Consider the following 114,466-nt stretch of genomic DNA (forward strand, 5'->3'; position numbering starts at 1 on the left):
GGTGGCCACCAGCAACCGCAGGGTGAATGCGTTGACACGCCCTTCGCTGATCACCTCCGCCTGTTCTGCCACCGCAATCAGCGCTGGCTCGGCAATTACTGCGGCAAACCCCAGGGAGAACCCGAACAGCATCAGCAACACCAGCGAACCGCGCTTGGCAAGCTGGTTGGAGAGGTTCTTGCCAATGGGAAAGATGCCCAGTTCCAGCCCCTGGAGGAACAGCGCCACGCCCAGCACCACGATACCCAGGCCAATCACCATGGACAGCAGGCCGTCAGGCACCTCCTGCATCACCGCGAACTGGAAGAAGCTCACCACCGCGATAATCGGCAGGAGGTTGCGGAACGCATGCTTGAGGATGCCGTAGAATTCCCGGAGCTGATTCACTGGCGGTGGGAGTCCTCTGCTGCTGTTTTCAGTCCGACGGAGCCTGTCCGCTGTCCAGGTAACCCCGTATGGCGGCCGGATCGATCCCGCCCGAGGCATCCACCGGCGCCACGAACGCAAGCCCCTGAAATGGCCGCAGCAATTCCAGCTCGCGGTTCAGACGCTCGGCGATGCGTGTGGCCGTCTCACCATCCAGCACCCAGAGCAGCACCACGCCGATCCCCCGGTAAGTCAGGCCACAGAAGGTGATGTGCTCGGGAAAGCCGATGCCCCGCGATGGCAGCATGGTGACGCCCCGTGCTCCCTCCTCCCGGGCGATGGTCAGCGCCGCCTCCTCGAGTTCGTCGCTGACCGCGGCGATCAGCAGTGATGCACTCGTGTTCGTTTCCGCCACCATGGCTCTATCCTGTCTGTACCCACGACAACCGACGCAAGACCATCTTCTCTAGCTCCACGATCACGAACACCGCGCCCCCGAACGTGATGATGCGCGCCCAGTCGGCCGCACCAATGGCGGTGGTGCCGAACAGGGTATGCATGATCGGGGCGTAAGTGAATGCCAGTTGCAGCAGCACCAACACGCCAATGGCGAGCCACATGGCCCGACTGCGGAAGATGGCACCGTCCACCAGCACCGGCTGGTGGATCAACCGCAGGTTGAGCAGGTAGAAGGCCTGGCCGGCCACCAGCGTGTTGATGGCCACGGTGCGGGCGACTTCGGCCGGCGCCCCGACGATCTCTTCCATCCAGACAAAGTGGCCGAACGTCCCGAGCCACAGCAGAATCGCCACGAACGGGATGCGCCAGAGCAGAAAACCCGACAGCAGCGGCGCCGCCGGGTCCCGGGGCGGTCGGCGCATCACCCCCGGCTCGCTGGGCTCGAAGGCGAGAGCCATGGCCAGGGTCACCGAGGTCACCATGTTCACCCACAGCACCTGCACCGGCGTGAGCGGCAGGGCCAGGCCCATGAGAATGGCCATCATGATGGTCAACGACTGCCCGGCATTGGTGGGCAGCATGTGCAGGATGGCCTTGCGGATGTTGTCGTAGACCGTGCGGCCTTCTTCCACCGCGTGGGCAATGGAGGCAAAATTGTCGTCGGCCAGCACCATCTCCGAGGCCTCCTTGGCCGCCTCGGTGCCCTTGTTGCCCATGGCCACGCCCACGTCGGCCCGCTTGAGCGCCGGGGCGTCGTTGACGCCGTCGCCGGTCATCGCGACGATTCCGCCCCGGGCCTGCAAGGCCTGCACCAGCCGCAGTTTGTGTTCCGGGGTGGTGCGGGCGAACACGTCGGTATCCCGCGCCGCATCACGCAACCTTTCGTCATCCATTTCGTCCAGTTCATGCCCGGCCATGGCCCGGCCATCACCGCCGATACCCAGCAGACGGCCCACAGCGCTGGCCGTCACCAGGTGGTCGCCGGTAATCATCTTCACCCGAACGCCGGCTGCGCGGCACTCGGCCACGGCGGTGATCGCCTCGTCCCGGGGCGGGTCCATGATTCCCAGCACCGCCAGCATGGCGAAGCCACCGCTTTCCACATCCTCGTAGTTCAGACTGACCTGCTCGGCACCGGTACGCCGCCGCGCCACCGCCAGCAGGCGCTGTCCCCGCTGGGCGATGTCATCCATGACCTGCCGCCAGGCGTCTGCGTCCAGAGACTGTTCACCGACGGCAGTGACCTGCGCATCGCAGAGCGAGAGCACCCGCTCCGGCGCCCCCTTGAGATAGATCACGCCATGGCCTTCATGGTCGTGATGCAGGGTGGCCATGTACTTGTGATCGGACTCGAACGGAATGGCATCGGTGCGAGGCTGTTGCCGACGGCTGTGGTCCGGATCGAGGCCGGCCTTGAGCGCCAGGGTCATCAGGGCACCCTCGGTGGGATCACCCTCCATGATCCATTGATCGTCCCTGCGATACACCTGCGCATCGTTGCACAGCAGTGAGGCCAGCACGGTTTCCGCCAGAACCGGGTCACCGTCCGCCTCGATGGTCTCATCAGCGCGCCGGAACCCGCCCTCGGGGGCATAGCCCACACCATCCACATCCACCATGGCACCGGCCAGCGCAACGCTCTGGACGGTCATTTCATTACGGGTCAGGGTGCCGGTCTTGTCGGAGCAGATCATGGACACCGAGCCCAGGGTCTCCACCCCCGGGAGACGCCGGATGATGGCATTGCGCCGCGCCATTTTCTGCACACCGATGGCCAGGGCGATGGTCATGATCGCCGGCAGCCCTTCGGGTATGGACGACACCGCCAGGCTGGCCGCGGCCAGGAACATCTCGTCCAGGGGATAGGACCGCACCCAGTAGCCGAAGGCGAAGGTGACGGCCGAAATGGCCACGATCACCGCCGCCAGCCAGCGGCCGAACTGCTCCATCTGCCGCACCAGCGGCGTCTCCAGCCCCTCCACCTCGCTGAGCATCCCGGAAATGCGGCCGATCTCGGTCTGCTCGCCGGTGGCCACCACCAGGCCCGTGCCGCGACCGAAGGTCACCAGGGTCCCGGAGTAGGCCATGCAGGCACGGTCACCGAGGTCCGCCTCTGCGTCCACGGGATCCACGCCCTTCTCCACCGGCACGGATTCGCCGGTGAGCACCGCCTCCTCGATGCGCAGGTTCTTGGCGTGGAGCAGGCGGAGGTCCGCCGGCACCTTGTCACCGGCCTGCAGGACCACCGCATCCCCCGGCACGATCTGCTCGGCGGGGATCTCGCGCCGCTGGCCGTCGCGGATCACCAGCGCCGTGGGCGAGAGCATCTGACGAATGGCGTCCAACGCCTTCTCCGCGCGCCCTTCCTGGATGAAGCCGATGAGGGTGTTGATCAGCACCACGGCGAGGATGACGCCCGTGTCCACCCAGTGCCCGAGGAACGCCGTGCCCACCGCCGCGGCGATCAGGATGTAGATGAGGATGTTATGGAAATGCCGCAGAAAGCGGACCAGCGGGCCGGCCTTCTCCGGGGGCTTCAGGCGATTGTCACCGTACTCCTCCCGTCGGCGCTCCGCTTCGCTGGTGGAGAGGCCGTCGCGGTCCGATTCCAGCGTCGCTACCGCATCCGAGGCGGTGCGCGCATACCACGGTGGAGCCGGCCGTTCGCTGCCTGTTTTCTGTTGCGACATCAAACCCCCTGAACGCAGTCATGCCCTGAAACCGCAATGCCCTGCCAACCGATCGCATCACGTCGCAACCAAAGGCTACCACCGAAGAGGCAGTCAGCATTGATACAGATCAGGTGCCTTGGCGATTGGCACGCAACGACCCCGCTCCCACGGGTCAGGACACTCGTTCGGCGTCATACGCCCTGGTCATCAACAATCAGATCCGCGACCAGATCGGGGTCTTCCATGGGTATGAAGTGGCTGTGACCGGGCAGATGCAGATCACGGCCATTGGGAAACGACGCAGCCAGGTCCGGCCAGGTCGGTGAGCTTGAGAAGTCCATGGACTCCCGCTGCGCCGGTGGCGCCTTGGCACGCACCACCGTCACGGGCACCGGCAAGCCCGCAACCTGTGCGTGGATGTCGGCACCCAGGCTGTTGACGTACACCGATGCTTCCACCCAGGGCGGACACGCCAGCACGTAACCATCGCCGTCCTCTGCCGGCACCAACCCCCAGCGACAGTAGTCCTCCAGCACCGCATTTTCCCAGTGACAGAACGGGGCACGATTCGTGAAACGCTCATACATGGCCTCCCAGGACGACCACTGGTTCCTCCGGCGTGCAGTGGGATGATCGCGATAATCCCCGGGAAGCTGGTCGGGCACGTACCGATCCGGCGGAAAAATCACAGGATCCAGTAACAGCAGCCGGCGGAAGGCTCCGCGATTCGCGGCCGCAGCCTGGACCAGGGAGTGCGCGCCCATGGAATGGCCAACCCCCACGGCACCGTCCAGCCCCAGCAGGCGGACCAGCTGCGCCAGGTCCTCGCCGAACACATCCCAGGTCAAGGGTGCCTGTTTGGCACTGCGACCGTGCCCGCGCATATCGACGGCAAGCACGCGGCGCCCGTCCAGGCGCGACACTACCTGATCCCAGCAGCGCGCATGAAACCCGGTGGCATGGACCAGCAGCACCGGCGGCTCGGACGCATGGTCCCGGTCCGCAGGCCATTCGAAACACGACAACGTCACACCATTGACTGAATAACGGTGTTCCTCGGGAGAGGATGTTTGTTCACGCGACATGCTGGTGTCCTGGGTCGATTTTCACGGCACCAGACTTTACCGCACGGCGAATGCCGGCTGCGAGCTCAACAATCATCCACCCCCACCCATGGAACGCGCGCCAACCGGCCACACCAGGACGCTTCGCGCACGCGCACAACGCAAGGGGGTGTTGGCGTATTCAGCGGCTCCTTAACCGCTCGATGGACACGACGCGCTCATCGCGGTAGGTGACTACATGATTCCCGGTGCCATGGGCACTGTCATACATCTCCCGCTTACCCACCCTGGCGCCGAACTCGTTCTCGAGTCGGGTGGTCCGGACCGGTTCACCACACTTGGAATGCACCTGGGACACATGATCGCCCTTCAGAACGAGGTCGTTGCCACAGCGCATGTGGTCAGCGGCGACGGTACCGGAGGCGGCGAGCAGTAACACGGCCAGCACAATCGATTTCATGGCAAGTCACCAACAACCAGGGGGGCCAGTAGTAAAGAATATGACGCGGGAGCAATGCGGACGCAAGGGACGCCTAGAAGGCCTGCTGGTGTTGGATGCTGTAGCCCGCTATTACCCCTCGCCGTCCGGAGCCTGCCAGACTTTCAAGCTCGACCGGAGGAGAACAAGAGGGACTGTCATGCCTGCCAAGAAGATTCTGATGCTCTGTGGCAACTTCGCCGAGGACTACGAGACCATGGTGCCCTTCCAGGCGCTACTGGCCGTCGGCCACCAGGTGGATGCCGTATGCCCGGACAAGAGCGCCGGCGACACCATCGCCACCGCGATTCACGACTTCGAGGGTGACCAGACCTATACCGAGAAGCGGGGACACAATTTCACCCTCAACGCCACCTTTGCCGAGATCAATGCGGCCAACTACGATGCCCTGCTGATCCCGGGCGGACGGGCACCGGAATACCTGCGGCTGGACGAGCGCGTTCTGGCCATCGTGCGCACATTTGCCGCTGATCGCAAACCGGTGGCGGCCATTTGCCACGCGGCGCAACTCCTGGCCGCCGCCGGCGTCCTGGAAGGCATGAAGTGTTCCGCCTACCCGGCCTGCCGGCCGGATGTGGAACTCGCACATGGCCAGTACGCAGAGATCGCCATCGACGAGGCCCATACCGACCAGTGGCTGGTAACCGGGCCGGCCTGGCCCGCGCATCCGGCGTGGATCAGCCAGTTCCTGAAGGTGCTGGGCACACGCATCGAGCTGTAACGGGGAACGGCCCGGGGAGAACCTGATTCCGCCACTGGCCGGGGCGGAATCCCCGGGCTATTCTCGGGAGAGCCACCGGGAGGACGCCCCATGTGTCAGATCTTTGTCTCCGCGGATCCACAACTCTACAGCCGCCGTTCCCGCTCGCTGCGCCTGCACGGCGCCGTCACCTGTATCCGCCTGGAAAACCTGTTCTGGCAGGTGCTTGAGGAGATCGCCGGGCGGGACAACCTGTCTTTGAGCCAGCTGATCACCCGGCTCTACGACGAGATCATCGAGGCACGGGGCGATGTCGAGAATTTCTCGTCCTTCCTGCGGGTGAGTTGCCTTCGCTACCTGGCCCTCCAGGCGGATGGTGCCATTCCGGGTGACACGAGCATTCCCATCCGCTCCCTGGACACCCACACGGTGCTGTCGCGGGATCGGTTCAGGCAATCGGGGCAGAACGTGCCGAACCGAGTGACGGCATAGCATCGGAGTGTCCACGGTGCCGGGGGAAGTCCATCCCGTGGCCGCTGACCGGAGAGGCAGTCCGAATGGATCAATCGCACAACAGTATCCTGGTATTCGCCGGAAGCGCGAGAGCCGACTCCTTCAACAAACGGCTGGCGCGGCTTGCCGCAGACCGGGCCAGGGAGGCCGGTGGTATGGCCACGTTCGCTGATCTCCGTGACTACCCGATGCCCCTCTACGATGGCGATCTGGAGCGCGAGCAGGGAGTCCCCGAACATGCCCGGCGCCTCAAGGCGCTGCTCGCGGACCACACCGGGCTGGTGGTCGTGTCCCCGGAGTACAACGGCTTCATCACCCCGCTGTTGAAGAACACGCTGGACTGGCTGTCCCGCCCGGACGACGACAGGGAGGGCCTTGCGCTGTTCCGGAACAGGGTGGCCTGTGTCCTGTCTGCCTCACCCGGTGGATTCGGAGGCATGCGCAGCCTGGCACTCGCCCGGCAGCTGCTGACCAACCTGGGGGTGACGGTCCTGCCCGACCAGCTCGCTGTGCCCCGTGCCGCCCAGGCGTTTACGGACGCCGGTGATCTGGCCGATCAGGGCACCCGGGAGCGTCTGGATCAGATCTGTCACCGGCTGGTGGAGACGCTGAACCGCCTCAATCCTCGTGCAGGGCGTTGAACGTGTCTGCAAGGTGATCGATCAAGGCCCGCCCGGCAGCCCAGGGGCGTGAGCGAGCACCCGCACAAGGGGTTCGAGACGGTCACCATCGTCTACCAGGGTGAGGTGGAGCATCGCGACTCCACGGGTCACGGTGGTGTCATCGGTCCCGGAGACGTGCAGTGGATGACAGCCTGCTGGTGCTCAGCGGCGAGCCAATCGGCGAACCGGTTGCCGGCTACGGCCCGTTTGTCATGAACCATCAGCACGAGATCGACCGTGCACTTGCGGACTATCGCCGCAACCGGCTCGCGGAGCCTGCGGGATCGTAGGCCAGGCCAACTCCGATCGAAGACCGTGGTCGGGGTTGGCTTCATTATGCGCACCACTGAGGGCGTCCACCCCACCCGGGCCGATTGTAGGCCCGCAGCAATCTAGACTTATCAGTGGGTCGCGCCTGCGATCAGGTCCATTAGCCGGAGGAGATACCCATGAGCTGGAATCCCGCACTGACACCGGGCTGCCCGGACGAGATCGGCGTTGACGCCATTGACACGCTCATCGTCCCCCGAGCGCGGGACATTGGCGGCTTTGAGGTGCGCCGCGCGCTGCCGGCACCGAAGCGACAGATGGTCGGCCCGTTCATCTTCTTCGATCAGATGGGTCCCGCGGAGTTTCTCACCGGACAGGGCATCGATGTCCGGCCCCACCCTCACATCGGCCTCGGGACCGTCACCTATCTGTACGACGGCGACCTGCACCACCGGGACAGCCTCGGCACGGACCAGGTCATTCATCCGGGGGCGCTGAACTGGATGGTGGCCGGCCGCGGTGTCACGCACTCGGAGCGCACCTCGAGCGCATCCCGCAGTGCAGGCAGCGAACTCTTCGGCATCCAGACCTGGGTCGCCCTGCCGGAGGATCACGAGGACACCACACCACTGTTTGAGCATCACGGCAGCACCGGGCTGCCGGTCATCGAGAGCGAAGGTGTGCGCGTGCAGCTGCTCCTCGGCAACGCGTACGGCGAACAGGCACCGGCGACACTCTACTCGGAAGCGTTCTATGCCGACGTCCAGCTTCAGCCGAAAACCCGCTTCCCCCTGCCGGACGAACACGAGGACCGGGGTATCTACGTGGTCGCCGGGTCCGTGACCATCGCCGGCCAGTGCTTTGAAGCCGGCCAGATGATGGTGTTCCGCCCCGGCGATGCCATCACCGTGGCGTCAGGGGAGACCGGCGCCCGTCTGATGATTCTGGGTGGGGCCACGCTGGGCGGGCCACGGTACATCTGGTGGAACTTCGTGGCGTCGTCAAAGGAGCGCATCGAAGAGGCCAAGCGGCAGTGGCGCGCTCAGGACTGGGGGGTCGGGCTGTTCGACCTCCCCCCGGGAGATCGTGAGGAGCACATTCCGTTGCCGGATTAGTTCGCGGTGTCATCTCGCGGAGGTACCACGCGCCTGGAGCCTCGTGGCGAATCGCGTTCAACGCCCGAAGTCAAAGCAGATCTTGCCCTGGTGGGCACCGGACTCCATGCGGCGCAGCCCGTCGGGCACGGACTCCAACGGCAGGGTGGTGTCGATCACCGGGCGGAGCTCGTGCTCTGCGATGGCCTGGCACATATCCTCGAAATGGCGGCGGCTGCCCACGGAAAGCCCGATGAGGTGGAGGTTCTTGCCGTAGATGGAGCGCATGGCGATTTCCTGGGAAAAGCCCGAGAGCACGCCGATAATCATGATCCTGCCGCCCACGCGGGCCGCTGCAAGGGAGCGGTTGATGCTCTCCCGGCCGCCGAGCTCCAGGATGTGGTCCACACCCACACCGTCGGTGAAGTCCATGACGGCGCGATCCCACTCCGGCGTGGAGCGGTAGTTTATCAGCCCTTCCGCGCCAAGGGCGCGGGCCTGCTCCAGCTTGTCGTCGCTACTGGAGATGACAATGGCGTGGGCACCCAGGAGTCGGGTGAACATCAGCGCGAAGGTGGCGACCCCACCGGTGCCCTGCAGCAGGACCGTGTCACCGGGCTGGACGTTGCCCTCCACCACCAGCGCCCGCCAGGCGGTGAGCGCCGCGCAGGGCAGCGTAGCGGCCTCGATCAGCGAGAGATGCTTAGGAAACCGGGACACGCCTTCCGCGTCCAGCAGCATCTGCTCCTGCAGCACGCCCGGCAGCGGGCCGCCCAGCGGCCGACTGCGCCGCTCCGCGGTGGGCCCGCCGTCGATCCAGGACTGGAAGAACATAGGGCAGACCCGATCGCCCACTGCGACGCGGGTCACTCCCTCGCCCACCTGAACTACCTCGCCGGCGCCGTCGGAAAACGGAATCAACGGCAGCTCGGCCCCGGGGCTCTTGCCCTGCACAGTCATGAGATCCCGATAGTTCAGGGACGCGGCCGTCATCCGTGCAACGACCTGCCCCGAACCCGCTACTGGCTCGGGCTTGTCCACCAGCCGCAGGTGCTCGATGCCCCAATCGCCCTGCAATTCCCAGGCGCGCATGACTCTCTCCCGTCTGTTGGCTCGAAGTGACCGTAGCCGAGATGTGCCCGCAACCCCAACGTGGCGGTGTCAGGTGAACCGTACCGGTTTGCCCGGACGCTCGGTGCGGATGAGATTGGGCGGCGACTCTGGCACCGGGGGCGCCACAGTCCGGGGCAGTCTGGCGAGTCAGCGCCAGTCGGGACCTTCACTACTTGCCCCTTCTCTGACCACCCCATTCCCCGGATCGACGTGTCTGATCCATGAGACCTGCAGCACGGGCAGTCATGCCGTCCTGGGCCTCGTGAAGAAGGGTCTGTTCCACGGTGGCGCCGAGGGCGAAATTCACCGTCGCACGGTTCATGCGAATGGCTAGTGTCCCGTCCCAGAAGTACGTGCACTTAATGCGCCCCGCCGGGCCGGGATTGCAAGGCGGCGACGCGAAGGCGTGGCGAGACCACGTCGAGCGGCGCCAACGCCGCAAGACCGGCCCGCCGGGGCGCCGCAGAGGCCCCAGCGTCGCCAGCGCTGCGTTGCGCCTCCTCGCCGTAGCGCCACTACGCCTTCGTCGCCGCGCCTTGCTCTGACGACGCTGGGGCCTCATCAATTGCACGTACTTCTGGGACGGGACACTAGCTGATGTTACTCCAGGATCGTTCTTGCCATGCCCTCAGCCGCCTCGTCCAGTTCCGCCCTGGGCACCACCCGATTCACCAGCGCCCAGTCCTCGGCCGTGGGTGCGTCGAGCATCCTGCCCGTGTAGAACAGTTCCCTGGCACGACCCAGCCCGATGGTGGCCGGAATCCTCGCCCGCCTCGCGCAACCTGCTCAGCAACTGGTCCACCAGTTCCTCACTGATGGCGTTCAGGGAGTCGGGACGATTGAGGGTCAGGGTTCCCAATCGGTCCTGCGAGTGGTAGAGCACCAAGTCACTCATGACGGCTTCAGCCCTTGGTTTCCGGGGAGTCCGTCGACCATATCACGGCCCGACGGAGGTCTGCCTCGCTTGCGCCGGCCATTCGATTCAGGCCCGAGGACCTGCCGGAGATCGTAACCGAGGTTCTGGAAACCGGACGCTTGTCCCTCGGTAGCCGGAAGACTGGTGGGGGTTGAGACTCGCCGACTGGCGTGCTCAGCCAGCTCCACCTAGTGTCCTGTAACCCAAATTCGTTGCATTTTGCATGTCCTCTGGGCCGCTGAGGCAAGGCCATCAGGCCGAAGGCGTAGCGTCACTACGGCGAGGACCGATAACGCCGCCTCAGCGGCCCAGAGGCAGGCCCTGCGGGAGCGCCTGTGCGGCGCAATTCGGGAAGCTTGCTGGATGCGATGCACCAGACGTTGGGATCGCCAACATCCGCGTAGGCGTGGACCAGGATGTTACGGAAGGCAATGATGCGCCGGTATTCGGGGATACGCGCCACGATCCGTCGCCACAAACACATCGTAAAGATACTTCCTCGGGTCACGCCGCATAGACCACCGCGTTATCTCGCTCGATTTCCTGCCGGAGGTACAAGTTACTGATGCTCCGCTCCGTCACGAGATCGACTTCGCGCTGCAACACGCACGTGGCCTTCGCGGACCTGGCGTTATTGCAGCGGGCACAGCAGGGCTTCATGGCGGGCGTCCAGTGCATGGCAGGCGGCGCCGGTAATGCGGCATCGCGAGCCAACCCTGCTCAGGGCCTGACAGCGGCGGTAGGACGATTCAATTGCAGACATGGCCTTCTCCTGTCGCTGTGGTGGACAGGGAAGGCCAGACTGTGACTTCTGCGTGACTCGTCGGCTTGATAGCCTTCGGGCTAGAACCGTAAGCCACCGATTTGATTGGTCGGGGTGGCAGGATTTGAACCTGCGACCACCTGCACCCCATGCAGGTGCGCTACCAGACTGCGCCACACCCCGAAGCACCGGAATGGTACACAAAACGCGGCGCCGGGCCAAGCCGCGCCGCAGGTGAATCAGCGCTTGAGCGCTTGGGCGATTTCCTCCAGCTCCAGCCGGACCTGGTGGATAACCTGCTGGCTCTGGTTCAGGTCTTCCTTCGCACCTTCACCGGAGAGCCTCTGCCGGGCACCGCCGATGGTGAAGCCCTCCTCATACAACAGGGAACGGATCTGGCGGATGAGAATCACGTCCTGACGCTGATAGTAGCGGCGGTTGCCGCGACGCTTCACGGGCTTTACCTGGGGAAACTCCTGCTCCCAGTAGCGCAGCACATGCGGCTTCACCGCGCACAGTTCGCTGACCTCGCCAATGGTGAAATACCGCTTGGCAGGGATCGGCGGAAGCTCGTCGTTATTCCCGGGTTCCAGCATATGCCTCTACTCGCGCCTTGAGTTTCTGCCCGGGCCGGAAGGTGACCACCCGCCGTGCGGAGATGGGGATCTCCTCACCGGTCTTGGGGTTGCGTCCCGGCCGCTCGCTCTTGTCCCTGAGATCGAAATTACCGAACCCGGAGAGTTTGACCGCCGTGCCATCTTCCAGAGACTGGCGGATTTCTTCGAAGAAGCACTCCACCAGTTCCTTGGCCTCGCGTTTGTTCAAGCCAACTTCTTCAAACAGGCGCTCGGCCATGTCTGCCTTGGTCAATGCCATGCGATCACCCCCTCAGCTCGGCGTCAAGCTCGCCACGCAATGCGACGACGACACCGGAAATCACTTCATCCACGTCACTATCCGTTAGAGTGCGTGAGAAATCCTGCAAAATCAATCCAATACCAACACTCTTAAACCCATCGGCGACGCCCTTGCCCTGGTAGACGTCGAACAGCGCCACGCCCTGAAGCCAGTCGCCGGTCGCCCGGCGCACACACTGTTCCAGCGCGGCGGCGGACACCGATTCCGCGACCACCACCGCGAGGTCCCGCCGAATGGACGGGAAGCGGGACAACGGCGCGAACGCAGGCAGGCGCGCCTGCTGTGCGGCCTCCAGCGTCATCTCGAAGACGTAGGCCGGCTCGTCCATATCCAGCTTCCGCTGAACATCGGGATGCAATGCCCCCAGCCAGCCAACCGCCTCGCCGTCCAGCTCGATACGTGCGCTTTGCCCGGGGTGCAGCGCCGGATGGCGATCGGCAACGAAGGAGAATGCCTCGGGCCGCCCGGTGAGCGCCAGCACGGCCTCAAGATCGCCCTTGAGGTCAAAGAAGTCCACCGCCCGGGCCGGTTCGCCCCACTGCTCGGGCTGCACCGGACCCATGACCATGGCGCCCAGCATGGGCTGTTGTTCCAGTTGATCCAGGGAGCCCCGGAAGCGCAGGCCGGTCTCGAACAGGCGCAGGCGCTGGTGCTGTCGGTGCCGGTTATGTACCGCGGCCCGGGCCAACCCGGGCCAGAGCGAGGTCCGCATTACCGCAAGTTCGGCGGAGATGGGATTGGCCAGAGGCACCGGCTCGTGATCCGGATCCATCAGGTGTTGCAGACCCGGCTCAACGAAACTGTAGGTGACCGTCTCCTGGAACCCGCGGTCCACCAGGGCGCTGCGCAGCCGCGCCAGGGCCACGCGCTCCTCCGGCTGCGGCTGGATGAGTGTCGGTGTTGCCGGACGCGTCTCCGGGATGCGGTCGTAGCCGTGCACCCGCGCCAGCTCCTCGATCAGGTCTGCCTCGATATCGATATCGAACCGGTAGGCAGGCACAGAGACCTGCCATCCGCCGCCGCTGTCCACCAGGCTCATGCCCAGGCGCTGGAGTATGTCAGCGACTTCAGCGGCAGGGATATCCACGCCCAGCAGTTCCCGCACGCGGCCGGAGCGGAGGGTGACCGTGCGCTCCGTCGGCACCTCGGACGACACCTGCTCGTCCACCACCGGCCCGGGGCGTCCGCCGGCGATATCTGTCAGCAGGGAGGTTGCCCGCTCGACCGCCCGCACCTGCCCTGCGGGATCGACGCCACGCTCGAAGCGGTGGGAGGAATCCGTGTGCAGCCCGTAGGCTCGCGCACGGCCGGCCATGGCCTCCGGGGCAAAAAATGCGCTCTCGAAGAGGATGTCGGTGGTGTGATCGGTTACCGATGACGGTGCGCCGCCCATGACCCCGGCCATGGCCAGGGGCCCACGGTGATCGGCGATCACCAGTGTACCCGCCTGCAGCTCCACTGTTTCGTCACCGAGCAGAGTCAGCGTCTCGCCGGCTTCCGCCTGGCGCACGACGATACCCTCATGGATCTTCGCCAGGTCGAAGGCGTGCATGGGCTGGCCGAGTTCCAGCATAACGTAGTTGGTGACGTCCACCACGGGCCCCAGGCTTCGGACTCCGGCGCGGCGCAGACGTTCCTGCATCCAGAAGGGCGTGGCCGCTGTGACGTCCACACCCCGGATCACACGGCCTACATAGCGCGGGCATGCCAGCGGGTCACGCAGATCCACGCCGACGGTGTCATCAACTTCCGCGGCAACCTGCGCCACTTCGGCGGCTCGCATGTCGACGCCGGTTAGAGCGGACACCTCACGGGCGACGCCGATCATGCCCAGACAGTCACCGCGGTTCGGGGTGAGGTCGACTTCGATGACCTGGTCATCCAGTTGCAGCCATTGACGCAGGTCCTGCCCCACCGGCGCGTCGGCCGGTAACTCCAGCAGTCCGGCGGCGTCCTCGCTGAGGCCGAGCTCCCGGGCGGAACACAGCATGCCGAAGGATTCCTGACCGCGCAGCTTGGCCCGCTTGATGCGCATGCCATCGGGAAGCTCCCCGCCGACCCGCGCAAAGGGCGCGCGCAATCCGGCGCGGGCGTTGGGCGCCCCACAGACCACCTGCAGCGGCTCGCCGGTGCCGTCATTCACCCGGCACAGGGAGAGCTTGTCGGCGTCGGGGTGAGGCGCGCAATCGATGATCTCGCCCACCACCACGTCACTAAAGGCCGGTGCGGCCGGCTCGATGCCGTCCACTTCCAGCCCCGCCATGGTCAAACGGTGGGCGAGTGTCTGCGTGTCCAGCCCTGCAGGCACCCACTCCGCCAGCCACTGTTCACTGATCTTCATGAGGACTCCTAGCGGAACTGGCGCAGAAAGCGCAGATCGTTCTCGAAGAACAGGCGCAGGTCGTTGACGCCGTATCGCAGCATGGCCAGGCGCTCGACGCCCATGCCGAAAGCCCATCCGGTATAGCGTTCGGGATCGATGCCGCAGTATTCGAACACCTTTGGGTGCACCATCCCCGAGCCCAGGACTTCCAGCCAGCCGCTGCCGCCGCACACCCGACAGCCGTCGCCGCCACAGTGCACGCACTGGACGTCCACCTCGGCGGAGGGTTCGGTGAAGGGGAAATAGGACGGCCGGAACCGGACTTCCAGGCGCTGCTCGAAGAACGCCTCCAGGAAGTCGTGCAGGGCCCCCTTGAGATCGGCAAAGGTGATGCCCTCGTCCACCAGCAGCCCTTCCACTTGGTGGAACATGGGCGAGTGCGTCAGGTCCGAGTCGCAGCGGTACACGCGCCCCGGCGCGATGATGCGCACGGGTGCCCCCTCGTTTTCCATGACCCGGATCTGCACCGGCGAGGTATGCGTGCGCAGCAGGCGCGTGGCGTCGAAATAGAAGGTGTCGTGCATGGCCCGGGCCGGATGGTGGGCCGGTATGTTGAGGGCCTCGAAGTTGTGGTAATCGTCTTCGATCTCAGGCCCTTCTGCCACGCGGAAACCCATGCTGGCGAACAGCGCCTCGATGCGGTCCAGCGTGCGCGTCACCGGGTGCAGACCACCGGTATCCCGACCGCGCCCGGGCAGTGTGACATCCACCGCCTCGCGCTCGAGCTGCGCCTGCAGGCCGACACTCTCCAGCTCTTCCCGGCGGGCCTCCAGCCGCGCCTGCACCTCTTCCTTGGCGGCATTGATGGCCTGGCCGGCGGCGGGCCGCTCGTCGGCCGGGAGCTTGCCGAGCTGTTTCAGCTGGGCGGTGATCTGCCCCTTCTTGCCCAGGTACGCCACCCGCACCGCGTCCAGATCGCGGGCATTGCCGGCCTCACGGACGGCCGCCAGGGCTTCCTGAACCAGGGCGTCGAGTTCCTCGGATCGTTGCGTGCTCATGCGCTTCCGCCGTCACGGCAGCGACCCGGAGTTCCCCGGGCCACGGCACCATCACAAAAAAAGGGAAAGGTCTGGCCCACCTTTCCCTTCATCCCGCATCCACCCACCACGGGCGGATAGCCGGTGGCAGGCCGGCTCAGCCCTGGAGCGACGCCTTGGCGCGCTCGGCGACGGCGGCGAAGCCGGCCTTGTCGAACACGGCCATGTCGGCCAGCACCTTGCGGTCCAGCTCGATGTTGCTTTTCTTCAGGCCGTTCATCAGCCGGCTGTAGGACAGACCGTTGATGCGGGCAGCGGCGTTGATGCGCGTCACCCACAGCGCACGGAACTGGCGCTTGCGCTGACGGCGGTCGCGGTAGGCATACTGCCCGGCCTTGTAGACGGCCTGGTTGGCGATACGCCAGCTGCGGCTGCGGGCGCCGTAGTACCCCTTGGCCCGGGCCAGCACCTTGTTGTGCCGCGCGCGGCCGGTGACACCCCGTTTGACTCGTGCCATGTCTCAGACTCCCAGATTTGATGCTTCAGCTGTACGGCAGAAGACGCCGCACGCTGTCATGATCCCGCTTGTGGACCAGCGTAAAGCCGCGCAGGTTGCGCTTCCGCTTCTGCGCCTTCTTGGTCAGGATGTGATTGGCAAACGCCTTCTTGCGCTTGAACCGACCCGACCCCGTTCTCGCAAAGCGCTTCGCGGCGCCGCGATTCGTCTTGATCTTGGGCATTGCCAGTCTCCAGTCAAAAAAACAGCAGGCCAGCACCAGGCTGGCCATGCAGCATTACGATACCGTTCGGTTACTTCTTGCGCGGTGCCAGCATCATCACCATGGTGCGCCCTTCCATCTTCGGGCGCTGCTCCACTACGGCGATATCTTCGAGATCCGCTTCCACGCGCTCAAGCAGCTTGAGGCCGAGATCCTGGTGGGCCATCTCGCGGCCCCGGAACCGCAGCGTCACCTTGCCGCGGTCCCCGTCTTCAAGAAACTTCCGCAGATTGCGCAGCTTGACATTGTAGTCCCCCTCGTCCGTGCCGGGGCGGAACTTCACTTCCTTGAGCTGCACCTGCTTCTGCTTCTTCTTGGCGGCCTGCTGCTTCTTGCTCGCCTCGAACTTGTGTTTGCCGTAATCCATGATCCGGCAAACAGCGGTCTCCGGGTCTGGAACCATTTCGACCAGGTCCAGACCGGCGTCTTCCGCCCGCTGCAGCGCATCTTCCAGGGATACGATCCCGGCCTGTTCACCGTCCTGATCAATCAGCCGGACCTGCTGCGTCTGAATTTCATCATTGACGTTCTTGTCGTCCCCCTGCGCGGGGCGTTTGCGCTTGTTTTTCAGAGCGATGCTTTAATCCTCCGCTGTACCACGATTTCGCCGTGCAACCTCCGCCTCCAGCCTGTCGACCAGGTCTGATACGGGCATGGCGCCCAAGTCTTCACCCGAGCGAGTGCGCACGGCCACGGATCCAGAATCCATTTCGCGGTCCCCGATGACCAGCATGTAGGGAACCTTCTGCAAAGTGTGCTCGCGGATTTTAAAGCCGATCTTCTCGTTTCTCAAGTCGCTGGAGGCGCGAAATCCGCGACTACGAAGGGTTTTTTCCACTTCGACGGCGAAATCGGCCTGGCGATCGGTGATATTCATCACCACCGCCTGCTCCGGAGCCAGCCACAGGGGCAGCGCTCCGGCGTGTTCCTCGATGAGAATACCGATGAACCGCTCGAAGGAACCGAGGATGGCACGATGGAGCATCACCGGCTCACGCCGGGAGCCGTCTTCGGCCACGTAACTCGCGCCAAGCCGACCCGGCAGGGCAAAATCCACCTGGATCGTCCCGCACTGCCACACCCGGCCCAGACAGTCCTTCAGCGAGAATTCCACCTTCGGGCCATAGAAGGCGCCCTCGCCGGGCTGCAGAGTGTAGTCCAGGTTCGCGTTGTTCAGCGCCGTCTCCAGCGCCGCCTCGGCCTTGTCCCACACGGCGTCGGATCCGACCCGCTTGGCCGGGCGCGTGGACAGTGCGATGAGCACGTCCTCGAACCCGAGTTCGCGGTAGGCACGGAACACCATGTCGATGAACGCCGCTACTTCGGACTGCACCTGATCCTCGGTACAGAAGATGTGGGCGTCGTCCTGGACGAAATTGCGTACCCGCATGAGCCCGTGCAGCGTGCCCGAGGGCTCGTTGCGGTGACAGGAGCCGAACTCGGCCATACGCAGGGGCAAATCCCGGTAGCTTTTCAGGCCCTGGTTGAAGATCTGCACGTGGCAGGGGCAGTTCATGGGCTTGACGGCATAGGTCCGGTTCTCGGACTCCGTGTAGAACATGTCGTCGCCGAACTTCTCCCAGTGCCCCGACTTCTCCCACAGGCTGCGATCCACCAGCTGCGGCGTACGCACTTCCTGGTAGTCGTGCTCGCGCAGCAGGTTACGGATGTAGTCCTCCAGCACGCGGTAGATGCGCCAGCCCTTGTCGTGCCAGAACACCATCCCCGGGGATTCTTCCTGGACGTGGAAGAGATCCTGCGAGCGGGCGATACGGCGATGATCACGCTTCTGCGCCTCTTCCAGCCGTTTCATGTAGGCCTTGAGCGCCTTGCGGTCGCCCCAGGCGGTGCCGTAGATGCGCTGGAGCATTTCATTGCTGGCGTCGGCGCGCCAGTAGGCGCCCGCCAGCTTGGTGAGCTTGAAGGCCTTGCAGAAGCGGGTATTGGGGACGTGGGGGCCCAGGCACATGTCCACGTATTCCTGATGGTAGTACAGGGCCATGTGGGACACGTCCGGCATGTCTTCCACCAACTGAACCTTGTAGTCCTCGCCCCGCTCGCGGAAGATCCGCAGCACTTCCTCCCGCGGCGTCACTTCCTTGATGACGTCGTATTCCTGGTCGATGAGCTCCGCCATGCGCTGCTCGATCTTCTCCAGATCGTCCGGCGTGAAACCGGCGTCGCGGCGGATGTCGTAGTAGAAGCCGTCTTCCACCACGGGGCCGATGGCCATCTGCGCCTCGGGATAGAGCTGCTTCACGGCCTGGCCGACCATGTGGGCACAGGAGTGGCGGATGATCTCCAGCCCCTCGTCGCTCTTCGGCGTGATGATCTCCAGCTGCGCGTCCTCAGTGATGAGATCGCAGGCATCGCGCAGCTCGCCGTTGACGCGTCCGGCCAGTGTCGCCTTGGCGAGGCCGCTGCCGATATCCGCGGCAACCCGGGAGATGGGCACGGGCTCGGCATATTCGCGCTGACTGCCGTCCGGAAGGGTAACTACGGGCATGGGGAGTGCTCCCGACAGTGGTGACCCATACGAGAGGCCACGTGTATTTGGCGCTAAAGCGCAGAAGGCGCGCAGTATACCGATCCGTGCAGGGAGATCAAAGTGAGACGCCGGGCTCGGCGACGCCCTCGACGCGGTTGCGCCCCCGACTCTTGGCCCGGTAGACGCCGGCATCGGCCCGTGCGATCAGCAGGGCCGGTTCCACGCCCACACCGGTGGCTGTGGCACAACCGACGCTGACCGTCACCACATCGCGCTGTGCCCCCTCCGTATGCGGGATCTGTGCGGTTTCCACCGCCTTGCGTATACGCTCGGCCACCACCACCGCCGCATCGGCGTCCGCCACCGGCAGGATGATGGCGAACTCCTCACCGCCGTAGCGGCAGATCAGATCGGCCGGGCGATTGACACTCTGCTCCAGGACCATCCCGATCCGGCGTAGCGCCTGGTCCCCCGCGGGATGACCGAACGTGTCGTTGTAGAGCTTGAATTCATCCACGTCGAGCATCAACAGCGACAGCGGATTCCCGGTGCGCTGCGCCCGGGCGCTCTCACGCTGGAGGCTGGTATCGAGCATGCGCCGGTTACCCAGCCCCGTTAGTGGGTCCCGGGCGGCCTGCTCCTTGAGGCTGGAAAGCTCGCGAGCGCGGTCGGCGATGTCATGGAACACCGCCACGACACCGTTTTTCACGCCCCGTAACGGAGCAACAGTCAACGACACCGGCAGACTGGTTCCGTCCCGGCGCCGCAGTTCATGACGCTCGCTGCGATAGGCGCCGCCCGTGCGCAGCACCTCCCACCCCGGGATGCGGGTGGGCCGCCCTTGAACACCCGCAGAATCATAGAACAGGGCATTCGCCTTGGCTCCGGTGATCTCGTCCGGGCGATAACCGAGCATCTGGCTGGCGGCCTGGTTCACGTAACCGACACGCCCCTGCCCGTCCAGCACGTACACACCCTCACCCATACTCTCGGTAATGGCGTCCATCTGTTCGCGTAGTGCCAGGACACCCCGCCGGGACCGCACCACCAGCATCACCAGCGTTGCCAAGGCTCCCACCAGCAACCACCCGAGCACGGCGTAAGCCAGCAACTGCCTCTGCCAGGCCACGATCGGTGCGGCACTGCTTTCCGAGGCGGCGTAGCCGATCGCCCGTCCGGCCATGTCCCGCACCGGCACCATGGCCACGGCCACATCCCGCCCATAGGCATCGCGAACCAGAGCACTGACGGGCAGACTGGCGTCGAACCCGTCCGCCAGCGCTCGCCGCAGGGACTCGGCGTGCTGCAGCCAGTGCGGCAGGCGGGACCCCGTACCACCCATCTGCACCGGTTCCACCAGCCCGTGGTGGAGTTCGGTGGCGCGGAAGATCTGTGAGCCACTGTCCACAGTGAGGCCATCAGGGAGAACGTCCCGGCGCAGCAGCACATGGTAGAGCAATGCGTCCCCGCCGATCCGCCGCAGCAGCGTCACCAGGTCGCCCGGCTGCAACACCGCTTCCACGGCGCCCACAGGCTCGCCCTCGTGCCACACGGGCAGCACCCGACGGTAAGCCAGGCCGCTGGCACTGATCTCGAAACCCTGCGCGCCCATGCGGGTATTCATGATCTCCACCACCTGACCCCGCCGCTGGGGATTGGCGCTATGCTCCTGCTGCAGTCGCGCGTCGAAATGGGCGATGGTTTCGCCGTTCGCGCCCAGCACATGGAGACTGGCGCCGCAGCAGGTCCGCAGACTGCGGTGAGCCGCCGCGCCCAGGTTCATCACGGTCGCTTGAAGGGTTTCAGGTGCATCGGCAGCACCGGGCGCCCCGGCCCTGACGAGGAAGCGGCGCAACTCGCCATTGCCGAGGATGTCGGCAAACGCCTGGTTGGTCATGGTCCGCAGGAGTGAGTCCGTACTACGCAGCGCAGCCTGCAACTCGACGCCCTCGCGGTTCAGAAACGCCTCCACCTCGCGTTCCTGAATCAACCAGAACGGCACGGCAACAACCGCGGCCGCCAGCCCCCACACTGCGGCGACCTGCACAACGAATCCGTAACGCATGGACGTGGCCCTGTCCGCTAGCACGGTCGGCGCCCCGCCCACCGGCCGTCCCTCGGTTCCGGGCGACAGGCTTATTGCGCCAGCCTCCACCCATTGCGCCGGCAGGCCCCCTGCCGCAACCCGGAATGAACATCTGCTTCCGCTACCAGGAAGAACCTTCAACCTTCACAGGGTTTTGCCGCAAAGGCAAGCCTCGCAATGGCACACGTGATCCCCTCCACGGAGGGGGTGCCGAGCCGTCAGGACAACACGGCCTGCGATGCCCCGCCCCGTGTGCCGTCCTCGGGGCCGGCCACCACACGGTTGCGGCCCTCGGCCTTGCCACGGTAAAGCGCCCGGTCGGCGCGCTGCAGGGCAGCATCCACCGAAGGGTCGTCTTCGTTGACCGTCGCCACACCTACCGTGACCGTGGGACGGATGGCGGTGGGTAGGGCCGATATCTCCATGGTTGCCACGTGCTCCCGCAGGCGCTCGGCAAGCGCGCAGGCACCCTCCAGATCCGTGCCAGGCAGCATCACCGTAAACTCTTCACCACCGAAGCGGCCAATGATATCCGACTCCCGCAGTGCCTCACGGCAACGCCGCGCGACACCGCGCAGCACGCGGTCGCCAACCGCATGGCCATGGGTGTCGTTGACCTCCTTGAAACCGTCCAGATCCAGCATGCACACCGCCAGCGGCATGTGCTCACGCCGGGTCCGGCGCATCTCCTGCGCCGCCAGTTCGAAGAACCGCCGGCGGGTATACACCCCGGTCAACTCATCGGTCCGCGCCATCTCCTTGAGCTGCGTTTCCAGACGTCGCCGTTCGGCAATCTCCTCTTGCAACCGCTGGTTGATCTGCCGCTCTTCCAGCAGGGACGCGTACTGCGACCGCCGCAACACACTCAGCCGCATGGCAGTCATCAAACCCACGGTGTTGACGAAGAGCAGCAGCAGCGACAGCGTCACCAGTACACCTGCCGGTACAGGTGCCAGCCAGGCGACGGCCAACAGGAAACCGATCCCCAGGTAACCGTTCATGGCAACCATCCAGGGAACCCGGTTGGGGAAATACAGGTAGACAGCGATGGTGGCCACCATCACCGCCGGGATCTGTGTGTTCACCGTCTCGGGGCGCAGCGGAACAATCAGGATGATTCCCGTCACACCGATGAACACCACCGCATTCACGGCGAGCGGACTGTTGACCAGGCTCGGCCAGCGTACCAGTGCTCCGGCCAGTGTCAGCGCGGCGGCCACCACCACGGCGCGCAGGGCCAGCAACGCGAAGAAGGCGTCACCAATGCCGAGCAGCGCATAGTCGGAAACACTGAAGGCCAGGAACAGGCCCGCCGCCACCAGCAGCGACGAACGCATCTGGCGGGCTGTTTCACCCTGGACATGATGCCGATACCGGGCTTCCAGCACGGCACTGAGGAATTCACCGCGCCACCGGGAGATTGAACTGGGGTGTTCGTTACCAGCGGAGTGTTCAGCGCTGTCCAATCAACCCTCCAGAGAACCATTCCGGAAGAGCGCACACTCCCGGGCACAAGCCAAACGGTAGTTTGCTAACCTTTCAGGAACATTGTCAGGTCTCAGCGTCGTCGTGCGGCTTGCCACCCTCACGGACACGCCGAACGGCGTCCGGCGCGTCCAGCGTGACGAAGTGGCTCACTTCCGACAGCCGCACCACCTCGACATGCGGCCCGCCTTCGGCGGCGCTTGCCTGCATGCTGCGGGGATCGAGCACCCGGTCACGCCCGGGGACGAGTATGGATGCCGAGCCAAGCCCCTGGAATACATTGGCCTGTCGCGACTCGACCCAGTCTGCGATGTTCAGCAGGTTACGCCGCACCGTCAGCGCCCGCCGGACATTCCACGGCAGGGCGGTGATCACCCTGCGCTTGCGCGCGTCGTCCAGACTCCCCCACACCCGCCTGTTGAACCGATTGATGGGCCGACGGCGCCACAAGGGTAGCAGCAGAGGTAACGCCCCGATCACGACCGCAGGAGCCGGCCTCGGCTGACGGGCCTGCGGCAGCACCGGTGCCTCGAGGATGGCCCGGGCAAATCCGAACAGATCCGGCCGGCGTGCCGCCGCCTCGAGCACCACGGCCCCGCCCCGGGAATGCCCGTGAAGGAGGACAGCCGGGGTGGTCACCAGATGCTCCATCACCTGGATCAGCACCTCGGCATCATGCTCGATGGTGCCGACGCCTGCCTCGGGGAATCGGGCCCACGGAGGCTCAGTGACCTGCCGGGGTCTCAACGCCGGATGGTAATCCCCGTTGCCGAGGAGCACCAGTGCCGCAGAATCCTCGCGATACAGTTCGGTGAAGTAGGCCGGGCTCTCCAGAAAGCCGTGCACGGCAATCACGGTTTCCCCTGCACCGTCACCGCGCCGGTAGTACACACAACTGGGCCCGACCCTGTAGAGTTCGCCGTCGAACGCTTCCTGCTCCGGGCCCGGGCCGGTGCGCAACAGTAACCAGGCATACGCCCCACCGGATACAAGGACGCTCAGAACAACCACCAACAGCACCGTCAGCATTCTTTTCCTCCCTGCAATTGTCTCCGCCACCCAAGGATGGACGGCTGCACGTTCCTCACCCTGTCTGTTGGTGGGTATCATGGTGGCGCGATACGGAGAGCACCATGGCAAAACTGTTAATGAATCTGCGCGGGGTTCCCGAGGATGAAGCCGAAGAGGTGAGGGACCTGTTACGCCAGCATGCAGTGGACTACTACGAAACGCCACCCAACCGCTGGGGGCTCAGCATGGGTGCGATCTGGCTGCGTGAGGTGGACGATTACCCACGTGTGCGCTCATTGCTGGACAACTACCAGCAGCGCCGCCGACAGCAGGCACGCGCGGAATACGAGGAACAGCGCCGGGCGGGAAACCAGGAAACGTTTGTCTCGCTCTTCCGTCGCGACCCACTCCGGTATCTGCTCTACATGGGGATCGTCGGCCTGATACTGTATTTTTCCATCACCCCCTTCCTGGGGCTGATCGGCGACTAGTAGTGTCCCTTTACACAAAAAAAACGCCACCCGAAGGTGGCGTTTTTTCGTAACCGGAATCCGGGCTTACTTGCTCTGCCCGGCGGCCTTGGAGACGTTCTGGGCACTTTCCTGGGCAACCTTCTGTGCGTTCTGCGCGAAGGCCTGGTTCAGGGAAACCACCTTCTCGGCGTCGCCCTTCATACGCTCGCCCAGATCCTTGGCAACTTTCTGCTGGTTCTCGACATAGGCGCGGACGTCGGACGGATCCTTCACGTCCAGGGCAGCGCGGGCCTGCTGCACGCCGGTCTCGGCGTAGGCCTTGGCGGCCTCGAACTGCAGGTTCGCGAGCTGCTCGACATGATCCAGCACCATGCTGGCGTAGGTGCGCGCCGGGGCGCCGAAGGTGCTGTCGAACTGCTTCTGCATCTGGGTCACGGTTTCATTGCTCATGATCAACCTCCTCTGGATTCGTTGGATCTGCAAAGGCCCTCTGCCTTTGTTGCGATGCAATATAGCAAAGCAATTGCGGCAGCGCAACATCCAGGAATCCGGTCGTAGAGGCGGTCCTAGTGTCCCGAAACGAAAAAGGCCGGTCCTGGACCGGCCTTCAAGGAAAAGAGGGACACGCCCTGCAACGCTGTCACTGCATGCCGGGGCTACCCCCCGGAGCAGTGTCGCCGGCACCGGGGCTTTGCTGCTGCTCACCGATCTGCCCGGGCTGTTCGCCCGCGCCAGGCGCCTGCTGCTGGGCTCCCGGTTGCTGACCCTGCTGAGCTGGCGCTGCTCCGGACTGCCCGGGAGTCGCCGCCTGTTGACCCGGAGCCTGACCCTGCTGACCCGGAGCCTGACCCTGCTGACCCGGGGCCTCGCGCTGCTGGCCAGGGGCCGCACCCTGTTGACCCGGTGTCTGGCCTTGCTGACCGGGAGCCTGTCCCTGTTGCCCCGGAGCCTGCCCTTGCTGTCCCGGGGCGCCGTCCTGCCCTGGCGCGGCAGGTTGCTGCCCCTGGGTTCCACCGGGCTGACCGACGCCGGCACGGGCATCGGCACCGCCACCCTCGACACCCAGGCCGGAACGGGACTGGTGCGGGTCTTCACCTGCCTGCTGTTGCTGGCGAATGCGCTCCCGAACCGGGGGGCCCTGATCGATTTCGCCGCCGCCGGGCTGGCCGGCGCCCGGCTGTTGCGGGCCACCCATGCCCGGCTGACCCTGCCCCGCGCCGGTGGCACGATCTGCGGCCGACCCCGTACCCGGCGCCGCGCCGCCGGCCCCGGGCCCGTCCAGGGCGATCAACGCCACCGGGAACGCGAAGGCAAGCATCGCGCAGGCTGTCTTCAATCCTGTCCTCATAACGTACTCCTGGATTGCCTACGGCACTGAAAGGCCGCCTGATAAACGGACTGCCGCTATGTGTGACACTGCTGAATAATGCGTGTTCCCCACAGCGTATCAACGCTGTTCCGGCGGATCACCACGCCGGTATTCGCCCTCGATCGCCTCGCGACCCTGTGCCGGCCGATCGGACGTCTGCCCCTGCACCGGCCCGTACTGGACATGCACGCGACGCATCAGTGCATGGATTATCAGCCGCCGCGTTGCCGGAATCAGACAGGCGAACCCGATCACGTCCGTCGCGAACCCGGGAGTCAGCAACATGACGCCGCCCACCCCGAGAGCAAGCCCCTCGAGCATCTCCACCGCCGGAACGGCACCCCGGTCGAGGTTGATGCGTGCTCGCTGCAGTGTCTGCAGGCCCTGATGGCGCAGCAGGGCGCCCCCGATGACGGCAGTCAACACACACAGGCCAATGGTAGCCAGCGCGCCAATGACCTGACCGACCTCGATCAGGATGAACAGCTCGACCAGAGGAACAACGATCAGCAGTAGCAGCAGTAGCAGCAGTACGGGCACGGCACACCTCGGCGCGTTCTGGGCAAGTGAAGGCAACACTGAGAGCGGAATGGCGACGACGACGGCCGATTGCAACCCCCGGGGGTCGTTTCCTGCGTCAGTGGACGTGCTCCGGCTCGGAGGTCAGGCGCAGCTTCCAGTCGCCGCCGTGGGCCCGCGCGCACTCCTCCTCACTGTCAAAGTCCACATGCTGGCGGATGTCGCTTACCGTTACGCCGGCCGCCTCCAGCGCCTCCTCGGTGAGATGATTCAGGTATGCCTCGTGCCCCGCCCGCAACGCCTCGGCAAGGTGGCGATTACTGTCGAACACCCAGACCACATGGATGTTCGTGGTGACTTCGCCATACTCCATGACGTGGGTCACCCACTGGAACCCGGGGATTTCCCCGCGGGCCGCTTCACACGCCCGGCCCAGTGTGGCGTTGAGTTCATGCTCCAGGTTCTTGCGTTCCGACTCGTTCATTCCTCAGGGTCCACGGTAATGCCGCTGTCGGCACAGAATGAGTGCAGATCGTCGATCACTCGCTCCGGCAACGTCAACGTCATCGATACACCCTCGCCATAGCCGACGTGATCGATCCGGGCATCATGCACCTCGCTCCAGTATTGAGGATGGGACGCCCGGCGGCGGGCACCGGATAGCCGTCACCCGTCGTTGGGCGCATTGGCCGTGGGGGACAGGCCGTACTCTTCCACGCCGAAGCGTTCCTCATCGCGACGCAGCCCAAGCCAGACCCGGTCGCCCGCCTCGGCCAGCACCTCATCCACGGCATCGGCCGGCAGGAACAGCACCTGCTGCTCCACCCCGGCCGCCGCTTCGACGGTCGCCCGCCAGTCGCCATCCTGGCGGGGATCGCACCCTGGCGCGAACACGGGTGCTGGCGCTTCTCCACCAATCCCGTTACTGACCAGGCACAGGCCGTCGCCGATACACACCTGCAGGCCCGCGGGGACTGCGTCCAGCGCCAGATGCTCGCGCGGCGGCAGTTCGCCCCGGGGCGGTTTCGGCGCTTCGGGGTGACGAAAGCGTGCCTCCAGCATCTGATCCGCCGTCGGTTCATGCTGGCTGCACTGGCTCGCATGGGCCAGCAGCGCGCGCACACGCTCCGCGTCAAAATCAAGCCAGTTCCATTCCTGCGCGGTGGCCGTCATTGATCCGCCCCGTCGTCAAAAGGCCTCAAAGTGTAACAACTCGCCGGCGGGGTTGCACCGACCCAATCCACCCTATATCTTGGGTTTCGTCTTCACAGAGACTCAACATGCTGAGTCCAGCGGGGAACACCGGTGAGAATCCGGGGCTGTCGCGCAACGGTATGGCGAATGTACTCGCCGAGCCCGATCACCGCCGAAGACGTCACGGGAGCCTCGCGCCAAGGTTCCGCGGTACTGGTGCACCCACCACCCGCCAACCCCGCGACGGCTTCTCACCCACGGATGATCACGGGAGAAGCCCATGAATACTGCGAGCCTGCATACTGCCCACACTACGCGGCCGCCCGGAGCACCACTGGAAACCCTGGTGCTGCGCGGCCGTCTGACGCCGGCCTTGCGTCGGCTACTGGCAGGCCTGGGCGTGCACATGGAACCTGTACGCTGGAGCGGATTCGTCGGCCCGGAACTCGAGCACCTGCACGGCACTACGACCACACCGGCGCCGGAATGGCTGGATCCGGATACCGCCGAGGACCTGCTACAGGTGCTCAGGGAAATGGAAGCCCGCCGCAAGGCACCTGAGTGGGCGCGGCAGTGGCTGGTCAGTCACCGGGCCGGCACTTTGCTGAATGGCGACGGCTCGCTGGAAGTGCCCGACGCCCTGCCGCTGGACCAGCTTCTGGGCCTGCCCAGCGCAAGGCGCGGTGCAATCCGATCAGCGGCGAGACGCTGAACGGCTGACAGCCTCTGGCTCTGTAGCCCCCGGGAGCCCACCTCAGCGGGCAGAGGCCAGATCGCTGCCCCGGAGCCTGCGCTCCGGGATCACTTCTGGTGCACGTACTTGCCGGGGGCTGGATACAGGGGCGCGTACCCCGCCGCGGCCGCACCCATCTCCGGCGGCTTCACCTTGTTGCCCGAGCGTGCCTGCAACCACGACAGCCACTCGGGCCACCAGGAGCCCTCCTGGACCGGCGTCTGCTCCATGAAGTCGTCGGTCTGGAGCATCAGCTCGTCGGGCTGGTGGGTATGCACGCGGTAACGGCGGCGCGGATGATCCGGCGGGCTGACGATGCCGGCGTTGTGCCCGCCGTTGGTGAGCAGGAAGGTCACCGGACTGCGGGCCATGCGATTGATCTTGTAGACCGATGGCCACGGCGCCACGTGGTCCTTCTCGGTGCCCACCACGAAGAACGGCACCTTGACGTCGGAGAGGTGCACCGCGTCGTCATCCACTGCGAAGACGCCATCGGCAAATTCATTGTCCAGATACAGCCGCTGCAGGTACTCGCTGTGCATGCGGTAAGGCAGCCGGGTGGCATCGGCGTTCCAGGCCATCAAGTCGTTCATGGCGTAGCGCTCGCCCTGGAGGTACTGCCGCACGGAGGTGGACCAGATCAGATCCTGTGAGCGCAGAAGCTGGAACGCGCCGGCCATGCGCCGACCATCCAGATAGCCGGTCTCCCACATGATGTCGTCGAGGAACGTGACCTGGCTGTCGTCGATGAACAGGCCCAGCTCGCCGGGTTCGGAGAAATCCGCCTGGGCGGCGAAAAGGGTCAGGCTGGCGAGGCGCTCATCCTTTTTCCGCGCCATGGCGGCGGCTGCGATCATCAGCAGCGTCCCACCGAGGCAATAGCCGACACCGTGCACCGGCTTTTCCGGGACGATGGCATTGATCGCCTCCAGCGCGGCCATGACCCCGGAGCGACGGTAGTCGTCCAGTGACAGGTCACGGTCACCCTGATCCGGATTCTTCCAGGAGATGGCGAACACCGTATAACCTTGCCCCACCAGGTAACGTACCAGGGAATTCTCCGGGCTGAGATCGAGAATGTAGTACTTCATGATCCACGCCGGGACAATCAGCACAGGCTCCGGGTGCACCCGCGCCGTTGCGGGCTCGTACTGGATCAGCTCCATGAGCCGGTTGCGATACACCACCTTGCCGGGCGTCACGGCGACGTTGTTGCCAGGGACATAGTCCCCGGCCCCCGTGGGCGCCGCGCCGCTGATGCTGCGCTGGACGTCTTCCCAGAAGTAGCGGGCGCCGCGTGTGAGATTGGCGCCGCCCTCGTCCATGGTCTGGCGGAGCAACTCGGGGTTGGTCAGCAGGTAATTGCTGGGCGAGATCATGTCCAGGACCTGGCGCCCGAGGAAGTTCACTACCTCCTCGTGATGGGGCGTCACGCCGCGCACGCCGGTGGTTGCGTTGTGCCACCACTGCTGCGTCAGCAGAAACGACTGGTACACGAGGTTGAACGGCCACTGCTGCCACTCCTCCGCCGCGAACCGCCGATCATTGGGAAGTGGGTCAATGCAGGGCGTGGCACCGGCCTCCTGGCAGTGTACCGAGTATTGGGCGAACCGACCGGCCTTGCGCAGAACCTTGTCCAGCAACTGCATTTGCTTGCCAGGCGAGCTCGCCAGGTGCACCGCCCAGTCCAGGTAGGCGAGCTGCAGCGCAGCGGGCGACAGCCCCATGGTCGCCCTGCCGATGGCCACCCGCACCATGCGGTCCAGCGGTGACGGCGGATCTGGCGGGTTGATGTCATGCTGTGGAACTGTAGCCCGGGACATTCGCTGCTCCTGGTTCAACGCGAACCCAAATGAAAAGAGTGGCTTGATCACCTTCCATTACAAGGAAAAAACCGGGGGCTTCTGTTGATCCGGATCAAGAGTAAGCGGATCGGTCTACGGCAAAGTAAGTAGTCAGGTACAACCTGACCATACTGAAGAATAAAAGAGGAGTGTCGCCATGAGCAGCCAGGAACTCATCGTCCCCGTAGAGTGGAGCCGGCGTTCCCTCGCCGCCCTGACGCCCGCGAACGTGCTGTCACGGCAGACGGGCCGCAGCGTGCACATTGTTTCCATCATCCCCACCGAATCGGCGAGCGAAGAACGGCGCACGGCACTTCAGGGAGAAGCCGAGCGCCGTGGCATCGAGAACCCCACCATCTCCGTGCTCAAGGCCGACCTGAACACCGTCCCTATCGGCGAGGAGGAAGGAACGCTGATGCGCGTTATCCAGGCATCACCGGATGCCATGGTATGCATGGCCACCCATGCCCGCACGGCCATTGGCGACATCCTGCTGGGCAGTGTGGCCAGCGACATCCTCAACCGCTCAGACACACCCGTGGTGCTGACCGGTCCGCAGTTCAGCGCCGACTGGCAGGGGCCGCTGCAGACACTGCTGGTGTGCCTGGACGGCTCCGCTCTCTCCGAGGCGATCATCGCACCGGCCGCCGCCCTGGCGAAGACCACCGGTGCCAGCCTGATGCTGATTCAGGTGCAATCACCGGACGTCCACCACACCGCTCTGGCTCAGGACGCCGCGGAATCCGGCTACCTGCAGTCGAAGGCCGCCGAGATCCGCAGGAATCACGGCTTCGAGGTCAACTGGGACGTGCTCCACGGCAAGGATCCGGGCAAGACCATCGCCGAGTACGTGGCGGGCTATCCCGGTGCCATGGTAGCGATGACCACCCACGGCCACACCGGCTTCCGCAAGCTCACCGTTGGCAGTGTGGCCCGGGATGTGGTCCATGCCATCAACTGCCCGGTATACGCGTTCCGGGCGAAGGATAGTAACTGACCTGCCCGGACGTTCTGTCGGTCTCAGCGGCGTTGCCCCGGGCCGGTGGTCAATGCCGCTGGCCCGGAGCGTAATAGCGCCCGCCCAGAAAGCGATTGAAGAACTCGCCCAGCGCCGGATGCTCGATCTGCTGGCCGGAGGTATCCGGTTCCAGGTGGCGCTCGGCAACGTAGGTGCTGTGCGCGGCACCATCCACAAGCACGTGGTACCAAGGCTGATCCCGAGGTGGCCGACTGCGGGCCATGGTTTCGTACCAGGCGTCGGTACCCTGGAAGACCGGATCCACGTCAACGATCACCCCGCGGTAGTCAAACTTCCGGTGGTGAACCACTTCGCCGACCGCGAATTTCGGTGTGACTTCCATCGTTGCATCCTCTATCCGTCAGCCCGAACAACGCTTACCCTGTTCTCGACTATGCGTACCGTCGGCAGCCGCGTAAAGATCCAATCCGGAGCACCGCTGTCCGGCGGGCGGCACGCACCAACAGGGAGCGACCAGTAATGACACGACAGGTTGAGTTCTTCTTCGACTTCGTCAGCACCGCCAGTTACCTTGCCTGGACTCAGCTTCCGGGGCTGATCCGGCGAACCGACGCGGAGATTCTCTATCGGCCGATGGTGCTCGGCGCGGTCATGAAGGCGACGGGGAACACCCCGCCGCCGAGCATCCCCGCCAAGGGCAAGTACATGCGCACGGATTTCAGCCGCTTTGCCGAGCGCTACGGCGTGGCATTCCGCTACCCCTCCAGACACCCCGTCAATACCATGTCCGCCCTGCGCGGTGCAGTCGCGTTCCTGGACCGGCCGGAGTTTCCCGACTACGTCAAGTCCGTGTTCGAGGGCTTCTGGGTGCACGATCAGGATATCGAGGATCCGGAGATCCTCGCCCATCTGGCCGCACAGGCGGGGATCGGCGCCGAGGAATTTCAGGAGGCCGTAGGGCGGCAGGACGTGAAGGACCGGCTGCGGGCCAATACCGACGAAGCCGTGGAACGCGGCGCCTTTGGCGCACCCACATTCTTCGTTGGTGATGAGATGTTCTTCGGGCAGGACCGTCTGGATTTCGTGGCCGAAGCGCTGCAGCGCCAGTAATCAGCCGACAGCGGCCGCGGCACCGGCGAGTGCCACGGCCAAGTCGCGGACCGGGGCCGTCAGTCGAACAGGCTCCGGACGCCGTCACGCACGCGATCCCGTACCTCACCACGTGTTTCACCGGCAGCATCGTCCCGGGCGACCTCCCCGGTGCCGCGGATCTGACGGCCGAGCCAGCCCGGCTCGTCACTGCCATCAGCTTCGCCCTCGGGCGCACGCTCACGCGCTTGCTCAACCTCGGCCACCAGGTCCCGGTGGCGGACATCCGGCGGCAGGCTGAAGCTGTGATCCGGCAGAGTGTCCGAACTGAACTCCGTCAGTTCCATGTCCCTGGAGCGCAACAAGGTGTACTCCGACGTATCCACCTGCCCGACGCCCACCATCTCTGCGTCCTGCTCAACGCCCTCGAACAGCTCCCCCATGCGCTGGAAGGCCTGGCCGATCCCGCGTAGCCGGGTGTCATCGCTCAGCACGATGCGATCGATCTCCTCCCACTCACCGGCCCAGTCATCCCCCTCATCAAGGCGATAGAGCTCACCGACGAATCCGGCCACCATCTCCTCCTGGCCCAGGGGTTCGATCCGCACGTCCGGCTGCGACGGAGCGTCGCCGCTCAGCTCGGCAATCTGCTCGGTGGATATGGCATACCAGCCATCGTCGTCGCGTCCGAGAACATGCCCTTCGCCGTCCGCGATCAGCAGGAACTGTCGTTCCGGACCAGGCAAGCCGATGCGGAGATTGTCCGCATCGCGGTACTCGACGGTGAATTCGCCATCCGGCGTATCGTACGCGGCGCGACTGTCCGCCAGCGCCTGGCCAGTGGCGGCAAGAAGCAACGGCGCCGCCGCAGCGGCAATGATTCGATTGGTTGTTGTCATGATCCACCCTCTTGCTCCATGCACCCCGACGCAGCTCCGTGAGCCCTGATCGGGTTCTTCTGGTCACCGGGTTAACATACTCACGTTCCCCGCCACACGCGCACCCATGCACGTCTGCCCACCGTCTTGCCTTCAGCATGCCTGACGTCACCTTACAATCGCCTTACATCCCGGCAGCCACACGTCAACGCCCATCATGCAGACGCCGAACACCCCCGGGCTGGTGTCCGTACCGCGTGTGCGTTTAGGCTTGGCGGTCTCGCCGAAATGGAGCCCTGTCATGCCCCGGGAACGCGGTTTCGCCCTGTTCGCTCTGCAATCAGCAGGCGCACTGCTGGCACTGGTGCTCGGCGGCCTGCTCGTGGCAACCGGGGCGCACGCGCAGCCGGTCACTCTGGACCAGCTCACCGATGAAGAAGCCGCCGTGGAACTGGACGCCTCCGACCGCCGGGACCTGGAGCAGAGTCTGGATGACGTCATTACGACGCTGGAGGATGCCGAGCAGCGCGGGGCATTACTGGAGGATCTCCGGGAGTTGCGCGCCGCCATTGGCGAAACCGAGGAAGAGCCGGAGGTGGCCCCCGGCACCGGTCTGCTGGGCGCACTGAGCACGGCCCTGGAAGAATTCGGCGACGAGGCAACACCGGACGGTACCCTGCTGGATTCCTGGACCGAACGTACCGGCGAAGCGTGGCAGGATATCGGTGCCATCGCGACCGAGTCCGACACCGGAGACCTCACCAGTTTCGCGACGGACATCGGAATATTTCTCGCCGTCTGGGTCGCACTGGTGGGAGCAGGCCTGTTTCTGGCGCGGCGTGTTTCCATTGCCCGGGGATGGCCACAGCGACTACCCAACGAACCCCGCGGCTGGCTGCTTGCTGCACATCTGCTGCGCCGCCTCCTGCCCTGGGCACTTGGTTTCGGCGTGCTTCTCGGCTTGCTTTATCTGGCGCCGGCAACGCCGGGCCGTACCACCGCCCTGGTTCTGGCCTATGCCGCACTGCTCGGGCGTGCGGTGTCGCTGGTCTGTGAACTGGTCCTGGCGGTGTTTGCCCGCGGACACCGGCGGCCTGCTGTCGCCATCCTGCGCCGTAACGGCCTGCCACGGCTGTTCCTGTTGGGAGCGCTGGTGGGCCTGGCCGATGCCACCAGTTCCGGAACCATCGAATCCATGCTGGGGCATTCGCTGGCCGAACTCGTTGCCCTACTCATCAGCGGTATTGCCACGTTGCTGGCAGGCCACTTCATCCTGCGCTTCCGGCGGCCGGTGCGCCATATCATCTACAACCGCCCCTTTCACGAACGCCGGCGCAACACCACTGTCAATGAGCTGCTGCGCCTGATCAGCCGCTACTGGCACCTACCGGTGCTGGTGCTGGTGCTGATGTCCCTGGCGACCGTCGTGGTGGCCACCGGTGAGCCCGGGGACGTACTCATCCGTGGAGTCATCTGTATCGCCCTGCTCACTGCCACGCTGGCAATCACCGGGCTGATCAACCACCACGCAGAGCGCCTCGATCGGCGACCACGGCGCATCTCGGACTATCAACGCCGCCTGGAGCGGTTCGGTTATACCGTGGCACATCTGGCCGCCTGGACAGCGTTCGTGGAAGCGTCACTGTGGGTGTGGGGTGGCTCCCTGTTCGGTTTCGGCCAGGAAACACTGGGTGGCCGCATCGCCCAGGCGTTACTGGCGGTGGCCATCACGGCCCTGCTCGCCTGGCTGGCCTGGATCGTCGCCGACAGCGCCATCCATCGGGGCCTGACTTCAACCATGGAAGGCCGCGGTCGGCGGGTGAACACGGCGCGGGTGCAGACCATCACGCCCATGGTCCGCAACGTGATTTTCACCGCTATCCTGGTGATTGCCGTGATCGTTGCCCTGGCCAACCTGGGGGTCAACGTCACGCCGCTGCTGGCCGGCGCGGGCATCATCGGCATCGCCATCGGCTTCGGCGCCCAGACACTGGTGCAGGACCTGATCACCGGCATGTTCATCCTCATCGAGGACTCCCTGGCCATCGACGATTTTGTCGACCTGGGCGGCCAGATGGGCACGGTGGAGGGCCTGAGCCTGCGCACCGTGCGCCTGCGGGATCTGGACGGCATCCTCCACATCGTGCCCTTCAGCCAGATTCAGGCCATTCACAACATGTCGCGGCAGTTCGGCGTCGCCCTGATCCGGGTGAAGGTCCCGCATACGTCGGCCGTCGACGACGTTCGCGCCCTCCTGTTGGAGGTGTCCGAGGACGTCCGCAGCGATCCGGAGTTCGGCCGGAACATCTGGGCACCGCTGGAGTTCCAGGGCGTCGAACGGTTCGAGGACGGTGCCGCGGTGCTGCGGGTGCGAATCCGCACTGCGCCGGTGATGCAGTGGGATATCGCCCGGGAATTCAATCTGCGCCTCAAGCGCCGTTTCGAGCAAGACGGCCTGGACCTGGCAACCCAGCGCATCAGTCTGCGCATGGAGGGGCAGGCAGACGCATCCACTGACGACACCCCCGAGGCCGACAGCGCCCCGGACCGCTGAGACGACGAGGGGCGCCGCCCAGCGGCGCTATTCGTGGAAGCGCAGGCAGTTGCGGCCGGCGCGCTTGGCATCATAGAGCGCCCGGTCGGCGGCACGCAGCAAGTCCGCGACCGACTCCGCGACCTCCTCCCCGCCCTCCTGCACCGCGACACCGACGGAGGCGGTAACGCCAAAGGTCGCACCCTGCTCGTCGGTATGCGCCAGCTGCTCCAGGGCCGTGAGAAGGCGATCGAACACCTGCGCCGCATTGGGCGCCCCGGTACCGGGCAGCACGACAACGAACTCCTCACCGCCGTAACGCGCCAGACAATCACCGCTGCGCAGATGATCTGCGAGCACCTCACCGACGCGCACCAGAACGGAATCACCCACAGCATGCCCGTGCCGGTCGTTGACCGCCTTGAAGTAATCCAGATCCAGGAAACCCACCGCCAGGGGCCAGCCGTGCTCCCTGGCCATGGCGAACTCGGACTCCAGGCGCTCGTCCAGGTAGCGTCGGTTGTAAAGCCCAGTGAGCGCGTCGCGGCTGGCGGTCTCGCGCCAGGCACGGCTGTTGCGTTCCAGTTCGCTGGCTCGGCGGTGCTGCTCGGCAACCTCGCTGATGAGCTGCAGGTTACGCACAGCCAGCACTTCACGCGCTTCGTCGACAATGCCGGTGGCACGGCGCGGCGACATGATATCGGTCTCGAACAGCCGCTCCAGATGGGGCATCCGCTCCGCGACACGACCCAGCAGCCCTTCCAGTTCACTGCCGCCGAGACCAAGCCACCGATTTGCCTGCTCGCCAAGCGCTTCAGTGGCCTCCGTGCCGCCATGGGCCAGAAACAGATCGGCAACACGCCCGCTCAGGGCAACGCAGAACACGCACGGGCGAAGGCTCTCCGCACTATCCACGGCCTCCGGGTCATGGCTACCCAGAGCCGCAGTTGCCAGATACTCGGGCAGGCTCCAGTAACGCATCAGCCAGGCACCGGCATCGGCGTGATCGGTGCCGAGGGTGTCGTGTTCACGACGCACGAGTTCGTTGTGGTCAGCTTGAGCGCCCAGCAGTTGTCCGTATCGCTCCGGCAGCGCCGCCTCAAGGGCCAGCACGCCAACATCCTGCAACAGCCCGGCCAGGAAGAGCTCTTCCAGATCCCGCCGACCGAGAATCTCGCCCAGGCAGCGGCATGCGGTAGCGGCGATCAGTGCACGCCGCCATACGGCTTCCAGCGCCCCGGCGCTGACCGACGGCCCCCGCAACTGATCCGCCAGCGAGAAGCTCAACCCCAGGGTCAGTGCGGAATTCAGGCCGATGACCGCGACAGCCTGATGCAGGTTGTCGCAGGATCTGCGCTTGGCATAGAGAGGCGAGTTACTGACACGCAGGATGCGGCTGGCCAGGGCAGGATCCTGGGACAGCACCGAGGCCACGGTGGCGACGTTTGCCTCGGGATCACGCCCCAGTTCCACGATACGCATGGCCACCGACGATAGCGTGGGCAGGCTGGGACAGTACTGCAGGGCTTCCCGGATCTGTGCATCCATGGGCGACGTTGGCAACCTCATTGGCCGATGTGTCGACGACCTGCCGGAACGGTATCAGGACAATCGATGCAACAGATTACAGGTCAGCCTCTGCGGCTGACTTGACTCACGACAGACAACTGGCGGGTTCAGTCCACATTTTTGTGACTGCCATCGCAATACGGGGGATTGCCAGTCTGCTTGCATCCACACAGCGCCACCTTGCGCGGTTCCTCAAGCACCAGTTTCTCCGGCGCCAGATCGGTGCCCTTGTGCGAGCCGTCGCAGTAGGGCTGGTTCGCGGACCGGCCACACCGGCACCACATATAGGTGCCCGACTCCAGCTCCAGGACATACGGGGTCTTGCTCGCCACCACCGGTTCGCTCATGGGTGCTGTGCTCCTGTTTGCGTGATTGCTGACTGACGCCACAATGAAACACGACCGGCACGGCAAGTCCATGGTGGACGCCCCCGCCGCCCCTTGCCAAGCCGGGCGTGTGACCGACGGCGCCATCCGCGCTACCATTCACGGCGAACAACAGGGAAGCCCTGCCGCCAACCGTGAGGCCGAGTATGGAAGTCATTATCGCGTTACTGGTGATCGTTCTCGCCATCGTTCTGCCGGGCGTACTGCTCTACAACCGCCTGGTCCGCAAGCGCAACGCATTCAAGAACGCCTTTGCGCAGATCGACGTGCAGCTGAAGCGCCGCCACGACCTGATCCCCAACCTGGTGGAGACGGTTCAGGGTTACATGCAGCACGAGCGCGAGACGCTCACGGCTGTCATCGAGGCGCGCAACAACGCCGAACAGGTTCGCCAACAGAGTCAGAACGCCCCCGGCGACCCGAACTCCATGGCCAAGCTCGGCCAGGCCGAGGGCTCGCTGGGCGGTGTACTAGGGCGCCTTTTCGCCCTCTCCGAGGCCTACCCGGACCTCAAGGCCAACGAGAACTTCCAGAGCCTGCAGGAGGAACTGACCTCCACCGAGAACCGCGTGGCCTACGCGCGGCAGGCATACAACGACGCCGCCATGCGCTACAACAACGCCGTCGAGGTGGTGCCGTCGAACATCATCGCCGGCATGTTCAACTTCACCCGTGCCGCCATGCTGGAGTTCGAGGACCGGGAATCGCTCCAGGAGCCGCCCCAGGTGTCGTTCTCCTGATCTGGCCAAAGGGGCTGCATGACCGACTCTGCGTTCTTCAACTTTGCCGAGGCCCAGGCCCGGGCCCGACGCCAGACCCTGGTCCTGGTGGCCCTGTTCGTCGCCCTGGCGGCGGCCATCGCCGTGGCGGTGGGGGCGCTGGCCGGACTGCTGCTGGGCGGTGCCGGCGAACACACCGCTGCCGGGCCACGGGGGGAAACGCAGGTGCAGCCGTCCGGGGAAGTGCTGCTGACCCAGTTCGACCCCGGCACGGCAGTAATGGCAGGGCTTGCGGTCCTGGGCATCATCCTGGTCACGGCGGCGGTGCGCGGCCTGATGCTCGGCGGTGATGGCGCCAACGTCGCGCGTTCCATGGGCGGCACCGAGATCACCCGCGACAGCACCAACGCCACGCACCGGCGTCTGTACAACGTGGTCGAGGAGATGGCCATCGCGGCGAATCTGCCGATACCGAAGGTGTTCGTGATCAAGCACGAACAGGGCATCAATGCTTTCGCCGCGGGCAATTCCCCGGACAACGCCGCCATTGGCATGACCCACGGCGCCCTGGCATCGCTGAACCGCCAGGAACTCAAGGGCGTGGTGGCGCATGAGTTTGCCCACATTGCCAACGGCGACATGCGCCTCAATCTCCGCCTCATGGCCATGATCTTCGGCCTGGTGGCGCTGACCGTGGCGGGTCGCATGGCCATGCGCAGCGTGCTGATCACCGGTGGCGGGCGGCGGGATCAACGGGCCGTGCTGGTAGCCATGGCCATCGGCATCAGCCTGCTGATTCTCGGCGCCCTCGGCGTGCTGGCGGGGCGCATGCTGCAGGCAGCGGTGTCACGCCGCCGCGAGTACCTGGCCGACGCCACCGCCGTGGAGTTCACCCGCAACCCCGAGGGCCTGGCCAACGCGCTGAAGAAGATCGGCGCCCTGCAGCAGGCCGAGCGCATGAACAACGCCCACGGTGAGGAGATACGGCACATGCTGTTCGCCGAGGCGGTCGCCCGGCGTTCACCCGGCCTGTTGGCAACCCATCCTCCGCTCACGGATCGCATCCGTGCGCTGGAGCCGCAGTTCAACCCGGAAACGGATCAGGTCTGGCGCATGCCACAGAAGGAAATGATCCGCGAGAGCCGCGCCGAACTGGCGTAGACCGACCCCGACGGGTCAGCCGGCTCGTCGCAGGAGTTCCGCGACCGCCCACTCCAGGTCCCGGAGGGTTCGGCAGCGCAGAACCTCATCACAGCGCCTGGCATAGGCTGGCATTTCCGAATCCCCCGTCCCCCAGCTACGCTCCGGCTCCGGATTCAGCCAGATCACCTCCCGGGCCCGACCGGCAATTCGCTCCAGCGCCTCCACGCCCGTGGGACCATGATTGTTGCGACCGTCCCCCAGTATGACCACAGTGGTCTGGCGCTGAATCAGGCGCTGGGTGGCCGCGTCGAAGCTTGCCAGGGTGCCGCCGTAATCCGTGGAACCATTGCCGTAGTGGGCCAGGGCCTCCGCCATGGCACGCTCCGGCGCGTACTGGCGAAACAGCGTGGTCACATTCACCGGGTCACTGGCAAACACCCAGGAGTGGACCTCGGGTAGCACGCCCTGCAGTGCGTGAACGAAGGGCAACAGCACCGCGGCCTGACCACGGACCGACTGACTGACATCGCACAGCACCACCACGCGAGCCCGGTCACGCCGCTGCCCCTTCCACACAGGCTGAAACGGCACACCGCCATAGCGCAGGCTCTGGCGCACGGTACGCGGCGCATCCAGACGTCCACGGCGGTGCCGGCGGCGTCGGCGACCGTGGCGGGCCGCCAGACGCCGCGCCAGGCGCTGCACCAGTTCCCGCATACGCGCCTGGTCACGCCGATCCAGTGCCGACAATGGCGTCTGACGCAGCACCCGGTCGCGGAACGTCCAGGCATGGGTTTCGGCCTGCATGCGGACCCGCTGTTCCACCCGGTCCCGGATGTGCCGATCGAACGCGGCACGCGCCCGGGCCAGCCGCTCCGCCGGTTGTCCCTGCTCGCGACGACGGCGCAGAATGCTATCCACGGCGTCCAGTTCCAGCACCTGTCGTACCCGCTGGGTCATGACACCGGTCTGGGTCCAGTGACGCGCCTCGGCGACACGGGCCTCGTTCATGGCATGTGCCAGACGCGCTTCCAGCGCGGCGGTGTCACCGGTCTCCAGCGCACGGGCAAGACCACCGCCCCCACCCGCCTGTTCCCCGACAGGGGCGGGAGTTTCGGCGTCCGAGTGCTCTGCCGCTGGTGACGGCGACACGCCTTCCTCCTCCGGCTGTGTTCTCCCGGTCTGGAAATAGCGGTCGAAACACGCGTCGAAAGCTGGCCGCTGGTCCTGGTCCTTGATCAGGGTCGCCGCAAGCACGCGGCGGGTGCGCTCGCGGTCCATCACGCCGGTGACGGTGAGCGCCCGGGCCGCATCGGCACTCTGCGCGGGCCCCACGTCGATGTGAGCCCCGCGCAGGACCTGGACGAATTCGGTGAGCAGCCGCTCCATTCAGCTGCGCGCCCCGGCCTGCAACTCGCGGACCCGGGGCATGGCGGTCTCGACATCATCCTGGAACTTCAGCAGCACATTCAGGGTGCGCTGGACGAGTTCCGTGTCGAGCTGATCGGCCTGCAGGAGCAGCAGCGTTCGCGCCCAGTCCAGGGTCTCGGAGATGGCCGGGCGTTTGCGCAGGTCAAGTTCCCGCAGCCCGTGCACGAACGCCACCACTTCCCCACGCAACGCCTCCCCCATGCCGGGCACTCGCTGGGCCAGGATGCGCTCCTCCAGCACCCGGTCCGGGTAGGGAATGTGGAGATGCAGGCAGCGCCGCTTCAGTGCCTCGGAAAGTTCACGACTGCCGTTGCTGGTGAGAAAGACAATGGGGGTATGCACGGCGCCAATGGTGCCGAGTTCCGGAATGGTGACCTGGTAGTCGGCCAGAAATTCCAGCAGGAAGGCCTCGAACTCCGGATCACCCTTGTCCACCTCGTCGATGAGCAGCACGGCACCCCGCTCCGAGCGCAGGGCCTGCAGCAACGGCCGCGCCTCCAGGAACGGTTCCGAGAAGAACCCGCCACCCAGGGTGTCCAGACGCCGGACCGCGTCGCCGAGGCTGTCACTGTCGGCCAGCAGACTGCCGAGGCGGTCCCGCAGCAACTGGGTGTAGAGCAGTTGCTTGCCGTACTTCCACTCGTACAGCGCCCGCCCCTCGTCCAGACCCTCGTAGCACTGCAATCGGATGAGTTCGCGATCAACCACGTCGGCAACGGCACGGGCCAGTTCCGTCTTGCCCACGCCGGGAGGGCCTTCCACCAGAACCGGCTTGCCCAGGGCGTCACCGAGATAGACGACCATCGCCACATCTTCGCTGGAAATATAGCCAACCCGGGCCAGTTCGTCGGTCAACCCGTGGATCTGTTCGACTGCGTCGGTCATGGATAGCGGTCCTTTCCGTCAGTGTTCCGTTGTCATGTAGGTAAATGCGGTTAGCGCAGGTCTGTCGGCTGCTCCTGGGACAGGCCCCCGGCCTCCTCGAACTGCGCCCGTATCCTCGGCAGATACTGTGGATACGCTCGCTGCACGAAGGCGACCAGCCCCTCCCGCACCAGACAGCGGAGGTCCCAGGTGGCAGAGGAATCACCGGCACTCATCAGAAAACGCACTTGCACGGCCTGGCTGGAAGAATCGGTGACCTGGACGGTGCTGGTCTCGCCATCCCATTGCGGAGATTCCTGCAGCAGGCGCATGAACTCCTCGCGCAACGGCTCCATGGGCATGCGATAGTCCACCCAGAGGAACACCGGGCCACACAGGTTGTTGGAGTTGCGCGTCCAGTTCTGGAACGGATTCTCGATGAACCACTGCAACGGCACCACCAGGCGCCGCAAGTCCCACACCCGCAGCACCACGTAGGTGCTGGTCACCTCCTCCACCCAGCACCACTCCCCCTGCACGAACAGCACGTCATCGATGCGGAAGGGCTGGGTCAGAGCGATCTGCATGCCTGCGAGTAGGTTGGTAAGCACCGGTCGCGCGGCAAAGCCAAGAATGATGCCACCGATCCCCGCCGACGCCAGCAAACTGGTGCCCAGCTGCTGAACCGGCGGGAAGGTCATTAGCGCCGCCGCGAAACCGACGATGACAATGAGGATATTCAACCCACGGGTGATGAACCGGGTCTGGGTCTCGATCTTGCGCGCCTGACGACTCTGGTCCGGCAATGGCGGATTCAGGTGGACAATCACCTCACCGATGGCCGCCGAACAACGGACCGCCGCCCACGTGAGCGCCACAATGAGCAGCAGGGTAATCAAATGCTGCGTGACCGGGACCAGAGGAAGGTCGGCCGGCGCCTGCTGCCATACCACCTGCAGGGCCAGGAGACAGAGCACCGCCCCCAGCGCCCGCGCGGCGTTGTCGAGGAAAAGGCGCGCCAGGTGCTCCGGTCTGAGCATCCGGCGCAATCCCGCCAGCATAATGCGATAGACGCCCAGCACCAGAACCACGGCCATGACCGAGGCCACGGCCACCACCAGCCAGGCCTGCAACACGTCCTCGACGGATTCTACGTCCATTGCACCTGCTCCCGGGACCGTAACGTGCCCAGCTTACGCAAACCGCCATGGACAACGCCATTGCCACAACGCTTGCGGATGCGGCACGACTGGCCGACGCTCGATTGGCCAGCCATTTTCATCCGTTCTCGGCCATGCAGACAGGAGACCCATGAGCCGTTTCCTGGCATCGATTACCGCCCTGCTCGCTTCCATGGCCATCCTGCTCCTGGGCGGTGGACTGATGGGCAGCCTGCTGAGCATTCGGCTGAGCTTCGAGGCCATTGACCCGCTGATCAAAGGCCTGGTCCTTTCCGCGTACTATGTCGGTCTGGTTGTGGGCTCTCACCAGGCGGGGCGGATCATCCGGCAGGCGGGGCACATCCGTGCGTTTGCCATTTTCGCGGCGCTCTGCACCGCCGCCATTCTCCTCCAGGGCCTGTATGTCCTGCCCGCGGCCTGGTTCCTGCTCCGGGCCATCATCGGTTTCAGCATCGCCGGCATCTACATGGTGGTGGAGAGCTGGCTCAACGAACGCGCAGACCCTGCCTCCCGCGGGCGGGTGTTCTCGCTGTACCAGATCATCTCCTATGTCGCCCTGGGCGCCGGGCAGTTCCTGTTACACCTGGGGGACCCGGCGGGCGCGGAACTGTTCATGGTCGTCGGCCTGCTGTTCGCGCTGTGCCTGGTTCCAGTCGCCCTGAGTCGCGCCAGCAATCCGCCGGAACCGTCTCCCCATGTGCCGATGGCGTTGCGTCAGACGCTGGTTGGCGCACCGCTGGCGGCCTGGACCTGCCTTGCATCGGGCCTGAGCAGCGGTGCCGTCTTCACCCTGACACCGGCGTTCGCCCTGCGCCTGGGCCTGGATGTGGGTGGCGTGGCCACGCTGATGGCCAGTCTGATCCTGGGGGGCGTGGCCCTGCAGTGGCCCATTGGCCATTTCTCCGACCGTTTCGGCAGACGACCGCTAATCCTGATCGTCGGCCTGGCCAGCGCCGTCCTGGCCGTTGCCATCGGCCTGTTCAGTGCGCAGGTGCCGATGCAGGCGCTGCTGGTCGCCACGGCGGTGTTCGGCGGATTCACCTTCACGTTCTACCCGTTGGCCGTTTCCCAGGCCAACGACACGGTGGGGCCGGGCAGCGATTTTGTCTCCGTGGCAGCGGCGCTGCTCTTCCTCTGGGGAGTGGGGGCCGCCGCCGGGCCTGTCGTCGGCGGCTGGGTGATCGCCTGGATCGGCGGTTCCGGCCTCTTCTACTATCTGGCAGCGCTGGGATTCGTCACCGGACTGGCGGCCTGGATACAGGGAACGGACCGCGCTCCCGTGCGCCAGCCGTACCGGACCATGTCCCGGACCAGCGCCGTGATTGCGGAGCTGGATCCGCGCGCATACGACGACCAACCCGCCTCACCGCCGTCCGGGACAACCGCTGATGGCGACGTTCCGGACACACCCCTCCCGCCGCGCTGACACCCTGCGAACTGACGTGTTGAACGCGTCATTCATTTGACACCATGAGACTGGTCGTCTATGCCTGTAGGCGACAATACATTATGCTTTATCGTCTCTTTTTGAGACGATAAATGTTTTTCCGCGAAAGCTCCAGACTTCTGGGTCTTCGCAACACACGCGGTCCGGCGCCGCGACCGGATCGCGTGCTCCGGCTGCATCGATAGCGTGCAGCAATCGCGATCTTCAGGACGCCGTGGAAGAGGAGTTCGCCGGCAACGTCGACATGGACCGCGTCGGCGCCTCCGGCCACTCCCAGGGCGGCGGCGGCGCCATCATGGCGGGGCGTGACGAGCGTGTCACCGCAACGGCGCCCATGCAGCCGTATACCATCGGCCTGGGTCACCGCAGCAGTTCCCAGAGCGAGCAGCACGGGCCTATGTTCCTGATGTCCGGCAGCAGTGATGCAATCGCCGGCACCACGCTCAACCAGGGCCCGGTATTCCGCAACACCAACGTACCGGTGTTCTGGGGCATTCTGCAGGGTGCGGGCCATTTCGAGCCCACCGGCAGCGCCGGCGACTTCCGCGGTCCGTCAACGGCATGGATGCGCTACTACCTGATGGACGACGGCGACGCCGCCGCCTGGTTCTTTGGCAGCGACTGCGTCCTCTGCGAGAGCAGCGACTGGGACGTGGACACCCGCGACATCAACTGATGTAGCGTCCTACCGCAACGGCGCCGGGCTTCCCGGCGCAGTTCTCCATCACGCCGACGCCGGGGACTCGGGCAACGTCATGCCCCCGGGCTCAAGGCAGGGATTTGACACGTCGGCGACTGGCGTTTACAACTACCAGAAATGAAACAATACGATGTTCCGTATCATACATGATCACTCCTGAATTATCGTTTTCTTCATCAACGGCACTCTGACCGGTTTCCGATAACCATTCAGCACAGGGCTCGATCAATCGCCGTGAGTTGATTGATCCCTCTTCAGCGTCTGCTAGGCGCGACAATCACGGCAAATAACGATTCAACAGAAATGAGGAGACTCGCCATGGAACGCTTCAATACGAGGAGCACCACCACTGCCAGCTGGCTGCTGGCCGCCGCCTTTGCCCTGGGCACCACCAGTGCCCTGGCCTTTAATGGCAACGGGGGTGATGACCCGACCCCGCCCGGCAACGAAACCGGTACCGGCTTCCCGGGCGTCACCGACTTCGCCGATGACGGTCCCTACAGCACCAGCAGCACCAGCCTGGGCGGCGGCTGGGGAAGCAGCGGCTGCGATGTCCGCTACCCGTCCGACATCGGCGATACCGGCCTGGAACACCCGGTGATTGTCTGGGGCAACGGCACCGGAACCAGCACAACGAGCTACAGCGGCCTGCTGGACCACTGGGCCAGCCACGGTTTCGTGGTCGCCGGTGCGGACACGTCCAGTGCCGGGGATGGCGAGGACATGCTGTAGTGCGTGGACGAACTGGAAGAGGCGAACGCCTCCGGCACAGGCACCTTCGGCGGTAACCTGGACATGGACCGCGTTGGCACCTCCGGCCACTCCCAGGGCGGTGGCGGCGCCATCATGGCCGGCCAAGACGAGCGCATCACCGCCACGGCACCGATGCAGCCCTACACCATCGGCCTGGGGCATGACACCAGTTCCCAGAGCAACCAGAACGGGCCCATGTTCCTGATGTCCGGCAGCAGCGACTCCATCGCCGGCCCCACGCTGAATCAGTCACCGGTCTTCAGCCGGGCCAACGTACCGGTCTTCTGGGGCACGCTGCAGGGTGCCGGCCACTTCGAGCCCATGGGCAGCGCCGGTGACTTCCGCGGCCCCTCCACCGCGTGGATGCGGTACTACCTGATGGATGACGGCGACGCCGCCGCCATGTTCTTTGGCAACGACTGCGTCCTCTGCGAGAGCGGCGACTGGGACGTGGATACCAGCGACATCAACTAATGTGACGTCCTCCCATGAAACCGGCGCCGGGAATCCCCGGCGCCGGTTTTCCTTGTTCGTCTTTACCCGTCTCTACGCCTAGAGACACCTCCCCCTCATACGCTTGCGTTACCAGGCCGCCACGCAAATAGGTCACGATGCGAGTTTGACAAATCTGGAATAGCAGTCTAAATATAGTCATACAAATGATACATAAACGGTTATCGTTTCTTTCTCACATCACTAAACGCGATTCGGTAGCTTGTACAATGGCCGGCAACCACCGGTCGCCCCTCGCAGTATGGTCTGGCCGCACGCCGTGAGGCGGCCGATCTCCCCCGCGCCGCTGTGCGCAAGTTCACGGCAAACAACGAAAGAAATAGCAAACGAGGAGTAGCGCTATGCAAAAGGAAACCACGAGGGCAACAACAACCACCACCTGGTTGCTGGCCGCCGCCTTTGCCCTGGGCACCACCAGTGCCATGGCCTGGAACGGTAACGGAGGTGATGACCCGACCCCGCCCGGCAACGAAACCGGCACCGGCTTCCCGGGCGTCACCGACTTCGCCGATGACGGTCCCTATAGCACCAGCAGCACCAGTCTGGGCGGCGGCTGGTTCAGCAGCAGTTGCGATGTCCGCTATCCATCCGATATCGGTGGCACCGGCCTGGAGCACCCCGTGATCATCTGGGGCAACGGCACCGGCTCCAGCCCCACCACCTACAGCGGTCTGCTCAACCACTGGGCCAGCCATGGCTTCGTGGTCGCGGCGGCCGAGACGTCCAACGCCGGTACCGGCGAGGACATGCTGGAGTGCCTGGACGCCGTGGAAGAGGAGTTCGGCGGCAACGTCGACATGGACCGCGTCGGCGCATCCGGCCACTCCCAGGGCGGCGGCGGCGCCATCATGGCCGGCCAGGACGAGCGGATCACGACCACCGCGCCGATGCAGCCCTATCAGTTGGGCCTGGGCCATGACACCAGTTCGCAGCGCAACCAGAACGGCCCGATGTTCCTGATGTCCGGCAGCAGTGATTCAATTGCCGGCACCACACTGAACCAGGGCCCGATCTTCAACCGGGCTAACGTGCCGGTATTCTGGGGCATCCTGCAGGGCGCCGGTCACTTCGAGCCGGTGGGCAGCGCCGGCGACTTCCGTGGCCCGTCCACCGCTTGGTTGCGCTACTACCTCATGGACGACGGCGACGCCGCTGCCACGTTCTTCGGCAGCGACTGCATCCTCTGCCAGAGCAGCGACTGGGAGGTCGAAACCAAGGACTTCAACTGAGGTAACACCGCTGTAATCCGGCGCCGGGAGAGACCCGGCGCCGGTTTCTTCGCTCACGGGCGCAGCTTTACGCAATGGCGACGTGACGTGCACACCGAATAGACTAGTGTCCTGTCCCCGAAGTGCGTTGCATTTTGAGCGCCTGTGCGGCCCAGAGGACAGGCAAAATACAGCGCACTTCGGGGACAGAACACTCGCCTTCATGCCGCCGATATCTACAGCCGCCATCCCCGCCCCGCTGCGCAGCGGGGGGCTTGCCCTGTGTTCCGGGATCCTGCTGGCACTTCCTTTCCTGCACCCCCAGTTGTTCCTGGCGGGCTGGGTCGCCTTTGTCCCCCTGTTATTCGCGCTGCGGGGGGCCACCATCGCGCGTGCCTGGCTTCTGGGCACGCTGACAGGTGTTGCGGCATGGGCCGCCGCCCATTACTGGATGCCGCAAATGGTGGCGAACTTCCTCGGCCATGGGCCAACGGCGAGCTTTGCTGCGGCCACCGTTTACTGGCTTTACGTCTCCCAGAGCATCGCCCTGGCAGCACTCCTGTTCCGTTGGCTCGAGCAACGCACCGGCTGGCCGGTTCTGCTGCTTTTCCCGGTGAGTTTCGTTTCCGTTTTCGCCCTTTTCCCGCTCCTTACACCGATAACGCTGGCCGCTGGACAGACGGGGTTCCTGCCCGGGATCCAGGGCTCCGATCTGGTGGGTGGCCACGGTGTGGACCTGATACTGACGGGGACGTCCGCATTATTGTTTCAGGGCCTTCGTGACGGCAGACGTTGCTGGTTACGTCCTGCCAGCGTGATTGCCACGACCGTGGTCGTTGCCTGGTTCGGCTACGGCACCGCGGCATTGCTCCAGTGGCAACCGGAAACAACCAACTGGAGCGAGCGCAGGATCGGTATCGTCCAGCCCAACGACCCGCCAAGCGCGTCCATCCCGCCGGTGGCCGACGGCTACACACGTCTGGCCCCACCGGAGATGGCCATGACCCGGGAACTCGCCGCCGAGGGGGCGGAGTTGGTGGTCTGGCCCGAAACCCGCTTCAAGGGCTACCACCGCTACCCCTCCGTGCAACAGGCCTACCGGCGTCAGGTGAGGGAACTGCAGACGCCATTGATCTTCCAGGACAACGAACGCACGGAAACCACCGAGTACAACGCCAGTGTCATCCTGGGAGCGGACGGCACCGAGACCGCCCGGTACCGCAAGATGCGCCGTATGCCCTTCGGCGAGTTCATCCCCTTGGTCGAGCGGATTCCCCTGCTTGAACGCCCGGCACGAGCCTATTTCGGTGATGCGGCCGGAGACCTCTCGCGTGGCGTCGAGCACGCCAGCGCGGTCATCGACGGCATACGGATCGTCCCCAAGATCTGTTTCGAGACGGCGATAGGCGCGCTGGTCGCGGACGCGGTCAATGAACACCCGGAAGGCACCGTGCTGGTGTTCCAGTCCATGAACAACTGGTTCGGCGAAACCCGGCAGCCGTATCAGCACGCGGCCCAGGCCGTCCTTCGCGGCATCGAGAACCGGGTGCCAGTGGTGCATGCCATGAACAACGGGCCATCGACCATCAGCGGTCCGGACGGCCGCATCGTCGCCACCACCGACACCTTCACCCGCACCGCCACCATCCTGCAGCTGCCCCATGACCCGGCCAGCGGTGGCAGTATCTACAGTCGTTATCCGCGGGTGTTCCTCTTTACCTTGTACGGCGTGCAGGCCATTGTGATATTGGTGGCGCTCACCGCCGGCCGGCGGTATCGCGCCGCCGCAGCCGGGACTTGACTCGGCCTCACCGTGCATGGACCCCGGTTGCGACCCGAACATCACAACAACGGGGGGGGACGATATGCAACGCGTCTGGGTCATCACCGGCGCCTCGAGCGGGTTCGGCCGCGCACTGGCAGAGGCGGTTCTGCGGGGTGGAGACGCCACGGTGCTCACGGCACGGCAGCAGGAGGCAGTGCAGGATCTTGCCCAGCGCTATCCGGGCCAGGTCGCCACACTTGCGCTGGACCTCACCGATACGGAAGGGACGGCGGCTGCCGCCGCTGCCACCGCCGAACGCGCCTTCGGCCAGGTGGACGTGCTGGTGAACAACGCCGGCTTCGGCCTCATCGGTGCCGTGGAGGAAATGACGCCCGCCGAGTACCGCCCCATGCTGGAGGCCAACTTCTTCGGCACCGTGGAGTTCACCCGCGCCCTGCTGCCGGGCATGCGCCGGCGCCGCAGCGGCCGCATCGTGAATATCTCCTCCGTGGCCGGCATGACGGCGCGGCCCGGTTACGGCTTCTACGCGGCATCCAAGTTCGCCCTGGAGGGGCTGTCCGAAGCGCTGGCCGGAGAGCTCGAACCACTGGGCATCCATGTCACCCTCATCGAGCCGGGCCCGTTCCGGACCGAGTTCACCGGGCGCTCACTGCGCCTGGCGGAGCACGTGATCGAAGATTACGCCACCACCAGTGGTGCGAGTCGCGAGACGGTCACCAACCGCCATGGCAACCAGCCCGGCGATCCGCAACGCGCAGCCGAAGTCATCCTCGAAGCGGTGGCCATGGACAACCCGCCCATGCGCATTCCGCTGGGACGCTACGCCTACGGGCGCATCCGCGAGAAACTCGCCGCCGTGACCGCCGACATCGACGCCTGGGAATCCCGCGCCGGCGCGCCCACGGAGTTCCCGGAGGCGTAAACGGGCCCGGCTTCAGTTCAAGGGACGGACGGTGATGCGCATGTGCTCTGGGATGACCGGGGGACCGAACTGGTTGTAGACCGGGACGTCCGCCGCATCCCTGCCCTGGGCCAGGACCACCCGGGCATTGTTCTTCTGGGGCTGGGTCGGGTCGAAGGTGTACCAGCGTCCACCGACCCAGGCCTCGAACCAGGCATGCAGGTCCATGGGCTCCAGATCCTGGACGTAGCCGGCAATCATTCTGGCCGGAATATTGATGGCCCGGCACAGGGCGATGGCGAGGTGCGTGAGGTCACGGCAGACACCGTTCCCCCGCGCTCGCACTTCCGTGGCGGACACCGGCGCCGGATCGGAATCCGACCGGTAGCGTATGTGCTGATTCACCCAGCGGGAAATGGCGGCCACCTGGTCGTAGCCGGGACGCTCGCCACCGACCAGCTCGGTGGCCATGGCACCCAGGCGGTCGGACTCGCAGAAACGGCTGGGCAGCAGGTAGGCGAGCACCGAATCGGGTAGTTGCGGCACCGGCACGAAAGGCGCACCCGCCGCAACATCCACGCTGGGGACAGTACGCACCCGGGCATGGGTTTCAATCCGGAAGGCACCGACAGGCGCCACCAGCCGCTGGCAGAGATTGCCGAAGCCGTCCACGTACTCGTCCACCGGCACGTGGGGGTCCAGGACGTAGCGCTCTTCCTCCACCCACTGCGATACCCCGCTGCGCGGGCGCAACAGCAGAATCAACGGCGTCTGCTGGGGGCAATGCATGCGGATGGAGCAACCCACTTCAAGTCGCATTATCTATGTGTCCTGTACCTAGGTTCAGTGCGCTGCAATTGAGCAAGGGAGCACCGGCGACACGCCAGTATGGACGCAGGGTAGCGCGTTCACTTGATCTGGGTCATCGCCCGGCTGTGCCGTCGCCGGCACGCTGCCTGAATACCACCAACCTTTCCGGACATAACCAGGGAGGCAGCATGGATTTTGCGCACAGCGAGCGCAGCAGCGCCATCCGTGAACAGGTCTTTCAGTTCATGGAGCAATACGTACTGCCATACAACACACAGTGGCATGCACAAGTCGCCCGCGGCGAATACCCCGTGGAACTGGTGAACGACATCAAGGCCCTGGCCCGCTGGGACGGCCTGTGGAACCTGTTCCTCCCCGGCCTGCGCGAGGACGAGCCCGGCACCGCCCTGAGCACCCTGGACTACGCCCCGGTGGCAGAGACCATGGGGCGGGTCCACTGGTCATCGGAGGTGTTCAACTGCTCGGCGCCGGACACCGGCAACATGGAACTGCTGCACCTCTTTGCGTCACCCGCCCAGTACCGTAACTGGCTGAAGCCGCTCCTGGAGGGGGAGATCCGCTCCTGTTTCGCCATGAGCGAACCGGACGTGGCCTCGTCGGACGCCACCAACATCCAGACGTCCATTCGCCGCGACGGCGACGAATACGTCATCAACGGCCGTAAGTGGTTCATCACCGGCGCCAATCACCCCAACTGCCGCCTGGCCATCGTGCTGGGCGTCTCCGACGAAGACGCCGGGGCGGAGCGCCATCAGCGGCACAGCATGGTGCTGGTACCCATGGACGCACCGGGGCTCGAGATCGCCCGCAACATCCCGATCATGCACTACCACTCCCCCGAGGGCCACTGCGAACTGGTGTTCCGCAACGTGCGGGTGCCCGCGGCCAATCTGCTCGGCGAGGAAGGGCACGGTTTCGCCATGGCGCAGGCCCGCCTGGGGCCGGGTCGCATCCATCACTGCATGCGCTCCATCGGTCAGTGCGAGGTGGCGCTTGAGCTCATGCGGGAGCGCGCGCTGGAACGGCGCAGCTTCGGCAAGCATCTGTCGGAACAGGCGAATATCAACGAATGGATCGCCCACTCGCGCCTGGAGATCGATCAGGCACGGCTGCTGGTGCTGCAGGCGGCCTGGCAGATCGATCAGCACGGGGCACGGGCCGCGCATACGGCGGTGTCCGCCATCAAGGTGGTGGTCGCGCAACTGCAGACACGGGTTCTGGACCGGGCCATCCAGGTATTCGGCGCCATGGGCCTGACACCGGACACGCCGCTGAGCTACCTGTGGACCTGGGGGCGCGCCATGCGCTTTCTCGATGGCCCCGACGAGGTGCATCTGCGCACGGTGGCCCGGGCAGAACTGCAACGGGCCAGGGAGACCCGGGGCGCCATCGCGCCCTATTTCACCCTGACGGAGGATCGGGGAGGATCTTCCCCGGATTCATGATGCCCTGGGGGTCCAGGGCATTCTTGACGGCACGCATGACTTCCACGGCGTCGCCATGCTCGTGGGCCAGAAAGCCCCGCTTGCCCAGTCCCACGCCGTGCTCACCGGTGCAGGTGCCGTCCAGGGCCAGGGCCTGTTCCACCAGGCGCTGGTTGAATGCCTTGGCGGCCGCGTGCTCCTCCTCGCTGTCCGGATCGCAGAGCAGGATCACGTGGAAATTGCCGTCGCCCACATGGCCAACGATCGTCCCTGGAACGGGCATGGCAACCAGATCCTCCTGGGCACGAGCGATACAGCCCGCGAGGGCCGATACCGGCACGCACACATCGGTGATCACCGGGAGGGACCCGGGCCGCAGCTGCATGGCCGCCGGGAAGGCATCGTGGCGCGCCTGCCACAGGCGATTGCGTTCCTCCTCCCGGGTGGACCACTGGAATGCGGTGCCGCCATGCTCAGCGGCAATGGCCTGGGTAGTCTCCGCCTGCTCGGCGACACCCGCCGGCGAGCCGTGGAACTCCAGGAACAGGTGCGGCGCCTCGGCGTGATCCAGCCCGGCGTAGGCATTGATGGCCCGCATCTGCAGTTCGTCCAGCAGTTCCACTCGGGCCACCGGCACACCGCTCTGAATGGTCACGCTGGCCGCCTGCACCGCCGCATCCACGGATGGAAACGCGCACACCGCCGCGCTCACTGCCTCCGGCAGCCCGTGCAGGCGCAGGGTGATGTCGGTGATCACGCCCAGGGTTCCCTCGGCGCCGATGAGCAGGTGGGCCAGGTCATACCCGGCGGAGGACTTACGGGCACGACGGCCGGTCTCGATGATGCGCCCGTCCGGCAGCACCGCCGTGAGCGAGAGCACGTTGTGGGCCATGGTGCCGTAACGCACGGCGTTGGTGCCCGACGCCCGCGTGGCGGCCATGCCGCCGATGGAGGCATCCGCGCCCGGATCCACGGGGAAGAACAGTCCGGTATCACGCAAATGGCGGTTGAGTTGCTTGCGGGTGACCCCGGCCTGGACGGTGCAGTCCATGTCTTCGGGGCTGACCCGGAGCACCTGATCCATACCCGCGAGGTCGATGACCACACCACCCCGGACCGCCTGCACGTGTCCTTCCACCGCGGTACCGGTACCGTACGGGATCACGGGCACACCATGGCGGGCGCAGAGAGTAACGGCCGTAGCCACCTGTGCACGGTCCTGCGCGAAGACCACTGCGTCAGGCGGCATGACCGGCCAGCCGGATTCGTCATGGCCGTGCTGCTCCCGCACCGCTGCCGCGGTGGACACGTACTCACCCAGTTCCCGTCGCAGGTCATCCAGGGCCGCATCCGCTCCGGTAGCCATCAGTCGGCTCCACTGCTCTCGTCGCCATCGAACCGTAACAGAGTGACATCGGCCGCACGATCACGCAGCGGCAGCAGCGCCTGGTAGGCCGCGGAGTCGTGCCAGCCACGCGCCTCCCGCGCCGTGGGGAACTTCAGTGCCACCACCGCCCGGTGTGGATGGTCTCCGGCCAGCACCTCTGCCAGATGCCCGCGGAACAGCAGTTCGCCGAACCAGGGTGCCAGGGTATCGGGCACCCGGGCGCGATACGCGGCCCAGGCCTCCTGGTCGCGTACGGTCACGTGGCCAATGACATAGGCGCTCATGAGCGGTCTCCCTCCTGCACGGACCGTAACGCTGCGTCGCCCTGACCGGCGAGCTTTTCCAGGCGGTCGATCTGGGCATCCAGGCGCGGCAGGGCCTCGCGGCGATAGCGCGCCACCTCGTCGATGGCCGCCATGACATTGGCGAAGGCCCCCTCCAGCTGCTCCATGTCCAGCGACGTGGAGGCGGCACGATTCTGGATGGCCACGCCCTGCTGGCGCAGGGTCTCGGCGGTGCCCGCGATCATCGACGAGGTGCTGGCATTCAGCGCCTCCACGCGATCCAGCACCAGGCGCTGGTTGGCCAGCGCCATGGCCACGGTGACGGCCACGTTGAGGGCCGATACGGTGACGTTGATGGCGCGATCCACGCCGCGGATCAATTCACGGTTGTTCCGGATGACCACTTCCAGGGCGAGAATCCCCTGCTGCGCGACCACCTGCTGCTGCTGCAGGTCGGTGATGCGCTGGCGCAGCGGAAACAGCAGCTCGTTTTCCAGAAACGTGCGCTGCGGGTCGTCCTCCCGGAGCTCCGCCGCCCGCTCCTGCAGCCGCCGGTCAATGCGGCGGCCGAGGGCAACCTGGCGTTCCAGGCGCGTCAGGCTCTCCCGCAGGGCGGTCTGGTCGTCATTGAGGGTGACATTGTCCCGCCGCAGCATGTCCCGGCCGGACTCGAGATCATGGATGATGGCGTCGATGGCCTCCTGGGCCGTCTCGAAACGGCGGAAGTAACGCTGCAGGGGGGTGCCGACGCCGGGAATCCTGGACAGCAAGCGCCCGATGCCGTCGCTGGAGAGCTTGTGCCGGTTCGGGTCCAGCTCGGCCATGCGGGTGCGCAGCTGTTCCAGGGAGTCGGCCACCGGGCCGCCGTCATCCCCCTGGTGGGCCAGCCGGCGCAGCGGCGTCTCCAGCATGGCGCTGCGGTGCGCCGCCTCCTGCTGTACGTCACGGCCCAGCGTATCCACGGACTCCCGCTGGTGCCCCGCGCTGCTGTCCCCGGCCTCCAGCAGGGCCTGCACGAAGCTGTCGGCTTCCGCGGCCAGGTCGGCATCCTCTTGCGCTGCACCCGCCTTTTCGTCCGCCAGCTCGTCGACGTCCGGCACGGACAGGGTCAGCGGCGGCTCGTCTCCTTTGCCCTCGCTCATTCGCTTTCTCCTCAGCCGGTGTGCCCGTAGCGCCCTGCACCGGCGCTGAAGCGCTGCAGATCACGCAGCGCCTGCTCGGCATCCACCGACGCGTGCGTACGGCCGGTGTCGATGCGCGCCACAGACACCGATGCGTCGTCCAGGGCGGTCATCACCGCCTCAAGCCGTCCGGCGATCCGGCGCAGTTCATCGTCCGTCTCCTGGAGTAACTCCAACCGCCGCTCCAGGGCCCGACGCTCCTCCTTGGTGAGCGTATCACGGCCGCCCTCCAGCCGACGGCGGACATAGCCGCCATCCACATCACGCACGCTCTCTGCGCGTCGGGCCATGGCCTGGAGATCGTCCAATGCGCCGCGACACACTTCCGTCAATAGACCCATGGCCCGATCGTGGGTGACTTCGGCAGGGTCGAACCGCGAGCCCAGCAATGACGCAACCCGGGAATAGCGGGAATAGAGGCGATCCACATGCACGGCGGAGTCACTGCGCCCGGCCTTCAGCAGGCGCCGTTTGACCGTGCACAGCTGTCGTACCAGGGCGTCTGCATCCATCGGGGGATTATCGGGATCCAGTTCGGCAACGCCGGACTCGCGGGCGGCGGCTTCCTGCTCCGCGCGGGCCCGCCGCCGGGCGTCGGCATCGCGGCGCTCGCGCTGCCTGAGTCGCCACCGCCGCCAACCGCGTTCCACTGGCAGCGCCACGGCCACCGCTGCCAACCCGGCGATCCAGCCGGCAAGGGTTGGCCCGAAACCGCCCCACAGGGAAGTGAGCCAGAGCACGAACGCCACGAACGGCAGCAGCAGCCAGTACCGGAGCACCACTTGCAGGCGGTTGGGGCGCTCACCCGGTATCGCCAGGGCGGGATTGATCATGCCGGCCAGGAACCACGGCGCACAGGAGACGAACAGCCCGTAGGCGAAGCCCTGGAGAAACCCGAACATGGTGCGTCTCCCGTGTTGTCCCTTGACCCAGGTTCGTTGGGCCGAAGGACTCTACCCCGGAGCGGCAGGCGATGATGTCACCGGCCCGCTCCGGGGCGGACCGTTCACTCGTAGGTATAGAAACCCCGGCCCACCTTGCGGCCCAGGTAGCCGGCATCCACCATCTGTTGCAACAGTGGGCACGGGCGGTACTTGGGGTCACCCAGGTTGGTGTGCAGCACCTTCATCACCTCCAGGCAGGTATCCAGGCCGATCAGGTCCGCCAGGGCCAGCGGGCCCATGGGGTGATTGGCCCCCATCTGCATGGTGCGATCGATGTCCTCCGGCGCCGCCAGGTTCTCGGCGTAGGCGAACACCGCCTCGTTGATCATGGGCACCAGGATCCGGTTGACCACGAAACCCGGGCTGTCCTTGACAGCGACGGGTTCCTTGCCGAGCTGGCGGGTGAGCGCGTCCACCTGTTCGAAAACGGCATCACTGGTCTGCAGGGCACGCACCACTTCCACCAGTTTCATCACCGGCACGGGGTTGAAGAAGTGCATGCCGATGACCCGCTCCGGGTTGAAGCTGGCGGCAGCGATACGCGTGAGAGAGATGGACGAGGTATTGGAGGCCAGTACGACATCCTTGCCCACCAGCCCGGAGAGTTCACGGAAGATCTTGAGCTTGAGCTCCTCGTTCTCGGTGGCGGCCTCCACGATCAGTTCGCAGTCGGCCAGCTTGTCCAACCCCACCACGCCTTCAAGGCGTTCCAGCGCCGCACCGTGATCGGCCACGGAAATCTTGTCCTTGGACACCAGGCGGTCAAGGCTCTTCTCGACGGCCTTGCGCCCGCGGTCCACCTGCTCCTGGCCGATGTCCGACATCTTCACGCTGAAACCACTGACCGCGAACGCCTGCGCAATACCGCTGCCCATGGTCCCGGCGCCGATCACGCCCACTTTGCTGATGCTCATGTTCTACCTCGCGTTGGCCCTTTGACGGACATTGGATACATGCAACGGTGGGAATACTAGCAGGAGTGATGCCCCGCCGGACACGGGGCGTCGGGCCCGGGCTTGGCCCCTCAGGCGTGGTGGCGTCGCGCCGCCAGGTGGGCCAGACGCCGATACTCACGCAACTCCTCACGGATGTGTTCCACCGCCTGATTGGTGAGGTCGCAGCGGGTACCGTCCAGGAGATGCCCCTCCAACTGGTCAGTAAGACGACGAGCTGCCTCCAGCATCTGCTCGAAGGCGGAGAGTCCATCGAACGGTCCGGGCAGTTGCATGAACAGCGCCAGCCCCGGCGTCTCCAGGGTGTCGGGCTCATCCGGGTTCAGGGTGCCCGGCTTGACCATGCTGGCGACGCTGAACATGGGCTGCTGCCCGCGACTGGTGTCCACATGCCGGTGGAAAATGCCGTGCTGACCGAAGCGCAGACCGCTGGCCTCCAGCGCTTCCCGCACCGCCGGCGCGGTGAAACACAGGCCTTCACCGGCATGCACGTGCAGCACCACGATCTTCTCGCCCACCACCTCGCTGATGGTGTCCTCGGTGGCAGCCTGGTCCTGCTGCTGATCGCGGTCATCGCGACCGTGGCCGTCACGCCCCCAGGCCGGCCGGGGAATACGCACCGGCCCGAGGTTCCAGGCGTCGTCATCATTGCGGCTGACGCGCGCCGGGCGATCCACGGGCTCGGGCTGAATGGGTGCGTCTTCAGGCTCGTCGACGCCCATCTCCGGTTCATCTGCCAGAGGCTCGTCCCAGGCATCCGGTTGCCAATCATCCGGGGCTCCGGCTGCCGCCGTTCGGCGGCAGCCGGACGGGGCCTGTCGTTCTCGGGCTCACCCACCTGGCGCACGCGCACCGGGCCGACGGACCAGTCACTGTCATCCGGTGTCTCGTGATGACTGACACCGTCAGTGCGGGCGGGCCGCGACCGTCCCACGGCCTCGTCTTCACCGGTGGTCAGGTCCATTGCGGCAAGGTCGGGCTCGGCATCGCCGTCGACGTCGTCACCGAGGACAAAGTCATCCATGTCCTCCAGCGCTGCTTCCACGTCGCGATCGTTGCGCGACTTGCGCGCCGTGCTCCGTGATGTTCCCCGCTGGCGCTTCTGCGGCCGTGTTGCCTGATGCTCCTGCCACTTGTAATAGCCGAACAGCCCGGCGATGACCAGCACACCAACAATCAGCAGTATCCAGCGCAGCGTATCCATCGTATCCGTCCGCGATGTCATAGGAACCCGACGGCCCTGGCAGGCGATTCGCCCCGGCTCAGTCACCGCACAGGCTCCATGTTGTCAGTACCGGCGTCCAGCGTCTCCCCGTGGAGACGCCTCAACGCGTCATTTGTTCCCGCTCAATGAAACACGTTTTTGCCTTCACACGGCCACCGCCATTTCTGCGGCTTCATCCACATCCACGGCCACCAGTCGCGAAACGCCGGCCTCGTGCATGGTTACACCCATCAGGTGGCTGGCGATTTCCATGGTGGCCTTGTTGTGAGTGATGAGAATGAACTGCACCCGTGACGACATCTCCTGCACCAGCGTGCAGAAGCGGCCGACATTGGCCTCGTCCAGGGGTGCATCCACCTCGTCCAGCATGCAGAACGGCGCCGGGTTGAGTTCGAAAATCGCAAAGATCAGCGATACCGCCGTCAGCGCCTTCTCACCGCCGGAGAGCAGGTGGATAGTACTCACCCTCTTGCCCGGCGGCCGCGCCATGATGGTGATGCCTGTCTCCAGCAGATCGTCGCTGGTCATCTCCAGGTACGCCTCACCGCCGCCGAACAGCCGCGGATACATGTGCTGGATGCCGGCGTTGACCTTGTCGAAGGTCTCCTTGAAACGCTGCCGGGTCTCCCGGTCAATCTTGCGAATGGCCGACTCCAGGGTCTCCATGGCCTCGGTGAGATCGGCGTGCTGCTGATCCAGATACCCTTTGCGCTCGGAGAGCTGCTCGTGCTCGTCAATGGCGGCCAGGTTGATGGGCCCGAGCCGGTTGATGCGTTGCTCCACCTGATCCAGCCGCTGCTGCCAGTCCGCCTCCCGGGCCTCCTCGGGCAGATTGGCCTGCAGGGTATCCAGGTCGAAGCCCAGTTCCACCAACTGCTCTGCCTGAGTCTGACGGCGCACCCGCAACTCCTGGTCGCGCAGTTGCATCTGTTCCAGCTCCTGGCGCAGCACCTCCACCTGTTGTTCCGCTTTCTGCCGCTGCTCCTCGTGCCCGCGTAGCCGCTCTTCCACCGAGGCCATGCGCTCGCGGGCGTCCTTGAGCGCCTGTTCCGCTTCCAGACGCTGCTCCAGCAGGCGCTCCCGCTCGGCCTCCAGCTCGGGGACGGGATCGCCCCGGCTGTCCCGCGCTTCCTGCAACTCCTCCTGCCGAGCCTGCAGGCGCTGCTGCTGCTCCGTCAGCCGCCGCAGCTGTTCTTCCAGGGACTGCTTCGCGGCGCTGGCACTCTCCTGTTTCAGGGACAGTTCGTGCCGTCGTTCGCGGCGTTCACGCATGACCTCCCGGGCCGCGTTGACCGCCTGCTGGTGTGCCTCCTTCTGTTCCTGCAACCGTGCGCGCTGCTCCTCGTCGGCTTCGCTGCGATCCAGCGCCTCCTGCAGCCGGCCGCGGGCGGCGCGCACTGATTCATCGGCTTCCTGCGCCTGCTGCTCGAGGGCGCCGATCTCCTGCTGCAATCGCTCCCGACGTTCCCGCAGCTCGTCCAGGCGTTGCCGCTGGTTCTCCTCCTGGGCGCGCAGCTCGGTGAGCCGCTGGTTCAGATCATCCCGCTCATCGGCAAGCTGGTTGCGGCTCTCCTCGCGGTCCTGGCGGCGCTCCTCCAGCTCCCGTCGCCGCACCAGCAGGTCCTCGAGCTGCTGGCGCGCCTGCTCCAGCCCCTGGCGCAATTCGTCCATGGCGCGCTCCCGCTCGATGACGCCGTCGCCGCTCTGGTCGCCGCCGGTCACCTGCGTCCAGGTCCGGCCACAGAGAAGGCCGTCCGGTGTCACCAGCGTCTCGCCGGCAGCAAGCCGGGACCGCAGCTGCTCCGCCTCGACGGAGTCCGCCGCGCAGAATACGCCGTGCAGCAGGTCCTCCAGGGGCCACGACGCCTGCACCTGATCCAGCAGAGGACGCAGGCCGTCACGGCCCGGGGAGGCTCGGCTGCCCGTTTCATGCCCCGGCGTCAGGAGGGTCACAGCGCCCTGCTCCGGTGCGCCCAGGCTGTCGGCATCGGGCATGTCCTGCGCCGGCACACAGATCGCCTGCAGCCGCTCCGCCAGCACCGTCTCCACCGCTGCCTCCCAGCCGGACTGCACGGTAAGCGCCTGGGCCAGGCGACTGCCACCGTCAAGGCCGTGGCGGGCCAGCCATTCCGCCACCGGCCCCTGATCCGCGGCGCCCAGGGCGTCCTGCTGCAGCGTCTCCAGCGAGGTCAGGCGCGCCTCGCTCTGCTGGATCTCGCCACGCAGGTCGTGGATCCGCTCGTCCAGGTCCTGCTCCTGCTCCGCCAGCTCGCGCACACCCTGCTCGGTTTCCTCCAGGGACTCCGCCAGGGTCTCCTGGCGCTCTGCGAGCTCGGCCGCCTCCTCGCCCAGTTCCTCCAGACGTTCGGCGGCGGAATCCGGATCCAGCTGATCGCGCTCCGCGGCAAGGCGTTCACGCCGGCCGGCCAGCTCCTTCTGGCGCTGCTCGAGGCCCTCGATGCGGGTCCGTTCCACCTGCGCCTGTTGCACCGCCGCGGCGGCAAGCTCATTGAAGGTATCCCACTCCTGCTGCCAGGCGTCCATGGCCTGCTGCGCCTCGATGACCTGATCCGAGGCGCTCTCTTCCAGGGCCTGGATTTCCTCGATTTCCGGCGCCAGCTCCTCCAGCCGGCCGCGAGCGGCGGTGAGCTTCTCCTGATCATCACTCAGGGTCCTGTGCAAATCCTCCAGCGCCTGGCTGTTGGCCGCCAGATCCTCGTCCTGCTGGCGCCTGCGGTCGCGCTCGTGATTGACCTGTTGCTCGATACGGGCAATGTCGCTGCCGAGGGCATAGTAGCGACCTTGGGCGGTGTTGACTTCCTCACCCAGCTCGCCCTGCTGTTCGCGCTCGCTCACCAGTTCCCGTTCGGCGGCACGCTGGCGGCTCACCTCGGCCTCCAGGGTGTTGCGCTTTTCCTCCAGCGCCCGCTCGCCGGTACGCATCTCCGCCACCAGCTCCCGCAACCGCAGCGCCAGTAGCTCGGCGCGCAGCTGCCGCTCTTCCTGTTTGTACTCCTTGTAGCGCTCGGCAGTACGGGCCTGGCGGCTGAGCTTGTCCAGCTGGGTCGCCACCTCGTCGCGCACATCGTCCAGGCGCTCCAGGTTCTCGCGGGTATCGCGGATACGCCGCTCGGTCTCCCGGCGCCGCTCCTTGTACAGGGAAATGCCGGCGGCCTCTTCCAGGTAGACGCGCAGATCCTCGGGGCGCGCCTCGATGATGCGCGAGATCATGCCCTGCTCGATGATGGAGTAGCTGCGCGGGCCAAGGCCGGTACCGAGGAATACATCAGTAATGTCGCGCTTGCGGCACCGGGTGCCGTTGAGCAGATACTGCGACTGCCCCTCGCGGTTGACCTGGCGCTTCACGGAGATTTCGCTGTAGCTCGCATACTGCCCGCCCAGGGTTCCATCAGCGTTATCGAACACCAGTTCGATGGAGGCCTGGCTCACCGGCTTGCGGCTGCTGGAGCCGTTGAAGATGACATCCGCCATGGACTCGCCACGCAGGTGCTTGGCGGAGCTCTCGCCCATGACCCAGCGCACGGCATCGATGACATTGGACTTGCCACAGCCGTTGGGGCCGACAACACCCACCAGATTGCCCGGCAGATGCACCGTCGTCGGATCGACGAAGGATTTGAAACCCGCAAGTTTGATCTTCTTCAGGCGCATCCGAATCGTCCCTGTGCCGCCACCAAACGGCAATGCATGGCCGAGCGGCGAACCGGCCGGTAGAATGCTGGCTTGGTCGGAATCCACGATCCCGGCGTCATTATCCCGTTCACCACCCTGATTGGAAAGCCATGTCCACCAAGCCAAGCAGTGCGCTGGAAACCTTCCCGAACCCGCATCCGGACCGGGACTACACCATCCGCATGGAAATCCCGGAGTTCACCTGCCTCTGCCCCAAGACCGGGCAACCGGATTTCGCCACCATACACCTGGAGTATGTGCCGGACCGGGACTGCGTTGAGCTCAAGTCCCTGAAGCTCTATATCTGGTCGTTCCGGGACGTGGGCGCATTCCATGAAAAAGTCACCCACGACATGCTCGGCGACCTGGTCGCAGCAACCCAGCCCAGGTTCATGCGGGTGACCGGCGTATTCAACGTCCGCGGTGGTATCTATACTTCGGTGATCGCGGAACACCGCGCCCCGGGCTGGACCCCACCACAGCCGGTAACGCTACCCTGATCGGGCTTGATTCGGCACCTGCACGGACGGCTATACTGGCCGGTCAGGCCATAGCCAACGGACGGGTCACATGAGCGACAAGGAACAGCTGCCACGCACCGCCTGGAAGCAGGAAATCCACCTGGTCCGGGCCAATGGCGAATGCATCGTGGCCGTCAGCGAAAGCCTGTTGCAACGGGGGCTGGCGGTCCTGGTGGATACGCCGCTGATCGCCGGCGAACACCTGGAGGTTCGGGCGATCCTGCCCAACCACGAGGCGCATCGACTCGAACCCATCAGCCTGGAGTGCCAGGTTAGTTACCTGGTGGAACTGACCCGGCCGGCGGCACGATTCCGGGCCGGCCTGACCGTGACGCGCCTGCATCCGGCCGACCGTGAACGCCTGGTGGCGTTCATCCGCCAGGAGGCGCGCCGCCGTCAGGGCGCGGGCCGGCAAAGGACCGGTCAGGCCGGCGAATGACACCGGGGGCCGGGCCACCGAAACCCCGCCGCTATCGCGGCCGCTTTGCACCCAGCCCCACCGGCCCTCTGCACTTCGGCTCCCTGGTCGCCGCACTGGGCTCCTGCCTGGAAGCCCGGCGGCATGGTGGGGATTGGCTGGTGCGTATTGACGACATTGACCCGGCCCGGGAGCAGCCCGGCGCTGCGGACGCCATCCTCCGGACCCTGGAGCGATTCGGCTTCGAACCCGACGGCGAAATCGTCTACCAGAGCCGGCGCCGCGCGGCCTACGCCGAAGCTCTGGATGGATTGCGGGCGCGGGATGCGGTTTTCGCCTGCGGCTGCACCCGGAAAGAGGTGCTGCGCCTGGGCGCCCCCGGAGCCAACGGTGTGGTCTACCCGGGCACATGCCGCAATGGCCTGCCCCCGGGGCGGGAAGCCCGGACCTGGCGGGCGCGGGCCGACGGGCACATCCGCTTTGACGACGCGTTCCAGGGTCCGGTGGAGTGCGACCTGGCCGGCGAAGTCGGTGATTTCCTCGTCCTCAGGGCCGATGGCTGGCCGGCCTACCATCTGGCCGCCGCCGTGGATGATGTAGCCAGCCGCATTACCCATGTGGTTCGCGGCCATGACCTGCTGCTGTGCACGCCACCGCAACTGCTGCTCATGACTCATCTCGATGCCGCCATGCCCCGGTACGGGCACCTTCCCCTGGCGCTGAACAGCGACGGCCAGAAGCTCAGCAAACAGAACCACGCGGCGCCACTCGACGACACAAGACCGGTGCGGCAGATTCATGACGCGCTGCGCTTCCTGCAGCAGAATCCCCCCGACGCGTTGGCGCGGGGCTCGGTTGGCGACCTCTGGGACTGGGCGCACATGCACTGGGATCCTGCACGCCTGTAACGCGTCCGCGAAGTCCCCGTCGCCCTGCGCCGCGACTGAGCGACGCCGATCCGACCGGGCGTGCCCATACAGGGTGCCGGCAGATCGAAAAGGAATCGCCAGAAGCCAAAGCCTGTGCTACCTTCGGTAACAAAAGAAGAACAACAATCTGCCCGGAGGAGAACCGCGATGGCTCAGTTTCAGGAAACGAGCGCGGCCGGCCTGAGTGTTCTACTGTTCCTGCTTGGCCTGCTGGTGCTGGCATCCCCCTTTACCACCTGGTGGATGAGCGTGGGCGCCCCCTGGTACACGGCATGGGTGCTGTGGGCGCTGCTGATCGGCCTCACGGCGGCACTGGCCCGGCGCTCCGGCCACCATGACGCTTGATCTCGGATTTCTGTCCGCAGTTGCTGTCGGCTACCTGCTGCTGCTGTTCCTGATCGCCTACATCACGGACCGGCAGTGGCTCCCGGTATGGCTGACCCGCAATCCGCTGGTCTATGTGCTGTCCTTGGGCGTCTACGCCACCACCTGGAGCTATTACGGCAGCGTTGGCTTCGCTCAGGATCAGGGAATCAACTACCTGACGATCTATCTGGGCGTCACCCTGGCGTTCGTGCTGACGCCGGTGCTGCTGATGCCCATCCTGCGGCTCACCCGCACCTACCAGCTCACCTCGGTGGCGGACCTGTTCGCCTTCCGCTTCAACAGCCAGCGGGTGGGCGTGGCGGTGACAGTGCTCATGCTGGCCGGGGTACTGCCCTACATTGCGCTGCAGATCCGCGCCGTGGCGGAATCCACCCAGGTTCTCACCCGGGAGTCCTCTCCGGAGGTGCTGGCGTTCTGGTTCGTGGTCCTGGTGACGATGTTCACCATGATCTTCGGCGCCCGCCATGTCTCGCCCAGGGAACACCACGACGGCCTGGTGGCAGCCATCGCCTTCGAATCCCTGATGAAACTTGCCGCCCTGTTGCTGGTAGCCGGGGTGGCAGTTGCCATGGCCTTTGGCGGCCTGGGCGGCATGCAGGAGTGGCTCGCAGCCAATCCCGAACGGGTGGACGCGTTCTACGAGCCTGCCCGCCAGGGGCCCTGGGCGGGCCTGCTGATCCTGGCCTTCGCCGCCGCGTTCCTGCTGCCGCGGCAGTTCCACATGCTGTTCGCCGAGAACCAGAGCCCCGGCCACCTGAACGTGGCCAGCTGGGCGTTCCCGCTCTTTCTGCTGGTGCTGACACTGGTCATTCCGCCCATTCTGTGGGCGGGCCAGGTCCTGCAGCCGGGCACGTCGGCGGACTACTACATCCTCGGCATCTCCATGGCCAGCGGCAGCCCCGCCCTGGCACTGCTGGCCTACCTGGGGGGCATCTCCGCGGCCAGTGCCATGATCGTGGTCAGCACCCTGGCCATCTCGGCGATGACGCTGAACCACCTGGTCCTGCCCATGGCCGGACCACAGCCGCATCGCGACCTCTACGGCGCGCTCCGCTGGGCGCGGCGCAGCGTCATGGTCGCGGTGATCGCCGCCGGTTACGGGTGCTATCTCCTGCTCGAACCCACCACCGGCCTGGTGGGTTGGGGGCTGATCTCCTTCCTGGCCATGGCGCAGCTGCTACCGGGTATCATCGGTCTGTTGTTCTGGCCTCGCGCCACAAGCCACGGTTTCCTCGCTGGCCTCATCGGCGGCTCGTCCGTATGGCTGTTTACCGTCATGCTGCCGCCGGTCACCGGCGACAGCACCATGGCCTGGCTGGGGCTCGCTTCCCCCGGGGACAGCGCGTTGGCGCATCAGTCCGCCACCTTCTGGTCCCTGAGCCTCAACGCGCTGCTGTTCGTGGTGGTTTCGCTGCTGACCCGTCCCGACGAGCGCGAACGCGAGGCGGCAGCCGCCTGCCGGGATCTCAACCCCTCGCTGCCGGTGGGGGATCTCCAGGCCCGCTCACCCAAGCAGTTCGTCAAGCGCCTGGCGACGGTGATGGGCAAGACTGCGGCGCGCAAGGAAGTGGAGAAGGCAGTCCGGGAACTGGGGCTGAACTGGGAGGAATCGCGCCCCAATCACCTGCACGGCCTGCGCGCCCAGATCGAGCGCAACATCTCGGGCATGATGGGGCCGGTGCTGGCGCGCATGATCGTCGACGAACGGCTGCAGATGGATACCGAAAGCCGGACGGCCCTGGCGCAGAACGTGCGCCTGATCGAGGACCGGCTGGAGACATCGCGCACCAGACTTCGGGGACTTGCGGCGGAGCTGGACCGTCTGCGCCGTTACCACCGGCAGGTCATCGAAGACTTGCCCCTGGGGGTCTGTGCCGTGGCGCAGGGCGGCCGACTGGTGCGGTGGAACCCCGCTATAGCCGAGCTCACCGGCATCCCCATGGCGGATGTCATCGGCCGCCGCATGGATGAACTCCCGGGTCCCTGGGGGGCGTTGCTGGGCGAGTTCCTGGCCTCGGACGCCGATCACTGGCATCGCCAGGAGATCAATACCGACGGGTTGCCGCGCCGCTACAGTCTGCACAAGGCCACCGTCGAGGATCCGGGGCTGACCAGTCGCAGCGACGACACCGTGGTGCTGGTGGAAGACCTCACCGACATCTCGGTGCTGGAACAGGAACTCGCCCACAGCGAACGACTGGCTTCCATCGGTCGCCTGGCCGCCGGCGTCGCACACGAAATCGGCAACCCGGTCACCGGTATCTCCTGCCTGGCCCAGGAGCTGCGGGACGAGGAAACGGACCCGGAACGCAGCCACGCCATCGCCGAGGAGGTGCTCAACCAGGCCCAGCGCATCGACAACATCGTCCAGAGCCTGGTCCGCTATGCTCACGGCGGCGCGGGTAGTCAGCGCCCACCGGAGACGATCCATCTCCGGGCCACGGTGGATGAGGCCATGCGCCTGACAACGCTGAGCCGCCGGGCCCGGTTCGTGCGCTTCGACAATGAACTGGACGAGCATCTGGCCATTACTGGCGATCCCCAGCAACTGGTCCAGGTATTCGTGAACCTGTTCAGCAACGCCGCCGATGCCTGCGCCGACCATGCCGAAGAGGCCGCCATTGGCATCACCGGGGAGCGCAGCGCCGGCGGCTGGATCACCGTGCGTGTCGCAGACAACGGCAGCGGCATCCCGGACGAGGTGCTGCATCAGGTTCTGGAACCCTTTGTCACCACCAAGCGACCGGGTCACGGCACGGGCCTGGGCCTGCCGCTGGTCTACAACATCGTCCGCGAACACGGCGGCGAGGTCACCATCGCCAGCGACAGCACGGGAACCTGCGTGACCCTGAGACTGCGTGCGACAGAGACGGATGCCGACGACGGCACCGCGCTCCGCGAACACGCGGGATGACAACAACACGGGAGGTGAAGCAGCGACATGGCATACATACTCATCCTGGAAGATGAAAAGGTCATCCGGCAGAGCCTGCGGCGGCTGCTGGAAAAGCGAAACCATGCCGTGTCCGAGGCGGACTCCGTGGAAGGGGCGGCCCGGGAGCACGACCTGACGGACTTCGATCTCATCATCGCCGACCTGCGACTCCCCGGCGCCGCAGGCACCGAGATCCTGGACAAGGCACCGGGGGTGCCCACCATCATCATGACCAGCTATGCCAGCGTGCGTTCTGCCGTGGAGGCCATGAAACGCGGCGCCCTGGACTACATTGCCAAGCCCTTCGACAACGACGAACTCATCCTCACCGTTGAGCGCGCACTCAAGGAGCGGCGTCTGCAGCGCCAGAACGCCGCCCTCAAGGCCGACCTGGATCGCGACTACCCGGTCTCCGGCATCATCGGCAACTGCAAGGCCATGCGTGACGTCTTCGATCGCATCACCCGTGTTGCGGCCACCAACACCACCGTGCTGGTGCTGGGCGAATCCGGTACCGGCAAGGAACTGGTGGCACGGGCCGTCCACGAGCAGAGCCCGCGCCAGGACGGCCCCATGATCACGGTGAACTGCGCCGCCATCCCGGACACCCTGATCGAGGCGGAACTGTTCGGCCACGAGAAGGGCGCCTTCACCGGCGCCGTGGGAGCCCGCGAGGGGCTGGTGGAATCCGCCGACGGCGGCACCCTGTTCCTGGACGAGATCGGCGAGCTACCACTGGCCGCCCAGGCGCGGTTACTGCGGGTGCTGCAGGAAGGCGAAATCCGCCGCGTGGGGTCGTCACAGTCCCGGCATGTGGACGTCCGCCTGATTGCCGCGACGCACCGGGATCTGGGCCGCATGGTCAACGAGGGCGGCTTCAGGGAGGATCTGTACTTCCGCATCAACGTCATGGAGATCCGCCTGCCGCCGCTGCGGGAGCGCACGGACGATCTCCCGGCCCTGGCCCGGCATCTGCTGGAGCGCACCTACAAGCGGCTGAAGAGCCCGCCCATGCGCTTCAGTCACGAAGCGGTGGAGTGCATCCAGCGCTACAGCTGGCCGGGCAATGTGCGTGAACTGGAGAACGCCATAGAGCGCGCCGTCATCCTCAGCGACAGTACCGCCATTACGCCGGACCTGCTGGGCATCCGGCCGGATGCCGATCCGGGGCCGAATCTGGAGACGCCGGGATTGTCTCTGGAGGACTATTTCCGTCAGTTCGTGCTGGCCAACCAGGAGCAATGCACGGAAACCGAACTGGCACGCCGGCTGGGAATCAGCCGCAAGGCCCTGTGGGAGAAACGCCAGCGCCTTGGCATCCCGCGCAAGGCCCGGGCTGCGGAGGCATGACGCCAGAACTGGTAACACTTGTCCCGGGCGGTGTTACCCAGAGTAACGCCAACGGCGGCGTCGAGACCATAAGTCATTGACTCGTGGCGCGCGGTTCGATGGCATGGCTTTCGCAGAACACGGAGCAGAGAAGACGCCACCACGGCGCCGGCGCACCGGCAACGCGCCGATGCGGGCGAGTGGTGCGCCGGCTGCTAGGCTTTCAGGAGAGTCGCCCAGAATACAGCGGCGGGCCATTGCAGTCCGCCGGTCATTCCTAGAGGAGGAGTTACTTCATGTCCGACACCAAGGTCTATCCCGTACCCGCAGACATTGCCAAGGGCGCACATATCGATGCGGATACCTACCGGAGCATGTACAAGCGCTCCCTGGACGACCCGGACAACTTCTGGGCCGAGCAGGCCGAGCGCCTGGCCTGGTTCAAGCGCTGGGATGCAGTCAACAACTCCGACCTCAACAAGGGGGAGATCCGCTGGTTCGACGGCGGGCGCATCAATGCGGCCTACAACTGCGTGGACCGGCATCTGAAGACCCGCGGCGACCAGACCGCCATCATCTGGGAGCCGGACGATCCCAAGGATCCGGCCCAGAAGATTACGTACAAGGACCTGCACGAGCGCGTGTCGCGCTTCGCCAACGCCCTCAAGGAACGGGGCGTCAAACGCGGTGACCGGGTCTGCATCTACCTGCCCATGGTGCCCGAAGCGGCCGTTGCCATGCTTGCCTGCGCGCGCATCGGCGCCATTCATTCGGTGGTCTTCGGCGGCTTCTCGCCCCAGGCCCTGCGCGATCGCATCCAGGACTCCGACTGCCAGGTAGTGGTCACCGCCGACGAGAGCGTGCGCGGCGGCCGCAGCTTCCCGCTCAAGGCCAACGCCGACGAGGCGCTGAAGGAGTGCCCCAGCGTCAGCACCGTGGTGGTGGTCCAGCGCACCGGCAACAAGGTGGACTGGGATGACAGCCGTGACGTCTGGTTCCACGATGTGGTGAAGAATGCGTCGGCGGACTGCCCGGCGGAGGAGATGGAGTCCGAGGATCCGCTGTTCATCCTCTACACCTCCGGCTCCACCGGCAAGCCCAAGGGCGTGCTGCACACCACCGCCGGCTACCTGCTGGGCGCCAGCATGACCCACCAGTACGTGTTCGACTACCAGGAGGGCGAGGTGTACTGGTGCACCGCCGACGTGGGCTGGGTCACCGGCCACAGCTACATCGTCTACGGTCCGCTGGCCAACGGCGCCATCACCTTGATGTTCGAGGGTGTGCCCACCTACCCGGACGCCGGACGCCTCTGGGAGATCGTCGACAAGCACCAGGTGAACATCTTCTATACCGCGCCCACCGGCATCCGCGCACTCATGGCCAAGGGCGAGGAGCCGGTGAAGAAGTCCAGCCGCAAATCTCTGCGCATCCTCGGCACCGTGGGCGAGCCCATCAACCCCGAGGCGTGGAACTGGTACTACGACGTGGTCGGGGACGGCCGCTGCCCCATCGTCGACACCTGGTGGCAGACCGAGACCGGCGCCATCATGATCACGCCGCTACCGGGCGCCACCGACCTCAAGCCCGGCTCGGCCACCCTGCCGTTCTTCGGCGTGGAACCGGAGCTGGTGGACAACGAGGGCCATCTGCTCGAGGGGGCCACCGATGGCAACCTCTGCATCGCCCGCTCCTGGCCCTCGATGATGCGCACCATCTACGGCGACCACAAGCGTTTCATGGAGACGTACCTGTCCGCCTACAAGGGCAAGTACTTCACCGGTGACGGCGCCCGCCGCGACGAAGACGGCTACTACTGGATCACCGGCCGCGTCGATGACGTCCTCAACGTCTCCGGCCACCGCATGGGCACCGCCGAGGTGGAAAGCGCCATGGTACTCCACCCGAAGGTGGCCGAAGCGGCAGTGGTGGGCTTCCCCCACGACGTCAAGGGCCAGGGCATCTACGCTTATGTGACGCTTGTGGAGGGCGCGTCGCCGTCCGACGATCTGCAGAAGGAGCTCATCGAGCTTGTCCGCAAGGAGATCGGCGCCATTGCCAAACCGGACTTCATACAGTGGGCCCCGGGCCTGCCGAAGACCCGGTCCGGCAAGATCATGCGTCGCATCCTGCGCAAGGTGGCGTCCAACGAGCTGGACAGCCTGGGTGACACCAGCACCCTGGCGGACCCGAGCGTGGTGGACGAGCTGATCGACAACCGCGCCAACAAGTAAAGATGTCGCGGCGGATTCCGGATAACGCTCCGGAATCCGCCCACGCGGCTTTCCCGTCACTGAGAACCCGTCCGCGTCCGCGGTCGGGTTTGCTGTTTACAACGACTTGACCAGGTGTCCGCCGTCCACCGGCAGCGCCACGCCGTTGACGAACGAACCGGCATCCGAGGCCAGCAGCAGTAGCGGGCCGGAGAGTTCGGACAGATCCCCCAGACGCTGGCTTGGAATCTGCTCGCGGACGTAGTGCTGTCCCTGCTCGGAGGCGAAGAAGTCCTTGTTCATCTCCGTCTCGAAGTACCCGGGGCAGATGGCGTTGACACGAATCTGGTACCGCATGAGTTCCAGCGCCATGTGCCGGGTCAGCTGCACCACGCCCGCCTTCGAGGTGGCATACATGGACTCCCCGAACTGCACACCCAGGCCGAGCAGCGATGCGATGTTGACGATACTGCCCGGCCGCCCGGCCTTTTTCATGCGCTCGGCACCGGCCCGAGCGACCCGCCACACGGCCTTGAGGTTGGTGTCCATGACGTAGTCCCAGTCCGTCTCGGTGCTCTTGAGAAAGGAACGGGACTGGGCCACGCCGGCGTTGTTGACCAGCAGGTCCACCGTGCCGAAGGCCTCCTCGGCAGCATCAAATCCGGCCTGGACACTGTCCGGGTCCGTTACATCCATGGCCACTGCCCTGGCCTCTCCGCCGGCGGCGGCAATACCGTCGGTGAGTTCCCGCAGCCGCTCTACGCGGCGCGCGGCCACCACGACCCGCGCGCCGTTGCCGGCCAGCACCCTGGCGAAGTGGGCGCCCAGGCCGCTGGATGCGCCGGTCACCAGCGCCACGCGACCGCTGAGGTCAAAAAGGTGTTCGTTCATGTGTCTCTCCCCCGTATGTGTTGTTCAGTCATCCTGCACGGCCGGCCGGAACCTCGCCGAGCGCAGGCGGTTCAGCACCGCCATGAGTTCCTGCAGCCGCGGACGCACCAGATCGCCGTCGGGACGACGGGTCAGCGCCTCCCAGGGCTGCGCCAGGTAGGCGCGGAACCACCCAGGCACATCCTCCAGCCCCAGCAGCCCTTCTGCGCCGGGTGCCGGAAGCAGTATACCGATGGCGCGCACCTGGGAGGCGTCCACCAGCTGTTCCAGGGCGCGCAGGTCAACCACGTCGTCCCCGAACTCCAGGGCGTCCATGCCCCGCGCCTTGATCCGCCGCTTGCCGCGCCGACCGGCGGGGTCCAGGGAGCGCGTATCCAGGGTCCGCGGATGCGGCCGCTCCAGCGGCTGCGCAGCTTCGGTGCTGCGAGTGGTCCGATGTTCCCGCGCGATGCGGTGGGCCTCGGTGGTGACGTCCCGCGGCTGATAATCGTGCATCTGGATGACCGTGTCCGCGGCACCGAAGTAATCCCCGGAACCGCCCATGACCAGCACCGTGGAGACACCAAGCCGGTCCCGCAGCTCGGCAATGCGGTCTACGAAGGGGGTGATGGGTTCATCGCGCTTGGCCACCAGGGCCTGCATGCGGGCATCCCGGATCATGAAATTGGTGGCGGAGGTATCCTCGTCCACCAGCAGCGCGCCTGCTCCTAGCTCCAGCGACTCCTGCAGCGCCGCTGCCTGACTGGTGGAACCGGAAGCGAGCTCCGTGGAGAACGCCCGGGTGGACTTGCCGAAGGGCAGTTCATTGATGAACGGTGACAGATCCATGGCGTGCACGGCGCGCCCGTCCTCGGCACGGAGCTTGACCGCGTCACCGGTGGCAACCACCCGCTCGCGCCCGTCGCCGGGGACGTGATCGTAAACACCGTACTGGATGGCACTCAGCAACGTGGACTTGCCGTGGAAACCGCCCCCGACCACCAGCGTGATCCCGGCGGGCACACCCAGCCCCGTCACCGTGCCGGCATTGGGCGCCTCCAGGTCGACGGCGAGCGGCTCCGGCACATGCAACGGCACCGCGTTTTCCAGGGGGCGGTCGTCCACGCCGGAGCGCCGTGGCAGGCAGGCACCGTCGGCGACGAAGGCCACCAGGCCGCGCATCGCCAGCGCTTCCCGCAGCGCGACCTGGTCCTCGACGGTATCGCAGTGATGGGCGAGCGCCGCCTCATCCCGCTGTTCCGGGCGCAGTGCGCGCCGCACCACCCGCGGCAGCGTCCGGCAAAGCAGCTCCCGCGCCGTCTTGCCCAGGATGGTGCGCCCCTTGGCCGGCAGGTTGACGGTGAAACGCACCTCCACGCCGGCCTCCGTAAACAGGACCGAGGTACGATCGAGGACCGTCTGCCGGCCGGCATCGATGCCCACCTCTTCGGTGTCCCGGGCCGCCTGGCGGAAAGCGCGGCCGAGCCAGTCCCTGGCAGCAACGGCCCGGGGCGCCGGTTCGCGGGCACGATCAGGCAAAGCGATCTCGCTCCACGGCATAACCACGCGCAGACGTGACGGACTCGCGAACGGATCCCCCTGGACGTGATCCACCAGCAGGCGGAAATCGTCGAATGCATACTCGCCGGTGATTTGCCGGTACGCCTTATAGCCCTTGCCGTCGATACCCAGCAACAGGGACTGCAGCCGCTTCATCGCGCCTCCATGAACGGGAATCGATAGTCCGCGACGGGTGTCACGCGTGGCGGCGCAGCCAGTCCAGGCGCTGGGCGAAACGCTCTCGCCATGACTCGGCCAGAGTCTCCAGCTCGGCAAGAAATTCCAGGTGCTCGCGGTCCGGCCGGGTCTCGTTGCGCAATGCCCAGAGGCGGGCCAGCGTGTACCCATGGTCGGCCACCTCCACGCGCTCGGCCACGTCACCAGGGCCAACGTAACCCGGCTCCAGCACCCGATAGAGCCACCCCGAACGCCCGGACTCCGCAATGTGACGGGCCAGCTCCGGGACACCGAGGCGATGGCTCACCTTCCAGCAGGGCTGCCGGGGCTGGCTGACTTCCACCAGAGCGGTGCCCATGCGGAAAACGTCACCAACATGCACGTTCCGCTCGGTGAGGCCGCTGGTGGAGATGTTCTCGCCCAGAACACCCGGGCGCAGCATGGCACTCGCCTCGGCGAAAAGCGCGCCCCAGGTGGCGTAGTGCTCGGCGGGATAGTGGCTGAGGGCGCGATCCGGGCCGCCATGGGCCTTGGGGTCACCCTGGTGATCATCCTCCAGGCCAGCATCGTCCACGGCCACCGCCTCACGCACGGGCTCCTTGTAGATGCCGGTGGGCCGGCCGTCACCTTCCATCTGGTGTATCTGCCCCTGGAACACACCCGTGATGGTCACCATGTCTGTCATGCTCGCCCTCTCCTGCACAGGATCGACAACCCCTGCAAGGCTACAACGGCAGCTCGCCTTTTCGGAAGTCAAGCCAGGTCTCAGTGGTTCGGCACCACGGGTTCGGCCCGCAGACACTCGGCGACCGCGGCGGGGTCAAGCGGACGGTGGAAGTAGAACCCCTGCAGTGTCTTGCAGCCCAGGGCACGAAGCCGCTCGGCCTGCTCCCGGGTCTCCACCCGCTCGGCCACCACGTTGAGGCGCAGCGCCTGGGCCATGGCAATGATGGTGCGGACGATTTCCTCGTCCTCGGGGCTGAGCAACATGGCATCAACAAACGAGCCGTCGATCTTGAGTTCGTCGATGGGCAAGCGCCGCAGATAGGCCAGGCAGGAGTACCCGGTGCCGAAATCGTCGATGGCGAAACGCACGCCCAGCTCCCGCAAGCGCCGCATGCGACCGACCACGGCATCACCCTCATCGGCCAGCAGGCTCTCGGTGACCTCCAGCAGCAGCGTGGACGGCGGCAGCCCCGTTTGCTCCAGCACCCGGGCGACGATGGCTTCGAACTCCGGATCGTGAAACTGGCGAACGCTGACGTTGATCGCCAGTGACGGCAGGTGGCGATCAGGGTGGCCGCGATGCCACTGCGCCAGCCACTGGCAGGCGTCGCGCAGAATCTGGGCGCCCATGGGCCGGATCAGTCCGGACTGCTCGGCGATGGGGATAAAACGTGCCGGTGAGACGGAGGCGCCGTTGTGCTCCCAGCGGGCCAGCACCTCCAGGGAGCCGATCCGGCCCTCGCCATCCACCAATGGCTGTAGATGGAAATGCAGGTCACCGTTGCCCACCGCCTGCCGCAGACCCTGCTCGAGTTGCAGACGTTCGCTGGTTTCCTCCTCCATCCTCGGGGCGAACCAGGCAACCCGGTTGCCACCATGGTGGCGCGCCTGTGCCACGGCAATTTCCGCGCGGGTCAGGAGTCTGGAATCAGCAGCTCCGTGGCCGCCGGCATCCACAGCCCCCACGCTCACACCGGACTGCACCATCACCCCACCGACCTCCACCGGATCCGCAAAGGCGCCGCGCAGACGTTCCGCCTCATCATGCAGGTCCGCGACACCATCACCCGCCGCTCCCTCCGCTCCCAGCAGGACGGCGAACTCGTCGGCGCCCACCCGGGCAAGCATCAGCGCCTCGGGTGCCAGTGCCCGCAACCGCGCTGCCTGCGCCTGCAGCAGGGAATCGGCCACCTCATAGCCCATGCCTTCGTTGACACGCCGGAAACCGTCCAGATCCATCACCAGCAAGCCCCGTATGGCATCACCTCCGCGCTCGTACCCGTCGTGCTCCAGCCGGGCCAGCATGGCAGCGCGATTGGGCAGCCCGGTGACTCGATCCTCGAAGGTCAGCTGACGAATCCGCTCTTCCGCTTCGCGGTGCCAGGTCACGTCCAGGAAGCTGCCCACGTACCTCGCTTCGCGGTCCCTGGCGCGGTCAAGCGCCGTGACGCTCAACCGGAACAGCCGCTGTTCGCCGTTCTGGTTGCGGGCACGGACGTCCCCGTTCCAGTGCCCGTCTCGAGCCAGCGTGGCCTGAATTTGCCGACGCACTTCGCCACCGTTGTAGCCACCCAGGAGCAGGCGCAGACCATGCCCCTGCACTTGTTCTGCCGGGTAGCCTGTCAGGCGCCGGAACGCGTCGTTGACACGGATGAACCGGTACTCGCCATCCAGGATCATGATGGCCGCGTGGGTCTCGAACGCCAAAGCCGCCAGGCGCGTTTCTTCCTCGGCGCGCAGGCGCTGTACCTCCAGGCGAACGCGCCCGGCCACGTGCTCCAGCGTCCGGCGCACTGCCCCGGCGGGACCCAGCGGCCAGCGCCCGGTCACGGCCAGCAGGCCCAGGACCTCCCCGGCATCATCATGCAGGAGCACTCCGGCATAGCTCTCCGCCTGCACGGCCACCAGCATGTCGTCTTCAGGGAAACGTTCCCAGGCATGGTGATTGATTATGCAGGACTCGCTCCGGACCACTTCAGCGCACGGCGTCCCGGCCAGGGGATAACGATCGAAATCGACACGGTGGTGACGAGCCGCGCTGGCGAGAACCACCGCGTCGCGCCCATCGATGGTCGCCACCAGGGCCGCCTCCCCACCCAGCACGGTGCGGATGCTCTCCAGCAGGTGATCCAGTTGCGACCAGCCGTCATTGCCGCCGGAAGGACAAGACGCCATCCGATCCATGTAGCGACGAACCAGCGTCTCCTCAGTCACCTCCCGGATCAACGAGAAATATCCGGCCACGTCGCCGCCGTGGTCGCGCGTGACCAGGTGCAGCCAGTCACACCATACCGGGACGCCATCGCCACGGCGGCTGCGCGCCAGGTGCTGCACATGATCCACCTGGCCGCTGCGCAGTTGTTCCGCGACGGGTATAAACCCTTTGCGGTCCCGCTGCCTGAGCAGGAGTTGCTCGGCATGCATGTCCACGAGAGCCACCGCCGGGTAGGCCAGCATGCGGCATGCCGCCTGGTTGCAGCGGCGTACATGAAAGTCGGCAGTCCACTCGATCCAGCCGATGGAGCTGTGCTGAAGGTAGCGACGCAATCCTGCCGGATCCCCGCGCGCATCCTCCGCCGCGGCAATCGCAGGCAGTTGCTGATCTCTCGACGTCCCTGACGCCCCGCGTGCTCCCATCAATCGTCCCCACCAGGCAGTGTCCCGAGCCCCGGATAACCATGATCATCATGGATCCCGGGCGGGAAGGGTATTCCGGGATTACTGTCTGATCATCGATGCGATCTTGTTATTCTTTCCCAGAAGCAATGATAGGTCCTGTCTTCCGGCACCGATGTGACGCAGTTCCGGTTGTGGCAAATGGGGTTGGCGGGACTCACCGGGGCATGAAGCAACTCCCGGATGGCACACCGGCCGCCCCGGGGCTCGGCAGACCCACGGGAAATGGGTAGCATGGCGGACCGAACCCCGAGGAAGCGACGACCCGGCGCATGCAACTACTCGCAGTGGGAGACCTTCATCTCGGCCGCCTCCCGGCCCGCCTTCCCGCCCAGATCGGGAGCCGGCAGGACGCCCGCTCGCTGGGTCCATCCGCAGCGCTGACGCGGCTGGTGGACGAAGCCATCCGCCAAGACATCGATGCGGTGGCCTTCGCCGGCGACGTGGTGGAACAGGACGACGATTTCTTCGAAGCCTACGCGGAACTGCGCCGGGCCGTCGAGCGCCTGGCTGAAGCCGGCATCGAGGTCGTCGGCGTGGCCGGCAACCACGATGTACAGGTGCTTCCACAGCTCGCCCGGGAAGTTCCCGAGTTTCGGCTGCTGGGGGCCGAGGGCGCCTGGGAAGCCATCGACCTTGTCGGTGCCGACGGCACCGAGGTTCGCCTGTTCGGCTGGTCGTTCCCCCGCCCCCGGGTAACCGAGAGTCCGCTGACCGACGCCGCTTTCGAGCGAGGCGGCCGCCCTGCCATCGGCCTGCTGCACTGCGACCGGGGTCAACCGGGCAGTTACCACGCGCCGGTGACTGCACGGGAACTCGCCGCCACCGGACTGGATGCCTGGCTGCTTGGCCATATCCACAAGCCCGACGCCCTGTCCGCAGAGCAACCCTCCGGCTACCTGGGATCGGTCACGGCCCTGCGTGCCAGCGAGGTGGGAACGCGGGGGCCCTGGCTTTACGACATCGGCGCCGGCGGCGTCCGCGCCATCGCCCAGTGGCCCCTCGCCCCGCTGCGGTGGGAAGCGCTGGAGGTCGATCTCACCGGCATCGAGGCGGCAACCGACGCCCGCACGCGCATCCTGGGCGCCGCCAATTCCCTCGCGGACACCCTGGCAACCGCCCGCTTGCACCCCCAGGTTCTCGGCCTGCGTCTGCGCCTGTACGGGCGCACGGCGCTGCGCAGACAGGTCGCCGGGATGCTCGGCAACCAGGAGCTGGATGACCTGCCCCTGGCAGGCGGAATCCATGGCTTCGTCGGCCGCTGGCGGCTTGAGACCCGCCCGGAACTGGACCTGGAGGCCCTGGCGCGGCGCCCCGACCCTGTCGGCCTGCTGGCACAGCGACTGCTCTGGCTGGACAGCGACGCTGATGATCCACAGGGGCGTGCGCTGCTGGAGCGAGCCCGCGAGCAGCTGGGAAGGGCGCACCGGGAGCCGGCCTGGTCACGACTGGATCTCCCCGCCGAGCCGGACACCGCCCAGGTGAAGGACTGGCTGCGACGGGGCGCACTGGACTCGCTGGACGCTCTTCTGGAGCAACATGACCGGGAGGCCTCCGCGTGAAGCTCGAGGCCCTGCGGATCCAGCGCCTGCCCGGCCTCAACGACGCCATCGCCGTCGAGGCTTTCGGCGACGACATCACCGTCGTCACCGGCCCCAATGCGTCCGGCAAGAGCAGCCTGGTGCGGTCCCTGCGACTGCTGCTGGCGCCCGGGCGCGGCGACCCACCGGATGTTCTGCTGCAGGCAACATTCGCCGACGGCGACGAGCGGTGGCAGGTGGAACGATTCGGTCGTGACACGGTGTGGCGCCGCAACGGCGCGCCCGCCGACGCCCCCGTGCTGCCGGATGCCGAGGCCCTGGGCGGTTACTTTCTGGCCATCGATGAACTCCTCGGGCTCACCCGCGTGGATGAAGCGTTTACCAGGCGGCTACAGCAGGAACTGGCGGGCGGCTACGACCTCAGGGTGCTGCATCGTGAAGGTGGTCCTGCCGCTACCCACCCGAACCGGGACCGGGACGCCGGACAACGGCTGCTGGAGGCCGAACAGGCACTGCGCCAGGCCGAGGCCGGCAACAGCGAACTTCTGCAGCGGCGCCAGCGTCTGCCCTCCCTGGACGAGGACATCGCCCGCAGCGCCGAGGCCCGGCGACGCCTGTACGACTTCGAAACGGCATCACTGCTGGTCAAGGAAAAGGCGAAAACCCGGGAAGCGAGTCTGGCCCTGGCCCGCTTCCCTGAAACGATGCCGGAGGGAATCTCCCGGGATGATGTAGAGGCGCTGGAAAGATCGCTGCGCGACTACAACCAGGCGGCGGAGCAGGCCCGGGAACACGCAGAGGCCCAGGAAACCGAACTACGCGACACCGGGTTCGAGGACTCGTGCCCAACCGCGGAAGATATCGCCACTCTGCGGCGCAAGGTGGATGACCTGGGAGATCTGGTCAGCCGCCTGCTGCAAGCCGAGGAACAGCTTGCCGCTGAACAGAAGCGGGCCTCCGCGGCGACCGAAGTCCTGGATGCCATACCAGAGGTCCTGCCCCAACTGACCACCGCGGAGCTCAAGCGTCTGGACGAGCACGTACAGGCGCTGGCCGCCGCGCAGGCGGACGCCCATGAAGCCGGGGCCGCAGCCCGGCAGGCAGAGCAGGAAACTGACCACGCCGGGCGCACCGAACTGCGGTCCCACTGGTCCACCGTCGCGGCCACCGCAGCCGGCGCTGCAGGCGGCGCCGTGCTCGCCGTGCGCGCCTGGGAATCCCCATACTGGTTGACGGCGGCCGCGCTCCTCGTTGTTGCCGCCGGCCTTGGGTGGCTGACGTGGCGGGCAGTGGCGGTCCGCGGCGCTGCCGGCAAGGATGCCCGGGACGCCATGCGCACGGCCTGGAAACAGCGCGCGCGTGAGGCTGAACAGCGCCTGGAGCAGACGCGGGAGCAGCTGCGCACGGCGGCGAAAACGGCAGGTATTGCGCCGACTCCGGATCAGCTGGCCCAGCACTTCCAGCTCTTCCTGCAACGCGTTGCCACCCTGGATGCCGCGCGCCGCGCAGTCGCGGAGACTGAGGGGCGCGTCAACTACCTGAGCGGACAGGCGGAGGAACTGGGGCGGACCATTCACGCGGGTCTGGCGCAATGGCAGGCAACCCCGGAGCACACCGACCACCCCGGCCTGAGGCACGCCCTGGATGCTCTGGACCGTCGCCGCCAACACGCGGAAAGCCTGCGCCAGGAGATCCGCCGATTCCGCGACCAGGAGCAACAGGCAAGCAGCCGCGCCCGGGAAGCCGATCAACGCCTGCAGGCCCTGTACCAGCAGGCGGACCTGGAACCCGGCGACCGGGACACCCTGCTGGCCCGCATTCGCGACCTGCCGGAATGGCAGGCTGCAAGCAACGCATTACGCGATGCGGAAGCACGCGAGCACGCCGCCCGCGAGAGTCTGCAAAAGACCGACGACCCCGAACTCCTGGCCCGCGCGGAAGCCGAGGACGCCGCCTGGATCGAGGAGCAGCGGGACCACGCCCGCGCAGAAGCGGACAACCATCAGGCGTTGATCGAGGAGAAGACCGGTATCGAACACGCCATCCGCGACGCCGAACGCGCACTTCGCCTGGAAGAGGCCCGCGCCCGGCGCGATCAGGCCGAGGACGCGCTGACCCAGCGCTACGAACAGCGGATGGTGGCCGAGGCAAGCCAGTTCCTCCTGGGTGAGGTAGAACAGGCCCATCGCCGGGAGCATCAGCCCGAGGCGATTCGCGTCGCCGACCAGCGGCTGCGGCAGTTCACCCATAACGCCTTCAGCCTGGTCATGGCGGATGACGGCTCGCCCTGCGCGCAGGACAGCCAGAGCCGGGAGGTCCGCCCGCTGGAGGCATTGTCCGTGGGCACGCGCATGCAGCTTCTGGTGGCACTGCGCATGGCCTGGGTCGAGCGCCGCGAACGTCACCACGCCGCACTGCCGCTGATCCTGGACGAGGCGCTGAGCACCACGGATCCGCACCGCTTCGAGGCCGTTGCCACGGCTCTGCACAGCATCACCCGCAGTGAGGGCCGCCAGCTCATTTACCTCTCGGCGCAACCGGAGGATCTGGAGCGCTGGAAACGGGCCACCGGCGCTGAACCGATGGTCGTCTCGCTGGGCCACGCCCGGGGAGCGCCGGCGGCAATGGACGCACTGCCGCTTCCCGAGGCGGAGCAGGTTCCCGCCCCGGACGGCCATACCGCGGCGAGTTACGCGCAGGCGCTGGGCGTTGCTGCCATGGAGCCGACCGTCGATGCCGGGCACATTCACCTGGCCTACCTGCTGCCGGACGACCTGGCGCTGCTGTACCACCTGCTGTCGGACCTTCGCCTAGGGAACGTGGGCCAGGCGGAGACGTTCCTGGAAGGGGCGGCTGCGCAGCGTCACCTGGACAGCGACAGCCGCCGGCGCCTCGACACCCGGATCACGGCCGCCCGCGCATGGATGGAGGCGGCGCGCATCGGCCGCGGCACGCCGCTGGACAGGCCCGCCCTGGAGCAGGGAGCCGTGGGCAACTGGAAACAACTGGACGCCCTGGTCGAACGCGCGACCCGGGTGGACGGTGATCCGGAGGCATTCCTGGAATCCCTGCGCATGGAGCGCATCAGTGGCATCGGCGAGGGCAAGATCCAGCAGATCGCGCAGTGGCTGGAGGACGCCGGCTTCCTGGACCCCCGCCCGCGGCTGGATGCGAGCGGGCGTTATCACCACGTCCTGGCGCGGCTCCCGGACCATGCGGACTCCCTGCGGGAGGCGCGGACGGTGGTGGACGCTCTGGAACGTGCCACCGGCGTCGACGACGATCAGTCGGGAGCCACCGTCATCGCGGGCTGGTAGAGCGCATCACGCACCTCTCTGCCGAGGCGTCCCGGTCAGGTGGGCAGTCCGGCTCAGATGAAGTCGAACAAGGACAACTGCTGCACCTGGGCGTAGCTGCGCTGGGCGGCCTCCAGGCCAACGCTCTGCTGATTGAGGCGGGAGACGGCCTCGGCAACGTCCAGATCCTCCACCCGGGAGAGTTCGGTCTGCAGGTCCAGCTTCGCCACCTCGTTGGCCTCGAACTCCGACTCCAGGGCGTTCAGGCGCGCCCCGGTCTGGGCGCGAATGTCCGAGAAGGAGTTGATGGCCTGATCCAGGTTCTCCAGCGCCTGGAAGCTCTCCGTGGCCAGCCGGGCGCGGCCGGCATTGCTGTCAGGCCGCTCCTCGAAAGCCTGGATGACGTCGTCGACGGTGTCGAAGATGGACTGGCTGCCGACTTCACGCACCTCGAAGGAGTCCCCCGGCTCGGGGTTGCCATCAATGGTGACGGTACGGCCGTCGAAGCTGAATCCCTCGTTGGCCTGGTAGGGGCCGGCTTCGATCAGACTGCCCAGGGAACCTGCCTGGGTGAAGGTCCCGCCCTGGTCGTCTTCAAGATTGATGCCCACGCGGACGGGATCGTCGCCATCGTATCCGAAGTCAAGTTCACCACCTTCGTCATCAATGACGAGATCGCCGGCTGGCGCGGCATCCCCTGTCAAGCCGTTGACGAACTCGGACACTGCTTCAGCCAGATCCTCGACACTGCTGACACCACCAGTTACGTCATCCAGATCGAGGACAGAACTCTCCTCGCCCACCTCGATACTGACTTCACCGGTCCACGGACCCTCATCCGCATCCACGCCAGCATCGAGACCGTCGGTAACGAAGCCCGTTTCCGGCACTTCACCGTCCTCGTCGACAAAGTCACCGGCTACCACCCGTTGCTCCAGTTCGCCGGTGGCAGGATTCTCCGCGAAACGAATTTCATAGGGGCCACGAAACGGCGCGTCCGCGTCCGTGACCGCTGCACCGGCGAGACGCCCCGACCCCGTGTTGCCATCATCGGTGAACACGCCGAAGTCGCCGTTGCCCGCGGGGATCTTCATGAAGGTCTCGAAACCGTTATGGCTACTGTCCACCTGACGGTTCGGGCCCACCTGGATGGAGCGCTGCCCCTGATCGCCCTGGTACTGCACCTGCCCGCCCTCGCTGACGAAGGGCTCCGTTTTCGTCTTCAGGCCGGAGAAGAGGAATTCGCCGTTGCCGTCCTGGGTGTTGGCCAGATCCACCAGCTCGTCCCGCCGCTCGCGCAACTCGGAGGCAATGGCCCGCCGATCCGACTGGCTCTGGGTGCCGTTGCTGCCCTGCACTGTGAGCTCACGGATCCGGTTGACCACGTTGGAGACTTGGTCGAGGGTGGAGTCCTCCTGCCTGAGGCGCAGCTCGGCCTGCTCGTTGTTGCGTTGCAACTGCTCGGTGCTCTTCACCGCCTTGTCCATGTCCAGGGCGCGGGCCGCACCGGAGGGATCATCCGACGGCGTGAGTATGCGCCGGCCGGTGCCGAGCTGATTCTGGGTTTTCAGCAGCTGCGACTGCTGATCCAGGATGGTGTTGGTGCTCGCTTGCTGGAACTGACTCGTCGAGACTCGCATGGACATCACCGCTGGATTGCGCCGAGGAGGCTCTGGAAAACCTCATCCGCCACCGCGGTCACCCGCGCGGCGGCCTGGAAGCCCTGCTGGAAACGCAGCATGTTGGCGGCCTCTTCCTCCAGGTTGACCCCGGAGACCGACTCGCGGTCGGCTTCGGCCTGCCGCAGCAGGCTCTCCTGGGCATCCCGGGCGCTCTGGGCGCGCTGGGTGTCGGTGCCGATCTGACCCACCATGGCGCTGAAGAAGTCCTGGGGGGAATCGTTGCCATCGTTCAACAGCCCCTCGTCAGCGACGGCGGCCAGCTTCTGGGCGTTGCGATTATCTCCGCTGGCGTCCTGGTTCTCGGCGATGAAGAAGCTGTCGCCGACATCCGGCGCTCCGGCCATGGTGAACTCGACACCGGCCAGGGGATTTTCGTCTTCATCCAGATCGAAATCCGTGCTCAGATCGTCGCCGGAAAAGGTTTCTCCGGCATTATCCTCGGCCGGGTTGAACGGGAAAAACACGGGTTCGTCATTGTTATCCAGTAGCGCTTCGAACCCTCCTTCCCCCCCATCAGCATCAGAATCGAATACTTCGATTGTGAACCCAGTTTGATCTTCATCGGCCCCCAACCCCTCCTCGAAGAACAGACGCACCTCTTCACCGAAAGGCACGTTCTCTCCGGAGGTCACGCCGACATCAGCGATCTCACCGCTGCCGCTATTGCCGGCCTGTCCACCGGGGGCGACTTCGCCGGACGTTACAGGTGCAGCCGCGGCGATCTGATTGGCGTTGCGCAGCTCCACCCCCATGCCCAGGGCGGCGTCGCGAGTCGGCTGGATCTCGAAACTGTCCCCGTCCTCGGCCTCGGCCAGATCACCGACGTCAACCTCCAGACCGTCGAAGCGCAACATGCCGTCGACCGCTTCCAAGGGTTCCGGCTCGCTCCCCGTGCCCAGGTTCGTCACCGTCCAGTTTGCCGCGTCATCTCCGCCATCATCCGGGCCGTCATAGGTCAGCCGGTAGTCATTGCCGGTCAACTCTCCCGAGGCGTCCTCGATGATGGCCACCTCAGGGGTGCCGGTGAGCCCCTCACTATTGCGACTGGACGGCAGCACCCGGGGCTCGCCGACACGGAAGAAGTCCTCGCCCTGGTTGCCATTGGGCTGGATGCCCTGGCGGTGCTGCGCGTTGAAGGCATCGGTCATGCCCGTGGCGAGCTGGCCCAGCTCATTGCGGGCAGGGTTGAGGATCTCGTCACGGAACTCCAGCATTCCGCCAATGGAACCACCGCTGAGGGTGCTGGTGATGGTCTGATTGCTCGAGCCACCAGCGAAGGCGATCTCGCTGCGGCCGGGATCGTACTCGTTGCGCTCCACGGCGAGTTCATTGGCACTGTTGCCGGTGACCAGCGGCTGACCGCTGCCCACGAACACGTTCACGGCCCCATCGTCCTGTGCCACGATCTGGGTACCCACCTTCTCGGAGAGCTTGCGGATCTGCAGGTCGCGCTGGTCCAGCAGATCATTGGCAGGCTGCCCGGTGCGGCCCTCGGCCTCGCGAATCTCGCGGTTCAGGCTGGCGATGGACTCGGCGTACTGGTTGATCTCCTCCACTTCCGAGGCCAGCTGGTTATTCACCTCGCTGTCCAGGTCCCGGAAGCGGCGGTCCAGCAGATCGAAGCGGCTGACCAGGTTATCCGCCTGAGCCAGCGCCACTTCGCGGGCGGAGCTGGAGGCGGGGTCATTGGCCACGTCCTGAATGCTGTCGAAGAACCCCTGCAGCGCCGGCGACAGACCCGCTTCCTTGTCCGCCAGCAGGTTGTCGATGCGCCCGGCGTAATTGGCCAGGGTATCCTTCTCCTCGAAGTCACCACCGGCCTGGCGCAGGGCGTTTTCCAGATTCTGATCGAACAGCCGCCGCACGGTGCCGGTCTCGACACCATTGCCGATGAAGCCGTTGCCCATTTCCGTGGGCGGCCGCGTCTCGAACTCCGCGCGCTGACGGCTGTACCCCTCGGTGTTGACGTTGGAGATGTTATGCGAGGTCGTCGCCAGGGCCCGCTGGAACGCCTGAAGGCCGGAGACGCTGGTACCGAGTATGTCCGCCATGACGTGATGACTCCGTGGTTATGCTTCGGTTGTCGGCCGATCCGGCGCCGGCTTGAGTGGATCCAGCGCCGCTTCCAGCACATCGCCACCGAGGATGCTGCGGATCTTCTCGGCATAGGCAGGGTCAGTGGCGTACCCGGCATCCTGAAGTGCCTCGGCCCATGCGGCCGGATCACCGCTTTGCTCCAGAGCCTCGCTGTAGCGGGGGTTGTCCTCCAGGAAGCGCACATAGTCCTGAAAGCTCTCTTCCAGGGAGTCGTAAGCGCGGAAGCTGGCCATTTCCCGCTGCGGCACACCGTCGCGGAACTCCAGCGTCGGAACCCGCACCGTGTCACCCTCCCAGCCGTTATGCGCCTTGATGCCGAAGAGGTTATGGCTGGGTTCGCCGTCACCGTCACGGATGACGTGCTGGCCCCAGCCGGTCTCCAGGGCCGCCTGGGCAACCAGCACTCTCGGGTCGGCCCCCAGGCGGTCGGCCGCCTTCTCCGCCGCCGGCCAGACGTCGCGCACGAATTCTTCGGGGTTGTCCCAGCCGGCACCCTTGCCCCCGGGCGCCACGGGTTCCGCGGCTCCCGCCTTCGGTGCCACCTCGGATTCGGGCTCTGCCACGTTCATGCGCATGGGCGGCAGCCGGCGATCGTAGTCTTCCAGGCCGCGGTCGCGGATAGCACCGGCATCGGTCTCGAATCCGGCCTGCTCGCGCAACTGGCGCTCCACCATGTCGGCGATCCCGAAGCCGCCCTGGCGGCCGATGCTGGTGGCCAGCTGCTGGTCGTGGAGCTGCTCGTACTGCTCCATGGCGTTGCCCCCGAACAGCTCGTCACCCGGCGTCGCCGCACGCATGCTCTTGAGCATGATGCCCACGAACACCGTCTCGAACTCCTCGGCCACCTGGCGCAGATCACTCTCGCCGGGATCCTGCAGCCCATGGCGCAGACTCTGCAGCGAGCTGGTGTCGAAGATGTTGGCTTCCGGTGCCTGGGGCGTGCTGATTGCCATGGCGTCAGATCACCACCAGTTCCGCGCGCAGGGCGCCGGCCTGCTTCAGGGCTTCGAGAATGGCCACCAGGTCCCCGGGCGCCGCGCCCACGCGGTTCACCGATTCCACGATCTCTTCCAGGCGCACGCCCGGGCCGAACAGGAACATGGGGTTGTCCTCCTGTTCCACCTGGATGTCTGTATCCGGCGTGATCACGGGCTGACCGTCGGTGAACGGCGGTGGCTGGTCCACGTCGAAATCCTCCGTGATGGTGACCGTGAGGCTGCCGTGGGTGACCGCTGCCTGGCGCACGCGCACCTCGCTGCCCACCACCACGGTGCCGGAGCGGGAATTCACGATGACCCTTGCGGGGGCCTCACCCGGCTCCACCCGGATGTCTTCCAGGTAGGCCATGAAACCGACGCGCTGGTCCGGATCCTGCGGTGCCTGGACGCTGATCTGTGTGGCATCCTCCGCCCGCGCGGTCTCCGGCCCGAGTTCCTCGTTGATGGCGTCGGCCACGCGTCGCGCGGTGGTGAAATCACCCGTGTTCAGATTGAGCTCGATGGTGTTGCCGGTGTTGAACGGTGAACTGACCTCCCGCTCCACCGTGGCGCCATTGGGAATACGGCCGGCGCTGGGGATGTTCACGGTGATACTGGAGCCATCCGCCCCCTCGGCGCCGAAGCCGCTCACGGTGAGGTTGCCCTGGGCCATGGCGTAGACCTCGCCGTCGGCGCCGCGCAGGGGGGTCATCAGCAGCGCGCCACCCCGGAGGCTGTCGGCATTGCCGATGGACGCCACGGTGACGTCCACTTCCTGGCCCGAGCGGGCGAACGCCGGCAGGTCGGCGGTGACCATGACGGCGGCGACATTCTCCGTCTGGAAGTTCACGTCCGGCGGCACCTGCACGCCCTGGGCACTGAGCATGCTGCGGATGCTCTGCACGGTGAACGGGGTCTGCGTGGTCTGGTCACCGGTGCCATCCAGACCGACCACCAGGCCGTAGCCCACCAGCTGGTTATCGCGCACGCCGGCCACGGAGGCGAGATCCTTGATACGCTCGCCTGTCCAGTTCTGCGCCTGGAGGGACGTGCCCGTCCAGGCCAGGACCAGGGCAAGCATCAGTACGGTGACATGACGCAACATGGCGTTTCCTCCGATTCGATCAGAACGGCCACAGGGGGCTGTTGAGAATGCGTTGCCCCCAGCCCATCTGGTTGGACTCCGCCAGGGTGCCGGTGCCGGTGTAGGCGATCTGCGCGTTGGCGACCCGTTCGGACGACACCGTGTTATCCGGGGCCACGTCGTCCGGGCGCACTAGGCCAGTCAGCGTGATGTATTCGTCGCCGTGATTGATGGTGAGCTTCTTGCGCCCCTGGACCACCAGGTTGCCCGACGGATGCACATCTACCACCACCGCGGTAAGGGTGCCGGTGAGCTCGTTGCCCTGATCCACATTGCCGGAGCCGTCGAAGCCACTATCCGAACTCGCGCCGGCCGACAGCGGATTACCGCCAACGGTGGCCTCCCGGCCGAAGAGTTCCGGGACGCCCATGTCCACGTTGCTGCCACGGTTGATGCTGGTGCTGGCGTTCTTGCTGGCACCCGTCTGCTCGTCCAGCTGGATGGTGATGATGTCACCGGCACGCAGGGCAGTACGGTTCTCGAACATGCGGGTGCCCTGGGACGCCTGGTAGATGGCACCGTTATCCTCCCGCTCCGCCTCGGTGACCACGGGCTCCGGCAGCGCCGGCGGATCTTCGTATTCCGGCGGCGTCGTGGTGGCACACCCGGCCAGGGCCAGGACGCCGGTTGCAGCGAGTAACAGTGAACGCATGGTCGTCACCTCTGGGTCCTCCCCGCCGGCTACAGGTTCTGGGTAATGAACTGCAGCATCTGGTCGGAGGTGGAGATGGACTTGGTGTTGGTCTCGAAGGCCCGCTGGGTCTCGATCATGTTCACCAGTTCCTCTGCAATGTTGACGTTGGAGGACTCCAGCGCCCCCTGCATCACGCTGCCGAGACCGTCCAGCCCCGGATCCCCCACCTGTGGCGCACCGCTGGCTGCGGTTTCCTGGAACAGGTTGCCGCCGATGGGCTCCAGACCGGCCGGATTGACGAACTCGGCCAGCTGGATCTGCCCGATTTCCTGGACGTCTGCCTGCCCGGCAACACTCACCGTGACGGTGCCGTCGCGGCCAATGGTGACCTCCTGGGCGTTGTCGGGAACGTTCAGCGGCGGCTCCAGACCGAAGCCGCTGGAGGTCACCACCTCGCCATCGCTGTTGACCTGGAAAGACCCATCACGGGTATAGCCGACGGTGCCGTCGGGCCGCAGCACCTGGAAGAAGCCGTCCCCTTCGATGGCAACGTCCAGGGAGTTCCCGGTCTGCTGCAGGTTGCCCTGGGTGTGCTCCTTCTCCGTGGCCACCACGCGCACGCCGGTGCCCAGGGACAGCCCCGTGGGCAGCTGCGCGTCCTGGGTGTTCTGCGCGCCCGCCTGGCGCACGTTCTGGTAGACCAGATCCTCGAACACCGCCCGGTCCTGCTTGAAACCGGTGGTGTTGACGTTGGCCAGGTTATTGGAAACCGTCTGCATGCGCGTCTCCTGCGCGTCCAGACCGGTCTTCGCCACCCAAAGTGCGGGATTCATGGCACCCTCCCTGCCGCTGCTGCGGCGTTATTCGGTTCAGCCCTGCATGCGCAGGAGCTGGCTGCTCGTGGAATCGTTCTCTTCGGCCTTGGTGAGCATCTTCACGTGGGTCTCGAACTGGCGCTGGTTGTCGATGAGCTCCACCATCGCCTCCACCGAGTTCACGTTGCTGCCCTCCAGCGCCCCGGACTGCAGGCGCATCTGACCATCCGCCGGCGCGATGTCGCCGTCGGCAAGGCGGAACAAGCCGTCCTGCCCCTTCTGCAGTTCGTCGGTGGGCGGATTCACCAGCTTGATCCGGTCGATCACCGCCAGTTCGTCGGCCTGGGCTCCGGGGGGCACGATGCTGATGGTGCCGTCGTCACCAATCTCCACCTTGTCCGCCGGTGGCACGGCCACGGGTCCGTTCTCACCCATGACCAACTGCCCGGCGCCGTTTTCCAGCATGCCCACGTCCGACACGCGCAGGTCGCCGCGCCGGCTGTAAGCCTCATCGCCGTTGTCACCCTGCACGGCGATGAACCCCTCACCGCGCATGGCCACATCCATGTCGCGCCCGGTGTTCTGGATGGGGCCGGGGCGGAAGTCCGCGCCAACGCTGGACTCCGCCGAGTAGGCCCGGCTGTCGAAGCCGGGACCGTTCACCGGGTGGGTAATGAGCTGATCCAGATCCGCCCGGAACCCCGGCGTGTTGGCATTGGCCAGGTTGTGACTGGTGTGCTGCTGCGCCTGCAGGGCGTGCTTGGCACCCGTCATGGAGAGATACGCGAAATTGTCCATGGCTTGTTTCCCCTGCGCCGATCAATGGATCAGCGGATATTGAGGATCTCCTGGGTCACCTGGTCCTGGGTGCTGATCATCTGCGCATTCGCCTGGAAGTTGCGCTGCGCCGTGATCATGTTCACCAGCTGCTCGGTGATATCCACATTGGACTGTTCCAGGGCGCCGCCCTGAATTCCGCCCAGGCTGGAGGTGCCCGGCTCGCCGATGATGGGCTCACCGGATTCGGCGCTCTCCACCCAGAGGTTGTCACCGATTTCCGTCAGGTTCTGCTCGCTGGGGAAGCGCGCCAGGGCGACCTGGCCAAGCGCACGGGATTCGCCGTTGGTGTAGCGGCCGAAGATGGTGCCGTCTTCTTCCACTTCCAGGCTGGAGAATTCACCGGCCTCGAAACCGTTCTGGCGCAGCTCGCTCACCGCGGAGGGTGTACCGAACTGGGTCATGGACGAGTAATCCACGTCGATGTCCAGATCGTCCGCCCCCGCCAGGGCATCGATGTCGTCGGCAGCGAACTGGTAGGGCCCATCAGCAGCGTCGCCATCACCATCGGTGACCGAATCGAAGGAGCCGTCCGTACCGAAGTTCAAGTAACGCGGACCATCGACGACACCACCGACCTCCAGGTTGACCGCCCAGGTGTTTTCGCCGCCGTCGATGCCATCAATGGCGTCGTCGTCCGGATCCATCTTGCTGAAGAAGAAGTTCGCCGTATGGGAACCGCCCTGGGTGTCGTACACCGTGGTCGCCGTAGAGAAGTTGTAGCTCTCCGGGTCATCAACGTCGAAATCCGCTTCCGGGGGCTCGGCCGACGACTGCAGGTTGGCATTGACGTCGATTTCGTCCGTCGCCCGGGGTGGGACATTACCGGTATTCACCTGCAGCGGGCCGGTCTCACCGCCAATGTTGCCGTCGTCATCCGCCGGATAGCCGGTGAGCTGCAGCCCGTCGGCATTGACGATCTGGCCCTCGTTGTCGAGCTGGAAGGCACCGTTGCGGGTATAGGACACCGCGCCTTCCTCGTCGCTCATGCGGAAGAAGCCTTCGCCGTTGACGCCCAGATCGAGACTGTTGCCGGTGAAGTCGAACTGTCCCTGGGTGAACTGCTGGGCCACGTTTTGCAGCCGCACACCCTGGCCAATGGCGTTGGAGGCCACGCCGAGCTGGGAGCTGGCAAACACGTCGGCGAATTCAGCGCGGGAGCCCTTGAAACCCACCGTGGCGCTGTTGGAGATGTTGTCGCTGGTCACATCCAGGTCGGATGAGGCGGCATTGAGTCCCGAGAGCGAAATGTTGAAAGACATGACTGCACCCCTTTTTATTGAATGTGACGAACCGAATCGAGATCGAACTCACCGGCGCCTTCCAGACTCAGCTTCGGACTGCGCCCGTCGCCTTCGAGGCTGACGCTGTTCACCGGTGCGGAAGCCAGGGTGTCAACGGCCGTGCTGGACTCACCGCTCCCGATCTCCGCACGCACCCGGTAATTCCCCGGAGGCAGCTGCTGGCCGCTGTCATCCAGGCCGTCCCAGTGGAAAGGCACTTCGCCCTCGTTCTGCCGCCCCAGCGCCATCTCGTGGACGGTCTGCCCAGCGCTGTCCTGAATGGTGATGTTCAGGCTTTCCGTGTTCCGCGGCACCTGCGCAAGACCGCTGAGCCCCTCCTCACCCAGGGGCATGGTGTCGCTGTTCACCAGCACGTTGCGCCCCACCAGGGACGCGGCGCGCAAGGCCTGATCCTTGTTCATGTCGTCAGCGAACCGCTCGAAGGATCCCTGCAGCTCGGAGACACCATTGGCAGTGGAGAAATGCGCCATCTGCCCCATCATCTCGCCGCTCTCCATGGGCTCGAAGGGGTCCTGGTTCTGGAATTGCGCGATCATCAGCTGGAGGAAATCCTCCGAGCCGAGTTCGTCCACCGTCTGCCCCCGGGCATCGTCCGGCTGCTCGATCTTCGAGCTGTCGTTGCCGCCCATCAGCGCATCAAGTCCCATCATGGCGTTCGCCCTCAGTTCTGGCCGAGCTGCAGGGTCTGCAGCGCAAGTTCCTTCGAGGTATTCATGACCTCGACGTTGTTCTGGTACGAGCGGGAAGCGGAGATCATGTTCACCATCTCCTCCACCGTGTTGACGTTGGAGCGGTACACGTAGCCGTTCTCGTCCGCTTCCGGATGCCCCGGCATGTGCAGCGGCTTGTTCGGCGCGTCGCTCTCCACCACATCCCGCATGGCAACGCCGGTTGCAGCACGCTCGGAGGGATTGCCCCCCTGCACCGCCTGCATGGCGGCGGCAAAGACAGGCTGCTTGGCGCGGTACGCTTCGTCCGGGTTGCCGGCAACGGTTTCCGCGTTGGCCATGTTGCTGGCGGTCATGTTCAGGCGCAGGGACTGCGCGTTCATGGCCGAGCCGGCAACGTCGAATACCTTGAATACGGACATGGCTTATTCCCCTCGGATGGCGCCCACCAGGGACGAGATGCGGCCGCCCAGGAAATCCAGCGAGGCCCGATACTGCACCGTGTTTTCCGCGAACTTGGCCTGCTCCACCTGTGTTTCCACGGTATTGCCATCCAGGGAGGGGCTGTGAGGCACGCGGTAGAGCGCATCCGCACTGCCCGGCCCCTGGGCTTGACCGGGCAGATGGTTGGCATGGGTGGAGGCCATCTGCAGCCCGCCGCCCTGGCCGCCCTGGCTGTTCCGGGCCTGCTCCAGGGCGCTGGCGAAATCCATGTCCCTGGCCTTGTAGTTCGGCGTATCGGCGTTGGCCAGGTTCTCCGAGAGCATCTGGTGACGCTCACCCCGGAGTTTGAGCGCGGCCGGATGGACCCCCACTGCATTGTCAAAGGAAAGGCTCATCGGTCTGCCTCCTGCTGTTGTTGCCTGACAACCTAGCAAGGGGCGTGCCATGGGTTCGGAAGCGCCTTCCGCGACGGGGATGGACTGGGTGTGAGCGAATTGCCGGGGGCGGCTGACGCGTTGGATTCAAGGTTCACCGCCGCCTGCCGATCACGATCGTGACGGAATTCCGGCACCGGCAGAGCGGCAAAGGTGCGGCAACGGGTTGCCGCCCGGGCAGTGGTTTGCCGCTACTGGCGCGTTGCCCGGATCATCGCTCGCGTAGCCTGTAGATGACACCACCGTGGCTGCGGATCATCTGCAAATCACCGGTATGGCGCGCCAGCGACTCGGAGGCACCGACGATGAGATAGCCACCCGGCCGCATCTGCTGGATCATGCGGTTGAGAATGTTCTCGCGGGATGTGGCAGAGAAGTAGATCAGCACGTTGCGACAGAAGATGATGTCGAAACGCCCGAGGCTGGCATAGCTGTCCAGCAGGTTATGGACCATGAACTGGCCACGGCGACGGATCTCCGGCCGGACGACCCAGCTCTCGCCACTGGGCTGGAAGTAACGGTCGCGTCGTTCGGGGCTGAGCCCACGGTTGATCGTGGACGCGGGGTATTTCGCTTCCTTCGCCTGGGCGATCATGGCCGGGGAGATGTCGGTGCCGACGATCTCGGCCTCGATACGCGCCCCGCGCGCCCGGTACTCCTCCAGGGCGATGCTCAAGGAATAGACTTCCTGCCCCGAGGAGCACGCCGCCGACCAGATGCGCAACTGCTGCTGCCCCCGTTTGACGAACTCCGGCAGCAGGGTGTCCTGGAGAATAGTGAAGGGGTAGGTGTCCCGGAACCACTGGGTTTCATTGGTGGTCATGGCCTCGATGACCATGCCGCGAAGGCGCTGGCCACCCGGCTGTTGCACCCGGTAGACCAGCTCGCCCAGATCCTTGATGCCCTCGCGCTCCATCAGGTGCCCCAGCCGGCTGGACACCAGGTACTGCTTGTTGTCGCCCAGAACGATCCCGCAGGACTGCTCCAGGAAGGCACGGAACGCCTGGTAATGCTCCGGCACGATTTCTCGGGAGGCCACCAAACGTTGTCCCTCTCTAGCGGGTCGCAAAGCACGGCCGGGCGACGCCGGCATGACACAGGCTGCGCCGATTGTAGCCCGACCCATGCCTGCAGGACCAAGCACCATCAGGCACTGACCTGCTCCATGCGCACCTGAACCCGCTCCGCCAGCTCGTTGGCGGCAAACTTCGCCAGAAATTCGTCGGCACCCACCTGCTTGACCATGTCGGTGTTGAACGTACCACTCAGTGAGGAGTGCAACAGGATGTAAGCGCCCTTGAGAGCATCATCACGACGAATTTCCGTCGCCAGCGTATAACCATCCTTGCGCGGCATTTCCAGATCGGAAATGACCATCAGCAGATGGTTCCAGGGAGACTCATCGGGTCGTGAGGCCCAGTCCCGCAGCGTTTCCAGTGCTTCTTCACCGTCCTTCGCCATGGTGCTCTGCAGACCCAGCTCGTTCAGGGTGTCACGAATCTGACGCCGGGCGACACTGGAATCATCCACCACCAGCACATGCCAGTCGCCGGCGTCGGCGGACTGGTTCAACCCCTTGTCGTCCAGGCCCGGGAGCCCACCGAGGCCGCCCGCCCGGTTGAGTTCGTCCATGACCTTCTCGACGTCGATGATCTGCACCATGCGCTCATCAACCCGGGTCACACCGGTGAGATACGCCGTACTGGACCAGTTGCTCGGCGGCGGCATGATGTCCTTCCAGTTGACGTTCACGATGCGATCCACTGCCCGCACCATGAACCCCTGCACACTGCGGTTGTACTCGCTGACGATCACCGATGCACCGTCGCGGTCTTCCAGCGGCCGCCCCGTGATCGCCCTGGCAAGATCGAGAATCGCGATGGTGCGGTCACGGATGTAGCACACCCCGGCGACCGTGGGGTCGGCATGCGGCAGCTGCACCAGCCGCGGCACCGGAATGACCTCCCTCACCTTGAAGACGTTGATGCCGAACAGTTGCGCACCGGCAAGCTGGAACAGCAGCAGCTCCATGCGGTTGGTTCCCGCCAGCGTCGTGCGTTGATCAACGGAATCCATGATGCCCGCCATATGTGCTCTCTCCCGAGGGGCTGCCGCCCGTGTCGCCGCGATCTCGATTGCTGTCCGGGCTGGGTGTCGGCAGATGGGCCGACAACTTGACCCGGTCGGTTGTGGCCTCCCGAACGGGGGAGGAGCTGGCCCGGTTCATGCATAAATCACGGGGCAAACAACTGCATCCACTCGAACCGAGGGCGCAGCGTAGCGCGAACGCCACATGCACATCCGGACTCGCTTCACATCTGCAGAGATCGACCGGCGCCGGTTGCGGGTTATCGTCCGCGCCATCACGGCGGCCTGCTGCGTACTGGCCGGCCTGATCACGGCAGGCCCGACGGTTGCCAACGAGCGCCAGTCCCTGGACGAGATTCGCGACGCCGTCAGAGCCCACACCGAGGCCAATCTGCCCGCGGAGGGCAATGGCAGCGTCGAGGTGGGGCGCATTGACTCGCGACTCCGGCTGGCACGCTGCGAGGAGCCGCTGGAGACCTTTGACCCGCCCGGCCGCTCGGGGAGTCAGCGATCCACGGTGGGAGTGCGCTGCGATTTCCCCTCGCCCTGGACCCTGTATGTCTCCGTTCGGGTGGAAATGCTCAAGGAGGTCTATGCTGCCGCCCGGACCATTCCGCGGGGCAGCCGGATCGGCGAAGAGGACATCATGCGGGTGGAAATGGATGTGAACCGCATGACGCGGGGCTATTTCACCAGCGCCGAGCAGCTTCTGGGAATGGAGTCGCAGCGCGCGCTGCGCGAGGGCGATATCATCACCGCCTCCCGGGTGGGCGCGCCGCAACTGGTGGAACGCGGCCAAACCGTGCTCATTACGGCGGAGAACGGCAGCACACGCATCAGCATGAACGGCGAAGCACTGCAATCGGGGGCACTGGGCGAGCGCATTCGGGTCCGCAACTCATCCTCGGAGCGCGTTGTCGAAGGCGAAATCGTTGCGGACAGCCGCGTGCGCGTCTCGTTCTAACGGTTTATGACGAGCGCCAGTCGCCGTACCATGAAAAAAAGTGCATCCGAGGCTAAAGTTCTGCCAACAATGGCCGATGATCTTCCGGAAGGGGAAGACCTCCCCAACCAGGACGAATGACAGGAGCGAAAACATGGCTAATCCAATCGACGGCAGCGGACGCCCGGCCAGCAACCCGATGCAGGACGCCCGGGACAGTCGCCAGCTCCGCGAGACAGTATCCGAGCCGAACCGCGGCGACGAGCGCAACCAGGACGCGGCCGCCGGGTCCACCTCCACGGCGGGCGAATCCGAGCGACTGCAGTCGCTGCGTGAGGCCGTCGACCAGACGCCGGAAGTTGACCGCGGCCGCGTGGACGCACTGCGGGAGCAGATCGCCAACGGCGAGTACCCGCTGAATGCGGACAGTATTGCCGACCGCTTTGCGGAACTGGAAGGCCTGCTGGAGGGCTGATCGGTGACCGACTCATCCACGGGGCTGACCGAACTGCTTGCCGAGCAGAACGCCCGCCTGCAGGCACTTGAAACCCTGCTGATGGAAGAACAGCAGGCGCTGGTTGCCCGTAACATGGAGACGCTCCAGGGGCTACTCAGCCGCAAGGTGGAGTTATTGGGCGCCGTGGAAGCTGCCGAACGCCAGCGCAATACGCTGGTGACGGAAATCACCAGTGAACAGAATCCTGCACGTGCCATGGAGGCCTGCATCGAACGCCTCCCCGACGCGGATAAGGCCCGGGAACTCTGGACAACCCTTCTACAGGCACTGGAGCGCTGTGGCTCAGTCAATGAAGCCAACGGCACCGTGATTGAACGCCGGCGCGCCGGTGTGCAGCGCACCATGGAACTGCTGCAGGCCGATTCCACTCCCGCTGCCGGCGGTTACGGCCCGGGGGCGGACTCAACGCCCTCAAACAGCGGCGGCCGCGAGATCAGCCAGGCCTGATTCCCTTCAATGCAACGCTCCCGCCGGGCGTGATTGGTTACCCGCTTGGCCTCCGCCCCCTACCCTCCCCGCGACTGGACACACCTCCAAGGCCTGCAAACCCGAACGATGGACAAAAAAAACCCGGCCGCAATGGATGGGCCGGGAGGCGCAGATCGGGGACAGGATGCGCCAACGCGAGAAGACCTTCAGCTCAAGGGCAATACCTGCTTCCTTTACCTTGAGTACAAGGTTAGTACAGGAAATCGCATTGTGCAACCCCTGTACATCACTTCACCGCGAGGCGCCGCGCAGGCAACGCCAGGTACGCCGGGCAAGTATCATCACGGCCGTCAACGACACGAACCAGACCCCCAGGGAGATCACGGAGGTCCAGAACACGTACGACTCCACGGTGAACCCGACGCCGTAAACGATGACCACTTCCGGCCAGGTACGCGCCAGCCAGTCCATGAACGTGCCACCGGGCCACAGGAGCAGACGCTGCCAGGGCGACAGGGGTAGCGTGTCAAACACGGGCCAACCTCAGATTGACGAGAACACCATGATATATGGTCATGCGATCGCCGTCCTCAGTAGCGGGCGAAACGTGCGGCGGCCAGCAGGGCCAGCAGGAACACCACCCCCAGGCCGATAAAGCTCCACTGGAAGGCCACCGTATAGACGTCCCGGTACAACGCCTCGGGCAGGCCGGACAAGGCGCCTTCGGCGCGAGCCAGCGCGTCCGGACTGACCGCGGCGGCCTCCCGCAGCGCCCGCCAATCCAGCACCACGGACAGCGTCGTGACGCCGACCGCGCCACCGAGTTGCTGGGCAAAATTCAACGCCCCCGCCCCCTGCGCCGTGTGGTGCAGCGGCAGCCGGGACAGCGAACCGGTGTGGATCGAGGGCATGCCCAGCCCGAGGCCCACGCGGCCCAGCGCCACCCAGAACATCACCAGCAGCAGCCCCGTCTCAGGCCCCACGAATCCGAGAGCGACGCAGGAGACCGCCATGATGAGCAGCCCGCCGGAGATCGGTACCACGGCGCGCAGACGATCCGCCAAATGCCCTCCGAGCGGGAACATGGCCGCCATGACCAGCCCTGCAGGCATCAGCACCACACCTGCCGCCGTCGGCGTCATGCCCTGCACTTCCTGGACGAACAACGGAATCAGATAGGTGGAGCCGAACAAGCCCACACCGAACAGCAGCGCGATCACCGATCCGGCCGCAAAGGCAGGCGCCCGATAGAGGCCCGGGTCCAGCAACGGCGCGCGGGCGAGGAGTTGCCGCAACACGAAGGCCACCAGTAACGCCGGGACCACGATGAGCGCCGGCAACACAGGCCACTCCAGCCAACCCAGGCGCTGACCGCTGACCATGACCCACAACAACCCGGTAATCCCGGCAGCGAGCAGCAGCACACTGAACCAGTCCAGCGCCAACCGGCCACCACTGGCGCGCCCCAGCGGCACGAAGCGCAGGGCCAGCAAGCCACCCAGCACCGCCGTCGGCACTGGCAACAGCATCACCGCACGCCAACTGGTCAGATCCACCAGCACACCCCCCAGCGCCGGCCCGACCGCTGGCCCGAGGATCACTCCCAGCCCGAACAGACCCACACCCAGGCCACGCTGGCGCTCCGGAAACACCTGATAGATCAGCGTGATTGCCAGCGGCTGCAGCAACCCGGCGATTGCTCCCTGGAGGATCCGCGCAACGATGACCAGCTCCAGCGTCACCGCCCAGGTGCCGAGCAGCGAGGCAGCGGTGAACACCACCATGCCGGCGACATACACCCGCCGCATCCCGAACCGCTGCAAGGCCCAGGCATTGAGCAGTATCGCCGTGGTCATGGCAGCGAGAAAGCCGGTGGACAGCCAGTGGGCGTCCTTCTGTCCCACGCTGAAGGCGGTCATGACATCGGGGATTGCCACGTTGACCACGGTGGTGGCCACGGCAGTGGACAGGGTCCCCAGCATCACCGTCAGCAAGGCCTGCCACTTGTAGCGCGAACCGTACTGCTGGAACAGACGCTGAACTTCGTGCTGCACGCCGCCTCCAGGGGCCCTTTTCAACCTTTGCGGAAGTTATGTCGGAGCTCAGGCACGCATCAACGGGGCAGGACCGGATACAAAAAAGCCCCGTCAAGCGGGGCTTTGATGCGTTACTTGTTTGGTGGAGCCAGGCGGGATCGAACCGCCGACCTCCTGCATGCCATGCAGGCGCTCTCCCAGCTGAGCTATGGCCCCGTGAAGTCGCTGCGCATGATAGGCAGCCCCGGCCGGATTGTCAAACGTCGGCCGCCCTCACCCGGCATCCTGCGCCTGGCGATCAATATACCGCAGTGCGGCGTCGATCCGCTCCAGGCTGCGCTGGCGGCCGAGCAGCTCCAGCGTTTCGTCGATGGACGGCGACACCGGGCCGCCGGAGAGAGCGACCCGCAGGGGCTGCGCCACCTTGCCGAGCTTCAACCCCTGGTCCTCGGCCACAGCGACCACGACCTCGTGCAGACGCTCCCGCTGCCATTCCGCCACCCCCGCAAGCGCCTCGCGGAGACCGGCAAGCGCCGGCCGCGTCTCTGCCTTCAGGTTCTTGCGCGCCGCCTTATCGTCGTACGCCTCGGGCATGCGGTAGAAGAACAGGCTGTTCTGCGCCATCTCGGCCAGCGTGTGCGAACGGTCCCTGTAGGCGACCACCACATCGCTCAGGGGCGGGCCGTCGGCGGGGTCGACATCGAACCGGCCCATGTGCCAGCTCAGGTGCCGGGCCACGTGGGCCGGATCCATGGACTTCATGTACTGCTGGTTCAGCCAGTCGAGTTTGGACGGATTCAGGGCCGAGGCCTTGGCGTTGAGATCATCGATATCGAACTTCTCGACCATCTCGTCCAGGGTGAAGATCTCCTGGTCACCGTAGGACCACCCGAGACGCACCAGGTAGTTCAGGACCGCCTCGGGCAAATACCCCTGGTCGCGGTAGTTCATCACGCCCACGGCGCCGTGACGCTTCGACAGCCGCTTGCCGTCCTCGCCCAGGATCATGGGCACATGCGCGTAAACCGGCGGCTCAACGCCCAACGCCCTGAGAATGTTCACCTGGCGCGGGGTATTGTTGAGGTGATCATCGCCGCGGATGACGTGGGTGATCCCCATGTCCATGTCGTCCACTACCACCGTGAGATTGTAGGTGGGCGAGCCGTCGGTACGGGCGATGATGAGATCGTCCAGTTCGGTGTTGCTGAACGCCACCCGCCCATGGACACGATCATCCACCACCACCTGGCCGTCCAGCGGGTTGCAGAAGCGGACGACGTACGGCGCGTCCGGCGACGGCGCTTCGGCGAGATCACGGCAGTGGCCGTCGTAACGCGGCTTCTCCTTGCGCCGCAGCTGCTCTTCACGCACTGCATCCAGGCGCTCCCGCGAGCAGTAGCACTTGTAGGCCTTGCCCTCGTCCAGCAGGCGCTGGATCACTTCGCGGTACCGGCCGAACCGCTGGGTCTGGTAGAAGGGACCCTCATCGTACTCCAGCCCCAGCCAGGTCATGCCTTCCAGGATCGCGTTGACGGACTCCTGGGTTGAGCGCTCCTGGTCGGTATCCTCCACCCGCAACACGAACCGTCCGCCGTGCTTGCGTGCGTACAACCAGGAAAACAGCGCCGTACGGGCGCCGCCGATGTGCAGATAACCGGTCGGGCTGGGTGCAAAACGCGTCTTCAGCATGGTTGTGCTGGTTCCTGATCCGTCGCCATTCAAAGACCGCGTATACTACCAGAGCGTCGGCCGACACCGCATGCCGGCGTTGACAGTGGCAATGGCCAGCCCTAGAATCCATAACGTTTTGGGCGCGTAGCTCAGCGGGAGAGCACTGCCTTCACACGGCAGGGGTCGCTGGTTCAATCCCAGCCGCGCCCACCAGAATGACTCAGGGCTTACGGCATTGCCGTAAGCCCTTTTTGTTTGCTGAGCAGGAGTAGCCTCTGGCCAGAGGCTACTGCAGCCCGCCAAGACTGTGTTTCCCTAAAACCCGAGTCGCAGTTCCAGCGACTGAACGTCATAACCCTGATTGGGGGAGCGCAGGCCGGCGTTGGATGTGTGCTGAATGCGGTAGCCGACGCTGATGTGATCGCCAAGGCGCAGCCGCAAGGCCGCGTGGGAGGTGAACTGCCAGTGTCCGCCGAACTCACGTTCGCCCAGGCGCCGCTCGGAGATGTAGGTCGGCCCGGTGCCGAGGCCGAAACTGATCGGCTGCGCGGGACTGGTCAACCAGCCGCCAACACTCACGCCACCGGTATGCATGGCATCACCACCAAGGCTGACGCGGGCTGCATTGAACTCGGTAAAGCCCGCCAGGTGCCAGCCACGACGGTCACCAAGGCGGGGCGCCAGAGCCGCGGGGCGCCAGTAAATCTCCCGGGAGTTGTAGTCGTGCCCATCGGCGCCGACCCCGACGCGAACGCCGAGCTCGCCAGCGACGACGACCACCTGCGGAACTGCCAACGCCGGTAACGCGACCAGCGCAAAACCCTGCAATAGCCGGACGGGGCGCAGTCCCTTGAATCGATGCATCAATCGTCCCTGTTCTTTGTCACCAACTCCCGTTGGCGAGCGTCCGCGGTGCCGGCAGTAGCCTCTTTAGAACGTACACGCCAGCACCTGGTGCCGAAGTCGGCGTCGCCGGGATACTGGCAGCCGCACTGCCCACTGGCAGTGCGGCTGTATCGCAGTTACTCGGCAGTCAGCCGATAAATGTCGCCCTCATCCTGGGCGATGTACAGATCACCTTCCGGCCCGAGCACCACAGACCGGAAACGGCCATTGGACATGGGCAGGGACATGGTGGTCACGTCCCGCACCCGGGAGCCGTCCTCGGGGATGTCCAGTACGTCGATGCGCTGCCCCACCGGCGTATCGCCGAAGCCGATCCCCAGGAAGCCGACCACCATCCGGCCTTCCCAGCCCTTCCACTGCGATCCGGTGAGGAACTCGGCGGAAGACATGCCCTGGGACAGCCCGTCGTTGGTCCAGGCCGGCTTGATGGCGTAGGGGTAAAGGTCCAGATCCGTCATGGGCATAAAGGCCATGCGCTCGTCGGGATCCATACCCTCCATCTGGTTCGGCTGGTACCCACAGTAGTCATCGGGGCAATCGTCACGCCCGCTGATGTTGGGCCGCGGATCCCAGCCGGCATTGGCACCGGGAATCAGGATCTTGACCTCATCGGAGTGCCACGGCCCGTGCTCCGCCACGAACGGCCAATGGGTGTTGGCGTGGAAGGCGATGCCCTGCACGTTGCGATGCCCGTAGGTGTAGATCCGCGGATCGAAACCTTCAGCGACGTTGTTGCCCGGGGCCCCGTTGCCGTCCCGATCAATACGCAGGACCTTGCCGCCGAGGCGCTCGGGATCCTGCGGAAGGTCACCCTGGTGGTTGTCGCCGGTGGTCACATAGAGAAAGCCATCCCGCGGGCTGAAGCGGATACGGCCGCCGTTGTGCGCACCAGCATCACCGAACGGGTGATCGCTCTCCGCCATCTTGTACGGAATGTCATCAACGATGTCAGTGCGGTTCGAGACCTCGGTGAAATCGTCGTTGACCCGCAGCCGGAGCACGCGGTTCTTGTGGGGCGTGGTCTGGTTCGACGCCGAGTAGACGTACACGAAGCGGTTATCCTCGAAGTTCGGGTCCACCGCAACGCCGTTCATCCCCGCCTGGCCGTGACAGAACAGATCGTCGGCGGTTGCGGCGTATCCGTCGGTGTCCTCCATGCCGAGCAGCCGATTGACTTCGCCGTCCGGGAGCCGGACGGACAGGCCATTGCACTTCTCGGTGAAAAACATGGTGCTGTCCGACAGAAATGCCATATCCCAGGGATCGTCAAGGTCTGACAACACCGTGGAATAACTCAACTCTGGGGCGTCTTCGCCGGAGTCCGAGGCAACCGCCAGACCGTGGGTCATGGCAGAGGCCAGTAGCGCGTAAAAGGAGAATCTGGTTACTTGCCTAATCATGGGTGCTCCTCCTCATAGAAGTCTTGATTCTTGCTTCTTTTCGGGCTCCCTTGAAACGCCCCACCGCATGATGGGACGAGGACACCAGGCCGTCATGGCCGGGCGCTCCCAGTAACGCTGGGGTCACTGGAATTCCGTTGAGATATAAGCGGAGAGATTGGCGATATCGTCGTCCGAGAGATCCCGGGCGGCGGGTGCCATCAACCCGGTGTTGCTTCCCACCCTCTCGCCTTCGCGGTACTGCCTGAGCCTCTTGGTGACGAAGTCTGCATCCTTGTCCTGGAGCGAGGGAAAACTGCCCGCACCCCGTCCCGACGCCCCATGGCACTGGGCACACGCATTCTCGTACTTCGTCTGCCCCGCGGATGCATCTCCGGCCTGCACCTGAGTGAATCCAGCGGCAAACCACACTGCAGCAATGAGAAACAACGCTCTTGTCATCAACCCCTCCACCTGATTGTTATCAATTTTGGATGCATCTCGGCAGGCCCATGGCAAGAGAGAGCGGTGCGCCTGGCACCCGCCTGAGCCCGCAGTCCATTCTGGACCAAGTCGTCCAGTCCGGTATAAGCCCCATGAACCGGACCGTCAATACCGGACTGCTAGAACCGGGCGCGCACGCCGGTGAAGAAATTGCGCTCGGGTGCGGGCTCGAAGAATCGGCCAAAGCCCGCGTTGACCCGCACATTGCTGAAGTACTCCTGGTTGGTGATGTTGTTCACCGCCACGAAGGTCTCCACCCGGCCGCGCTGCCAGTGGTGTTCCGTCCCGACTCGGGCATTCAGCACGCCGTAGCCGGATACGCGCTCGTCGTTGGCGTTGTCGGCATAGACGTTACTGACGATCAGGGCATCGGCAATGGCGTAGAAGCCCTCGGCTTCCCGCCAGGCGACTTCGAGGAAGACATTGTGCTCGGGGAGCCCCGGGAGACGATTGCCGCGGAATTCGTTGCCATCTTCGTCTTCGAATCGACGGAACCGGTAGTCCGACCACGTGTAGCTGCCAGTGAATGAAAGTTCCGGTGTGGCGAAATACTCCATCCCCGCCTCGATACCTACCCGGCGGGTACGACCGGCATTGTCGAAACGGTCAGGGTCAGTATCCACCTGAACGATTTCATCGCGTGAACGCACACCGAAAACGGCAACATCGTACTGAGCCCGGTCGCCAAGAAACCCCTTCAGGCCAGTCTCAACGTTGACGGCCCGTTGCGGGCTCAGCCCCGGATCAAACCCTTCGTCCGGCTCATTGGGATCATAGAACTCGGTAAAGGTGGGAGTTTCGAAGGCAGTGCCCACATTGGTGTACCAGCGATGATTCGGATGAAGCTGGAGGCCGGTCCCGATGGTGCCACTCACCTCATCGAACCGCTGGCTGCCCGACGCATCACCGTCACCATCAGACCGGCGATCATCGATCTCGAAACGCACCCGGTCGTAGCGGCCTCCCAGGGTAATATCCAGAGCATCGGTGACAGCGATGTCCGTCTGCGCAAATACGCCGTAGTCCTCGGCTTTCTCCACGGCATCCTGCGTCTGTTCATCCGGACCGCCATTAGCCTCAACGTTAAAGCGCTCCCGCGCATCCCGTTGCCAGGCGCTCTCCACGCCCGCCACGAAGGTGGCCGGACGCCCGGCCAGTGTGTACTGATCCGTGTACTCGCCACCGATGCCGAAGAAATCCCGGTCATACTCGATCAGGCTCGGGCCCTCGAACGGCAACTGCTGGCGGAAATCCCTGCGTGTGTAAAACCCCCGCAGCGTCAGTTCTCCGGAATACGTCGCCCCATCCCGGTAGATCAGGCCAAGGCGCTGCTGCTCGACCTCCTGGCCAGCATCCAGATTCTCCGCGTTCGCCGTCGCCTGTCGCCGATTGTCGCGCACCTCGGCCCGATTCAGCCCGGCGGGATCCTGTCCCAACGGCTGATCGAGAGCAGTAAACACCGTGGTGACGCTGCGCTGGTCATCAATGGCGTAGGTGGCCTTGGCGTTGGCCATGCGCTTTTCGGTACGGCTCTGGTCCCGGTAGCCCTCGTACTGCATGTCCCAGGCGCTGACATGGGCATTCCACGGGCCGGACTGCCCGCCGCCCATGACCCCGTAGCGCTGGAAATCGTAGCTGCCCACGGTGCCGCGCACCTCCGCGTAGGGCTCGGCGGGGCCGTCCTTGGTGCGGATATCCACCACACCCCCGGCGGCATTGCCGTACAGCGCCGATGACGGACCACGGATCACCTCGATGCTTTCCGCTGTCTCCAGGTCGATGGCGTCCACCTGGGACTGGCCATCCGGCAGCGTCTCCGGGATGCCGTCCACGAGGATGCGAATACCGCGCACACCGAATGGCGCCCGGGCACCGAAACCACGAATGGACAGCCGCAGGTTCTGGGCGAAGTTATAGCGGTTCTGGAAGAACACGCCGGGGACACGATTGAGGGATTCATCCAGTTGCAGCTGCTGACGCCCCTGCTGGAGTTCGTCTTCGTCGACAACACCCACGGCCGCCGGCGTCTGCTGGAGATCCCGCTCCAGGCGTGGGGATGTCACCGTGATCGGCTCAAGCCGAGCCCCATCATCCGCCACGGCCCCCAGGGGCATCATGGCCACCACCACCACGGGAATAAACGGTACTCCTCGCCACTTTTTTATCATCGATCTCAAGCCCCCGTGCAGTGAAATGGACACCCTGCTTTCGAGGCTAACCCGCTTGCGGTGGCCTGGGAAGGACGGGAGAGCGTTTGGGAATCAGCCATCGCGGCACCCAGTGCAGGTACGCCACCATGCCGAAGAGTTCCACCAGGGACTGGAACACGATGACGACCACCGCGGCCTGCAGCGCGTCCCCCAGGGTCAGGGCCAGCGGCAGCACCACGAAGGAGTTCCGGGTGCCCAGACTGAACACCAGCGTCCGCGCACCGGCCACCGGCAGTCGGAATACGCGGCCCAGCCCCTTGCCTACCAGCGCGGCGCCCAGCAGGAACAGGATAAACACCAGCAACACCTGACCGAGCACCTCCAGTGTGTCCATCACCAGATGCACCTGAGAGGCCGCAATCAGAAACACCACCACCGCCCAGGTGAGTGAAGCTGATGAACCAATCGGTGCACGGCAACAGCAGGACCAGCATGACCCCCAACCGGATCGCCGGCGTGTCGGGCAGCAAGAACAGCAGCCCCCACACCAGCAGGGGCAGCACGAGAAAATTGCCCGTACACAGCGCAGCGAGAAACCGCCAGTCCCGGAGCGCCGAGGGCAGCTGCACCAGGGGCACCTGGGCAAAAGTGGCATAGAGCAGTGCCCCCAGGGCCGGCCAAACCAGCACCTCCAGCGCCTCCCCGGCGGTGGGGGCGCCCGCTCCCAGCGCGAGGCCGACGCCAATGGCCAGCACGTAGACCCACACCTGGTGGCGTTCCAGTTGCTCCCGCATGTGCGTGGATCCCCTCCCCGTGAGCCAGAGATACTGGGCAAAGCCTGGTACGGGATCAACCAGTTACCGGAAGCGGCCATTGCTCAAAAAATGTATTTTCTATACATTTTAAAACCGTGATCCACGCCAGCACTGTCAAACCAGGCGCCCGGCGCCAGCGAACACCGCAGCACGCCGCCGAAAAGATCTTCTTCCCGGCGGCCGCCATTTATGGGGGTGCAGCGGTCCCGTTGAGCGTCCACGGCATGCTCTCCGGAACGGCCCTGGCCCCCGGCTTCGCCACCGTGGCCGGTCACGCCCACGAACTGCTGTTCGGCTTCGCCCTGGCGGTGGCCGCCGGTTTCCTGATCAACCGCACATCCACCGCACGCCTCGCGGCGCTTTTCACCCTCTGGCTACTCGCCCGAACGCTTCACATTACGCTGCCCGGCAGCACGCTCTCCCTCATTGCCAATGCCGGGTTTGCCGTCATGCTCGCCTGGATGACCGTGCCCCAGTTCCTGCGCGGTGCGAAGAAGTGGCGCAACAAGGCCATCGCACCCATCCTCCTGGGTCTGTGCGCAATGGCAGCGCTGTTCCAGTTCACCAGCGACAGCACCCAGGCGTGGCTGCCCTTTTTCGCCCTGCAACAAGCCGTGCTACTGCTGACCCTGCTCATGCTGTTCATGGGCGGACGCATCATCGCACCGGCGGCAGCCGGGGCCATCGAGCGCGCCGGCGGTCACCTGGAGGCCCGGGTGCAGCCCCGCATGGAGGGCGCGTTGCTGCTGCTCATGGCTGGTGTCATCGTCACCGTGGCCCTCCCCGGGGGCGCGCCCGTCACCGGGCTACTGACCCTGGTCGCGGCCGTGCTGGCTGCCGTGCGCCTGATGCGCTGGCGGCTCTGGGCGGCCCAGGGCCGGCCGGATCTGTGGTGTCTCGGCCTCGGTTATGGCTGGCTGGTCGCCGGTCTTGCGCTGCTGGCCCTGTCCTGGCTCACACCCCTGTTGGCCCCGGGGACCGCCACTCACGCCATCACCGTCGGCGCCCTGGGCACGCTCACCACCGGCGTGATGGCGCGGGTACGACTCAACCGTGCCAGGCGCGACCCGGCCGCATCCTGGGTCATCCCCGTCGCGACCCTGCTGATGGGAACCGCCGCACTGGTCCGCCTGTTCTTCCCCGTGGAGGCCCCTGCGCTGGCTCTGGCCAGCGGCCTGTGGGCCCTGGCCATGGCCGCACTGGTGGCCCTGTTTCTGCAGGTTCCGGCACGCTGAACCGCCCGCGGTGACATGCTCCTTGAGGTGCATCAAGTCCCGCAGCCACCGGCACGGCTAAGATCGGTCATCGCATCGACGGTGGGCCTGACATCCGGAGGAGCCATGCCGAGCAGCACCGCAACAGACCACTGGGCCCCGCACGCCGAGGGTGTGCAGAAGAACCAGCGCCGGGCCTACGACGGCATGCGTGAGCAGTGCCCGGTGGCCCACAGCGCAGCCCAGGGTTGGACCGTATTCCGCCATGCCGATGTGCAGCGCATCCTGCATACGCCGGAGACCTTCAGCAACGTGGTCTCGCGCCATCTGTCGGTGCCCAACGGCATGGATCCGCCGGAGCACACTGTGTTCCGGGAACTGATCGAGCCGTACTTCGCCACCGCACGGGTCCGGGCCTTCGAACCGGAGTGCCGGCGCATCGCCAGACAACTGATAACCAGTGCAGCGGCATCCGAAACGGTGGAGATCATGGACGCCTTCGCACGTCCCTTTGCCGCCCGGGTGCAGTGTGCCTTCCTCGGCTGGTCCGAGGAAACGGCCCCCGCCCTGGCGAGGTGGACCCTGGCCAACCAGGCAGCCACTCTGCAGCAGGACCGCGAAGCACTGAACCAGCTCGCCACCGAATTCGAGGGCATGGTACAGGACGCCCTGGAGGGCCGCCGGGCGCAGGATGTCAGCGGTCAGGACACCACCAGCGAGCTCATGCGCGAGGTGGTGGATGGCGACAGGCTGGACGACGCCGAGATCGCCTCCATTCTGCGCAACTGGACCGTGGGCGAGATCGGCACCATTTCCACCTCGGTGGGGATTCTGCTCCACGCCCTGAGCGAGCACCCCGATCTGCAGCAACACCTGCGCACCCGCCCGCGCCGCATCGGCGACGCCATCGAAGAGGTGCTGCGCTGGCACGGGCCGCTGGTGGACAACCGGCGCGTCACCCTGCAACCGGTCTCCGTGGGTAGGCAACCACTGGCCGCAGGTGAGCGCGTCACCATCAACTGGATCGCCGCCAACCGCGACCCCGAGGCTTTCACTGCGCCGGACACGCTGGACATCCATCGCGACCAGTCGGCCAGCCTGCTGTGGGGCGCAGGCATCCACGTCTGCCCGGGGGCACCGCTGGCGCAGATGGAGTTGCGGGTGGTTCTGGAGGAGTTCCTGGGACGAACGAGCAACATCATCCTGGCACCGGGGGACGAACCCGAGCTGGCCCGCTACCCGGCCAGTGGCTTCAGTCGCCTCCCGGTGCGGCTGGAATGATTTTCAGCCTGTCCGGCCCCTGAAACCGGGACAGCCATCGAGACGGCTGCCCCAGCCGAATGTGGGTTGCGCTCAAAACTGTATATTTATACAGTTTTGAGCATGTCCTACGCGGAACTCCACTGCCTTACCAACTTCACCTTCCTGCGCGGTGCCTCGCACCCCGAGGAGCTGGTGGAACAGGCCGCTACCCTCGGTTACCGGGCGCTGGCGATCACCGACGAGTGCTCCGTGGCCGGCGCCGTGCGTGCCCACCAGGCCGCCCGCGCGCACGAACTGCATCTGCTGGTCGGCACGGAGATCCGCCTGGCCGACGGTCCGGCCCTGGCCCTCCTGGCCCCCTGCCGCCGCGCCTACGGCCAGATGGCCGCACTCATCAGCCTGGGGCGGCAGAACGCCGCCAAGGGCAGCTACCGGCTGCACCGGGATGACGTGGCAGGTGCCGCCCCGGACTGCCTCGCCCTTCTGCTGCCGGGCACCCCCGCCGATCCAGAGCATGCCGCCTGGTTCGGGGCCCATTTCCGCGGCCGCGGCTGGATTGCCGTGGAGCTGCTGTGCGGCCCGGACGATGCCGCCCGGCTCGCGGAGCTGGAGGCCCTGGGCGCCATGCACGGGCTGCCGCTGGTGGCCGCCGGCGACGTGCACATGCACCGGCGCGGCCGGCGGGCGCTGCAGGACACCGTCACCGCCATCCGTCACAACCGGCCCGTGTACGAGCTGGGTTACGCCCTGCTCGCCAACGGTGAGCGTCACCTGCGGCCGATGCCGCGGCTGCAGCGGCTCTACCCGCAGTCGTTGCTGGAGGAAACCGTGGCCATTGCCGTCCGCTGCCATTTCTCCCTGGGCGAGCTGCGCTACGAGTACCCGGAGGAGCTGGTCCCGGATGGCACCACGCCCGCGGCACGCTTGCAGCTTCTGGTGAATGAAGGGGCCGCCCGCCGCTGGCCGGGGAGCACCCCTGCGGCGGTGCAGCGGCAGCTGGAGCGGGAGCTGGCGCTGATCCACGAGCTCAACTACGAGGCGTACTTTCTCACGGTGCACGATATTGTCGCCTTCGCCCGCCGCCGCGGCATTCTCTGCCAGGGCCGGGGCTCGGCGGCCAACTCGGCGGTGTGCTACGCCCTGGGCATTACCGAGGTGGACCCGGGCACCTCGCAGCTGCTGTTCGAGCGCTTCATCTCCCGGGACCGGGGCGAGCCCCCGGACATCGACGTGGACTTCGAGCACGAACGCCGGGAAGAGGTGATCCAGTACATCTACGCCCGCTACGGCCGCCACCGCGCCGCCCTGGCCGCCACGGTGATCAGCTACCGCCCGCGCAGCGCCCTGCGCGACGTGGGCCGTGCCTTGGGCCTGGAGACCCACCAGACCGATCAGCTTGCCGGCGCCATGCAGTGGTGGGACGGCGGCCACATGGCACCCGAGCGGGTGCGCGAGGCGGGCTTCGACCCGGACAACCCGGTGATCCACCGGGTGCTCACCCTGGCCCGGGAGCTGATCGGCTTCCCCCGGCATCTGTCCCAGCACGTGGGTGGCTTCGTCATCTCCCAGGGGCCGCTGGCGGAACTCGTGCCCACCGAGAACGCCGCCATGGAAGGGCGCACCGTAATCCAGTGGGACAAGGACGACCTGGAATCCCTGGGGCTGCTCAAGGTGGACGTGCTCTCCCTGGGCATGCTCTCTGCCATCCGCCGCAGCCTGGATCTGCTGCGCGCGCACCATGGCCGGGATCTCACCATGGCCGACATTCCCCGGGACGACCCGGCCGTCTACGCCATGCTGCAGCGGGGTGACTCCATGGGCGTGTTCCAGGTGGAGTCCCGGGCGCAGATGGCCATGCTGCCGCGCATGCGACCCGCCTGCTACTACGACCTGGTGATCGAGGTGGCCATTGTCCGCCCGGGCCCCATTCAGGGGGACATGGTGCATCCCTACCTGCGCCGCCGTGCCGGACAGGAGGCGGTGGACTATCCCAGCGACGCCGTCCGGGAGGTGCTGGAGCGCACTCTGGGCGTTCCCATCTTCCAGGAACAGGTCATGAAACTCGCCGAAGTGGCCGCCGGCTTCAGCCCGGACGAGGCCGACCAGCTACGCCGTTCCATGGCAGCCTGGCGGCGCAAGGGCGGTCTCGCCCACTTCGAGCAGCGCCTGCACGAGGGCATGCGCGCCAACGGCTACAGCGAGGCATTCGCCGACCGCATCTTCCGCCAGATCCAGGGCTTCGGCGAGTACGGCTTCCCGGAATCCCACGCCGCCAGTTTCGCGCTGCTGGTGTGCGTCTCCGCCTGGCTCAAGTGCCACTACCCGGCGGCCTTCACCTGCGCCCTGCTGAACAGCCAACCCATGGGCTTCTACGCGCCGGCCCAGCTGGTACGGGATGCCCGGGAGCACGGCGTGGCCGTGCGTCCGGTGGATGTCACCGTCAGCCAGTGGGACTGCACCCTGGAGCCCGCACGGGACGCCCCTGCCCTGCGGCTGGGGTTGCGCATGGTCAAGGGCCTGTCCCGGGAGGGCGCGCAGCGGATCACGGCGGTGCGGGAGCAGGCGCCGCCGGAGAGTGTGGAGGATCTGGCCCACCGTGCCCGCCTGGGCCGCAGCGACCTGGACGCCCTGGCCCACGCCGGCGCCCTGGAGCCCCTGGCCGGCCATCGGCGCAATGCCTGGTGGCAGGTGCTGGGTGTGGATACCGAACGCCCGCTGCTGGCCGCCGCCGGGCACGGGCAGGACACCCCCGCCCTGGAGCAGCCGTCGGTGGGCGAGGACCTGGTGGCCGACTACGGCAGCCTGGGCCTGAGCCTGGGCCCGCACCCGCTGGCCCTGCTGCGGGAGCACTTGAAACGGCGGCGCTTCCGCAGTGCCGCCGAACTCGGCGCCCTGGACAGCCGCCCGGTGGTCCGCACCGCGGGCCTGGTCATCAACCGCCAGCGCCCCGGCTCCGCCGGCGGAGTCACCTTTCTGACCCTCGAAGACGAGACCGGCGTGATCAACGTGGTGGTCTGGCGCAATCTGGCGGAGCAGCAGCGCCAGGTACTCCTGGGCGCGCGCCTGCTGGGCGTGATCGGGCAGTGGGAGCGCCGGGAGGGGGTGTGCCACCTGATCGCCGGGCGGCTGGAGGACCACTCAGCCCTGCTGGGGCGGTTGCCGACGAAGTCACGGGATTTCCATTGAGCGAGACAGCCCGCGTAGGGCGGACCTTCAGGTCCGCCGATGGGGGCTCGGTAAACCACCTGGGCTTGCATATCTCTTGACGGCGGACCTGAAGGTCCGCCCTACGATCCTGCGATCCGCGCTACCGGCCATCGTGTGACGTTCTTACCCGCCCCGGCGCCAGGTGCTGCCGGCGGGGCTGTCCTCGATGACGATGCCGCGGGCCTGGAGATCGTCGCGGATGCGGTCGGCGGTGGCGAAATCCTTGTCCTTCCGCGCCGCCTGACGCTGCTCCAGGAGGGCGTCGATGTCGGCGGCGGTGAGCCCCGGCACCACTTCTTCGTTGCCGCCCTTGAGATAGTCCTCCGGATCCGTCTGCAGCAGACCGACAACACCGCCGAGTTCCCGCAGCAGCCCGGCGAGCCGGGCCGCCTGGTCCGCATCCTGCTCCCGCAGCCGGTTCACTTCCCGCGCCAGCTCGAACAGCACCGCCAGGGCGACGGGGGTGTTGAAATCGTCGTCCATGGCCGCGCGGAAGCGCTCCCGGAACGCCTCCCCGGCGTCGCCGGGCGCCGTCGGGCTCAGCCCGCGCAGGGCCAGATACAGCCGTTCCGCGGCACCCCGGGCGTTGTCCAGGGCGTCGGCGGTGTAGTTCAGCGGGCTGCGGTAGTGACTGGAGAGCAGGAAATGGCGCACTTCCTCCGGCCGGTACTGCGCCAGCACGTCGCGCACGGTGAAGAAATTGCCCAGGGACTTGGCCATCTTCTCGTCGTCCACGCGCACGTGGCCGTTGTGCATCCAGTAGTTGACGAACGGATGATCGTGGGCGCCCTCGCTCTGGGCGATCTCGTTCTCGTGATGGGGGAACTGGAGATCCAGCCCGCCGCCGTGGATGTCGAAGTGCTCGCCCAGGTGTTCGGCGGACATGGCGGAGCACTCGATATGCCAGCCGGGCCGCCCCTCTCCCCAGGGTGAGGGCCAGCTGGGCTCGCCGGCTTTCGCGCGTTTCCAGAGCACGAAATCCCCCGGGTGGCGCTTGTCCGCCTCCACGTCCACCCGGGCGCCGGCGCGCAGCTCCTCCAGGCGCTTGCCGGAGAGCTTGCCGTAGTCGGGGAAGCCTTCCACGCGAAAATACACGTCCCCGCTCTCGCCCTGGTAGGCCAGCCCCTTGTCCATGAGCTGCTGGATCAGCCGCTGCATGGCCGGGATGGACTGCGTGGCCCGCGGCTCGTGATCCGGCGGGAGTACCCCCAGAGCGCGCTCGTCCTCGTGCATGGCCTCGATGAAGCGCTCGGTGAGCGCGTCCGGAGCCACCCCGGTCTCGTTGGCGCGGTTGATGATCTTGTCGTCGATGTCGGTGATGTTGCGCACGTAGGTCAGGCGGTAGCCGCTGTAGCGCAGGTACCGGGCCACCACGTCGAACACCACCAGGGCGCGGGCATGGCCCAGGTGGCAGTAGTCGTAGACGGTCATGCCACAGACATACATCCGCACCTCGCCGGGAGTGATGGGCCGGAAGGGCTCCTTGGTGCGGGTGAGGCTGTTGTAGATGGTGAGCATGTCGACCGTCTCCGTCCGTGCCGCCCGTGGCGGCTGCACATTCATTCCGTGGGTGGCGTGTCCATGGCCAACCGGGCCAGGCGCAGGTATCGCCGGCGCGCCATAGTAGCGGAAACGCCGCAGGCGCCCAACCGCGGAGCGGTTTGAGGCCACCGGCCGCCGCCGTTATGCTTCACGGTCAACCCACGAGTCGCCAAGGATGTACGCAGCCATGCAACCCACCGTGTTCATCGCCGATCTGCACCTGGACGAACGCCGGCCGCAGATCGTGCACCTGTTCCTGCAGTTCCTGCAGCAAACGGCCGGTCGAGTGGACGCGCTCTACATCCTCGGTGACCTGTTCGAAGCATGGATCGGCGACGACGCCGTCCCCGCCGACCATCCCGTTCTCACCGCCCTCGCCGGCTTCTCGGCCACCGGCACACCGCTGTACGTGATGCGCGGCAACCGTGATTTCCTCCTGGGCCGGCAGTTCGCCGAGGCCACCGGCGCCACGCTGCTGGACGACCCGACGGTGGTTACGCTGGGTGGTGAACCCGTACTGCTCAGCCACGGGGACTTGCTCTGCACCGACGATCATGAATACCAGCAGTTCCGCGCCATGGTGAACGATCCGGAATGGCAGCGGGGTTTCCTGGCCCGCTCCGTGGAGGAGCGCATCGCCCTGGCCGGGGATGCACGGGACGAGAGCACGGCGCGGAACCGCATGCTTGCCGACACCGCTGATTCCATCATGGACGTCAACGGCGAGGCCGTGCTGAACACCATGCGCCAGCACGGCGTGCGGCGCCTGATCCACGGCCACACCCACCGGCCGGACACCCACGTGTTCGACCTGGACGGCCAGCCCGCCACCCGCATCGTACTGGGGGACTGGTTCGAACAGGGAAGCGCGCTGTGGTTCGAGAACGGCGAATACCGGCTGGAGAGTCTGCCAATCGATTGAACCGGTGACCCGTTGGCGACCACCGGGACCGCAACCAAGCTGTCCCGGCCCGCCCGAACAGACCCGGGTCCCATGCGTCAGCCACTCCATCGGCTGCTGCTGAACTCAGCCCGACAGCAGCCGGACCAGCTCCAGCTTGGTACTCACGCCCAGCTTGTCGTAGATGTGCGCCAGATGGTTGCGTACCGTCCCCGGCGCGATACCAAGCTCGCGCGCCACCTCCTTATAGGAGAGGCCACAGGCGAACCGCTCCGCGACCTGCTGCTCGCGCTCGGTCATTCGGTCCAGCGGTGTACGCGGCGCCACGCGCACAAGGTAGTATTCACCGAGAGGCTGCATGCGGATCTGCACCGCCCGGCCGCGCCAGTGTCGCGTCATCGGCTGCTGCGGCAAGACGGCATGCGGCATCCGATGAGCAGTCGCACCCCACTCGGCACGCATGAGTGCGGCGAAGGGGCTTCGGCTAGCCAGTACCCAGCCCGCCCGATTCACGATGGCCAACCCTTCGGCAGGTTCGGCTTCCAGCAGCAACTGTGTTTCCCGGTTCAGCCGCAGTGCCGCGGACAGGTGCGGCATCAGCAGTTGCTTGGTCTCGCGATGCTCTTCGGTGAAGCGCTCACGAATGTCGGTGTTGCACAGCCCAATGAAGCTGACGTAACCGTCCAGCGGTTCCGCCATGATGGTGGCAACCATGTTGCGGGCATCGAAACGGCGCCAGTGCTCGTTGTAGGCAAAGGAGTGACGGAAACGGGCAAGATCGTCGAACAGCACGGTGTGGTTGAGGCGGCGCAGTGCCAGGTCGCAGTACTGGTCGCAGTGGGCAACCTCCATCCACTCGCGAAACAACCCCACGGATTGGTTGAGCACGACCACGTCGGTGACCTGCCGGTCCGGCGCGCTACCTCCGCCCCATG

Annotated in this window: 104 protein-coding genes, 3 tRNA genes, 2 pseudogenes and 1 riboswitch (2 of these 110 running past the window's edge); of the genes and pseudogenes, 40 read left to right on the plus strand and 69 right to left on the minus strand. The window is 65.8% G+C overall.

Annotated elements, in window-relative coordinates; all coding sequences use genetic code 11:
* The 5 genes from KU884_RS13445 to KU884_RS13465 form a co-directional block, all read right to left on the minus strand.
* Positions 1-387, minus strand: the beginning of a protein-coding gene (locus KU884_RS13445) for a DUF1538 domain-containing protein (RefSeq protein WP_167783093.1). 1,125 nt of this gene lie to the left of the window's left edge; only the first 387 of its 1,512 coding nucleotides appear in the window; the start codon lies at positions 385-387; its stop codon lies off the left edge, out of view.
* Between the two features lie 28 nt (positions 388-415).
* Positions 416-784 (minus strand): hypothetical protein, encoded by a 369-nt coding sequence (locus KU884_RS13450; RefSeq protein ID WP_167783094.1) that lies wholly within the window; start codon positions 782-784, stop codon positions 416-418.
* A 4-nt stretch (positions 785-788) separates the two neighbouring features.
* Positions 789-3,515: a cation-transporting P-type ATPase gene (locus KU884_RS13455; RefSeq protein ID WP_167783095.1), complete on the minus strand. Its 2,727-nt coding sequence runs from the start codon at positions 3,513-3,515 to the stop codon at positions 789-791.
* A 173-nt stretch (positions 3,516-3,688) separates the two neighbouring features.
* Entirely contained in the window at positions 3,689-4,582 is an 894-nt protein-coding gene (locus KU884_RS13460; protein WP_167783096.1) for an alpha/beta fold hydrolase, read from the minus strand.
* 160 nt (positions 4,583-4,742) lie between these two features.
* Positions 4,743-5,021, minus strand: a complete 279-nt coding sequence (locus tag KU884_RS13465) for a DUF2845 domain-containing protein (RefSeq protein WP_167783097.1) — start codon at positions 5,019-5,021, stop codon at positions 4,743-4,745.
* Positions 5,022-5,199: 178 nt separating this feature from the next.
* Between KU884_RS13465 and KU884_RS13470 the strand changes: the two genes are divergently transcribed.
* From KU884_RS13470 to KU884_RS13495, 6 genes and pseudogenes are all read left to right on the plus strand, one after another.
* The gene (locus tag KU884_RS13470) at positions 5,200-5,781 is read left to right on the plus strand and encodes a DJ-1/PfpI family protein (RefSeq protein ID WP_167783098.1); all 582 of its coding nucleotides are present in this window, start codon (positions 5,200-5,202) and stop codon (positions 5,779-5,781) included.
* A gap of 90 nt (positions 5,782-5,871) precedes the next feature.
* Positions 5,872-6,252: a ribbon-helix-helix domain-containing protein gene (locus KU884_RS13475; protein ID WP_167783099.1), complete on the plus strand. Its 381-nt coding sequence runs from the start codon at positions 5,872-5,874 to the stop codon at positions 6,250-6,252.
* Between the two features lie 65 nt (positions 6,253-6,317).
* Entirely contained in the window at positions 6,318-6,914 is a 597-nt protein-coding gene (locus tag KU884_RS13480) for an NADPH-dependent FMN reductase (RefSeq protein ID WP_167783100.1), read from the plus strand.
* Between the two features lie 27 nt (positions 6,915-6,941).
* Positions 6,942-7,088 (plus strand): annotated as a pseudogene (locus KU884_RS13485) (pirin family protein); the annotation flags it as partial.
* Positions 7,089-7,093: 5 nt separating this feature from the next.
* Entirely contained in the window at positions 7,094-7,225 is a 132-nt protein-coding gene (locus tag KU884_RS13490; RefSeq protein ID WP_254432267.1) for a pirin-like C-terminal cupin domain-containing protein, read from the plus strand.
* Positions 7,226-7,384: 159 nt separating this feature from the next.
* Entirely contained in the window at positions 7,385-8,320 is a 936-nt protein-coding gene (locus KU884_RS13495) for a pirin family protein (protein WP_167783101.1), read from the plus strand.
* Between the two features lie 57 nt (positions 8,321-8,377).
* On the opposite strand, the gene KU884_RS13500 is transcribed toward KU884_RS13495, so the two are convergent.
* The 15 genes from KU884_RS13500 to KU884_RS13565 all read right to left on the minus strand — a co-directional run bounded on the left by KU884_RS13500 (position 8,378) and on the right by KU884_RS13565 (position 23,236).
* Entirely contained in the window at positions 8,378-9,391 is a 1,014-nt protein-coding gene (locus KU884_RS13500) for an NAD(P)-dependent alcohol dehydrogenase (RefSeq protein WP_167783102.1), read from the minus strand.
* Between the two features lie 1,211 nt (positions 9,392-10,602).
* Positions 10,603-10,812, minus strand: a complete 210-nt coding sequence (locus tag KU884_RS19290; protein ID WP_371807939.1) for a HepT-like ribonuclease domain-containing protein — start codon at positions 10,810-10,812, stop codon at positions 10,603-10,605.
* 147 nt (positions 10,813-10,959) lie between these two features.
* A complete protein-coding gene (locus KU884_RS19130) occupies positions 10,960-11,091 on the minus strand; it encodes a hypothetical protein (RefSeq protein ID WP_256368065.1) in 132 nt (43 codons plus the stop codon).
* 106 nt (positions 11,092-11,197) lie between these two features.
* A tRNA-Pro gene (locus KU884_RS13510) sits at positions 11,198-11,274 on the minus strand.
* A 56-nt stretch (positions 11,275-11,330) separates the two neighbouring features.
* Positions 11,331-11,687: a MerR family transcriptional regulator gene (locus KU884_RS13515; RefSeq protein WP_167783103.1), complete on the minus strand. Its 357-nt coding sequence runs from the start codon at positions 11,685-11,687 to the stop codon at positions 11,331-11,333.
* A complete protein-coding gene (ihfA, locus tag KU884_RS13520) occupies positions 11,668-11,967 on the minus strand; it encodes an integration host factor subunit alpha (protein WP_167783104.1) in 300 nt (99 codons plus the stop codon). Before ihfA ends, KU884_RS13515 begins: the two co-directional genes overlap by 20 nt.
* 4 nt (positions 11,968-11,971) lie before the next feature.
* Positions 11,972-14,350, minus strand: a complete 2,379-nt coding sequence (pheT, locus tag KU884_RS13525) for a phenylalanine--tRNA ligase subunit beta (protein WP_167783105.1) — start codon at positions 14,348-14,350, stop codon at positions 11,972-11,974.
* Between the two features lie 8 nt (positions 14,351-14,358).
* A complete protein-coding gene (gene pheS / locus KU884_RS13530) occupies positions 14,359-15,390 on the minus strand; it encodes a phenylalanine--tRNA ligase subunit alpha (protein ID WP_167783106.1) in 1,032 nt (343 codons plus the stop codon).
* Between the two features lie 136 nt (positions 15,391-15,526).
* Positions 15,527-15,886, minus strand: a complete 360-nt coding sequence (gene rplT, locus KU884_RS13535) for a 50S ribosomal protein L20 (protein ID WP_167783107.1) — start codon at positions 15,884-15,886, stop codon at positions 15,527-15,529.
* A 25-nt stretch (positions 15,887-15,911) separates the two neighbouring features.
* Positions 15,912-16,109, minus strand: a complete 198-nt coding sequence (gene rpmI / locus KU884_RS13540) for a 50S ribosomal protein L35 (protein WP_167783108.1) — start codon at positions 16,107-16,109, stop codon at positions 15,912-15,914.
* Between the two features lie 70 nt (positions 16,110-16,179).
* Positions 16,180-16,662: a translation initiation factor IF-3 gene (gene infC, locus KU884_RS13545; protein WP_371807962.1), complete on the minus strand. Its 483-nt coding sequence runs from the start codon at positions 16,660-16,662 to the stop codon at positions 16,180-16,182.
* A gap of 66 nt (positions 16,663-16,728) precedes the next feature.
* Positions 16,729-18,654 (minus strand): threonine--tRNA ligase, encoded by a 1,926-nt coding sequence (gene thrS, locus KU884_RS13550; RefSeq protein ID WP_167783109.1) that lies wholly within the window; start codon positions 18,652-18,654, stop codon positions 16,729-16,731.
* Positions 18,655-18,751: 97 nt separating this feature from the next.
* Positions 18,752-20,701 carry a diguanylate cyclase gene (locus KU884_RS13555; protein ID WP_167783110.1) on the minus strand — a complete coding sequence of 650 codons (1,950 nt, stop codon included), beginning with the start codon at positions 20,699-20,701 and terminating at the stop codon, positions 18,752-18,754.
* Between the two features lie 239 nt (positions 20,702-20,940).
* Entirely contained in the window at positions 20,941-22,188 is a 1,248-nt protein-coding gene (locus KU884_RS13560; RefSeq protein WP_167783111.1) for a GGDEF domain-containing protein, read from the minus strand.
* 85 nt (positions 22,189-22,273) lie between these two features.
* Positions 22,274-23,236: an alpha/beta fold hydrolase gene (locus KU884_RS13565; protein ID WP_167783112.1), complete on the minus strand. Its 963-nt coding sequence runs from the start codon at positions 23,234-23,236 to the stop codon at positions 22,274-22,276.
* Between the two features lie 104 nt (positions 23,237-23,340).
* Here KU884_RS13565 and KU884_RS13570 point away from each other — a divergent pair, with 104 nt between their 5' ends.
* Positions 23,341-23,709: a DUF6164 family protein gene (locus KU884_RS13570; RefSeq protein WP_167783113.1), complete on the plus strand. Its 369-nt coding sequence runs from the start codon at positions 23,341-23,343 to the stop codon at positions 23,707-23,709.
* 66 nt (positions 23,710-23,775) lie between these two features.
* Here KU884_RS13570 and KU884_RS13575 read toward each other — a convergent pair whose 3' ends face one another.
* Complete coding sequence (locus KU884_RS13575; RefSeq protein WP_167783114.1) at positions 23,776-24,141, minus strand: phasin family protein; 366 nt, start codon at positions 24,139-24,141, stop codon at positions 23,776-23,778.
* A gap of 241 nt (positions 24,142-24,382) precedes the next feature.
* Between KU884_RS13575 and KU884_RS13580 the strand changes: the two genes are divergently transcribed.
* The gene (locus KU884_RS13580) at positions 24,383-25,069 is read left to right on the plus strand and encodes a hypothetical protein (RefSeq protein ID WP_167783115.1); all 687 of its coding nucleotides are present in this window, start codon (positions 24,383-24,385) and stop codon (positions 25,067-25,069) included.
* Between the two features lie 69 nt (positions 25,070-25,138).
* Here the strand turns inward: KU884_RS13580 and KU884_RS13585 are convergent, their stop codons facing one another.
* From KU884_RS13585 to KU884_RS13595, 4 genes are all read right to left on the minus strand, one after another.
* On the minus strand, positions 25,139-25,600 hold the full coding sequence (locus tag KU884_RS13585) for an FxsA family protein (RefSeq protein ID WP_167783116.1): 462 nt from the start codon (positions 25,598-25,600) through the stop codon (positions 25,139-25,141).
* 97 nt (positions 25,601-25,697) lie between these two features.
* On the minus strand, positions 25,698-26,063 hold the full coding sequence (locus KU884_RS13590) for a hypothetical protein (protein WP_167783117.1): 366 nt from the start codon (positions 26,061-26,063) through the stop codon (positions 25,698-25,700).
* Entirely contained in the window at positions 26,060-26,194 is a 135-nt protein-coding gene (locus KU884_RS19135; protein WP_256368066.1) for a hypothetical protein, read from the minus strand. The genes KU884_RS13590 and KU884_RS19135 overlap by 4 nt, the downstream gene beginning before the upstream one ends.
* A 51-nt stretch (positions 26,195-26,245) precedes the next feature.
* Complete coding sequence (locus tag KU884_RS13595; RefSeq protein WP_167783118.1) at positions 26,246-26,752, minus strand: hypothetical protein; 507 nt, start codon at positions 26,750-26,752, stop codon at positions 26,246-26,248.
* A 69-nt stretch (positions 26,753-26,821) separates the two neighbouring features.
* A riboswitch (cobalamin riboswitch) is annotated at positions 26,822-26,966 on the plus strand.
* Positions 26,967-27,053: 87 nt separating this feature from the next.
* Here KU884_RS13595 and KU884_RS13600 point away from each other — a divergent pair.
* Entirely contained in the window at positions 27,054-27,485 is a 432-nt protein-coding gene (locus KU884_RS13600) for a hypothetical protein (protein ID WP_167783119.1), read from the plus strand.
* An 89-nt stretch (positions 27,486-27,574) separates the two neighbouring features.
* On the opposite strand, the gene KU884_RS13605 is transcribed toward KU884_RS13600, so the two are convergent.
* Positions 27,575-29,329: an alpha/beta hydrolase gene (locus KU884_RS13605; protein WP_167783120.1), complete on the minus strand. Its 1,755-nt coding sequence runs from the start codon at positions 29,327-29,329 to the stop codon at positions 27,575-27,577.
* A 178-nt stretch (positions 29,330-29,507) separates the two neighbouring features.
* On the opposite strand from KU884_RS13605, the gene KU884_RS13610 reads away from it, so the two are divergent.
* Positions 29,508-30,347: a universal stress protein gene (locus KU884_RS13610; protein ID WP_167783121.1), complete on the plus strand. Its 840-nt coding sequence runs from the start codon at positions 29,508-29,510 to the stop codon at positions 30,345-30,347.
* Between the two features lie 49 nt (positions 30,348-30,396).
* Here the strand turns inward: KU884_RS13610 and hspQ are convergent, their stop codons facing one another.
* Positions 30,397-30,711: a heat shock protein HspQ gene (gene hspQ, locus KU884_RS13615; RefSeq protein ID WP_167783122.1), complete on the minus strand. Its 315-nt coding sequence runs from the start codon at positions 30,709-30,711 to the stop codon at positions 30,397-30,399.
* A 137-nt stretch (positions 30,712-30,848) separates the two neighbouring features.
* On the opposite strand from hspQ, the gene KU884_RS13620 reads away from it, so the two are divergent.
* A complete protein-coding gene (locus KU884_RS13620; protein WP_167783123.1) occupies positions 30,849-31,439 on the plus strand; it encodes a 2-hydroxychromene-2-carboxylate isomerase in 591 nt (196 codons plus the stop codon).
* Between the two features lie 59 nt (positions 31,440-31,498).
* On the opposite strand, the gene KU884_RS13625 is transcribed toward KU884_RS13620, so the two are convergent.
* Complete coding sequence (locus tag KU884_RS13625; protein ID WP_167783124.1) at positions 31,499-32,317, minus strand: hypothetical protein; 819 nt, start codon at positions 32,315-32,317, stop codon at positions 31,499-31,501.
* Between the two features lie 280 nt (positions 32,318-32,597).
* Here KU884_RS13625 and KU884_RS13630 point away from each other — a divergent pair, with 280 nt between their 5' ends.
* Positions 32,598-34,850 (plus strand): mechanosensitive ion channel family protein, encoded by a 2,253-nt coding sequence (locus tag KU884_RS13630; RefSeq protein ID WP_167783125.1) that lies wholly within the window; start codon positions 32,598-32,600, stop codon positions 34,848-34,850.
* A 27-nt stretch (positions 34,851-34,877) separates the two neighbouring features.
* On the opposite strand, the gene KU884_RS13635 is transcribed toward KU884_RS13630, so the two are convergent.
* Both KU884_RS13635 and KU884_RS13640 read right to left on the minus strand, forming a co-directional pair.
* Entirely contained in the window at positions 34,878-36,377 is a 1,500-nt protein-coding gene (locus KU884_RS13635) for a GGDEF domain-containing protein (protein ID WP_167783126.1), read from the minus strand.
* A 128-nt stretch (positions 36,378-36,505) separates the two neighbouring features.
* Entirely contained in the window at positions 36,506-36,745 is a 240-nt protein-coding gene (locus tag KU884_RS13640) for a CDGSH iron-sulfur domain-containing protein (protein WP_167783127.1), read from the minus strand.
* Positions 36,746-36,930: 185 nt separating this feature from the next.
* On the opposite strand from KU884_RS13640, the gene KU884_RS13645 reads away from it, so the two are divergent.
* Both KU884_RS13645 and KU884_RS13650 read left to right on the plus strand, forming a co-directional pair.
* Positions 36,931-37,524 (plus strand): LemA family protein, encoded by a 594-nt coding sequence (locus KU884_RS13645; RefSeq protein WP_167783128.1) that lies wholly within the window; start codon positions 36,931-36,933, stop codon positions 37,522-37,524.
* A gap of 18 nt (positions 37,525-37,542) precedes the next feature.
* Positions 37,543-38,664 (plus strand): M48 family metallopeptidase, encoded by a 1,122-nt coding sequence (locus KU884_RS13650; protein ID WP_167783129.1) that lies wholly within the window; start codon positions 37,543-37,545, stop codon positions 38,662-38,664.
* 15 nt (positions 38,665-38,679) lie between these two features.
* Here KU884_RS13650 and KU884_RS13655 read toward each other — a convergent pair whose 3' ends face one another.
* From KU884_RS13655 to KU884_RS13665, 3 genes are read right to left on the minus strand one after another with little or no spacing between them, the layout of a single operon-like run.
* The gene (locus KU884_RS13655; protein WP_167783130.1) at positions 38,680-40,035 is read right to left on the minus strand and encodes a VWA domain-containing protein; all 1,356 of its coding nucleotides are present in this window, start codon (positions 40,033-40,035) and stop codon (positions 38,680-38,682) included.
* On the minus strand, positions 40,036-40,962 hold the full coding sequence (locus KU884_RS13660) for a MoxR family ATPase (protein WP_167783131.1): 927 nt from the start codon (positions 40,960-40,962) through the stop codon (positions 40,036-40,038).
* Between the two features lie 50 nt (positions 40,963-41,012).
* On the minus strand, positions 41,013-42,101 hold the full coding sequence (locus KU884_RS13665) for a mechanosensitive ion channel family protein (RefSeq protein ID WP_167783132.1): 1,089 nt from the start codon (positions 42,099-42,101) through the stop codon (positions 41,013-41,015).
* 151 nt (positions 42,102-42,252) lie between these two features.
* Here KU884_RS13665 and KU884_RS13670 point away from each other — a divergent pair, with 151 nt between their 5' ends.
* From KU884_RS13670 to KU884_RS13700, 7 genes are all read left to right on the plus strand, one after another.
* Positions 42,253-43,548, plus strand: a complete 1,296-nt coding sequence (locus KU884_RS13670) for an MFS transporter (protein ID WP_167783133.1) — start codon at positions 42,253-42,255, stop codon at positions 43,546-43,548.
* 235 nt (positions 43,549-43,783) lie between these two features.
* Positions 43,784-44,245 carry an acetylxylan esterase gene (locus KU884_RS13675; RefSeq protein ID WP_167783134.1) on the plus strand — a complete coding sequence of 154 codons (462 nt, stop codon included), beginning with the start codon at positions 43,784-43,786 and terminating at the stop codon, positions 44,243-44,245.
* Positions 44,246-44,587: 342 nt separating this feature from the next.
* Positions 44,588-45,001, plus strand: coding sequence for a hypothetical protein (locus KU884_RS13680; protein WP_217351373.1), 414 nt, complete (start codon positions 44,588-44,590; stop codon positions 44,999-45,001).
* Positions 45,002-45,004: 3 nt separating this feature from the next.
* A complete protein-coding gene (locus KU884_RS13685; RefSeq protein WP_217351374.1) occupies positions 45,005-45,496 on the plus strand; it encodes a hypothetical protein in 492 nt (163 codons plus the stop codon).
* A 380-nt stretch (positions 45,497-45,876) separates the two neighbouring features.
* Positions 45,877-46,764, plus strand: coding sequence for a hypothetical protein (locus tag KU884_RS13690; protein WP_217351375.1), 888 nt, complete (start codon positions 45,877-45,879; stop codon positions 46,762-46,764).
* Positions 46,765-46,966: 202 nt separating this feature from the next.
* Complete coding sequence (lnt, locus tag KU884_RS13695; protein WP_167783135.1) at positions 46,967-48,544, plus strand: apolipoprotein N-acyltransferase; 1,578 nt, start codon at positions 46,967-46,969, stop codon at positions 48,542-48,544.
* Positions 48,545-48,608: 64 nt separating this feature from the next.
* Positions 48,609-49,451 (plus strand): oxidoreductase, encoded by an 843-nt coding sequence (locus KU884_RS13700; protein WP_167783136.1) that lies wholly within the window; start codon positions 48,609-48,611, stop codon positions 49,449-49,451.
* A 12-nt stretch (positions 49,452-49,463) separates the two neighbouring features.
* Here the strand turns inward: KU884_RS13700 and KU884_RS13705 are convergent, their stop codons facing one another.
* The gene (locus KU884_RS13705; protein ID WP_167783137.1) at positions 49,464-50,249 is read right to left on the minus strand and encodes a transglutaminase family protein; all 786 of its coding nucleotides are present in this window, start codon (positions 50,247-50,249) and stop codon (positions 49,464-49,466) included.
* Between the two features lie 179 nt (positions 50,250-50,428).
* Here KU884_RS13705 and KU884_RS13710 point away from each other — a divergent pair, with 179 nt between their 5' ends.
* A complete protein-coding gene (locus KU884_RS13710; protein ID WP_167783138.1) occupies positions 50,429-51,706 on the plus strand; it encodes an acyl-CoA dehydrogenase family protein in 1,278 nt (425 codons plus the stop codon).
* On the opposite strand, the gene KU884_RS13715 is transcribed toward KU884_RS13710, so the two are convergent.
* The 6 genes from KU884_RS13715 to zipA all read right to left on the minus strand — a co-directional run bounded on the left by KU884_RS13715 (position 51,663) and on the right by zipA (position 57,156).
* Positions 51,663-53,051, minus strand: a complete 1,389-nt coding sequence (locus tag KU884_RS13715) for an FAD-binding oxidoreductase (RefSeq protein ID WP_167783139.1) — start codon at positions 53,049-53,051, stop codon at positions 51,663-51,665. The two genes, KU884_RS13710 and KU884_RS13715, sit on opposite strands and share 44 nt — an antisense overlap.
* Positions 53,051-53,356 (minus strand): DUF1330 domain-containing protein, encoded by a 306-nt coding sequence (locus tag KU884_RS13720; RefSeq protein WP_167783140.1) that lies wholly within the window; start codon positions 53,354-53,356, stop codon positions 53,051-53,053. The genes KU884_RS13715 and KU884_RS13720 overlap by 1 nt, the downstream gene beginning before the upstream one ends.
* Complete coding sequence (locus KU884_RS13725) at positions 53,353-54,498, minus strand: toxic anion resistance protein (protein ID WP_174813744.1); 1,146 nt, start codon at positions 54,496-54,498, stop codon at positions 53,353-53,355. The genes KU884_RS13720 and KU884_RS13725 overlap by 4 nt, the downstream gene beginning before the upstream one ends.
* Before the next feature lie 11 nt (positions 54,499-54,509).
* Positions 54,510-55,439, minus strand: a complete 930-nt coding sequence (locus KU884_RS13730) for a cobyrinic acid a,c-diamide synthase (RefSeq protein WP_167783141.1) — start codon at positions 55,437-55,439, stop codon at positions 54,510-54,512.
* A gap of 104 nt (positions 55,440-55,543) precedes the next feature.
* Entirely contained in the window at positions 55,544-56,395 is an 852-nt protein-coding gene (locus KU884_RS13735; RefSeq protein WP_167783142.1) for a 3-hydroxybutyryl-CoA dehydrogenase, read from the minus strand.
* A gap of 110 nt (positions 56,396-56,505) precedes the next feature.
* Positions 56,506-57,156, minus strand: a complete 651-nt coding sequence (gene zipA / locus KU884_RS13740) for a cell division protein ZipA (RefSeq protein ID WP_167783143.1) — start codon at positions 57,154-57,156, stop codon at positions 56,506-56,508.
* Between the two features lie 170 nt (positions 57,157-57,326).
* Between zipA and KU884_RS13745 the strand changes: the two genes are divergently transcribed.
* Positions 57,327-57,518 carry a hypothetical protein gene (locus tag KU884_RS13745; protein WP_167783144.1) on the plus strand — a complete coding sequence of 64 codons (192 nt, stop codon included), beginning with the start codon at positions 57,327-57,329 and terminating at the stop codon, positions 57,516-57,518.
* A 285-nt stretch (positions 57,519-57,803) separates the two neighbouring features.
* On the opposite strand, the gene smc is transcribed toward KU884_RS13745, so the two are convergent.
* Entirely contained in the window at positions 57,804-61,331 is a 3,528-nt protein-coding gene (smc, locus tag KU884_RS13750) for a chromosome segregation protein SMC (protein WP_167783145.1), read from the minus strand.
* A gap of 131 nt (positions 61,332-61,462) precedes the next feature.
* Here smc and queF point away from each other — a divergent pair, with 131 nt between their 5' ends.
* The 7 genes from queF to acs all read left to right on the plus strand — a co-directional run bounded on the left by queF (position 61,463) and on the right by acs (position 70,105).
* On the plus strand, positions 61,463-61,852 hold the full coding sequence (gene queF, locus KU884_RS13755) for a preQ(1) synthase (protein ID WP_167783146.1): 390 nt from the start codon (positions 61,463-61,465) through the stop codon (positions 61,850-61,852).
* Positions 61,853-61,922: 70 nt separating this feature from the next.
* Positions 61,923-62,312, plus strand: coding sequence for a hypothetical protein (locus KU884_RS13760; protein ID WP_167783147.1), 390 nt, complete (start codon positions 61,923-61,925; stop codon positions 62,310-62,312).
* On the plus strand, positions 62,309-63,199 hold the full coding sequence (gluQRS, locus tag KU884_RS13765) for a tRNA glutamyl-Q(34) synthetase GluQRS (RefSeq protein WP_167783148.1): 891 nt from the start codon (positions 62,309-62,311) through the stop codon (positions 63,197-63,199). Before KU884_RS13760 ends, gluQRS begins: the two co-directional genes overlap by 4 nt.
* 168 nt (positions 63,200-63,367) lie before the next feature.
* Complete coding sequence (locus KU884_RS13770) at positions 63,368-63,565, plus strand: hypothetical protein (protein WP_167783149.1); 198 nt, start codon at positions 63,368-63,370, stop codon at positions 63,563-63,565.
* The gene (locus KU884_RS13775; protein ID WP_167783150.1) at positions 63,555-66,521 is read left to right on the plus strand and encodes a sensor histidine kinase; all 2,967 of its coding nucleotides are present in this window, start codon (positions 63,555-63,557) and stop codon (positions 66,519-66,521) included. Before KU884_RS13770 ends, KU884_RS13775 begins: the two co-directional genes overlap by 11 nt.
* 27 nt (positions 66,522-66,548) lie before the next feature.
* Positions 66,549-67,892 (plus strand): sigma-54 dependent transcriptional regulator, encoded by a 1,344-nt coding sequence (locus tag KU884_RS13780; RefSeq protein WP_167783151.1) that lies wholly within the window; start codon positions 66,549-66,551, stop codon positions 67,890-67,892.
* Positions 67,893-68,167: 275 nt separating this feature from the next.
* Positions 68,168-70,105 (plus strand): acetate--CoA ligase, encoded by a 1,938-nt coding sequence (gene acs, locus KU884_RS13785; protein WP_167783152.1) that lies wholly within the window; start codon positions 68,168-68,170, stop codon positions 70,103-70,105.
* A 96-nt stretch (positions 70,106-70,201) separates the two neighbouring features.
* Here the strand turns inward: acs and KU884_RS13790 are convergent, their stop codons facing one another.
* The 4 genes from KU884_RS13790 to KU884_RS13805 all read right to left on the minus strand — a co-directional run bounded on the left by KU884_RS13790 (position 70,202) and on the right by KU884_RS13805 (position 76,054).
* A complete protein-coding gene (locus tag KU884_RS13790) occupies positions 70,202-70,975 on the minus strand; it encodes an SDR family NAD(P)-dependent oxidoreductase (protein WP_167783153.1) in 774 nt (257 codons plus the stop codon).
* 24 nt (positions 70,976-70,999) lie between these two features.
* On the minus strand, positions 71,000-72,670 hold the full coding sequence (locus tag KU884_RS13795; protein ID WP_167783154.1) for an ABC-ATPase domain-containing protein: 1,671 nt from the start codon (positions 72,668-72,670) through the stop codon (positions 71,000-71,002).
* A 40-nt stretch (positions 72,671-72,710) separates the two neighbouring features.
* Positions 72,711-73,376 (minus strand): MOSC domain-containing protein, encoded by a 666-nt coding sequence (locus KU884_RS13800; RefSeq protein WP_167783155.1) that lies wholly within the window; start codon positions 73,374-73,376, stop codon positions 72,711-72,713.
* An 80-nt stretch (positions 73,377-73,456) separates the two neighbouring features.
* Complete coding sequence (locus KU884_RS13805) at positions 73,457-76,054, minus strand: EAL domain-containing protein (protein ID WP_167783156.1); 2,598 nt, start codon at positions 76,052-76,054, stop codon at positions 73,457-73,459.
* 311 nt (positions 76,055-76,365) lie between these two features.
* Between KU884_RS13805 and KU884_RS13810 the strand changes: the two genes are divergently transcribed.
* Positions 76,366-77,655, plus strand: a complete 1,290-nt coding sequence (locus KU884_RS13810; RefSeq protein ID WP_167783157.1) for a metallophosphoesterase — start codon at positions 76,366-76,368, stop codon at positions 77,653-77,655.
* Complete coding sequence (locus tag KU884_RS13815; protein ID WP_167783158.1) at positions 77,652-80,951, plus strand: hypothetical protein; 3,300 nt, start codon at positions 77,652-77,654, stop codon at positions 80,949-80,951. The genes KU884_RS13810 and KU884_RS13815 overlap by 4 nt, the downstream gene beginning before the upstream one ends.
* Positions 80,952-81,004: 53 nt before the next feature.
* On the opposite strand, the gene flgL is transcribed toward KU884_RS13815, so the two are convergent.
* From flgL to KU884_RS13880, 13 genes are all read right to left on the minus strand, one after another.
* Complete coding sequence (gene flgL, locus KU884_RS13820; protein WP_167783159.1) at positions 81,005-82,570, minus strand: flagellar hook-associated protein FlgL; 1,566 nt, start codon at positions 82,568-82,570, stop codon at positions 81,005-81,007.
* 5 nt (positions 82,571-82,575) lie between these two features.
* Positions 82,576-84,663 carry a flagellar hook-associated protein FlgK gene (flgK, locus tag KU884_RS13825; RefSeq protein ID WP_167783160.1) on the minus strand — a complete coding sequence of 696 codons (2,088 nt, stop codon included), beginning with the start codon at positions 84,661-84,663 and terminating at the stop codon, positions 82,576-82,578.
* 18 nt (positions 84,664-84,681) lie between these two features.
* A complete protein-coding gene (gene flgJ, locus KU884_RS13830) occupies positions 84,682-85,662 on the minus strand; it encodes a flagellar assembly peptidoglycan hydrolase FlgJ (RefSeq protein ID WP_167783161.1) in 981 nt (326 codons plus the stop codon).
* 4 nt (positions 85,663-85,666) lie between these two features.
* On the minus strand, positions 85,667-86,767 hold the full coding sequence (locus KU884_RS13835; protein WP_305793272.1) for a flagellar basal body P-ring protein FlgI: 1,101 nt from the start codon (positions 86,765-86,767) through the stop codon (positions 85,667-85,669).
* 43 nt (positions 86,768-86,810) lie between these two features.
* On the minus strand, positions 86,811-87,482 hold the full coding sequence (locus tag KU884_RS13840; RefSeq protein ID WP_167783163.1) for a flagellar basal body L-ring protein FlgH: 672 nt from the start codon (positions 87,480-87,482) through the stop codon (positions 86,811-86,813).
* 29 nt (positions 87,483-87,511) lie between these two features.
* Positions 87,512-88,297: a flagellar basal-body rod protein FlgG gene (gene flgG / locus KU884_RS13845; RefSeq protein ID WP_167783164.1), complete on the minus strand. Its 786-nt coding sequence runs from the start codon at positions 88,295-88,297 to the stop codon at positions 87,512-87,514.
* 36 nt (positions 88,298-88,333) lie between these two features.
* Positions 88,334-89,077 (minus strand): flagellar basal body rod protein FlgF, encoded by a 744-nt coding sequence (locus tag KU884_RS13850; RefSeq protein WP_167783165.1) that lies wholly within the window; start codon positions 89,075-89,077, stop codon positions 88,334-88,336.
* Between the two features lie 29 nt (positions 89,078-89,106).
* Positions 89,107-90,378 carry a flagellar hook protein FlgE gene (flgE, locus tag KU884_RS13855; protein WP_167783166.1) on the minus strand — a complete coding sequence of 424 codons (1,272 nt, stop codon included), beginning with the start codon at positions 90,376-90,378 and terminating at the stop codon, positions 89,107-89,109.
* 14 nt (positions 90,379-90,392) lie between these two features.
* On the minus strand, positions 90,393-91,070 hold the full coding sequence (locus KU884_RS13860) for a flagellar hook assembly protein FlgD (RefSeq protein WP_167783167.1): 678 nt from the start codon (positions 91,068-91,070) through the stop codon (positions 90,393-90,395).
* 11 nt (positions 91,071-91,081) lie between these two features.
* Complete coding sequence (flgC, locus tag KU884_RS13865; RefSeq protein ID WP_167783168.1) at positions 91,082-91,510, minus strand: flagellar basal body rod protein FlgC; 429 nt, start codon at positions 91,508-91,510, stop codon at positions 91,082-91,084.
* Between the two features lie 3 nt (positions 91,511-91,513).
* A complete protein-coding gene (gene flgB, locus KU884_RS13870) occupies positions 91,514-91,927 on the minus strand; it encodes a flagellar basal body rod protein FlgB (protein WP_167783169.1) in 414 nt (137 codons plus the stop codon).
* Between the two features lie 250 nt (positions 91,928-92,177).
* Positions 92,178-93,005: a protein-glutamate O-methyltransferase CheR gene (locus tag KU884_RS13875; RefSeq protein ID WP_254432062.1), complete on the minus strand. Its 828-nt coding sequence runs from the start codon at positions 93,003-93,005 to the stop codon at positions 92,178-92,180.
* A gap of 107 nt (positions 93,006-93,112) precedes the next feature.
* On the minus strand, positions 93,113-94,054 hold the full coding sequence (locus KU884_RS13880; RefSeq protein ID WP_167783171.1) for a chemotaxis protein: 942 nt from the start codon (positions 94,052-94,054) through the stop codon (positions 93,113-93,115).
* A 205-nt stretch (positions 94,055-94,259) separates the two neighbouring features.
* On the opposite strand from KU884_RS13880, the gene flgA reads away from it, so the two are divergent.
* From flgA to KU884_RS13895, 3 genes are all read left to right on the plus strand, one after another.
* Entirely contained in the window at positions 94,260-95,018 is a 759-nt protein-coding gene (gene flgA, locus KU884_RS13885) for a flagellar basal body P-ring formation chaperone FlgA (protein WP_167783172.1), read from the plus strand.
* 133 nt (positions 95,019-95,151) lie between these two features.
* Positions 95,152-95,472 (plus strand): flagellar biosynthesis anti-sigma factor FlgM, encoded by a 321-nt coding sequence (gene flgM, locus KU884_RS13890; protein ID WP_167783173.1) that lies wholly within the window; start codon positions 95,152-95,154, stop codon positions 95,470-95,472.
* A gap of 3 nt (positions 95,473-95,475) precedes the next feature.
* Positions 95,476-95,961 carry a flagella synthesis protein FlgN gene (locus KU884_RS13895; protein ID WP_167783174.1) on the plus strand — a complete coding sequence of 162 codons (486 nt, stop codon included), beginning with the start codon at positions 95,476-95,478 and terminating at the stop codon, positions 95,959-95,961.
* A 273-nt stretch (positions 95,962-96,234) separates the two neighbouring features.
* Here KU884_RS13895 and KU884_RS13900 read toward each other — a convergent pair whose 3' ends face one another.
* The 4 genes from KU884_RS13900 to gltX form a co-directional block, all read right to left on the minus strand.
* Positions 96,235-96,477 (minus strand): hypothetical protein, encoded by a 243-nt coding sequence (locus tag KU884_RS13900; protein WP_167783175.1) that lies wholly within the window; start codon positions 96,475-96,477, stop codon positions 96,235-96,237.
* A 56-nt stretch (positions 96,478-96,533) separates the two neighbouring features.
* Complete coding sequence (locus KU884_RS13905) at positions 96,534-97,997, minus strand: DHA2 family efflux MFS transporter permease subunit (protein ID WP_167783176.1); 1,464 nt, start codon at positions 97,995-97,997, stop codon at positions 96,534-96,536.
* A gap of 122 nt (positions 97,998-98,119) precedes the next feature.
* Positions 98,120-98,195: transfer RNA gene (locus KU884_RS13910), tRNA-Ala, on the minus strand.
* A gap of 57 nt (positions 98,196-98,252) precedes the next feature.
* Positions 98,253-99,668, minus strand: coding sequence for a glutamate--tRNA ligase (gene gltX / locus KU884_RS13915; RefSeq protein ID WP_167783177.1), 1,416 nt, complete (start codon positions 99,666-99,668; stop codon positions 98,253-98,255).
* A gap of 120 nt (positions 99,669-99,788) precedes the next feature.
* Here gltX and KU884_RS13920 point away from each other — a divergent pair.
* Positions 99,789-99,863 (plus strand) — tRNA-Val (locus KU884_RS13920).
* A 102-nt stretch (positions 99,864-99,965) separates the two neighbouring features.
* On the opposite strand, the gene KU884_RS13925 is transcribed toward KU884_RS13920, so the two are convergent.
* The 5 genes and pseudogenes from KU884_RS13925 to KU884_RS13945 form a co-directional block, all read right to left on the minus strand.
* Entirely contained in the window at positions 99,966-100,514 is a 549-nt protein-coding gene (locus KU884_RS13925) for an acyloxyacyl hydrolase (protein ID WP_167783178.1), read from the minus strand.
* Between the two features lie 158 nt (positions 100,515-100,672).
* The gene (locus KU884_RS13930) at positions 100,673-101,956 is read right to left on the minus strand and encodes a sorbosone dehydrogenase family protein (RefSeq protein ID WP_167783179.1); all 1,284 of its coding nucleotides are present in this window, start codon (positions 101,954-101,956) and stop codon (positions 100,673-100,675) included.
* A 123-nt stretch (positions 101,957-102,079) separates the two neighbouring features.
* On the minus strand, positions 102,080-102,397 hold the full coding sequence (locus tag KU884_RS13935; protein ID WP_167783181.1) for a c-type cytochrome: 318 nt from the start codon (positions 102,395-102,397) through the stop codon (positions 102,080-102,082).
* A 161-nt stretch (positions 102,398-102,558) separates the two neighbouring features.
* Entirely contained in the window at positions 102,559-104,607 is a 2,049-nt protein-coding gene (locus KU884_RS13940) for a TonB-dependent receptor (protein WP_167783182.1), read from the minus strand.
* Positions 104,608-104,653: 46 nt separating this feature from the next.
* A pseudogene (locus KU884_RS13945) lies at positions 104,654-105,383 on the minus strand (hypothetical protein).
* 245 nt (positions 105,384-105,628) lie between these two features.
* On the opposite strand from KU884_RS13945, the gene KU884_RS13950 reads away from it, so the two are divergent.
* The 3 genes from KU884_RS13950 (at position 105,629) to KU884_RS13960 (ending at position 111,067) form a co-directional block, all read left to right on the plus strand.
* Positions 105,629-106,639, plus strand: a complete 1,011-nt coding sequence (locus KU884_RS13950) for an NnrS family protein (protein WP_254432063.1) — start codon at positions 105,629-105,631, stop codon at positions 106,637-106,639.
* 105 nt (positions 106,640-106,744) lie between these two features.
* On the plus strand, positions 106,745-107,899 hold the full coding sequence (locus tag KU884_RS13955) for a cytochrome P450 (RefSeq protein WP_167783184.1): 1,155 nt from the start codon (positions 106,745-106,747) through the stop codon (positions 107,897-107,899).
* Positions 107,900-108,001: 102 nt separating this feature from the next.
* The gene (locus tag KU884_RS13960; protein WP_167783185.1) at positions 108,002-111,067 is read left to right on the plus strand and encodes an error-prone DNA polymerase; all 3,066 of its coding nucleotides are present in this window, start codon (positions 108,002-108,004) and stop codon (positions 111,065-111,067) included.
* A 144-nt stretch (positions 111,068-111,211) separates the two neighbouring features.
* On the opposite strand, the gene cysS is transcribed toward KU884_RS13960, so the two are convergent.
* On the minus strand, positions 111,212-112,606 hold the full coding sequence (gene cysS, locus KU884_RS13965; protein WP_167783186.1) for a cysteine--tRNA ligase: 1,395 nt from the start codon (positions 112,604-112,606) through the stop codon (positions 111,212-111,214).
* A 211-nt stretch (positions 112,607-112,817) separates the two neighbouring features.
* Here cysS and KU884_RS13970 point away from each other — a divergent pair, with 211 nt between their 5' ends.
* On the plus strand, positions 112,818-113,552 hold the full coding sequence (locus KU884_RS13970) for a UDP-2,3-diacylglucosamine diphosphatase (protein ID WP_167783187.1): 735 nt from the start codon (positions 112,818-112,820) through the stop codon (positions 113,550-113,552).
* Between the two features lie 105 nt (positions 113,553-113,657).
* Here the strand turns inward: KU884_RS13970 and KU884_RS13975 are convergent, their stop codons facing one another.
* On the minus strand, positions 113,658-114,466 hold the 3' portion of the coding sequence (locus KU884_RS13975; protein ID WP_167783189.1) for a helix-turn-helix transcriptional regulator. Its footprint extends 133 nt past the window's final position; 809 of the gene's 942 nt are visible here — the last part of the coding sequence; the start codon falls outside the window, past its right edge — the gene reads right to left on this strand; the stop codon is at positions 113,658-113,660.

The organism is Aquisalimonas sp. 2447, assembly GCF_012044895.1.
Classification (GTDB): domain Bacteria; phylum Pseudomonadota; class Gammaproteobacteria; order Nitrococcales; family Aquisalimonadaceae; genus Aquisalimonas.

Excerpts from the sequence above, each read along its gene's own strand:
- thrS (WP_167783109.1), bottom strand. The coding sequence starts at position 18,654 with ATGCCCGTAGTTACCCTTCCGGACGGCAGTCAGCGCGAATATGCCGAG.
- flgE (WP_167783166.1), bottom strand. The coding sequence starts at position 90,378 with ATGTCTTTCAACATTTCGCTCTCGGGACTCAATGCCGCCTCATCCGAC.
- KU884_RS13480 (WP_167783100.1), top strand. The coding sequence starts at position 6,318 with ATGGATCAATCGCACAACAGTATCCTGGTATTCGCCGGAAGCGCGAGA.
- KU884_RS13665 (WP_167783132.1), bottom strand. The coding sequence starts at position 42,101 with ATGGACGTAGAATCCGTCGAGGACGTGTTGCAGGCCTGGCTGGTGGTG.
- KU884_RS13835 (WP_305793272.1), bottom strand. The coding sequence starts at position 86,767 with ATGCTTGCCCTGGTCCTGGCCTGGACGGGCACGTCCCTCCAGGCGCAG.
- KU884_RS13680 (WP_217351373.1), top strand. The coding sequence starts at position 44,588 with ATGGAACGCTTCAATACGAGGAGCACCACCACTGCCAGCTGGCTGCTG.
- KU884_RS13460 (WP_167783096.1), bottom strand. The coding sequence starts at position 4,582 with ATGTCGCGTGAACAAACATCCTCTCCCGAGGAACACCGTTATTCAGTC.
- KU884_RS13470 (WP_167783098.1), top strand. The coding sequence starts at position 5,200 with ATGCCTGCCAAGAAGATTCTGATGCTCTGTGGCAACTTCGCCGAGGAC.
- KU884_RS13770 (WP_167783149.1), top strand. The coding sequence starts at position 63,368 with ATGGCTCAGTTTCAGGAAACGAGCGCGGCCGGCCTGAGTGTTCTACTG.
- KU884_RS13810 (WP_167783157.1), top strand. The coding sequence starts at position 76,366 with ATGCAACTACTCGCAGTGGGAGACCTTCATCTCGGCCGCCTCCCGGCC.
- KU884_RS13640 (WP_167783127.1), bottom strand. The coding sequence starts at position 36,745 with ATGAGCGAACCGGTGGTGGCGAGCAAGACCCCGTATGTCCTGGAGCTG.
- cysS (WP_167783186.1), bottom strand. The coding sequence starts at position 112,606 with ATGCTCACCATCTACAACAGCCTCACCCGCACCAAGGAGCCCTTCCGG.
- KU884_RS13610 (WP_167783121.1), top strand. The coding sequence starts at position 29,508 with ATGAGCAGCCAGGAACTCATCGTCCCCGTAGAGTGGAGCCGGCGTTCC.
- KU884_RS13645 (WP_167783128.1), top strand. The coding sequence starts at position 36,931 with ATGGAAGTCATTATCGCGTTACTGGTGATCGTTCTCGCCATCGTTCTG.
- KU884_RS13605 (WP_167783120.1), bottom strand. The coding sequence starts at position 29,329 with ATGTCCCGGGCTACAGTTCCACAGCATGACATCAACCCGCCAGATCCG.
- KU884_RS13590 (WP_167783117.1), bottom strand. The coding sequence starts at position 26,063 with ATGAACGAGTCGGAACGCAAGAACCTGGAGCATGAACTCAACGCCACA.
- KU884_RS13495 (WP_167783101.1), top strand. The coding sequence starts at position 7,385 with ATGAGCTGGAATCCCGCACTGACACCGGGCTGCCCGGACGAGATCGGC.
- KU884_RS13595 (WP_167783118.1), bottom strand. The coding sequence starts at position 26,752 with ATGACGGCCACCGCGCAGGAATGGAACTGGCTTGATTTTGACGCGGAG.
- gltX (WP_167783177.1), bottom strand. The coding sequence starts at position 99,668 with ATGCTGAAGACGCGTTTTGCACCCAGCCCGACCGGTTATCTGCACATC.
- acs (WP_167783152.1), top strand. The coding sequence starts at position 68,168 with ATGTCCGACACCAAGGTCTATCCCGTACCCGCAGACATTGCCAAGGGC.
- ihfA (WP_167783104.1), bottom strand. The coding sequence starts at position 11,967 with ATGGCATTGACCAAGGCAGACATGGCCGAGCGCCTGTTTGAAGAAGTT.
- KU884_RS13795 (WP_167783154.1), bottom strand. The coding sequence starts at position 72,670 with ATGAAGCGGCTGCAGTCCCTGTTGCTGGGTATCGACGGCAAGGGCTAT.
- KU884_RS13625 (WP_167783124.1), bottom strand. The coding sequence starts at position 32,317 with ATGACAACAACCAATCGAATCATTGCCGCTGCGGCGGCGCCGTTGCTT.
- KU884_RS13630 (WP_167783125.1), top strand. The coding sequence starts at position 32,598 with ATGCCCCGGGAACGCGGTTTCGCCCTGTTCGCTCTGCAATCAGCAGGC.
- KU884_RS13730 (WP_167783141.1), bottom strand. The coding sequence starts at position 55,439 with ATGTTCGGGTTTCTCCAGGGCTTCGCCTACGGGCTGTTCGTCTCCTGT.
- KU884_RS19290 (WP_371807939.1), bottom strand. The coding sequence starts at position 10,812 with ATGTGTTTGTGGCGACGGATCGTGGCGCGTATCCCCGAATACCGGCGC.
- flgC (WP_167783168.1), bottom strand. The coding sequence starts at position 91,510 with ATGTCCGTATTCAAGGTATTCGACGTTGCCGGCTCGGCCATGAACGCG.
- KU884_RS13935 (WP_167783181.1), bottom strand. The coding sequence starts at position 102,397 with ATGACAAGAGCGTTGTTTCTCATTGCTGCAGTGTGGTTTGCCGCTGGA.
- KU884_RS13450 (WP_167783094.1), bottom strand. The coding sequence starts at position 784 with ATGGTGGCGGAAACGAACACGAGTGCATCACTGCTGATCGCCGCGGTC.
- KU884_RS13650 (WP_167783129.1), top strand. The coding sequence starts at position 37,543 with ATGACCGACTCTGCGTTCTTCAACTTTGCCGAGGCCCAGGCCCGGGCC.
- flgJ (WP_167783161.1), bottom strand. The coding sequence starts at position 85,662 with ATGGCAATCAGCACGCCCCAGGCACCGGAAGCCAACATCTTCGACACC.
- KU884_RS13805 (WP_167783156.1), bottom strand. The coding sequence starts at position 76,054 with ATGGGAGCACGCGGGGCGTCAGGGACGTCGAGAGATCAGCAACTGCCT.
- KU884_RS13475 (WP_167783099.1), top strand. The coding sequence starts at position 5,872 with ATGTGTCAGATCTTTGTCTCCGCGGATCCACAACTCTACAGCCGCCGT.
- gluQRS (WP_167783148.1), top strand. The coding sequence starts at position 62,309 with ATGACACCGGGGGCCGGGCCACCGAAACCCCGCCGCTATCGCGGCCGC.
- KU884_RS13715 (WP_167783139.1), bottom strand. The coding sequence starts at position 53,051 with ATGGCTACCGGAGCGGATGCGGCCCTGGATGACCTGCGACGGGAACTG.
- KU884_RS19130 (WP_256368065.1), bottom strand. The coding sequence starts at position 11,091 with ATGTCTGCAATTGAATCGTCCTACCGCCGCTGTCAGGCCCTGAGCAGG.
- KU884_RS13880 (WP_167783171.1), bottom strand. The coding sequence starts at position 94,054 with ATGGCGGGCATCATGGATTCCGTTGATCAACGCACGACGCTGGCGGGA.
- KU884_RS13455 (WP_167783095.1), bottom strand. The coding sequence starts at position 3,515 with ATGTCGCAACAGAAAACAGGCAGCGAACGGCCGGCTCCACCGTGGTAT.
- smc (WP_167783145.1), bottom strand. The coding sequence starts at position 61,331 with ATGCGCCTGAAGAAGATCAAACTTGCGGGTTTCAAATCCTTCGTCGAT.
- KU884_RS13840 (WP_167783163.1), bottom strand. The coding sequence starts at position 87,482 with ATGCGTTCACTGTTACTCGCTGCAACCGGCGTCCTGGCCCTGGCCGGG.
- KU884_RS13725 (WP_174813744.1), bottom strand. The coding sequence starts at position 54,498 with ATGAGCGAGGGCAAAGGAGACGAGCCGCCGCTGACCCTGTCCGTGCCG.
- rpmI (WP_167783108.1), bottom strand. The coding sequence starts at position 16,109 with ATGCCCAAGATCAAGACGAATCGCGGCGCCGCGAAGCGCTTTGCGAGA.
- KU884_RS13760 (WP_167783147.1), top strand. The coding sequence starts at position 61,923 with ATGAGCGACAAGGAACAGCTGCCACGCACCGCCTGGAAGCAGGAAATC.
- KU884_RS13775 (WP_167783150.1), top strand. The coding sequence starts at position 63,555 with ATGACGCTTGATCTCGGATTTCTGTCCGCAGTTGCTGTCGGCTACCTG.
- KU884_RS13515 (WP_167783103.1), bottom strand. The coding sequence starts at position 11,687 with ATGCTGGAACCCGGGAATAACGACGAGCTTCCGCCGATCCCTGCCAAG.
- KU884_RS13690 (WP_217351375.1), top strand. The coding sequence starts at position 45,877 with ATGCAAAAGGAAACCACGAGGGCAACAACAACCACCACCTGGTTGCTG.
- KU884_RS13790 (WP_167783153.1), bottom strand. The coding sequence starts at position 70,975 with ATGAACGAACACCTTTTTGACCTCAGCGGTCGCGTGGCGCTGGTGACC.
- KU884_RS13570 (WP_167783113.1), top strand. The coding sequence starts at position 23,341 with ATGGCAAAACTGTTAATGAATCTGCGCGGGGTTCCCGAGGATGAAGCC.
- KU884_RS13620 (WP_167783123.1), top strand. The coding sequence starts at position 30,849 with ATGACACGACAGGTTGAGTTCTTCTTCGACTTCGTCAGCACCGCCAGT.
- KU884_RS13960 (WP_167783185.1), top strand. The coding sequence starts at position 108,002 with ATGTCCTACGCGGAACTCCACTGCCTTACCAACTTCACCTTCCTGCGC.
- KU884_RS13635 (WP_167783126.1), bottom strand. The coding sequence starts at position 36,377 with ATGGATGCACAGATCCGGGAAGCCCTGCAGTACTGTCCCAGCCTGCCC.
- KU884_RS13655 (WP_167783130.1), bottom strand. The coding sequence starts at position 40,035 with ATGGAGCGGCTGCTCACCGAATTCGTCCAGGTCCTGCGCGGGGCTCAC.
- KU884_RS13670 (WP_167783133.1), top strand. The coding sequence starts at position 42,253 with ATGAGCCGTTTCCTGGCATCGATTACCGCCCTGCTCGCTTCCATGGCC.
- lnt (WP_167783135.1), top strand. The coding sequence starts at position 46,967 with ATGCCGCCGATATCTACAGCCGCCATCCCCGCCCCGCTGCGCAGCGGG.
- queF (WP_167783146.1), top strand. The coding sequence starts at position 61,463 with ATGTCCACCAAGCCAAGCAGTGCGCTGGAAACCTTCCCGAACCCGCAT.
- pheS (WP_167783106.1), bottom strand. The coding sequence starts at position 15,390 with ATGAGCACGCAACGATCCGAGGAACTCGACGCCCTGGTTCAGGAAGCC.
- rplT (WP_167783107.1), bottom strand. The coding sequence starts at position 15,886 with ATGGCACGAGTCAAACGGGGTGTCACCGGCCGCGCGCGGCACAACAAG.
- KU884_RS13735 (WP_167783142.1), bottom strand. The coding sequence starts at position 56,395 with ATGAGCATCAGCAAAGTGGGCGTGATCGGCGCCGGGACCATGGGCAGC.
- KU884_RS13955 (WP_167783184.1), top strand. The coding sequence starts at position 106,745 with ATGCCGAGCAGCACCGCAACAGACCACTGGGCCCCGCACGCCGAGGGT.
- flgA (WP_167783172.1), top strand. The coding sequence starts at position 94,260 with ATGCACATCCGGACTCGCTTCACATCTGCAGAGATCGACCGGCGCCGG.
- flgL (WP_167783159.1), bottom strand. The coding sequence starts at position 82,570 with ATGCGAGTCTCGACGAGTCAGTTCCAGCAAGCGAGCACCAACACCATC.
- KU884_RS13710 (WP_167783138.1), top strand. The coding sequence starts at position 50,429 with ATGGATTTTGCGCACAGCGAGCGCAGCAGCGCCATCCGTGAACAGGTC.
- KU884_RS13565 (WP_167783112.1), bottom strand. The coding sequence starts at position 23,236 with ATGCTGACGGTGCTGTTGGTGGTTGTTCTGAGCGTCCTTGTATCCGGT.
- pheT (WP_167783105.1), bottom strand. The coding sequence starts at position 14,350 with ATGAAGATCAGTGAACAGTGGCTGGCGGAGTGGGTGCCTGCAGGGCTG.
- KU884_RS13940 (WP_167783182.1), bottom strand. The coding sequence starts at position 104,607 with ATGATAAAAAAGTGGCGAGGAGTACCGTTTATTCCCGTGGTGGTGGTG.
- KU884_RS13720 (WP_167783140.1), bottom strand. The coding sequence starts at position 53,356 with ATGAGCGCCTATGTCATTGGCCACGTGACCGTACGCGACCAGGAGGCC.
- KU884_RS13500 (WP_167783102.1), bottom strand. The coding sequence starts at position 9,391 with ATGCGCGCCTGGGAATTGCAGGGCGATTGGGGCATCGAGCACCTGCGG.
- KU884_RS13465 (WP_167783097.1), bottom strand. The coding sequence starts at position 5,021 with ATGAAATCGATTGTGCTGGCCGTGTTACTGCTCGCCGCCTCCGGTACC.
- KU884_RS13925 (WP_167783178.1), bottom strand. The coding sequence starts at position 100,514 with ATGCATCGATTCAAGGGACTGCGCCCCGTCCGGCTATTGCAGGGTTTT.
- KU884_RS13930 (WP_167783179.1), bottom strand. The coding sequence starts at position 101,956 with ATGATTAGGCAAGTAACCAGATTCTCCTTTTACGCGCTACTGGCCTCT.
- KU884_RS13780 (WP_167783151.1), top strand. The coding sequence starts at position 66,549 with ATGGCATACATACTCATCCTGGAAGATGAAAAGGTCATCCGGCAGAGC.
- flgB (WP_167783169.1), bottom strand. The coding sequence starts at position 91,927 with ATGAGCCTTTCCTTTGACAATGCAGTGGGGGTCCATCCGGCCGCGCTC.
- KU884_RS13575 (WP_167783114.1), bottom strand. The coding sequence starts at position 24,141 with ATGAGCAATGAAACCGTGACCCAGATGCAGAAGCAGTTCGACAGCACC.
- KU884_RS13850 (WP_167783165.1), bottom strand. The coding sequence starts at position 89,077 with ATGGACAATTTCGCGTATCTCTCCATGACGGGTGCCAAGCACGCCCTG.
- hspQ (WP_167783122.1), bottom strand. The coding sequence starts at position 30,711 with ATGGAAGTCACACCGAAATTCGCGGTCGGCGAAGTGGTTCACCACCGG.
- KU884_RS13860 (WP_167783167.1), bottom strand. The coding sequence starts at position 91,070 with ATGATGGGACTTGATGCGCTGATGGGCGGCAACGACAGCTCGAAGATC.
- KU884_RS13745 (WP_167783144.1), top strand. The coding sequence starts at position 57,327 with ATGACTGACACCGTCAGTGCGGGCGGGCCGCGACCGTCCCACGGCCTC.
- flgK (WP_167783160.1), bottom strand. The coding sequence starts at position 84,663 with ATGGCGGACATACTCGGTACCAGCGTCTCCGGCCTTCAGGCGTTCCAG.
- KU884_RS13660 (WP_167783131.1), bottom strand. The coding sequence starts at position 40,962 with ATGACCGACGCAGTCGAACAGATCCACGGGTTGACCGACGAACTGGCC.
- KU884_RS13705 (WP_167783137.1), bottom strand. The coding sequence starts at position 50,249 with ATGCGACTTGAAGTGGGTTGCTCCATCCGCATGCATTGCCCCCAGCAG.
- flgG (WP_167783164.1), bottom strand. The coding sequence starts at position 88,297 with ATGAATCCCGCACTTTGGGTGGCGAAGACCGGTCTGGACGCGCAGGAG.
- KU884_RS13950 (WP_254432063.1), top strand. The coding sequence starts at position 105,629 with ATGCTCTCCGGAACGGCCCTGGCCCCCGGCTTCGCCACCGTGGCCGGT.
- flgM (WP_167783173.1), top strand. The coding sequence starts at position 95,152 with ATGGCTAATCCAATCGACGGCAGCGGACGCCCGGCCAGCAACCCGATG.
- KU884_RS13700 (WP_167783136.1), top strand. The coding sequence starts at position 48,609 with ATGCAACGCGTCTGGGTCATCACCGGCGCCTCGAGCGGGTTCGGCCGC.
- KU884_RS13800 (WP_167783155.1), bottom strand. The coding sequence starts at position 73,376 with ATGACAGACATGGTGACCATCACGGGTGTGTTCCAGGGGCAGATACAC.
- zipA (WP_167783143.1), bottom strand. The coding sequence starts at position 57,156 with ATGGGCGTCGACGAGCCTGAAGACGCACCCATTCAGCCCGAGCCCGTG.
- KU884_RS13600 (WP_167783119.1), top strand. The coding sequence starts at position 27,054 with ATGAATACTGCGAGCCTGCATACTGCCCACACTACGCGGCCGCCCGGA.
- KU884_RS13555 (WP_167783110.1), bottom strand. The coding sequence starts at position 20,701 with ATGCGTTACGGATTCGTTGTGCAGGTCGCCGCAGTGTGGGGGCTGGCG.
- KU884_RS13970 (WP_167783187.1), top strand. The coding sequence starts at position 112,818 with ATGCAACCCACCGTGTTCATCGCCGATCTGCACCTGGACGAACGCCGG.